General features: G+C 47.8%; 85 protein-coding genes and 2 pseudogenes (1 of these 87 running past the window's edge). 51 read left to right on the forward strand and 36 right to left on the reverse strand.

Annotated features, from left to right (window positions below):
* Positions 1-128: 128 nt before the first annotated feature.
* Both ACN4EK_RS13055 and ACN4EK_RS13060 read right to left on the reverse strand, forming a co-directional pair.
* Positions 129-1,544, reverse strand: coding sequence for a zinc metalloprotease (locus ACN4EK_RS13055; RefSeq protein WP_431658337.1), 1,416 nt, complete (start codon positions 1,542-1,544; stop codon positions 129-131).
* A 270-nt stretch (positions 1,545-1,814) separates the two neighbouring features.
* Positions 1,815-4,655, reverse strand: coding sequence for a S8 family serine peptidase (locus ACN4EK_RS13060; protein ID WP_431658338.1), 2,841 nt, complete (start codon positions 4,653-4,655; stop codon positions 1,815-1,817).
* Positions 4,656-5,120: 465 nt separating this feature from the next.
* Here ACN4EK_RS13060 and ACN4EK_RS13065 point away from each other — a divergent pair, with 465 nt between their 5' ends.
* Positions 5,121-5,390 (forward strand): ISAzo13-like element transposase-related protein, encoded by a 270-nt coding sequence (locus ACN4EK_RS13065; protein WP_431658339.1) that lies wholly within the window; start codon positions 5,121-5,123, stop codon positions 5,388-5,390.
* Between the two features lie 18 nt (positions 5,391-5,408).
* Here the strand turns inward: ACN4EK_RS13065 and ACN4EK_RS13070 are convergent, their stop codons facing one another.
* The 3 genes from ACN4EK_RS13070 to ACN4EK_RS13080 all read right to left on the reverse strand — a co-directional run bounded on the left by ACN4EK_RS13070 (position 5,409) and on the right by ACN4EK_RS13080 (position 13,052).
* Positions 5,409-9,290: an AAA-like domain-containing protein gene (locus ACN4EK_RS13070; RefSeq protein ID WP_431658341.1), complete on the reverse strand. Its 3,882-nt coding sequence runs from the start codon at positions 9,288-9,290 to the stop codon at positions 5,409-5,411.
* Positions 9,291-9,308: 18 nt separating this feature from the next.
* The gene (locus ACN4EK_RS13075) at positions 9,309-11,000 is read right to left on the reverse strand and encodes a filamentous hemagglutinin N-terminal domain-containing protein (protein ID WP_431658342.1); all 1,692 of its coding nucleotides are present in this window, start codon (positions 10,998-11,000) and stop codon (positions 9,309-9,311) included.
* A gap of 105 nt (positions 11,001-11,105) precedes the next feature.
* Positions 11,106-13,052, reverse strand: coding sequence for an AAA-like domain-containing protein (locus ACN4EK_RS13080; protein ID WP_431658343.1), 1,947 nt, complete (start codon positions 13,050-13,052; stop codon positions 11,106-11,108).
* A gap of 318 nt (positions 13,053-13,370) precedes the next feature.
* On the opposite strand from ACN4EK_RS13080, the gene ACN4EK_RS13085 reads away from it, so the two are divergent.
* The 4 genes from ACN4EK_RS13085 to ACN4EK_RS13100 all read left to right on the forward strand — a co-directional run bounded on the left by ACN4EK_RS13085 (position 13,371) and on the right by ACN4EK_RS13100 (position 22,338).
* Positions 13,371-13,619, forward strand: coding sequence for a hypothetical protein (locus tag ACN4EK_RS13085; protein ID WP_431658344.1), 249 nt, complete (start codon positions 13,371-13,373; stop codon positions 13,617-13,619).
* A 427-nt stretch (positions 13,620-14,046) separates the two neighbouring features.
* Positions 14,047-14,859, forward strand: coding sequence for a PEP-CTERM sorting domain-containing protein (locus ACN4EK_RS13090; protein WP_431658345.1), 813 nt, complete (start codon positions 14,047-14,049; stop codon positions 14,857-14,859).
* Between the two features lie 95 nt (positions 14,860-14,954).
* A complete protein-coding gene (locus tag ACN4EK_RS13095) occupies positions 14,955-15,431 on the forward strand; it encodes a hypothetical protein (RefSeq protein ID WP_431658346.1) in 477 nt (158 codons plus the stop codon).
* 526 nt (positions 15,432-15,957) lie between these two features.
* Positions 15,958-22,338, forward strand: coding sequence for a calcium-binding protein (locus ACN4EK_RS13100; RefSeq protein WP_431658347.1), 6,381 nt, complete (start codon positions 15,958-15,960; stop codon positions 22,336-22,338).
* Positions 22,339-22,699: 361 nt separating this feature from the next.
* Here ACN4EK_RS13100 and ACN4EK_RS13105 read toward each other — a convergent pair whose 3' ends face one another.
* Entirely contained in the window at positions 22,700-23,914 is a 1,215-nt protein-coding gene (locus ACN4EK_RS13105; protein WP_431658348.1) for an ISL3 family transposase, read from the reverse strand.
* A gap of 691 nt (positions 23,915-24,605) precedes the next feature.
* Here ACN4EK_RS13105 and ACN4EK_RS13110 point away from each other — a divergent pair.
* Positions 24,606-28,559 carry a dynamin family protein gene (locus tag ACN4EK_RS13110; RefSeq protein WP_431658350.1) on the forward strand — a complete coding sequence of 1,318 codons (3,954 nt, stop codon included), beginning with the start codon at positions 24,606-24,608 and terminating at the stop codon, positions 28,557-28,559.
* 30 nt (positions 28,560-28,589) lie between these two features.
* The gene (locus tag ACN4EK_RS13115; protein WP_431658352.1) at positions 28,590-29,072 is read left to right on the forward strand and encodes a T3SS (YopN, CesT) and YbjN peptide-binding chaperone 1; all 483 of its coding nucleotides are present in this window, start codon (positions 28,590-28,592) and stop codon (positions 29,070-29,072) included.
* Between the two features lie 99 nt (positions 29,073-29,171).
* On the opposite strand, the gene ACN4EK_RS13120 is transcribed toward ACN4EK_RS13115, so the two are convergent.
* Together ACN4EK_RS13120 and ACN4EK_RS13125 are read right to left on the reverse strand one after the other, a co-directional pair.
* Positions 29,172-29,438 carry a hypothetical protein gene (locus ACN4EK_RS13120; RefSeq protein WP_431658353.1) on the reverse strand — a complete coding sequence of 89 codons (267 nt, stop codon included), beginning with the start codon at positions 29,436-29,438 and terminating at the stop codon, positions 29,172-29,174.
* Positions 29,439-29,496: 58 nt separating this feature from the next.
* Positions 29,497-30,704, reverse strand: a pseudogene (locus tag ACN4EK_RS13125) (ISAzo13 family transposase).
* A gap of 291 nt (positions 30,705-30,995) precedes the next feature.
* Here ACN4EK_RS13125 and ACN4EK_RS13130 point away from each other — a divergent pair.
* Complete coding sequence (locus ACN4EK_RS13130; RefSeq protein WP_431658354.1) at positions 30,996-31,202, forward strand: hypothetical protein; 207 nt, start codon at positions 30,996-30,998, stop codon at positions 31,200-31,202.
* 181 nt (positions 31,203-31,383) lie between these two features.
* Here ACN4EK_RS13130 and ACN4EK_RS13135 read toward each other — a convergent pair whose 3' ends face one another.
* Both ACN4EK_RS13135 and ACN4EK_RS13140 read right to left on the reverse strand, forming a co-directional pair.
* Positions 31,384-32,319: an IS5 family transposase gene (locus ACN4EK_RS13135; protein ID WP_431655783.1), complete on the reverse strand. Its 936-nt coding sequence runs from the start codon at positions 32,317-32,319 to the stop codon at positions 31,384-31,386.
* A gap of 21 nt (positions 32,320-32,340) precedes the next feature.
* Positions 32,341-33,276 carry a hypothetical protein gene (locus ACN4EK_RS13140; RefSeq protein ID WP_431658355.1) on the reverse strand — a complete coding sequence of 312 codons (936 nt, stop codon included), beginning with the start codon at positions 33,274-33,276 and terminating at the stop codon, positions 32,341-32,343.
* 443 nt (positions 33,277-33,719) lie between these two features.
* Here ACN4EK_RS13140 and ACN4EK_RS13145 point away from each other — a divergent pair, with 443 nt between their 5' ends.
* The 4 genes from ACN4EK_RS13145 (at position 33,720) to ACN4EK_RS13160 (ending at position 37,654) form a co-directional block, all read left to right on the forward strand.
* Complete coding sequence (locus ACN4EK_RS13145; protein ID WP_431658356.1) at positions 33,720-34,541, forward strand: hypothetical protein; 822 nt, start codon at positions 33,720-33,722, stop codon at positions 34,539-34,541.
* On the forward strand, positions 34,538-35,278 hold the full coding sequence (locus ACN4EK_RS13150) for a hypothetical protein (RefSeq protein WP_431658357.1): 741 nt from the start codon (positions 34,538-34,540) through the stop codon (positions 35,276-35,278). The genes ACN4EK_RS13145 and ACN4EK_RS13150 overlap by 4 nt, the downstream gene beginning before the upstream one ends.
* A gap of 11 nt (positions 35,279-35,289) precedes the next feature.
* Positions 35,290-35,430, forward strand: coding sequence for a hypothetical protein (locus ACN4EK_RS13155; RefSeq protein ID WP_431658358.1), 141 nt, complete (start codon positions 35,290-35,292; stop codon positions 35,428-35,430).
* Positions 35,431-36,592: 1,162 nt separating this feature from the next.
* Positions 36,593-37,654: a recombinase family protein gene (locus ACN4EK_RS13160; protein ID WP_431658359.1), complete on the forward strand. Its 1,062-nt coding sequence runs from the start codon at positions 36,593-36,595 to the stop codon at positions 37,652-37,654.
* Between the two features lie 37 nt (positions 37,655-37,691).
* On the opposite strand, the gene ACN4EK_RS13165 is transcribed toward ACN4EK_RS13160, so the two are convergent.
* The 4 genes from ACN4EK_RS13165 to istA (ACN4EK_RS13180) form a co-directional block, all read right to left on the reverse strand.
* Positions 37,692-37,985: a hypothetical protein gene (locus ACN4EK_RS13165; protein ID WP_431658360.1), complete on the reverse strand. Its 294-nt coding sequence runs from the start codon at positions 37,983-37,985 to the stop codon at positions 37,692-37,694.
* Between the two features lie 28 nt (positions 37,986-38,013).
* Positions 38,014-38,196, reverse strand: coding sequence for a hypothetical protein (locus tag ACN4EK_RS13170; RefSeq protein ID WP_431658361.1), 183 nt, complete (start codon positions 38,194-38,196; stop codon positions 38,014-38,016).
* Positions 38,197-38,312: 116 nt separating this feature from the next.
* Positions 38,313-39,065 (reverse strand): IS21-like element helper ATPase IstB, encoded by a 753-nt coding sequence (gene istB, locus ACN4EK_RS13175; protein ID WP_431658362.1) that lies wholly within the window; start codon positions 39,063-39,065, stop codon positions 38,313-38,315.
* 11 nt (positions 39,066-39,076) lie between these two features.
* On the reverse strand, positions 39,077-40,621 hold the full coding sequence (gene istA, locus ACN4EK_RS13180; RefSeq protein WP_431658363.1) for an IS21 family transposase: 1,545 nt from the start codon (positions 40,619-40,621) through the stop codon (positions 39,077-39,079).
* A 538-nt stretch (positions 40,622-41,159) separates the two neighbouring features.
* Between istA (ACN4EK_RS13180) and ACN4EK_RS13185 the strand changes: the two genes are divergently transcribed.
* The 3 genes from ACN4EK_RS13185 (at position 41,160) to ACN4EK_RS13195 (ending at position 46,101) form a co-directional block, all read left to right on the forward strand.
* Entirely contained in the window at positions 41,160-41,336 is a 177-nt protein-coding gene (locus ACN4EK_RS13185; protein WP_431658364.1) for a ribbon-helix-helix domain-containing protein, read from the forward strand.
* A gap of 721 nt (positions 41,337-42,057) precedes the next feature.
* Positions 42,058-44,316 carry a hypothetical protein gene (locus tag ACN4EK_RS13190; RefSeq protein WP_431658365.1) on the forward strand — a complete coding sequence of 753 codons (2,259 nt, stop codon included), beginning with the start codon at positions 42,058-42,060 and terminating at the stop codon, positions 44,314-44,316.
* 273 nt (positions 44,317-44,589) lie between these two features.
* Entirely contained in the window at positions 44,590-46,101 is a 1,512-nt protein-coding gene (locus tag ACN4EK_RS13195) for a thioredoxin-like domain-containing protein (RefSeq protein ID WP_431658366.1), read from the forward strand.
* Between the two features lie 91 nt (positions 46,102-46,192).
* On the opposite strand, the gene ACN4EK_RS13200 is transcribed toward ACN4EK_RS13195, so the two are convergent.
* Positions 46,193-46,633, reverse strand: a complete 441-nt coding sequence (locus ACN4EK_RS13200) for a spore photoproduct lyase family protein (RefSeq protein WP_431658367.1) — start codon at positions 46,631-46,633, stop codon at positions 46,193-46,195.
* Positions 46,634-46,674: 41 nt separating this feature from the next.
* Positions 46,675-47,550: a helix-turn-helix transcriptional regulator gene (locus ACN4EK_RS13205; RefSeq protein WP_431658368.1), complete on the reverse strand. Its 876-nt coding sequence runs from the start codon at positions 47,548-47,550 to the stop codon at positions 46,675-46,677.
* A gap of 207 nt (positions 47,551-47,757) precedes the next feature.
* Here ACN4EK_RS13205 and drmD point away from each other — a divergent pair, with 207 nt between their 5' ends.
* From drmD to drmC, 15 genes are all read left to right on the forward strand, one after another.
* Complete coding sequence (gene drmD, locus ACN4EK_RS13210) at positions 47,758-50,982, forward strand: DISARM system SNF2-like helicase DrmD (protein WP_431658369.1); 3,225 nt, start codon at positions 47,758-47,760, stop codon at positions 50,980-50,982.
* An 11-nt stretch (positions 50,983-50,993) separates the two neighbouring features.
* A complete protein-coding gene (locus ACN4EK_RS13215; RefSeq protein ID WP_431658370.1) occupies positions 50,994-53,822 on the forward strand; it encodes an Eco57I restriction-modification methylase domain-containing protein in 2,829 nt (942 codons plus the stop codon).
* The gene (locus ACN4EK_RS13220) at positions 53,822-54,187 is read left to right on the forward strand and encodes a hypothetical protein (protein ID WP_431658371.1); all 366 of its coding nucleotides are present in this window, start codon (positions 53,822-53,824) and stop codon (positions 54,185-54,187) included. Before ACN4EK_RS13215 ends, ACN4EK_RS13220 begins: the two co-directional genes overlap by 1 nt.
* Positions 54,174-54,542, forward strand: a complete 369-nt coding sequence (locus tag ACN4EK_RS13225; protein ID WP_431658372.1) for a type II toxin-antitoxin system PemK/MazF family toxin — start codon at positions 54,174-54,176, stop codon at positions 54,540-54,542. The genes ACN4EK_RS13220 and ACN4EK_RS13225 overlap by 14 nt, the downstream gene beginning before the upstream one ends.
* A complete protein-coding gene (locus ACN4EK_RS13230; RefSeq protein ID WP_431658373.1) occupies positions 54,532-55,779 on the forward strand; it encodes a type IIL restriction-modification enzyme MmeI in 1,248 nt (415 codons plus the stop codon). Before ACN4EK_RS13225 ends, ACN4EK_RS13230 begins: the two co-directional genes overlap by 11 nt.
* Positions 55,780-55,808: 29 nt before the next feature.
* Entirely contained in the window at positions 55,809-56,147 is a 339-nt protein-coding gene (locus tag ACN4EK_RS13235) for a hypothetical protein (protein WP_431658374.1), read from the forward strand.
* Entirely contained in the window at positions 56,134-57,330 is a 1,197-nt protein-coding gene (locus ACN4EK_RS13240; protein WP_431658375.1) for a DUF6745 domain-containing protein, read from the forward strand. Before ACN4EK_RS13235 ends, ACN4EK_RS13240 begins: the two co-directional genes overlap by 14 nt.
* A gap of 325 nt (positions 57,331-57,655) precedes the next feature.
* On the forward strand, positions 57,656-59,161 hold the full coding sequence (locus ACN4EK_RS13245; protein ID WP_431658376.1) for a hypothetical protein: 1,506 nt from the start codon (positions 57,656-57,658) through the stop codon (positions 59,159-59,161).
* Between the two features lie 200 nt (positions 59,162-59,361).
* Entirely contained in the window at positions 59,362-60,216 is an 855-nt protein-coding gene (locus ACN4EK_RS13250) for a hypothetical protein (RefSeq protein ID WP_431658377.1), read from the forward strand.
* A 131-nt stretch (positions 60,217-60,347) separates the two neighbouring features.
* Positions 60,348-62,069 carry a DUF262 domain-containing protein gene (locus ACN4EK_RS13255; protein ID WP_431658378.1) on the forward strand — a complete coding sequence of 574 codons (1,722 nt, stop codon included), beginning with the start codon at positions 60,348-60,350 and terminating at the stop codon, positions 62,067-62,069.
* Positions 62,070-62,123: 54 nt separating this feature from the next.
* Positions 62,124-62,522 (forward strand): hypothetical protein, encoded by a 399-nt coding sequence (locus tag ACN4EK_RS13260; RefSeq protein WP_431658379.1) that lies wholly within the window; start codon positions 62,124-62,126, stop codon positions 62,520-62,522.
* A gap of 60 nt (positions 62,523-62,582) precedes the next feature.
* Positions 62,583-63,170, forward strand: a complete 588-nt coding sequence (locus tag ACN4EK_RS13265; RefSeq protein ID WP_431658380.1) for a Uma2 family endonuclease — start codon at positions 62,583-62,585, stop codon at positions 63,168-63,170.
* Positions 63,171-63,262: 92 nt separating this feature from the next.
* On the forward strand, positions 63,263-66,682 hold the full coding sequence (drmA, locus tag ACN4EK_RS13270; protein WP_431658382.1) for a DISARM system helicase DrmA: 3,420 nt from the start codon (positions 63,263-63,265) through the stop codon (positions 66,680-66,682).
* The gene (gene drmB / locus ACN4EK_RS13275) at positions 66,679-68,574 is read left to right on the forward strand and encodes a DrmB family protein (RefSeq protein WP_431658383.1); all 1,896 of its coding nucleotides are present in this window, start codon (positions 66,679-66,681) and stop codon (positions 68,572-68,574) included. The genes drmA and drmB overlap by 4 nt, the downstream gene beginning before the upstream one ends.
* Positions 68,571-69,374: a DISARM system phospholipase D-like protein DrmC gene (gene drmC / locus ACN4EK_RS13280; RefSeq protein WP_431658384.1), complete on the forward strand. Its 804-nt coding sequence runs from the start codon at positions 68,571-68,573 to the stop codon at positions 69,372-69,374. Before drmB ends, drmC begins: the two co-directional genes overlap by 4 nt.
* 114 nt (positions 69,375-69,488) lie before the next feature.
* Here the strand turns inward: drmC and ACN4EK_RS13285 are convergent, their stop codons facing one another.
* Complete coding sequence (locus ACN4EK_RS13285; protein WP_431658386.1) at positions 69,489-71,468, reverse strand: caspase, EACC1-associated type; 1,980 nt, start codon at positions 71,466-71,468, stop codon at positions 69,489-69,491.
* A gap of 10 nt (positions 71,469-71,478) precedes the next feature.
* Positions 71,479-71,853, reverse strand: coding sequence for a hypothetical protein (locus ACN4EK_RS13290; RefSeq protein WP_431658387.1), 375 nt, complete (start codon positions 71,851-71,853; stop codon positions 71,479-71,481).
* Positions 71,854-72,567: 714 nt separating this feature from the next.
* On the opposite strand from ACN4EK_RS13290, the gene ACN4EK_RS13295 reads away from it, so the two are divergent.
* Positions 72,568-75,186, forward strand: a complete 2,619-nt coding sequence (locus ACN4EK_RS13295) for a dynamin family protein (RefSeq protein WP_431658388.1) — start codon at positions 72,568-72,570, stop codon at positions 75,184-75,186.
* Positions 75,187-75,234: 48 nt separating this feature from the next.
* A complete protein-coding gene (locus ACN4EK_RS13300) occupies positions 75,235-76,551 on the forward strand; it encodes a hypothetical protein (RefSeq protein ID WP_431658389.1) in 1,317 nt (438 codons plus the stop codon).
* Between the two features lie 168 nt (positions 76,552-76,719).
* Here ACN4EK_RS13300 and ACN4EK_RS13305 read toward each other — a convergent pair whose 3' ends face one another.
* Complete coding sequence (locus tag ACN4EK_RS13305) at positions 76,720-77,274, reverse strand: hypothetical protein (RefSeq protein ID WP_431658390.1); 555 nt, start codon at positions 77,272-77,274, stop codon at positions 76,720-76,722.
* A 166-nt stretch (positions 77,275-77,440) separates the two neighbouring features.
* Between ACN4EK_RS13305 and ACN4EK_RS13310 the strand changes: the two genes are divergently transcribed.
* Genes ACN4EK_RS13310 through ACN4EK_RS13320 form a run of 3 tightly spaced genes read left to right on the forward strand, consistent with a single transcriptional unit; the run spans position 77,441 to position 78,588 of the window.
* On the forward strand, positions 77,441-77,548 hold the full coding sequence (locus ACN4EK_RS13310; protein ID WP_431658426.1) for an N-acetyltransferase: 108 nt from the start codon (positions 77,441-77,443) through the stop codon (positions 77,546-77,548).
* A gap of 18 nt (positions 77,549-77,566) precedes the next feature.
* On the forward strand, positions 77,567-77,788 hold the full coding sequence (locus tag ACN4EK_RS13315; RefSeq protein ID WP_431658391.1) for a hypothetical protein: 222 nt from the start codon (positions 77,567-77,569) through the stop codon (positions 77,786-77,788).
* The gene (locus tag ACN4EK_RS13320) at positions 77,785-78,588 is read left to right on the forward strand and encodes a peroxiredoxin-like family protein (RefSeq protein ID WP_431658393.1); all 804 of its coding nucleotides are present in this window, start codon (positions 77,785-77,787) and stop codon (positions 78,586-78,588) included. The genes ACN4EK_RS13315 and ACN4EK_RS13320 overlap by 4 nt, the downstream gene beginning before the upstream one ends.
* 68 nt (positions 78,589-78,656) lie before the next feature.
* Here the strand turns inward: ACN4EK_RS13320 and ACN4EK_RS13325 are convergent, their stop codons facing one another.
* The 3 genes from ACN4EK_RS13325 to ACN4EK_RS13335 form a co-directional block, all read right to left on the reverse strand.
* Positions 78,657-78,989, reverse strand: coding sequence for a hypothetical protein (locus ACN4EK_RS13325; RefSeq protein ID WP_431658394.1), 333 nt, complete (start codon positions 78,987-78,989; stop codon positions 78,657-78,659).
* 91 nt (positions 78,990-79,080) lie between these two features.
* Entirely contained in the window at positions 79,081-79,758 is a 678-nt protein-coding gene (locus tag ACN4EK_RS13330; RefSeq protein ID WP_431658395.1) for a hypothetical protein, read from the reverse strand.
* The gene (locus tag ACN4EK_RS13335) at positions 79,755-80,294 is read right to left on the reverse strand and encodes a hypothetical protein (RefSeq protein ID WP_431658396.1); all 540 of its coding nucleotides are present in this window, start codon (positions 80,292-80,294) and stop codon (positions 79,755-79,757) included. The genes ACN4EK_RS13330 and ACN4EK_RS13335 overlap by 4 nt, the downstream gene beginning before the upstream one ends.
* Before the next feature lie 136 nt (positions 80,295-80,430).
* Between ACN4EK_RS13335 and ACN4EK_RS13340 the strand changes: the two genes are divergently transcribed.
* The 5 genes from ACN4EK_RS13340 (at position 80,431) to ACN4EK_RS13360 (ending at position 86,581) form a co-directional block, all read left to right on the forward strand.
* Positions 80,431-81,420 (forward strand): tyrosine-type recombinase/integrase, encoded by a 990-nt coding sequence (locus tag ACN4EK_RS13340; protein WP_431658397.1) that lies wholly within the window; start codon positions 80,431-80,433, stop codon positions 81,418-81,420.
* A 588-nt stretch (positions 81,421-82,008) separates the two neighbouring features.
* A complete protein-coding gene (locus tag ACN4EK_RS13345) occupies positions 82,009-82,896 on the forward strand; it encodes a hypothetical protein (protein WP_431658398.1) in 888 nt (295 codons plus the stop codon).
* An 81-nt stretch (positions 82,897-82,977) separates the two neighbouring features.
* Positions 82,978-83,607: a ribonuclease H-like domain-containing protein gene (locus tag ACN4EK_RS13350; RefSeq protein ID WP_431658400.1), complete on the forward strand. Its 630-nt coding sequence runs from the start codon at positions 82,978-82,980 to the stop codon at positions 83,605-83,607.
* A 611-nt stretch (positions 83,608-84,218) separates the two neighbouring features.
* Positions 84,219-85,256, forward strand: coding sequence for an IS5 family transposase (locus ACN4EK_RS13355; protein ID WP_431655305.1), 1,038 nt, complete (start codon positions 84,219-84,221; stop codon positions 85,254-85,256).
* Between the two features lie 236 nt (positions 85,257-85,492).
* Positions 85,493-86,581: a hypothetical protein gene (locus ACN4EK_RS13360; RefSeq protein WP_431658401.1), complete on the forward strand. Its 1,089-nt coding sequence runs from the start codon at positions 85,493-85,495 to the stop codon at positions 86,579-86,581.
* 34 nt (positions 86,582-86,615) lie between these two features.
* Here ACN4EK_RS13360 and ACN4EK_RS13365 read toward each other — a convergent pair whose 3' ends face one another.
* From ACN4EK_RS13365 to pnuC, 3 genes are read right to left on the reverse strand one after another with little or no spacing between them, the layout of a single operon-like run.
* Positions 86,616-86,738 carry a hypothetical protein gene (locus ACN4EK_RS13365; protein WP_431658402.1) on the reverse strand — a complete coding sequence of 41 codons (123 nt, stop codon included), beginning with the start codon at positions 86,736-86,738 and terminating at the stop codon, positions 86,616-86,618.
* 29 nt (positions 86,739-86,767) lie between these two features.
* Positions 86,768-87,751: an AAA family ATPase gene (locus tag ACN4EK_RS13370; protein ID WP_431658403.1), complete on the reverse strand. Its 984-nt coding sequence runs from the start codon at positions 87,749-87,751 to the stop codon at positions 86,768-86,770.
* Between the two features lies 1 nt (position 87,752).
* Positions 87,753-88,424 (reverse strand): nicotinamide riboside transporter PnuC, encoded by a 672-nt coding sequence (gene pnuC, locus ACN4EK_RS13375; protein ID WP_431658404.1) that lies wholly within the window; start codon positions 88,422-88,424, stop codon positions 87,753-87,755.
* A gap of 98 nt (positions 88,425-88,522) precedes the next feature.
* On the opposite strand from pnuC, the gene ACN4EK_RS13380 reads away from it, so the two are divergent.
* The 4 genes from ACN4EK_RS13380 to ACN4EK_RS13395 all read left to right on the forward strand — a co-directional run bounded on the left by ACN4EK_RS13380 (position 88,523) and on the right by ACN4EK_RS13395 (position 91,233).
* Positions 88,523-88,888 carry a hypothetical protein gene (locus ACN4EK_RS13380; RefSeq protein WP_431658405.1) on the forward strand — a complete coding sequence of 122 codons (366 nt, stop codon included), beginning with the start codon at positions 88,523-88,525 and terminating at the stop codon, positions 88,886-88,888.
* 164 nt (positions 88,889-89,052) lie between these two features.
* A complete protein-coding gene (locus ACN4EK_RS13385) occupies positions 89,053-89,457 on the forward strand; it encodes a class I SAM-dependent methyltransferase (RefSeq protein WP_431658406.1) in 405 nt (134 codons plus the stop codon).
* A gap of 91 nt (positions 89,458-89,548) precedes the next feature.
* Positions 89,549-90,310, forward strand: coding sequence for a ParA family protein (locus tag ACN4EK_RS13390; protein ID WP_431658407.1), 762 nt, complete (start codon positions 89,549-89,551; stop codon positions 90,308-90,310).
* Positions 90,307-91,233 (forward strand): ParB/RepB/Spo0J family partition protein, encoded by a 927-nt coding sequence (locus ACN4EK_RS13395; protein ID WP_431658408.1) that lies wholly within the window; start codon positions 90,307-90,309, stop codon positions 91,231-91,233. The genes ACN4EK_RS13390 and ACN4EK_RS13395 overlap by 4 nt, the downstream gene beginning before the upstream one ends.
* A 429-nt stretch (positions 91,234-91,662) precedes the next feature.
* On the opposite strand, the gene ACN4EK_RS13400 is transcribed toward ACN4EK_RS13395, so the two are convergent.
* The 8 genes and pseudogenes from ACN4EK_RS13400 to ACN4EK_RS13435 all read right to left on the reverse strand — a co-directional run.
* Entirely contained in the window at positions 91,663-92,478 is an 816-nt protein-coding gene (locus ACN4EK_RS13400) for a formylglycine-generating enzyme family protein (RefSeq protein WP_431658409.1), read from the reverse strand.
* Entirely contained in the window at positions 92,475-93,698 is a 1,224-nt protein-coding gene (locus ACN4EK_RS13405) for a reverse transcriptase domain-containing protein (protein ID WP_431658410.1), read from the reverse strand. The genes ACN4EK_RS13400 and ACN4EK_RS13405 overlap by 4 nt, the downstream gene beginning before the upstream one ends.
* 51 nt (positions 93,699-93,749) lie before the next feature.
* Positions 93,750-94,097 carry a diversity-generating retroelement protein Avd gene (gene avd, locus ACN4EK_RS13410; RefSeq protein WP_431658411.1) on the reverse strand — a complete coding sequence of 116 codons (348 nt, stop codon included), beginning with the start codon at positions 94,095-94,097 and terminating at the stop codon, positions 93,750-93,752.
* Between the two features lie 222 nt (positions 94,098-94,319).
* A complete protein-coding gene (locus ACN4EK_RS13415) occupies positions 94,320-96,047 on the reverse strand; it encodes a formylglycine-generating enzyme family protein (RefSeq protein ID WP_431658412.1) in 1,728 nt (575 codons plus the stop codon).
* Positions 96,044-97,147 (reverse strand): VWA containing CoxE family protein, encoded by a 1,104-nt coding sequence (locus ACN4EK_RS13420; RefSeq protein ID WP_431658413.1) that lies wholly within the window; start codon positions 97,145-97,147, stop codon positions 96,044-96,046. Before ACN4EK_RS13420 ends, ACN4EK_RS13415 begins: the two co-directional genes overlap by 4 nt.
* Positions 97,134-98,084, reverse strand: a complete 951-nt coding sequence (locus ACN4EK_RS13425; RefSeq protein WP_431658414.1) for an AAA family ATPase — start codon at positions 98,082-98,084, stop codon at positions 97,134-97,136. The genes ACN4EK_RS13420 and ACN4EK_RS13425 overlap by 14 nt, the downstream gene beginning before the upstream one ends.
* 11 nt (positions 98,085-98,095) lie before the next feature.
* The gene (locus ACN4EK_RS13430; RefSeq protein WP_431658428.1) at positions 98,096-98,908 is read right to left on the reverse strand and encodes a hypothetical protein; all 813 of its coding nucleotides are present in this window, start codon (positions 98,906-98,908) and stop codon (positions 98,096-98,098) included.
* A gap of 24 nt (positions 98,909-98,932) precedes the next feature.
* Positions 98,933-99,124 (reverse strand): annotated as a pseudogene (locus ACN4EK_RS13435) (hypothetical protein); the annotation flags it as partial.
* 321 nt (positions 99,125-99,445) lie between these two features.
* On the opposite strand from ACN4EK_RS13435, the gene istA (ACN4EK_RS13440) reads away from it, so the two are divergent.
* Positions 99,446-101,059, forward strand: coding sequence for an IS21 family transposase (gene istA / locus ACN4EK_RS13440; RefSeq protein ID WP_431655899.1), 1,614 nt, complete (start codon positions 99,446-99,448; stop codon positions 101,057-101,059).
* Positions 100,977-101,696, forward strand: a complete 720-nt coding sequence (istB, locus tag ACN4EK_RS13445; RefSeq protein ID WP_431655901.1) for an IS21-like element helper ATPase IstB — start codon at positions 100,977-100,979, stop codon at positions 101,694-101,696. The genes istA (ACN4EK_RS13440) and istB (ACN4EK_RS13445) overlap by 83 nt, the downstream gene beginning before the upstream one ends.
* On the opposite strand, the gene ACN4EK_RS13450 is transcribed toward istB (ACN4EK_RS13445), so the two are convergent.
* The 3 genes from ACN4EK_RS13450 to ACN4EK_RS13460 all read right to left on the reverse strand — a co-directional run bounded on the left by ACN4EK_RS13450 (position 101,697) and on the right by ACN4EK_RS13460 (position 105,127).
* Entirely contained in the window at positions 101,697-102,746 is a 1,050-nt protein-coding gene (locus tag ACN4EK_RS13450; RefSeq protein WP_431658416.1) for a caspase family protein, read from the reverse strand.
* A gap of 78 nt (positions 102,747-102,824) precedes the next feature.
* Complete coding sequence (locus ACN4EK_RS13455; protein WP_431658417.1) at positions 102,825-104,324, reverse strand: hypothetical protein; 1,500 nt, start codon at positions 104,322-104,324, stop codon at positions 102,825-102,827.
* Positions 104,325-104,476: 152 nt separating this feature from the next.
* Positions 104,477-105,127 (reverse strand): GIY-YIG nuclease family protein, encoded by a 651-nt coding sequence (locus tag ACN4EK_RS13460; protein WP_431658419.1) that lies wholly within the window; start codon positions 105,125-105,127, stop codon positions 104,477-104,479.
* A 684-nt stretch (positions 105,128-105,811) separates the two neighbouring features.
* Here ACN4EK_RS13460 and ACN4EK_RS13465 point away from each other — a divergent pair.
* The 5 genes from ACN4EK_RS13465 to ACN4EK_RS13485 form a co-directional block, all read left to right on the forward strand.
* Positions 105,812-106,462 (forward strand): sigma-70 RNA polymerase sigma factor region 4 domain-containing protein, encoded by a 651-nt coding sequence (locus ACN4EK_RS13465; protein WP_431658420.1) that lies wholly within the window; start codon positions 105,812-105,814, stop codon positions 106,460-106,462.
* An 82-nt stretch (positions 106,463-106,544) separates the two neighbouring features.
* On the forward strand, positions 106,545-107,654 hold the full coding sequence (locus ACN4EK_RS13470; protein ID WP_431658421.1) for a DUF1822 family protein: 1,110 nt from the start codon (positions 106,545-106,547) through the stop codon (positions 107,652-107,654).
* Positions 107,655-107,706: 52 nt separating this feature from the next.
* Complete coding sequence (locus ACN4EK_RS13475) at positions 107,707-110,133, forward strand: CHASE2 domain-containing protein (RefSeq protein WP_431658422.1); 2,427 nt, start codon at positions 107,707-107,709, stop codon at positions 110,131-110,133.
* 49 nt (positions 110,134-110,182) lie between these two features.
* Positions 110,183-110,932, forward strand: a complete 750-nt coding sequence (locus tag ACN4EK_RS13480) for a DUF928 domain-containing protein (protein WP_431658423.1) — start codon at positions 110,183-110,185, stop codon at positions 110,930-110,932.
* Positions 110,933-111,031: 99 nt separating this feature from the next.
* Positions 111,032-115,343: the 5' portion of a CHAT domain-containing protein gene (locus ACN4EK_RS13485; RefSeq protein WP_431658424.1), read on the forward strand. 845 nt of this gene lie beyond the right edge of the window; the window shows 4,312 of its 5,157 coding nt (coding positions 1-4,312); it begins with the start codon at positions 111,032-111,034; its stop codon lies off the right edge, out of view.

The raw sequence follows: 115,343 nt of genomic DNA on the forward strand, positions 1-115,343 counted from the left end.
AGATGTGTATAAGAGACAGGTGGGGGAGTAGGATGGGGAGTGGGATTACTGGGAGACGAAGGGGAGACAACTTTCAGCGTTACGCGGGAGGAGGGGGAAGATAAGGTCATGGAATCTCCTAAGAAGAATTAGCGAGGATTGGTGGTCGGGAAGTAGAAGTAAATTGCCCAAACTCCTAGCAGGACTAGGGCGATTGCCGGAATGTTGGTGAGTGTCCAACCAGTAAGGCGCATCAGCAGAAAGCCAAAGACAGAGAGGCTATACGCAAGGCTAAACGGTGCATAAGTGGCGAGAATCCAACAATGTTGCAGCTTTTCAGATGCAGGTCGTAGACGGAATAACCGGGCATAGAAGCTGAAGGAACGCGATCGCAAATTATTAATGCCTGTCAGAGCCACTGCCAGATAATAGCCATCAAATTTGGCGAGGGGATTCAGATTAATCGCAACGGTAAATAGCGATGCCAGCATCAGTAGAAACGCCCCTGTATTTAACCAGGTGTCCGTTTGGGTGATTTGCCAAGTCCAGAAGCCGATCGCCGCAAGGGTAATTTGACAGATTACGCCAGCCCCAACAACCAGCGATCGTTGCAGTCGAGTCAGCGCATATTGATCGGTTGTGTTCACGTAAGCTGCCGGAAATAGCAACATGAACATGAGTCCGACCTGCGGCACTATGCGGTCATAGTGTTTGAGGGTGAAGGCATGACCGAGTTCGTGCAGTGATACAACCAGTAATGTCAAAAGTCCAAATGCTACCGTGACCGCCAGATCCCGTTGTTGCCACAGCGCCATTGCCATCCGGGAGAATTCTCCTTGCCGTTGTAGTCCATAGATCAACGTCATGCTTAAAAAGATCAGTAAGCACAGACTAAATGCACGAGTCCAGATCCAAGCTAGATATTGCACATTGCGGCTCAACCACCGATCGGGATTACCAAGCGGTACTGAAAAAAACAGAAATTGTAAGGGTGTGAGCTTACGTTTAGGGGGTTGTGGTGGTTCTATGCCAACTAGCATCCCCGCTGTCGCTAGTTGCTGGAGCAAGAACCGTAGTTCTTCGGGTGTAATCGTTCCTTGTTGGACAATTTGGGCAGGTGTGAGGTGGTTGAGTAGGCTGATTGCCTGTTTATGGCGATCGCTCACCTGTAACTGCCGGGTCACATCTTCAGGATTGCGTAAAATCCAAAAGCTATCTGATTGCCGAAACCATTGCACAGCTGGTTTTAACCGTAACTCAGAAGCGGAGCCAGCCTCCTCATCCGATAGCCATAAAATATTCCGCTCAATCAATTTTTCAATCAGGTCAAGCACAAATCTGGGAGAGATATTGTCGAGTTCTTGTTGGCAAGAGTGTTGAACCTGTTCAATCGTAAAGCTACCCGTAAAATAGCGTAGAGCCTGACCTTCAGCCATAGAAAAGCTCCAACGAATCGGTTGTTGCCTTGCTCGCAGCAAATATTGATCCGTATTTTTAACTTTGATCAATTGCCAGTCAGGACGTAGATCAGGACAAATCCAAGTTCGACAATGTTCAGGCAACATGATTATTCACCTTTTAATCCAATGAGTTCCGAGATCGCCTGTTAGCCCACGATAAGAATTTTTCAACTGCGTTATTGATTACTCGGATTGATGTAGTGCAGTTTTACGCACGTTGCGAAAATCGACTGACAAAACAGCGATCGCGCCTTAGTTTGCCAAGACACGATCGCTGTTTAGACAAAAACTACTGGCAATGTAGCTACTATGGATAAATCACCATAACCAATAAAGGCTGACTGCAAGCCTTTTCAAAGCTGCCTGCTCAACTTCCTAGAACCGGATATAGTTTCTAGGATTCCGGGTATCATTTGGCCAACGATAAGGAGAAACACGCATTTCAAAATGCAAATGATGACCTGTTGAATAACCAGTACTACCCACATTACCAATTACAGTGCTGCTCGTAACGGTTTGACCTGTTGCAACGGTAATGCTGGATAGATGAGCATAGTAAGTTCGAACGCCATTTGGATGTTCAATAATCACTAAGTTTCCATATCCACCACTAGGTCCCGAAGCCCCTCGAATTACCCCAGGTGTTGGATCCCATCCTGCATAAATGACTTTCCCTGATGCTGCGGACTTAACAGGTGGTGTCGTCCCTGAAGTTCCAATATCAATTCCATGATGGAAAGTTCCCCATCTAGGACCATATTCACTGGTGACCGGGTAGCCCGGAAGTGGATGTTGCCATGCACTTATTTTTGGCTCTGTATCTATCGGACGAGAAATGATTGGGGTACCTGTTCCTGGCTCCCAGTTGACAGGTAAGTAGACCGTTTGCCCAACTTGCAGGCGACGAGCTTCTTCAGAGGTAAAAAACTGGGTTCCCGCCGCATCTTTACTGATGGTTGTCCATTTCGTGCCATTTCCTAAGCGAGACTGCGCGATCGCCCATAAGGTATCGCCCGGTTTAATAACATAGGGAGTCCGGTTGGTGACTGGAGGAGGTGGGGGAGGTGGGGGAGGTAAGGAAGGACCAGATACTTGTCTAGGAATTAAGATCACCTGATTGACGTAGATCAGGTTAGGATTAGCAATGCCATTCTTGCTAGCAATGAAGTTGTAGTAAGGGGCTGTACCGTTCCCCATTCTTTGCAGAGCGATCGCACTCAGGGTATCCCCCGGACGAACGGTGTACGCATCCCATTCATAGTAACGACCCATAAACTCATCTGCCGCTGCCCGCTCCGTTGGTGTAACACGTCCTGCACCGCTCCACGTCTCCGGGATCGGAATGTCTGGAGTTAAATAGGCTTCTGGTTGGGTAATTTTGGCAAAACTAATCGCGGCGGCAACATTCAGTAACCCTGCCCCTGTTTCTAAATCAAAGCCAGCTGCGCCTAAATCTTGAGCGGTGGATTTGATCAGGTCAATTACCTGGCGGTAGCTCAACCCAGGGTTAGCTGCCCAAACTTGGGAAATGGCTCCAGTCACCTGTGCTGTTGCCACAGACGTGCCTGCCATTGTACCGATGCCATCAGCAACAGTTGAGAAAATTCCCCCTTCAGCACTACCCCCAAACGCCATGATGTCCAAGCCATACCCGTAGCTAGAATACTCGGCTCGGTTATATCCATCGGCTGCACCAACAGTAATGAGGTTGTCAAACATCTGAGAAGCTTGTCCCAAAGCCGACATGACACCGCCATCGTTGCCCGCTGCGACCACAACCAAAACATTGTTTTGTCGAGCATATTCCAGGGCAGCCCATTCTGTAGGAGTGAGTTCATAACGGGTGGTGATACTCCCATCAGGATTGATTTGAGTCAAATCCAAACTCAGGTTTACAACAGCATTGGGTTGTCCTGACTCTCTCGCTGCATCAACAAATTCAGTCAGTGAATTTGCCCATTGTCCAGACCCGATCGCCCGTCCAACCCAAATTGGCGCATCATCATTGATGCCATCAATACCAAAATTGTTGTTTTGAGTCGCTCCGATAATTCCTAAAACATGGGTGCCATGTTCACTACCCTCACCGGGTTGGAGCAGTGGATTATTATCGTTGCCGACCCAGTCATATCCCAAAATTAAGCGGGAGTAATCAATATCAGGATTGTTCGCCGCAAATCCGGTATCAATGACACCAATGAAGGGCTGATGCGACAAAGGGGCATCGACAGTTGGAATGTTACTGAAATTAGGATTAACGTAAGCCTCAGCATAAGCAACCAGCGCCTGTCCTAGATTGGAGGTGCGCCAATCCCGGTAAGGATCAACCACATCATCCAGGTGTGCTGCGTTGGCAGTGGCACCACGCACCTGGAATACCATATCGTTGTAGTCAAGATCGCTATGACCATCTACCCGCAAATCTTCAAAGACGAACGTATTGCCATCACCCGTTACATCCGCAATTTGTCCTGCCTGGAAACCGTCATTAGGGTTGGCTGTAGACATAGAGAACAGGGGGCGCAGCCCATGGCAGGGTTCTTCCAATACAGTCTGTACACTACCATTGGGTACCAGCATGAAGCCTAAGCGATCGCCCGGTCGCATCTGAAAGGTTTGCACCCCTTGATAATCACCAGAGTTAAAGTCCCCTTCCCAGGCAAAGCTGCCGCTGAATCTGGCAGCATCTGTGGTATCTGAAATCACCACATAACCTAAATCAGAACTACTCAACGCCCGTCGAGCCGCCTCTTGAATAAAGGCATCTGATCCTGGCTCGAATTGCTCCATCCCCTCCAGGCTAAAAATTGCCAATTCCCCTTGATAAGCGCCACCATCAAACAGAAAGTCGATGCCAACTTCCCCAGAAGAGCCAACGGTAAAAACACCAGACTCAAACCCAATGGGAGCGATCGGATCTACCGATCCCAATGAGTCAATGAAAGTAACAGGTTCTAGCTCTCCATCACTCAGGTCATACCCCTCATGATCGAGGAATGAGTCGGATACATCGAGTTGGGCATCGATTCCAGGTAAGTCAAAATCAAAATCTGCTAGAGCAGGTGGCGACAATTGAGCGATCGCCATTTCCGGTGTTCCTTCTGTACCGTCAATTCCAGCACTAGGAGTCAGAATCGGTTCTAGCAGAAATGAGGTTTGAGTGTCAGTTGATGCTTTCTGCTGAAAACCTTTAGCAACCGGGCGCTGTTTAGTCATCCTTTGGAATAGTTTCATGTCCTACCTTCAGTTTTAGAGGCATATCGATCAACAACAGGAAGAGCAGAGTGCCTGACTCGCCAGTTCCTATAGAACTCTCGGGTTGCCCAATCTGGAAATTACGCAACTGATCGAAGGAGATATTTACAACAGCTTTTAGATGCATCAAGCACAGTGGGGGGCACAGCCAGAGGCTGAGGAAATTTGGGTCGGATGAGCAAGAGTAGAAGAGGACACAAAAAAGGTGCACCCATTGGGTGCACCTAACCCCGTGAATATGAATTGCTCCGAGGTTGATGTAAAGCGCCACGTTTACGAGAAACTTAGGAGATTTCTGGGAATGAGTTTACCCAGTAGCAGGTTAAATGAGGATGTCCCATTTCGGTAATTCTGGGTTGCGTTTTAGCCTCTTTTCAACATGTAATGCATCCCTAAAACTGGTTGTTTAGATGTCCAGTTTTAGGGATGCATTACAATCATTGGAATGGGAGCATCCTCGATGAGATCGCCACCGTCTTGCAGTTTGCCCAAATGATGACTTGGAAGGGGCAGTATCCCGTCGTTCAACTGGTAACTCAAACGTATCAAACGGGTGTGAAACTGACGCAACACGCGATGGCTCAAGTCGAAAAGCAAATTCAACGCTTTACTGAACTCGATGAGCACGGTAATTTGTTGGATCTGGGTAAATGGTTTGTGGATATTTCCTATGAGCCCAAATCAAATTTGGGATGATTATTTCTTTGGAAGTCCCTAAGACTTCTCTTCTATACAGAGCTGAAAAACTTTGTCATTATCAGAGCTTTGCTTCAGATAATCTTTAAGCCAACTACAACCTTCAATCAAGAGTGAATCTAAATGAGCACTGACTGTGGCTGGGCGAAGTGGCCATAATTGGATCTGCCCATTTGATTTAGCTATCGCAATTTGATGCTTATTTGGGCTAATGCGAGCCATATAAGCAGACGCATCATCTTGAGTAAACTGTTTAATTTCCTGAAGTTGTATTTGTTCTTTTTCATATGACTCGATTGCCCACAAAGTTACAGATCTTAATCCAGCAGTAATGAGTTGCTTACCATCAGAGCTAAATTGAACGCTGTATAGTAGACCTCCGCCTTTGGGTGATTGAACTAGTTCTTTCCCTTGGCGATTCCAAAGTCTTACAGTGCCATCATCACCAGTAGTTGCAAGTATTTGGCTATCAGGACTAAATTGCACATCAACAACCCAACCTTTATGTCCTTCTAATGTACTAAGTTGCTTACCAGACAAGCTCCAAATTCGTGCTTTAGTATCTACTCCTGCAGTTGCTATATATTGTCCATCTGGACTAAAGCTAATCCCCATTGCACCATCCTGGTGAGCTAGAAATTGCCAAATCAACTGACCAGAGTGATCCCATAAACGCACCATTCCATCAATGCCGACGGTCGCAATATATTGGCCGTTTGGGCTAAAGGCACCATCAAACACCCGCCCTCTATGGCCTGTTATAGTTGTCATCTGTTTCCCTAATAATCCCCAAAGTTTGATGGTTCCATCCATCCCTGTCGTTAAAAGTTGAGTTCCGTCTGGACTAAAATCTATTTGTAAAACTCCGCTTTGCTGTGCTGCCCATTTATAAGTTTTGTTGGCTACCAAATTACGAACTTGAACTGTATCATCTTCTAATCCAGTCGTAGCTAGCCATTGACTATCAGGACTGAAACTAAAACTAAAGATTTTGCCTTTATGAGCTTGCCATAGTTGAGGTAACCACTCTAAATCCCATAGGCGAACCGTGCGATCGTCACCTACTGTTACTAACTGTTTACCGTCTGGGCTAAAACTGAGGCCATTGACAGAACCCTCGTGTCCGTTAAACTGCTCCAAGAGATCGCCATTTGCATCCCAAATATAGATTCGACCATCACTTCCACCTGCGGCAATGGTTTTTCCATCTGGAGAAAACGCAATATTAAAGATAGCTCCGTGATAGCCTTTCAAAATTTTAGGTTTCTCATTTATTCCTCCTAACCTTGCGCCATCAAGACTTGCTGTTATTACTTGCTGAGTTTTTACATTGATTTGAGATCGAAAAACTGGACTTTGATGCCAGCCATTGGAACTGTCTAGTTGTTTAAGTGTTTTATCAGAAATATTCCATACTAAGACTTTAGTATCTTGACTGGCTGTAATAATCTGTTTTCCATCTGAACTAAATTTGACACTTGTGATCCTAGACTCATGAACTTTTATTGTGCTAAATCTATTGCCGCTCCGATCCCAAAACTGCAAGAAGCCTCGCTCATCACCAGTCACAATAGTTGTTGCATCAGGCGAGATGTCCAAGCTAAAAACTTTGTCTTGATGTCGTAACACTTGAATCTGCTTACCTGTGTGAACTTCCCAAAGTTTGACTGTTTTATCTTCACTGCTAGTAAGCAAATATTTGTTATCGTGAGAAAAAACTAGACTTGTGATAGGGTTGTGATGCCCTTCATATTTTTGTAGTTCTTCCCCTGTAATAGACCATAACTTAGCAGTACCATCTTTGCTCGCTGTTGCAATCCATTTCCCATTCGGGCTAAATTTCACATCAAAGATCCAGTTGTCGTGAGCTAAAAACTTATTACGCTCATGAATATTGCTTAAAATATTACGTAATATTCTCCTAGATCCTTTGAAGATTTCTTGAGAAGACAACGTTTTCTGCTTCGCAAATTCTTGAATGTCAAGAATATTCTTAATTGCTAATTGAGTTATTTCTAATTCTTCTCCAAATAAATTGAAAAACTCTTTCTCTAATTTTTCTCCCTTCCGGTCTAGTTGCTCTAAGCCTCTAGAAACTTCCATGCTTATCAAACTTTCTGAGATTGACTTTAACCTAATTTGATTCTGATAAGTTTTCGACATTGCCTCGGCTTGTTTTGCTTGCGCAATCGCGATATATTTCTTGATGCTAGAGAGCTTTTTCTCACCTTTCAGGGCAATTTGCTTAAAAATCTCAGTTTGTTCTTGAGCATTTTTTCTTTCTTTTTGAGTATTAGCTACTTCTTGTTGAGACTTAATAATTTGTTGCTGGATCAAGCTAAGTTTTTGGGAGGCATCTGTTACAATATGTTCTAATTTGCGGACTTCAGCTTCTTTCTGTTTAGCTTCAGCTTCTTTCTGCCTAGCAAAGGTTGCTGATCTTTCACCTGAGAACCATCCAATAGCCGCTAAAAGCAAAAATAGACTTGAAATCAAGATACTAGTTCGAATAGTTCTTCTAGCTTTTAGTATCGCTGTTGATAAAATTTGTTCTGCTTTTTGCTCAGCCCTAAATTTGGCATCTCGTTCTACTAAATAGGCATTTTGAATTGTTTGTTTTTCTAGCTCTTGGCTGGCTGCTAAAAACTGATAATCCTGATCACTAAGGCTTTTAGTTTCTGCCCAAGCTATAGCTTCTTGAAGATCTCGCCCTTGTAGCAAATAGGACATATCTTGGCGATCGTTTGCAAGCCAATATTCTATTTTTTCACTATAGGGGCGTAGCATTGCAAGGGTCTGCTCTACCCAAGCCAAGTTGAAAATGGCTGCATAAATCTGATTATGAGGTTTAAGTTGTCCCTGATGTTTAATAATAAGTCCTGATAAGATAAGCTCTGTCTGCTCCAAACTGTCGTTACACGGCACACTGTGATGCATCAGAACATGCCGATAAAGTCCCAAAATTCTACCTGTTCGTTGATCACTGCCTAATACACGATCGCGGATTGTCTTTAAATGGGGTGGATTATCGTTCGCTTCCCAGTTTTCTAATATCTGATTTGAAACTAAATCATTGACAAATTTAATTTCACTGCCTGGCTGAATTGTGCCTGGATATTGGATAATTGCTTGGCAAAGTTTCTGAGTTAGGAAGGGTTGGCCAGATGTCCAATTTAAAATAGAACTCAAAATTAGTTGGGGCTGTATTGTTTTCAATCGCAATCCGGTTGCTAATAGGCTTGCCTCTGCATGAGTGAACCCAGCTAGTTCAATCGCACAACCAATATTAAATGGGGTACGCCGGATATCCTGAATGAGCCCAGAAGGGGTAGCAACGCCGAGGAGAGCGATCGCTAACCGCCGATACTGAGGACGATCTGCACGGCGATTATAGAAAGTTCGTAGCAACGAAAAAAAGTCATCTAAAGAAAAAGCTAGTCCTAAAACACTATCAATTTCATCAATGAACAGGCAAACATTTGTTGAGTAAGTTGTCAGAATAACCTTATCAATAAATTGATCAAGCCGTTGGGTGGGCGGTAAAAACTGATGCTGCTCCCACCAGTCACGAAAATTCAGGCTTTCAGTAAGCTTCAATCCATCTGCAAGGGTATAAGTAAAGGCTGCATACCATTGTTCTAGGGTTAGAGTTCGGCTACCTAAACTAGCAAGATCGACAGTAACGCAGGTAGTGCCCTCCCTTCGTAAACGATGCACTGTCCGCACACATAGACTCGATTTGCCCATTTGCCGAGAGTTAAATATATAACAAAATTCTCCAGCTTGTAACTTTTGGTACAACTCAGTGTCAGCTTTTCGCACGACATAGGTTTGAGCATTGGCTGGTAAACTACCACCTACCCAATACTTAAAATCGTCTGTTTCAGAACTCGTTAGCATTCAATGCCTATGGTCTAGTTAATCAAATCGGGCTGGAGGATTGTCAAGATATACTATGCCCCAAGTAACATCATCTCCAAGGATTTTCAATTCGGCATCAATATTAAAAACTCTAGAGCCGAGGATCGAAGTGTCTTGGTGATTACCAGGAGAGTGAACCAATAAATTGTTATTTACATTGACTAATAGTCGTAAGACACTCGCTCTAGAGAGTTGAATTGCGCCGGGTTCTAGTGAGATGACAATTGACGAAGGGTCTACTTGGCGAATTGAATCTTGATTAAAAGATTTAGATGACAAACCTTGAATTGGTTCACTCACAAGGGGAAAGAGGGGCGATGAAATAGGTAATGACGGTTGCTTTAAAGTAGAAGGCGTACTAGAAGAGTGTAATCGCGTAGTATCGGGAGGAGGGGCAGGAGCCGAATTAGATGGAGGCAAAGGAATTGGATAATTAACGGGCTGAATTATACCGTAAAACCGATCCAGCTCTGAGGCAGAAGACATACTAGAAGAGTGTGATCGCGTAGTATTGGGAGGAGGAGCAGGAGCCAAATTAGATGGAGGCAAAGGAATTGGATAATTAATGGGCCACACTGGACTTTGCTTTAAGGTAAAAGGTGTACTAGTAGATTGCGATTGCGTGGCATTGGAAGGAGGGGCAGGAGCCGAATTAGATGGAGGTGTAGGAATTGGATAATTAACGGGCTGCATTAGACTGTCAAATCCATACAGCTCTAGTTGTGTTGAAGATTCAGGGGAACAAGTGGGAAAGCAATTTATCGGGTTCCACCCGCGAGGATAGTCAACTATTTCCGGTGACACTATATTGATTACTTTAGCGTTTATATGATGAGCCGAAATGCCAGATCCTGATAGCCGAATTGAGCCATCTTGATTAACTTGAATAGATGTGGCATTGGCAATTGAGCTTCCACCAGTTAAGAGCTGTGGCAAAGCCGATGGAGAGAGATAATCATCGTTTAGGTGACTACCTGGAGAACTTAGAAATTCAAAACTCAAAATACTATTGGGTAAGTTAATCCGAACGATCGTATTTCCAGGAACAGCACCCAGGGTAACATTTCCGTTAGGTGCATTAAGTTGCCCAGGGCTTACAATCTCACCACCCACTAGAGTCAAATCTTGTTTAACGGTTAGATTGCCATAGTTCACGATGCTATTTGGCGATGGCATTGTGAATGCTAGCTGATTAGGCACTCCATTTAAGGTCACATAATTGTTGTCGCCGTAAGCGTTGAACCAAGTTGCACCGAACCCAATTCCATTTGCAGTAGTAGCTGTGAATGAAGCAGGCACGTTCAAGCGGGCATTATTGCCAAAGACAATCCCAGATGGATTCATAATATATAGGTTGGCATTACTGCCTGAGACCTGAACGAGACCATCGATAAAGGATGCTTCCCCACCATTAATTCGCACTAAAATATTACGGATATTGGGATCTGATAAAAAGTTAGCTATTTGTTGCTGGGTTAAACCAAACCGAGTCAGACTGTGGAAGAGATTAGTGCGATCGCCCGATAGTTGACCACCATGAATATCAAGACGATCGCCATTGGGCGTTACGATCGTTCCAGTTCCGTTTGGATCTGGAATAATCGATTGTGCTGCAATTGGCGTGGTGCTCAGTGTAATCAGCAGTAACGCACCAAACAACGCAATAACGTGCTTATCGACCTGCTTCATGAGACACACCTGAGAGGTATTGTACGGTTCAGCATATCGTTATTATTACGGAGATAGTTCAACTTAGAAACTAACGTTTTGCCTAACGTTGTAGCTCAGAATTCTTTATGGATCTAACGCTGCCGCAAACCATTCGCCAAAATACTGACGGTATAGGTGACACCGAGGAACAACTTCGTTTCCAACTGGATTGACTAGACCTAAGGCTTGCAGCTTAAACCCAACTGATGGGTCAACTCTGACTGGTCTGTCTGCCTTCACAATTTGCTTAATAGCCTCAATTAGCTCTGGCTGGCTGTTCAATTGCCATAGGTAACGCCGCAGATGATCGCTATAAACACCCGATTCCGTTACTGCTGTCTTGTATAAATACTCTAATGATAGTCCTCGATATGCCAAAGCATAAAAAGCAACTTGCACTAAATAAGGATGCCCACTAATTAAATATCTCAACTGTTGGATATTATCAGTTGTCAGCTGGAGCTGATAGCGACCAGCCAAATCATGCATTTGCTCTAATGTAAATTCTGGTAAGTCAATCGGCAAACCCACATTAAATGGCGATTGGTACACATTCATGGGTACATAGACATCTGTAGCATGAACCATGATCAATTTAAACTTTGCCCATGTCTCATCGCGCCGACCTTGTTCATACCAAGCTCTTAAAAGTGCTAAAAAATCTTCAGCAAGGTGATCATACTCAAACACCCGATCTAACTCATCCAAAGCCAATACTAAAGGTTGATCTAATTGCTGCAACACATATTTTTTAAAGTAATTGCTGCAACTAACACTACTTCCGTACAAATCTGCATTCCAATCTTCGTTTATTCGATTAGGTAGGTTTAGAGATTGACTGACATAAGAACATATCCACTTTAAAAAGCGATCGAAGGTTACAAATAAATTGCGTTCTGCCAGCTGAAAACTTAGCCCAACAGCGTAGTGTGTATGATTAGTTGCATGATGCAAAATTCTTGCCATCAGCGAGGTTTTTCCCATTTGCCTTGGGGCTTTAATCCGAATCAGGGCACCTGGCTGTAACACAGTACTGTAGCAGTTCTCTTCAATAGGTGATCTGTTTACATATAAAGAGGAATGCAAGGCAACCTGACCAGTGGGTAGTTCATTGACTATCACTGGAGATGCTTTAGGTAGTGGGGGAAGGTACTGAACTAAACCTGACTGAGAACCTAACGTTTGCACATTTGGAGATTCAGGTGTGTCTGGTAATGATTTACTTTCAATCCAAGTTAGGATGCCTTGGCAGAAAGCCTTATCAAACTTTCCATCCTGCCAATCTAACTGAGGCACTTCATTCAAAAATTGCTGTAGCTCATAAGTAATTGGGGTGTCATTAGTCCAGTTGATACGAACCGATAGAATCGCTGGAACTTTTTCTCCTCGTTCATCCCATAGCTCCCGAACATACCGAATCAGTTCTAGTGCTTGCTCGCTAATCGCCATACTAGATGACAGCAAAAAAATTAGGTAATTGCTCTGCTTTAAATCTTCAGCAATCACTTGTACATATAAAGGATCAAGCTGAGTTGGGTAAACATCAGCCAAAACTGGATATCCGTTCGTGTCTAAAAACTCTATAACTCCTTCAGCTAAAGCTGTAGTGCCATCAGCCTCGCAATAACTCAAAAAAACTGGCTCATGGTCTTTTACTTTTGTTAGCCTTTCAGGTGTTTCTAAGTTAGCTTGTAGGGCATACCCAGCTGCCTTAAACAGTTCAGCAAAGTTACTACAAGTGACTTTTTCCTGCTGCAAACCAATTCTAGCGAGCTGATACAACTTACTAAGTTCAACACGCGCCCCTCTCACCTCAACCCCTCGATCCTTGGCGATTTCCTGGGGGCGTTTGTAAGACAGCAACCCTTGAACATACTCCTTCTCGGCTGTTGTCAAAGGTTTCTTCTTCGCCTCGGCAAGCGTGAGATATATCCGGTTTAAATCCCATAGTAGGCTCAAATTCCGCAACGAAGCAGCCGTATACATGATTTTCCCCTTGAGCCCTTCAGTGGTAGATGATGGATCACGCATGTAATATTCCTTACTTAGTATCTAACAAAACTCCTAAGAATTACTAGGGCTCGTTAGTTTCAAAAATTGCTCAATTTACATAAGCTTCATACTATCCAAGATATTTACACCATTTCTTTACTTCTTGGATATTTGCTATAGAGTGATCGCCTATTACACGTCTGCTTAAGGGAGATACAGGAGGACTGATTACGTAGCTCCTAGATGTAAACCATTTGTACTAACCCTGAACAATTTTTGTATTAAATATGACAAGTCTTGCTCATAAGGTTTAGTGCCTGATATCTGTTTACTTTTGGATTAATCAGGAGAAAAAGCATGTCTGCCGAGTTTCGTTCTTCCAAGCCAGAAGATTACAGCCCTTTGCTCAAGCTGGGTTTTCAAGCAATCAAATGGTTTTTTCTGTTCATGTCTGGTTTTTCGATCGCGTGCGTTATTTCAGCCTGTCTCAATGCCACAGAAGTAATAAGCATATTACAGGTGCTGGCATCTAAGGCTTTTGGACCTCTTGCAGCCCTAACGTTTTGCATTGTCGCTATCGTGGCAGTGTTGGAATCATTTCGGTAACAATTGGTTTCCACACATGTCTCAAAGATTTTCTACCGATTAGCAATAGCAAGACCTTAGGCACAACAGAAGAACGGGTTTGTGTTAATTCAATAAGAAGATGTAGCCGTTTGCGTAAAACCACGAGGTTTCTTACCGAGAAGTCAATGTATTCCTCAGAAAGTTTCTACGGCCACTTCCGTGAAAACCTAGACCACAGCGCGATCTTCTGAGCATCCCAACCTTGGTCGCTCTAGACATTGCAGCCACTGTTCCATGTTGCACTTCACTTTTCCCGTTAAAGGACTCATAAACATGCGTAAACCGATTCGGTTTCCCATAGTTTTGCATTACTTGCGATCGCTCAAAAAAGGTTTCATAAATTCTGGGTAAATTTCCTTAGTGAAATCTTGAGAACCAATACAGAATGTTCACCAAGGAGTTTCGAATGACCATTGCCATAAGTAGAGAGTTAACAAGGCTCTCTTTGATTGTTAGTGTTTTGACCCACGCCACGATCGCGATCGCAGGTCAATCTCCCGCCCAAGCCTTCAATTTCACCACGGGCGATGTCGGCGGCAATTGTGAAAACCTGATTACGGCTTTTGCGCCCTACTCTCAGTTAGGACAACAACCGTTATCCACCTGCGAGACGGCTGATGGGTTGCGGCTCATAGCAGAAGGCGGCGATTTACAAGCAAGACGAGATGGTTCCATCATGAGTGTGGGCGTAACTGACATGGACTGGAGCAACATGGGGGGAGTTTGTATAACCGGGGTTATTTCACCCTGTAATGGCAATACCGGTGAAGGGGAAATTGGTCACTGGGAAGCCCTCTATGTCCTGTTACCAGATGGTTCAGCCACGCTAGAATCGCTCGATCTGGCCTTCCGCTTTGGTTGGGATACCCCCGTATCGGTTGCGTTTGAAATTGCGGCACTGTTGACTGATCACTCCCAAACGACTGGCACCTTGACGTTTACCGACAAGGGCGCAATTTGGAACTGGGCAGGCACGACCCAAACGACGACCTTCAGTAACACTGGATATAGGTTGATCCAACCCTTTGGAAATCACGAGATAGCGGCTTTAAAGCTGACAGCTCCCAATTTATCAAACGAATATGGCTATGTTGATACCAAGTATGGACTGGTTGGGGCAGAGGCAAAACAGACAGCAGCAGTGCCGGAACCCAGCACGATCGCTGGTGTGACTCTAGCCAGTGGATTGGCAGTTCTGAAACGCAAAATCAAGCGATAGACATCAGCAATCTGCATTTGCAATTTGTGGTTCTTGCAAAATTTGCTCCATGCTAATCCCTTGATTTGAGTCCACCTTGCCCGTTGAGGTTTTTCATGTCGGATGTTCCTGTTGCAGCAATAATTTCTATAGCAACTCAGTCCCTCGCTCGAAAAGTTCTACTTCGCTTACAGACGCTCTGTTTGCATCTCCGGTATCTTCGCCTCACCTTGCGCGATCGTCCGGTTCTGATTCAAGAACAAAAGGTATCCCTAACCCAGACTAAACACAAACTCCTGTTAATTAGCCAGCATTTAGAAGCGATCGCCGAGATGGTTATGGTTCGATTTGGGCAACGGCGCGATCGCATCAGTCACTACCACTACCAGGTTTTGATTGAACTGATCCAGTCAATGCAACATCTGGTCACTTCACTCATCCACTTAACCGATGAGTATTTCATTGACCCGATCGGGGTGCAGTCTTGTCTCGAAACAGAAATTGATGCGGATGTGTTGAGGATGCAGCAACGACTCAATCAGTTCCTCCCATTCGACTTCCAGCTTTCCTCACACCAAGATTCTGCCGCTTAACGCAAATACCGTAACAGAAAGCCTTTCGCCTGTTTTCAACCCGTTCGATCCAGCGCCCGCAAGCCAGCAGTGTTGACTGTTCCGTTTGTCTTTTGACTTGCCAACCAATTCACAAATAGTCCCAGGAGAACTCATTATGGCTACCAACAATCAAGCTCAAGCAACCGCTACTGCTACCGATGTTTTGACTGACGATCGTTTGAATACAGGATTAGATGCGATGACGACTGATAGTGTTACCTCCGTTTTTAACTGGTCTGATTTAGTGACTGATTCGGCAAACTATTCACTGATTGGCAATCAGATAGCTCAAGTGATTCAACAAACGGTGCAACAGTTTGCTAGCACTGACTCAGAATTTGACTCCAAGATGGGGTTAGCGTTTGGCGAAACCAATGACTACAGCAGCTTGCAAACCGCATGGCAAGCAGGCGAATTTAATGCGTTTCCCACCATCGAAATTCGCACAGGGGCAGAACTACAAGGAGCCAATGCCGCCTACGCCGGAACCACCAATACTATCTATGTGTCTGAAGACTTTTTGCGCCAAAACGCCAGCAATCCCCAAACCATTACCAGTGTTTTAGTTGAAGAATTTGGTCATTCGGTGGATTGGCAAGTCAATGCTGCGATCGACTCTCCTGGGGATGAGGGTGAGTTGTTTTCGGCGATCGTTCGTGGCATTAGTCTGACTTCCTCTCAACTTCAGCAAATGAAACAAGAGAATGATACTGTCATTCTAAGCATATCTGGAAGTGACTTATTGGGGACTTCAAACAATTCTCAAGTAGGAGAGACAAACAGTAGCTCTAATGGTTATAGCTGGGCTAGCTTTAACTCTCTATACGGAAATATTTTAGACATATCTCCCAAGACAGCAGTACTTTTTATTAATGGAATTTTCACTGATAATGAAGGGTTCAATGGGCAGACCTCCAAACTTAAATCTTGGTGGAATTTAGATACAACTTTAAACTCTATTGAATTCAAAGCTTACCACAATAATACAACAGGAAAATTTGCCCCGAGTACTTTAGATGAGAATTTAGATGCAGCCTTTGGAGATTTAGAAACTGGAATTTTTGATCCGGCTATTAACGCTTATAAAGAATACTGGAAAACATTACAAAAGAACCCCGAAACAAAGGAGAAATATGATCCTGATCCTGGCTCAAATCAGGCAAAAAAATGGATTGAAACCCAAGATACTCAAGAAAAATATTGGCATGATGCATTTATGCTAACTCAACAGTTGTTCAAAGCCGGAACAGGTTTTGATGAATTACTAGACATTACAGAGCAAGAAAAGGAACTTCTTACAGAATTTGCAGGTCGGTTTGCTGAGAACAATCTCAAAGAATTTGCTACATATATTTCTAAAAGAGTCAATACGGATTTGCAAGAAGCACTTGCGCAGTATTTCTCAAACAAATCTATTTCAAAAACCTTAGAAGGAGCTGTAAATTCTAAATGGCCAAATGAATTAGAGAAACATTTGGAAAAAAACAACAATTCTGCAATTCTTATGCCCCATTCGCAAGGTAATTTCTTTGTGGAAGATGGATTATTAGATAATGAAAATCTGTTGAATAATTATGGAGATAAAATAAGGCTTTTGGGATTAGGTTCTCCAACCAATTACTCTAGTTTGAATGGAGCTATAAAGCAATCTTTATTTATCAATACCAATCCTGTTCTAGGAGAAGATACTGTTACAAAGCTCCAAATACCTAATGATATAAATGATGACTCAATTCCAGCGTTGAAAAATAGACTAAAGCATTTGCTGAATATTCCTAAAGATGTAAAAAACTGGGTGAGCTGGGTATTACAAGTAACGCAATTAGGTACTGGTGTTACACCGCTACATAACTTTGATAGGTATCTTCGAGATGATCTTTTGATGATCGGCACTACTCCAAAAGAACAATTTTCTAGCTTTTTTCAGGAGGTCAATCCTACTGGATATTACTTCCCTGATGGGAAAGAAAATGTTCTTCTCTCTAATCTAACTACGGATGAGTTTGGTGATTGGATTGATGGCTCTTGGGATTCCGATATCATTTGGGGGAAAGAAGGAAATGATGTTCTGCGAGGTTATGGAGATATATTTGGTGATCGATTAATTGGAGGTAGTGGCTGGGACATTTTAGATGGTGGAGATGGCAATAATGATGAGGCTGATTATGGAGATAGTCCTAATGGGATTACCGTGTATCAAACATCATATGCAGGAGGTGCTGTTTACAAGGTTGATGATGGCTATGGTCAGTTTGACTACTTGATACAAATTGAGAAGGTCTCAGGTTCAAACCATAACGACCAGTTTTTTGGCGGTCATGGTAAAGATCAGTTTTATGGACGTAATGGCTCAGATGATTTTATTGGGCAAGGAGGAGATGATTATGCCGAAGGCGGCTTAGGAGATGACAATTTCTGGGGTGGTTCTGGCAACGACGTTTACGACGATGATGGCTGGAATGGCATTTTATGGTCTGGAAATGATTACTTTGATGGCGATGTAGGAAATGACACTTTTTACGGTGCAGATGGGGATGATACAGCTTTTGGTGGAGCAGACGACGATCGCCTTTACGGGGAAAGTGGTGATGATTGGTTAATTGGTGAAGGCGGTAATGATTACGCTGAAGGTGGGCTAGGTAATGATCACTTCTTCGGTGGTGAAGGTGATGATACCTATGATGATGATGGCTGGAATGGGATTGCTTGGTCAGGCAACGATTATTTTGAGGGGGGAGCAGGCAACGACAAATTCTATGGAGGTGATGGGGATGATACTGCCTATGGAGGTGCTGATAATGACACTCTATATGGCGAGAATGGTAAAGACTATATCTATGGTGGAACAGGTAGTGATTTTATTGCTGGAGGATTTACTAGAGATAGCGAAGGTTGGGGTTGGTGGAGAGATGGAGAAGTAGAACAAGAGGGCATTGATGATGATGGTCCACAATCAGAACCTAACAAAAAAAATCAACCCTCAAACGGTGAAGCCAGTTTTTCTGTTACCAGCAATTTAGAGACTACAAAAAGTATTGCTGCTTCTCCAATCGTTAATATTGCCGGCGAAGCAAGTTTCACTCTCATAGCAGAAGCGAATTTCTCAGATCACGACGAAGGGGATGTCATTTATGCCGGATCTGGCAATGACATTGTTTTTGGAGATGGTGGTGATGATCTGATCTTCGGTGAGAATGATCGCGATTTGATTTTTGGTGGCAAAGGAAACGATGTTATTTCTGGTGGCAATCAAAGTGATGAACTTCATGGAAATGAAAATGATGACATCATTACTGGTGATGCGGGCAACGATACCCTCTACGGTGGCACAGAAAATGACACCTTGAGTGGTGGGGACGATCGCGATGAACTGTGGGGCGAGGATGGAAACGATGAACTGTGGGGCGATGCGGGGAACGATACTCTGTATGGCGGTGCGAATAGCGATACCCTCAACGGTGGTACAGAAGATGACTGGCTCTATGGCGAAGGCGGCGATGATGAACTGGCTGGGGATGCCGGGAATGACACCCTATTGGGGGGCAATGGCAACGACCTACTGAATGGCAACGAGCATGATGATGTCCTGGAAGCAGGGGCAGGCAACGATACTCTCAACGGCGGTACGGGGGCTGATATCCTCAAAGGGGAGGGCGATCAAGACATCCTGCATGGCAATGAGGGCAATGACACTCTGGATGGTGGCGCAGGTAACGACACCCTCTATGGCGGTATAGACGATGATACTCTCGCCGGACAGTTAGGCAACGACTTGCTGTATGGGGAAGACGGGCACGACCAACTGGATGGGGGCGATGGTAATGATTACCTGGAAGGCAACGACGGCAACGACACGCTTTCTGGCGGGCGCGATATGGATACCCTCTATGGCAACGATGGCTATGACCGCCTCAATGGGGACGATGGCAATGATGTGCTGATTGGGGGAGACGGAGACGATGATATTCGTGGTGGCAATGGGATGGATTTGGTGAACTATCTCACCTCGCCCAAAGGGGTTGTTGTCAATATTGATGAAAACCATCGCTACAGCAACGATCGCCAAGCCAACGCCAATGCCGCCATCAGTCCTCAAAATCCCATCAATTACTACACCGATCTGGAAGCTGACTTTGCTATCAATGCAGGCACCGCCTACGATGGCTTCGACAATACCGATACCCTGCGCGAACTCGAAAACATTGCAGGCTCTCAATTTGATGACATCCTGATTGGCAACGATCGCAACAACACTCTCTGGGGCTTTGGCGGCAACGACCTGCTGATCAGCAACGGCGGCAACAATACCATGTATGGCGGTGATGGCATTGATACCATCAGTTATCGCCGCGATCCCCGTGGAGTATATGTCAACCTGGCAAAAAATGAAGCAGCAAACGGCTTTGGTGGCAGTGAACGGTTACTAGATATCGAAAATGTCGTCGGGTCAGCACACAACGATGCCATCACTGGGGATGCCAAAGATAACATTCTCACCGCTGATGCAGGCAATGACTATGTTGCAGGTGGCGGCGGCAACGATCAGATCTATGGCGAAATTGGTGACGATGACCTGTTTGGTGGTGATGGCAATGACACACTGTTTGGCAATCATGGTCAAGATGATCTTTACGGTGAAGTTGGGAATGATGTCATTTATGGTGGTGAAGGGAATGACTTTGCCAGTGGTGGCAGTGGCAACGATACACTCTATGGCGATAGCGACGGCGGTTTTGGCAATGACACCCTATTTGGCGATGGTGATGATGATGTCATTTATGGGGGGCGCGGCAACGATTCACTCTTCGGTGGCACAGGCAGCGATTCACTCTTCGGCGGGGATGATAACGATACCCTTTACGGCGATGGTGGCGATGACACCCTCGATGGCGGCACTGGCGACGACAAACTCTGGGGCGGCGATCAAAATGACAAACTCTGGGGCGGCGATCAAAACGATACGCTCTACGGGGATGGCGGGGATGATACCCTCGATGGCGGCACTGGCAATGATCAACTCTGGGGTGGCGATGATCACGATGTCCTGTTAGGACAGGCAGGCAACGATACCCTCGACGGGGGCGCTGGTAATGACTCCTTGGAGGGTGGTAGCGGCAATGATCAATTGTTTGGACATACTGGCAATGATACGCTCGATGGCGGAACTGGAGATGATTCTCTCCTCGGTGGCGAGGGGGACGATCGCCTCTGGGGACAAGCCGGACAAGATACCCTCGAAGGGGGTCTGGGCGATGATCAACTGCATGGGGGTGTCGGCAATGACATCCTCAAAGGTGAACAGGGCAATGACACGATGACCGGCGGCGGCGATCGCGATCTGTTCTACGTCAACCGGGGTGAAGGTATCGACACCATTCTCGACTTTGGCGGAGTTGGACAAGGGACAAACCCATCACCCTCTGTGATTCGCGAAGTTGATACAATCAAATTTACTGGAGCAGATCTGACTGCTAAAAACATGATTCTGCATCAAACTGGAACTACTCTCAGCATTACTTTTGAAGATGTGGCTGAGACTCAGGTACTACTTGGGAACTTCCGTCTGGAGAATCTAGATAATCACTCGATTAGTACCGGAGCTAATGCCACTGTCGGCAACATTCTATTTAACGGTCAAAACTCCATTCAAGACTCCTTTGATGTGATTGATGTGGATGAGAATCCAACTCAAGTTGCCCGTCCTCATTTTGTCACCTTCCTGAATGATTGGAATAACCGCACAATAGGCTGGAATGACTCGGACGATGTAATCAATGGCTTGGGTGGCAATGACACCTTATCGGGTCTAGGTGCAAATGATACTCTGCGAGGTGGTGAGGGCAATGATGTCTTATTCGGTGGGTTTGGAAATGACTTTCTCAATGGTCAATGGGGTGATGATTACCTGGACGGCGGTGAGGGGAACGATCGCCTCCGAGGTGGGGATGGCAATGACTACCTGGTTGGTAGCTTTGGCAATGACACCTTAGAAGGTCAGGCCGGGAACGACAAACTCGTCGGTGGCGGTGGTCAAGACCTGTTCATCATGCAGCGAGGCGATGGACATGACACCATTGTTGATTTTGATGGTGTTGGTCCTGGATCAGATCCATCCCAACAAATCATTCGTGAGTTCGATATTTTGAAATTTGAAGGAAGCGGGTTGATTGCTAAAAATATGCTCCTGACCCAAACTGACTTCAATTTCGAGACAGGTGTTAGCTTAGTCATTACCTTTGAAGGCATCACAGATACCTCTGTCACTCTTAATCATTTCTCCTTGGAAAATCTGGATAACTTACCCAACCAGAGTCCTGATGGTCGTCCAATTGGTAATGTCTTGTTCCAGTTCGATGGGGATGACCTGATTAAAGACAGTTTCGATGTGTTTGATGCCGACTGGACATTTAACCAGGTCTTGAAAGCTAACACAGTTACTTTTTTGAATGACCTGGATAACGAGGTTAGTGGCTTTGACTGGTCAGACGATGTGATAAACGGTCAGGGCGGCAATGATATCCTGCAAGGGTTTGGTGGCAATGACATTTTACGAGGTGGACTAGGTAATGATGTGCTGATTGGCGGATTTGGCAATGATATCCTGACTGGCAATGCGGGGATGGATACCTTTGTGTTGGAGTTGGGCGGCTTTAATCTGGTCAATGACTTCACCCTGGGTGAAGATTTTATTGGTCTCGGTGATGGACTGAGCTTCGAGCAGATCCAGATTGAACAAGGCACTGGCATCAATGCAGGTAGCACTTCAATTCGGGTGCTGGGAGACGATTCACTCTTGATGTCTCTACAAGGTGTGCAAGCGAGCGCCTTAACGACAGAGATGTTCCGGCCGGCCTCCGCGCTCTACCAACCCTTCACCCTGGCGTAAATCAACAGCGATCGCCCCTGTAGCAATCTTGTTAACGGGGGCAATCTTTGTTAAGGGATGTATTGCATGGCACGATGAACCACTCATCGTTTCTCAGTTCTCTATCAGGTCAAGTGCCTTTTAGCTTGAAAAGCTAATATTAGGTCTAGTAACGATCCCTGTCTAGGTGTTATTTAGTTGGGAGATAAAAGCCTTCAGTTGAAATATGGGATGTTTCGGGTCTTTTACAGATGATCAACCGACGTATTTGTACAGGCTGCATATTCTCATCACTTCGGCAGGGTCAACTCAGTGACTTCGGGCTCTTGGCAGGTTTTGGTGATCAAGGTTTAGAGCGCAACCGTGATCAATAAAACCTGATTCAACTGGCTAATAAAACTCTCCGTTGTAAGAGGTCAAAACCCGCACGACCATACATCTGGCGCTTGAGCATTTTCAACCGATTGATTTGGCCTTCGACCTGTCCATTACTGATGGCTAATGTGACTCCGGCTTTGACAGCTGCATAGTCTTCTCGCAAGCTCTTCGCAAAGTTTTGAAATTGTTTGATAGAACTTCTGCTGGCTTGTTCCAACCAACGGTCAAGCGACTGCGGTTGTCGCTGTCGCACTAAATCAGCAAATTGTTGAGCCAACTGGATCGCGCCTGCGAGATCACGGTGCTGCTGTAATTCGGCTGACAAAGGTTCTTCCTCAACCGAGCGCTGCTGCGATGGTTTCAATACCAGCCAGGCCGCACGACGAGCACTCAAGGGAGGTTGCCCAAACTCCATATTCCTAGGAGCAGGGCCTCGTCCCTCCTGGGGGCTTAACTGTTGCCGCTGAGTCTGGCGCAGTTGATGGGTGTACTTCGCAACCGTTTTGTAGCTGCCTCGATACCCTTGCCGTTGAATTTGGCCAAACAATTCCTTGGCTTGGCGCTGTCCCGCATGCCATTGCTCGAGCAGATATGGCATGTAAGGGGTAAGGATACTTTCGCTTGAACGACGAGGTGGATAGGGTTGCCATTCAGGAAACTCAGGGCTCGCCAAATAAGTAAACACCGTTCGCTCCCCCATCCCCAGATGATGGGCAATATCAACGACCTTGACGCCTTGTTGTCGCAATTGGTGGACCTGCTCATAATTGGCTAGCCGTCTCTCCCGTCGTTGCTGAGCCCGTTGTTGTTGCGCGGTCGGTGGTTGCGGTGGCACAACTTGGGGTTGGGCTAGACCTTGATGATGCGCCAGATCCACAGCTTTGAGCGTATGACTCTGAGTGGCGAAGAAACGCTCCAAGACTCCTACCAGGTTTTGCAGCAGATGGAAGCGGTCGGCTACTTGAATCGCCTCCGGTGCGCCTTGCGTCATCCCTTGCTTGTACGATTTGGAACGATCCCGGGAGAGCACTTGAACTTCAGGATGCTGCTGCAGCCATTCGGCTAGGGTGTTCGCCTCCCGGTCTTTGAGCAATGCAATCGGTCGATGCCGATCCAGGTCTACTAGAATCGTGCCATACCGTTGGCCCTTGCGGAAGGCAAAATCATCTACCCCAAGGGTTTTAACGGGCTCTTGTCCGGTTTTGCACAGGCAAGCCATTGGTCTGGCAGGGACTTGTAGTGTGAGGGATAGATGTTAGGAGACTATAGGACAATCACAACTTGACCAATGATGTTAATGGATTGTTAACTTATGAATTATTTGGAGCATAGTGAAACGAGTTATCGAATTAAAAATCACTGTTGCATCCGCACTACGAGCAAAAATTCGGGAGTGTTCAGAAAATCAGGAGCGGGTAGGCTGAAACCCTTGATTTTCCGTTCAGAAATCGAAATTTACACAAAAGTCTGATCACTCCCAAAAATTCTGTAACCTGCTTGTACTTTGTTGTCCTCGTGTTTATCTTGGACAATCTTTGGGTGTACTTTGCTCTGGTTCTTTGCTAGTCAGACTCAGCGAAGAGAACAAGTGGTTTACCGAGAGTTGTTTGATCTTAAACTCATGTTGGAGTTTCTCTCGCAAGCGCTCGAGCAAAATCTTCTAGTGTTTACTGCTATATATCCTCTCTAGAGAAAAAATTTGCTCTAGAGATTTCACTGATTATTGTGGAACTGATCGTAAAGTTTTTGCTTTTTCCTACTGTTGATCCTCCCAAGCTCTAGGGGAATCCTAGAGAAAAATAAGCATCTGTAGGAATATACCTATGGCAACAACGCTGCTCAACCCAGATCTGAAAGCATTACTGTCCCAAATTGCCGAACGAGAAGTTGATTCGTCTGGAATTAGCCCAATGGCTCTGTTCATGGCAAATCTGACAAATTTACTGCTGGGAGTGGCGTCTGTTGATGGAAAAGTGACCACCGAAGAGAAACAGCATCTCAAAGAAACCTTGAATCGCTTAAATTTGCTGCAAGGCGAAGTTGGCAAATTGACCCAACTGATGGTGAGTGGTATCAGCAAGCAAAAGAGTTTTGGTAGTCTGAAAAACTTCCTGACCCTGGCAGAACCACTAACAAAATCGCAACGGCTGTTATTGATGGGATTGGGTTATGAAATGTCAGCAGCAGACGGCAGTATCGACCCGAAAGAACTTACCTATCTGCAACGCATTGCTACTGGTTTAAACCTGGAACCGCAGCATCTAGCTGTATTCGCTGCTAGTTTTGCCCATCAGGGAACCCTTGATCCAAAGGCACTGGAAGAGGTTCGCTATCTACTTGATCCTGCCCGTTTCCATGAGCTTGACATTATTTTTACAGAAGCGGCAAGTACTCTCGTGGAATGTCTGCCAGCATTGCCAGAATCCCGACCAGCGTCAGCACATCACACCGTTAGCCACTACGCTGACCTTGAACGCTTCCAGCAAGCCCGCAACCAACTGGATCAACTCTATGCTTCTGTGAACCAGGTAATTCAGGACTGCCTCACCGAAAACTATGTAACTGAGACACTGGTGCAGGATTTTGGGCAGGTATGGGAACGCCTGAGATCGCAACGATTTCGCATCGCTGTTGTGGGTGAATTCAGTCAGGGTAAGTCAACTTTTCTGAATGCCTTACTGGGTGAGAAAATCCAACCCAGCAGAGCCACACCCTGTAGCGGTACGTTGACGGTGTTGCGTTATGGTGAGCGTAAGCGTGTCATCTGTCATTACCGCGATGGGCGGGAGGCGGAAATTCCGATCGAGCAATATCAGGAAAAAGCTGCCATTCCCAGAGAAGCCGCGCATGGCAAGGAAAGTGCCAGCCAGTCGTTGCTGGAAAATCCGATTGAAGAAATCATCTTTGAACACCCTGATCTAGAACTCTGTAAGAGCGGTGTGGAAATTGTTGATTCTCCGGGCTTGAATGAACATGACGATCGCACCCGCGTCACCCAGCAGTTACTCAAAGGCACAGACGCGGTCATTTTCCTGGCAAATGCCTCTCGCCCGTTGACCAAGTGGGAACAGGATTTCCTCACTTATGATTTGCGCCAGCAGATGCGGGCAATCCATGCGGAAGAAGGTACTCTTACTGCAACGGAATTACAAGAAGACGCTCCAGCAGAAAACCTATTTGTCCTGGTCAACTTTATGGATTTGCTGGATGAAGAGAGCGATCGAGAAGATGTGCGCGAACGCTTCCACAACTTCCTGATTGGAGCAAAATCAATTCTCACAGGTGAAAACCGCATCCATTACACTTCCGCTAAAGCTGTTTTGAAAGCCGTTGATAAGAGTGAGAAGAATGAATATACAAGATCGTTCCAAAATTTTGTACAGGCTTTAGAAAAGTTTCTCAGTACCGAAAGTGGAAATAGCAAATTACAAAGTGCAGCAATTAGCTTGTCAAACATTATTCAAGGACGCCTACTTCCTGAGCTGCAAGAATTGAGGGCTATTCAGACCAATGAAATTCAAATTTCTGCACAGGATACACAGGAGATATTGAAAAAGATTGGCTGGGCACAAAATCAAGTAAGCCAGATTCAATCTACAACTAAACATTTAGAGCAAAAAACTCAGGATGAAGCTCATCAGTCTCTTCAGCGTTGGTTTCGACAAACTTGTGGAAAGGTGAGCAGTAAAAGTATGAACTGGCATTGTGGTAATTCTAGAGATAGAGAAGCAATTACTCGTCAGTTTTCAAATCTTTACCAAACTACTGTTTCTGAAGAATTAGAGTTATGGTCGAGACAAGAGTTATTGCCCTTGCTGGAGCGTCACTTAAGTAACCTGGACGAGGACATTACGGAAGCATTTCAATCTCTGCAACGCTGGTTTCAGGATCTAGATCAGCAGATTGGCTCAAATTTTGGTAAACGGTTGAGATACTCCAATACTTCGGTAGGAGTTGATTTGGAAGGGTACTCCAATTCCAGTGCCTCTGAAGGTGGGTGGCAGGAAATGGTTTTCGGTTTTGCCACTATGGGAGCTATAGGAGCCACTATTGTAGGCTTATTTACGGGTGGAATGGCACCAATTCTCGCTTTCGGCAGTGGTTTGATCGGACAGATGTTTTGGAGAGACCCAGAGGCAATTCAGAATGAAATTCGTGATCAAGTTGTGAAGCAAGGTTTGAACCAGCTTGAGCAAGAGATGGTATCAATTCAAGCACGGATTGATCAACGAATTGAAAATATATTTCAGGAAAGAAATACGGTTGTGCAGAAGCGAATTGGTGACGCGATCGCTGCTACTCAAAATGTTCTCGAACAAAATAACAAAGCTAAGTCCGCCTCTCAAGCTCATAAGCAACAAGTAATTGATTGGATTGATCAGCAGACTAAATTTCTAAGGCAACACAGTCACGTAATCCGTCATTTCATAGGGAAACATGCTGATTCCCAAATTTCAATTGATGCGGTTGAAGCTGTTTTAATCTCGCCTCGTTCAGTTGAAATAAAATCACAGTCAGATAGACTGACGGATGCGGAAATTGAGACAATGGTTGAACAACGACAGATAGCCCGTCAGATAAAGAACTGGGCAGAGGCCGATCGTATCCGCGATGAGCTTCAAGCCCTGGGTATCGCCTTGATAGACCACGCAGGTGGTATCACCCATTGGCACTGGAATGAGGGAAAGACAGTCACTCCACAAAACCTAGTTAACTCAATTAACCAAATAGCCTCTAATACTACACAAAGCTTGGTAAATGCAGTTAGTCAGATACCCTATGATTTACTCGCTTCAGATGTAAGGGCGATTATGGCACAAAACCTAGGGCTTGATCCCTCAACAATTAGTCTCTCTGCAAGAATGAATGATTTAGGAGATGATTTTTCTCTTATGGCAATCTCGATGGAACTTGAAAAAAAGTTCAACATTGAGATTCCAACAAGCATGACATATGACGAGTTTCTTACAGTAGGAGACTACACAGCCTACATTTCCAATCATGTTACTTCTAGCAATTCTCAATTCTGTGATTCTTCTAACTTGTTAGAGAAAACAGTCAGTGAGCCCCAAGCACAACAACTGGCTCAATCTCCTTCGGACAATCAAGTCAAACCAGTTGCCACAGTTACTCCAGCTGAAATGATTCAAATTCGGGGAGTACCTGTCCTGGAAGACGATGATCCAATTGGGCGGGGAGTTGCTGCTACCGTAGAGGTTTATACTCCTGCTGGTAGCGGCTCTGGCTTTATCATTCACTCAGACGGGTTGATTGTGACTGCCCAACACGTTATTGAAGGAGCACAGGGGCTCTCATACCGGAATGTGAAAGTGCGGCTATTCCCAGAGCAATCCTGTGAACAAATTGTGGATGGTATTGTGTTTCGATCTCACCGGGCACTGGATATTGCTTTAGTCTGGCTATTGATAGAGGGTAGCCTTCCCACTATTCCAATCGGCAATCCACAAAAACTGCGCCATGCCCAAACCGTATATGCGATCGGTGCCCCTGCTGGAATGTCCAGTACTGTTTCTAAAGGCATTGTCAGTAACCCCAATAGCCGATACAAAAAGATTCAGTGTATTCAAACTGATGCAGCGATCGATTATGGTAATTCTGGTGGTCCACTTATCACTAAAACCGGAGAGGCGGTTGGAATTACAGTGTGGGGATTTGGCAATTACGATGCCGCGAAATTTGCCATCCCGATTGATTACTTAACACAAGACATTGAATTAGCACTTCAGCATGGGCGTGAAGCTTGCCTCAATTCGTTCTATTGCCCTGCTTGTGGCAATATCGATTACACAACGCCAACCTGGTATTGCCGGAACTGCGGTGCACAGTTTGAAGCCGATGCTTAGGATTCACAACCTCTATCAGGAGAAATTTCTATGACAACCACTGTACAACAAGCTGAACCCTTATCTCCAGAATTACAACAGGCAAAGCAAATGGCTGAGGCTCAGATTGATGCCTATCTGAAAAATGTTGGAATTGCCGATCCTAGCCAATTGATTGACGAAGATGGATGGCGACACTTTCAGATGGGTTCCGCCCCTGGATTTGCCTATATTGATGAATCAGATGGTGAACTCTACCTCAATACAGCAGCAGTCGTAATGCATTTGCCATCGGACAAGGACTTAATTTTACCGTTAATGAGGGATGTATTGGAACTAAACATGCTCATTTGGGGATCAGCGAAATTAAGCATCAGCCAGGAAACAATTCTTGTCGCCGCGATCGAGCGCGTGGACGATTTACAACAGGATGGTGTAGCAAGGTGCATTCATAGGGTAATGTCTCTAGCCGATGATTTAGATGACGATTTAATAGAGAAATACGGTGGCACTTCAATCCAACGCGGCTCTTGAGGGATGTTTTGCGCCGCTGTATGACAGAAAATGACGTTAGCTGACCGCTATATGTTTGGCTGCTGTGTGAGACAAGTCCAGCACGGATGAAGCAAAAGGCTACATCAAGCACCTACTGTAGGGCCTAGCGGCAATGGGCGATCGTGATCGGTTGCGTTGAGCGAGATCGTGCCGCTGACCATTCGCGGCACTAGCGGCAGGGGTGGGAACACTGGTTGTGATGTTCCGAGATAGAGGTTGCTGTTGTCGTGCAGCCCGACATTCCGCTTTGAGTTGAGCTAAGAATCGTTGATGGCGTTCGTGTTGCAATTGCCGCCAAGTTTGCTCCGCGTAGAACCCGTCTGTAATATTTTCTAGGAGTGACATGGCTGTGCCTCCAACTGTGGCTATCAAGTTAGGATTGTGAATTAAATAAGATCCGGAATTACATCTTTTGTGGCTTGGCAGTATAATTCCACTGTGGCAAACAATCATCAAATACGATTTCCATCGTTTGCTTAAACTCCTCAGTTGCTTTACGGCCTGTCTGATATACCTGGTCGAGAATCGATACAAACACTTTTAAACCTGTTTGTGTCTTCGCCTTTGCCATCAAATCCTTGACCATTTCAACCCTTTCAAAAATCACTCCTTGGCATACGCGAGTAAGATGGGGAAACAAACGATGTTCAATAGGGTTGTATTTCGAGGTGTAAGGCGGATAGTGGGCAATCCGAATCTCAATTCCCAGTTCGTTGACCAATGCCTGTAAATCTTGTTTGAACAAATACTGACGGGAACTATTGCTGCCACCACCGTCACAGAGCAGGAGAATCGACCCTGCCGTCTGATACTGATGGGAGCCATGTCGGCTCCACCACTGGCGAATCGCTTCACAGGCAAACTCTGAGGTGTCATGCGAGGTGCCAATGTGGACATAGCCGATATTGAGTGCCAGGTCATACAACCCATGCGGAATGACCACCCCGGTTGCCAGTGACTTCCAGTCATGGTCAAACACTTCGACTCCATTCTCCTGCGTATACAGTTGTCCTTCTCGATACAGTTGACCAATCAATTCTCTTTTTTTGTGTCCATGCTCAATACCGGATTGCCAGAGGCTTGGTAAACCTCTTTCCAGCGTTCGATGTTTTCAAACTGTTCATTGCGCTGAGGGTGCGTTCCGGTTGCCAGTCGCTTTTGAGCTTTCCGTTTGCGGTAGTGATGCTTTTCGAGCAACTGGTCTACCACCGTAACACTGACCGCAATCCCTTCGCTTTTCAGTAACTCGGCAATCTCTTGGCGGGTTAGATTTGTCCACTTCACCGTTTCATCGGTCGGCGAACCTGCTGTATGTTGGGCAATCACCCTTAAAAACGCGGCATCAAGTCCCTCAATCGTCTCGAATGCCGATTTTCGTCCACCTCCCGCTTGCCTAATTTCGCTCTGGTTTAACACCCCCTCTTGCTCTAACTCCTTCATGCCGTTGCGAATCGGTTTGTCATCACACGCGAAGAGTTGGCTAATGTAGGTAATGCCACCCCATCCCAGCTTAAACGCTTCTACTGCCGCATACCGCCGCCGATCCTTCTCGGATAAGGACCGATAGAACCGTCGCATTTGTTGTTCAACTTCCAGGGAATAAGGTTGCATCGATTTTGTGAGAATTTCACGTTACTGTCAGCCTATCACCCTTACCTGATTGCCGGATCTTATTTAATCCGTGTTCCTTAGGCTTTAGGATATTAAAGTGAGCCAGAATGGAACACGTCAATGGCGGTACTTCTAGCTGTGCCAACGTCTGGTGGCTGCCGCGATCGCGCGGAACCGCTCGTCTAGAACAGACTCACCTGAGCATAACCTGATCGCGGCTCAGGTCAGTCGTGGTGACCCGTAATCGCCCGACTTTTGGCTCCGTCTAACGCCACCCAATTGATCTGTGTGATGACAGCATTACCGTGCTCGGATTGTTCCGTGAGCAGCGATCGCGTTGTCACATTGATTGCCCACAGCCGATCGCAGCGTTACCTCATTGCCAAAGATCGTCATCCGCTTCCTTGTCTCTACGGTTGGCAGCACGGGGCTACGATCGACTGGCCCAGGGAACGGGCGGTTGAGTGGCCCGCGATACAACGGCTGGACCCCCTCTAAATCCCCAGCAGTGGGAGTGAGAGCTGCCGCGACGGCATCAGTAGGTCATCCACCCGTGGTAACTGAAGATCGTCACCAGGTTCACTCGGAATCAGCTGGTGTTGATAGTGCAGGACAATGGTGCACGGCTTTGTTGCATGATTAGAAAAACGACCAGACCTGCCTTAAGGTCGTCCTGGTATTAAGCTGCAACTTTGTAGCTATCAGGTTTAGCGATCTGGATCATCCGGTTGAGCGCAGCACATTTGATGAACAGTTCCACCGCTTGATTGTCAAATTGACGCGCGCTGAGATTGCCACCAAAAATTGTCTTAAAGCGAAACATGGTGGTTTCGGCAATGGAGCGGCGATGATAGCCAGAATCCTGCTTCCAGCGTTTGCGTCCATGTTTGCGGATGTGACGCAGATTTTCATCTCTCGCATGGGGCTTGCCTTTGCGATTACCATGCTGCCAGATTTTGGCATCTTTGCGCGGTGGAATCACGGCTTTGGCTCCTTTGGCATCAATTTCGTCATAGCAATGGCGATGGTCATAAGCACCATCGGTTGAAACCTGTTCAATTTCCCCTTCAATCTGTTCCAGGAGGTCTTCTAGCACTTCTCCATCCGCCACATTATTGGTTGTCACGACCATTGCCACAATCTCGCCCGTAGCTTCATCAACCCCTAGATGCAGTTTGCGCCAAGTCCGACGCTTGCTCACCCCATGCTGACGGGTTTTCCATTCCCCTTCACCATAGACTTTTACCCCAGTCGAATCGACCACCACATGACGAGCACCCGGTTTCGGCACAATCGGTAAGTCAATGCTCAGGTTCCCAATTCGCCGTGATAGTGTACTGTGGTCAGGCACAGGCAAGTCAATTTCCATCAACTCAAAAATTGATTCGAGAAATCCTTGACACTGTCGTCCAGCCAGGCGATAGACCGCTTTGACAGTCGCCATCGTTTGAATCGCAAGGTCACTATAGAGGACAGACGCACCTGGTTTGCCGCTCAAATCTTCGACCACCCACTGCTCCAGAACCGATTCCTCAATCCAGAAGGTGAGGCTTCCCCGTTGCTTCAGTCCAGCGTTATACTCAGACCAGTTGCGGATGCGGTATTGAGGTTTCATGGCTTGTTTTGGTTGTGGTGATTAAAACTTACCATGCCTCGCCCTCCGCAACTCCTCTTCATGCAACAACGCCATGGTGCACTGAAGATCGTCACCGGGTTCACTCGGAATCAGCTGGTGTTGATAGTGCAGGACAACGGTGCGCAGTTGTCTCAAAAAGCAGCATAGGGCTTGCTCACAGGGCGTGTCCGCATATAGGGTCACGAGCGGTGCACACACTTGATACAGCGAGGTATAGATCTGGTGCAGCTCCGTCACAATCATGTCTTCAGGCCAGCATAGTGGACCCATGATCAGTGTGACTAACTCTCCGGGGTCGCGTTGGCCGCCGTCGTCGGCAGATCCATACAACTCCCGCTCGATGCAGGCGATCGCGAACTGGGTGCCGAGGGCATAGGCGGGGTCTGGCGGCAGAGGTGTAGAGGTAGCGCTGTGGGGACAAGATGGCGTGGGCGTCAGGTGGTTGACCAGCTCAGCCAGGAAGCGGGTGGGGGCAAGACAGGCGAAGGTTTTGGCAGCGGCTTGGCGCACATAGAAGTCGTCATGGTCGAGCAGGGAGGCCAGGAGCTGCGTCAGGCGAGAGGGGACCTCCCTGGGGGACGGGATCTCCAAAAAATGGATGGCGGCGGCGATATTCAGCACCATATGGTCTTCTCGGGGCTGCTGAATGGGGAGGTCCGCCTCTAGGGTGAGTAAGGCCGTCATGAGCGTGGGAGTGCGCAGCATAGCGAACGCGAATTCCGGGCGACCATAGACGAGGAGAAACAGGAGTTTGGCGGCCTGGTATTTGACGCGGGGATAGGCACTATGCAGACCGCGCTGGACGACTCGGACGACCCAATAGTGATGCATATCGGTGAAGTGATGCTGGCAAAGATAGCCAGGTCGCACCCGAGATAATGAAGCGAGTGAGAAGACCGTCATGTTGAGACTAGTATCGGTGAAAAACGCGGGCATAGGGACGCGTAGAGCGCGCCGCCAACGAAACCGAATTAAGATATAGCGTTGAGTCCGCATAGGTTATTGGGTAAGAGGTGAAGGATGGGTTGAAGGTTGAATATATCAGCCTCCAGGATTGTGAATATTTTATAGGATAGCAAAGATCTTCTGAATGAGAAAAATTATTTACTTAAATATGTCAAAAGTGAATTGCTAATTGGTTTTTAACTACTTTTTCTGTGTTAAGCACTAAGTGATGTTTTGTTAGTTTTTAGAGCTCTTTTATCGGGTGTTTCTCCGGTTGCAGCTATGCGGTTGTTTAGGATGCGGGATTGCGCTGTTGGTTGAGCCAGTGTGTAGCAGAGATGTGGTCTGGTTCATGGCCCCACGGGTGGGGAATGACTCAGCGATGCGCTAAGCCAAGGCAGCTGTTGGTACCCTCGATCGCTGACACCAAATCAATGATGTATGAGGCTGGAGGGTCACGATCGTTCTGGTGTCATCCCTCGGTTGTCACGGTGACAGGGATTGCTTGCCGGATCGAGCGCCTCGCCCGTAGGGTGAGAACAGTCCTGTTTCGCAGTCTGATCATGTCGATCGAGATCACCCTGGAGCGTCAATCCATTCCGTTGTCACCGCAGGAAGCTGCCCTAGCGAAGGCAGCAACCAGTCGTCAGGCATTACGGCACCAATTTGAGCGGACCGTGGCGCTGAAACCCGCTTTGTTTCAACCGGCGGGTTCCCTGACCGTGGATGAGGCGACCCTGCGCTGGTGTATTCATCGCTATTCCGAGCAACTGGTGCATGATGCGGTTGAACAAGTGAACTTCTTCCTGTCCCTCAATCGTCCGATCTATCCCGAACCCGGATTTGCACCCCTGTACTATTTCGCCCATCCATCGGGTGGGCAAGGGTTATCAGTGAATAAGAGTGCAGTTGCCGCGATCGGGGAAGGAGTCGGTGCCCTGCTTTTGCAGCGGTTGATGCAAGCGCGGATTATCAGCCGCCCCTATCATGATTTTCCTGACTTGATTGGCACCGATGCGGTATCTGGGAGCCAGATCGTCAGCAGCAAGATTTATCTGCTGGAGGTAAAGTCCGCCTGTATGAGATCGGTGTCAGAGATGCGGCAGACCTTGCGCTCTGAGGTGTTTCGCTTAGCGGCGTATACAGCGGCGGCGCAAGATCTCGATCCCGCAAGAGCGATGGTGGGCCTGCTGGTGGGTGTCGTCATTCACAACATGCATCATTTCCATGTACTGCTGACGGAGGTGACCTTATGAACCAACGACTCCCGATCTATTCGCAACGTACTTTTCTGCGCGAGGCGATGGTTGCGTTAGCCCGAGCCGACACAGAAACCGCAGGCAGCTGTCAATTGCTGGAAGATTGCCTGCTGGCATTGGCAGTGGAAGAGATGTGTGCGATTGTGCAGGTGCAGGGCAGCGTCGGGTATCGTCTTCAGAGTAGCGTCTTGGATCAAGCCTTGGCGGCGATCGAGCGTAGTGTGGTTCAAGCAAGTTCTGAGTCTTGGTGCCCCGATTGGTGGCAAGTGCGCGAACTGTTGAAACAACCGGCGAGTCAATTGGAAGAATTGCAGGCTCGGCTGATCCACCCGATCGAGCGGCAGGCGCGACCAGAACGGGAGCGGGTGGAGGGGGAGCAGGCTGTACCGTTTGATCTGCTGCACTTGCCCAAACTGGGGTTGCTGGTTGCTGTACCAGCCCAGGAGCGGTATTACCTGGATTTAGCGCGAGTGCAGGCTCAGGAGAATTGGGTGGTTTCCGGAGAGTATTACCCGTTTGAAATCCAGGCGGCAGGGTGGACGTTTGTGGTTTCGGCGGCGGGGGAAGCGATCGTGTGGGTGCAAAACTTTCCCGACTCGTTGATCCAGCAAGCGCGGGAGATGTTGAAAGAGGTAGCTCAAACGCTGTATAGCCAAGGGCGACCTCACTTCAGAGCCCGAGGCGAGGCACCAGATGACCCGGAGCGATCCGAACGATCTGGGGAAGAGGAGTAAGCCATCGCGGTATGGAGAGAGCTGAACGAGGTGCCCTGTTGCAGTTTGCCAAACGGCTGCACGTGTACGGAGCGATTGAGCAGTTAGCAAAACGGCTGTACACCACGGGGGAATCGAAGCGGGCGGTGTGGATAGCCGAGGTAGAAGGTTGAGCGGGTTTGAGGTGATATGCCTTAAAAGCTCTTCCAGTGAAGTGGAGCAGAAGTTTATATAAGACTCATAATTCTATAGTTGTAGAGAGAGACGTTAAGTTTTGTGAAAACTGTTTTTCTAGAAAAACTGAGCTGAATTAACGATTTGCTACTACAAATCAGTATTCGATTTCAGTTAATTCCTATATGATAACATTGTTTTTATAAACGAATGATGATATTTTCAAAAGAGTTTGTTCAACATTTGTTTTAATTTCAAAAAATAAAAATCTTGAAACTGGCTTTAGGAAGCATTTTCAGAAAGTGTTGCAGAAAAATATAACGACTCAATAGGTGTTAGGAATAAAATTTCTATAATGGGATAAAACACTCAGTAGCTACTGAGATTCTAAAATAAAAATTTTGGAAAAGCTTCTTATATTACTGGAGTTTCTATTATTTTATCTGTTATTTGCTTTCCGATTAGGGTTGTCTAATCTAATGGGTTGGAGTAACTTGTGTTTTAAGGTGATTGTGAACTTCAGTTGCCTTAATCAACAACTAATATATCGATTGAAGAGTGAGACGCAGAATCATGGCTCAATAAGTTTATCTTCCCATTGAATAAATCGTTGAATCTAATTGATTTGCAAACGACAACGGTATTTTCCGAAATTTTCGCTGGCAATGTGTTGATAAACTAGTTTGTCGCAGCGTTGATTTTGAGTTTTACTACTGTAAAAACTATCTACCGCTTGTTAAGGAAGCTATGGCTCCCTCAAGATGAGCTTCTCTAATTGCTCAATTAAATATGGGTCAGATTCCCTGCCGCAGAGCGGCGAAATATCTAAACTGCAACCCAAATTTAGACTTGGAACCAAATCTACTGCCATAAAGTTGATTGGCCGTATTTACGAAATCTAAGTCAGCTTTCATAACTTTCCATAGTAAAGAAACTCGCAATCTGCTTAGCAGATTGCGGACTCTTTAAGCTGTGGTTTAGTTCGGGAAATTCTATTACTTACCCAAAATGCTTACAACGTTAACGTATTATGGACATTCGTTCTGAAATCGCTACATTAGATACGATTGCGATGAATACTATCGCAATCATGGTGCTGAGCGGTGCTGGACGACATCTGGAAATGTCATTGACGAAGCTGTTGGAAAGTATGTTCTTCAAATGCTGAATGTAGAGCAGCTAGATCTGTCTCTGGCTGTCCTCGATGAAATTAAACAAGGGAGACAGAAACAGGAGGAGCAGTGGAAGCTTAGTTTGAAGCAAGCTGAGGATGCTGTTAAAAAAGCCCAGCGTCGGTATGAATTGGTTGACCCTGAAAATCGAAAAGTAGCTGCTCACTTGGAACGAGAACTGAATGATAAATTGATGGCATTGGATAAATTACACCAAGAGTTTGAGCGAAACCGAAAGGACTCTAACTTAGAACTGTCAGATGCGCAACAGCAGCAAATCCTGGATTTAGCACAGGACTATCCTACTGTTTGGAATGCTCCAACAACAACTCCACAACAGCGCAAGGGAATCTTGAGATTACTCGTTCAGCAAGTTTCTCTATCACCTGTCTCTGATGATAAGTATGGCAGGCAAGTCAAAATTCTCTGGCATACTGGTGCTGTTAGTGAGCTGTATATTAACATCAGAATTGGTCGCCTTCCTGAAACGGCTCTCCAGTTAATTGAAGAGCTGGTAGCCAGTGGTAAAAGCCATTCTGAAATCGCTCAGGAGCTAAACGAGCGAGGACTTAGAGGTGGTAAAGAGCAGGAATTTACACGAAATTCAGTGGGGCAAATTTGCTCCAAGCATAAAATTACGAGACGAGAGAGTTCTTATTCGGGTAGCCTTCCGGAGGCTACTCTTCAGTTGATTAAGGAGTTAGTGACTGGTGGTATGACTCATTGTGAAGTTGCCCAGGAGTTAAACAGGAGGGAATTTAGAGGCGTTAACGAGCAAGAGTTTACACAAGAATCAGTAGATTCAATTTGCTATATAAAGAAAATCTCCAAGCGAAAAAAATCTAGTTTAAAAGGTCTCCCTGAAACTACTCTTCGTTTAATTGAAGAGTTGGTAGCTGATGGTCTGAGCAATGCTGAAATTGCCCAAGAACTGAACGATCGAGGATTTAGAACTGTTAAGGGGCACAAGTTTACAAGAAATTCCGTGTGGATAATTACACACGAAATGAAGAAGAGGCTACAAGAGCCTGAGGTGGACAGTAACCATTAACGAGGCAAATTGTTTTATCACAGTGCACATGCGAGTTCTACTTACAGGAGTTGCACCAAAGTTGAATGAGTTCGGGAGTGATGCGATCTGCATTGCTCCAAAGAAAGTGGATTTCACCCAGACGGCGGCAGTAGATTGCACCTGGTTCGCGATATGAACTGCCTTGAATGAACCAATGTTCGATCGTGCTTCTAGAGATTTTCAGGAGGCGGCTTAATGAAGGATAATCAACTTCCCAATGCTGTAAAAACTGTGCTGGATGCATTGGAGGAGGACAGTTTTGATACAGTTCGACCAAGTGCCAATGTTTTTCTGAAACCTGATTCGCCATAAATTCAACCCCAAAAATCGATTTGAAATCAGTTATCAGGAGGAATAAATTCCAAATCCTGCTCAAAAGCCCAATCTATAAAGACAGAGGACTGAGAATCATGGCTGTAATCGAGCATCACGGCGTAATGAAAACCAGTAGCTACAACAGAGCTTTCTGATGCCCAGAAAATTCCAATAACTTTTCCGGAGTCTTGATGCTGTATTTCCACGAGTTCGGCACTGGATTCACGGCCAACTTCGGCAGGTCTAAACCTATTAATTCAGATCGGCAATGAGATCGCATCAGCAATGCGTCTAAAAACACAAAATGAAATAAATTGACTGATTAAGTGGACTGGGAGTGGGCGTGCATTTTGCTCGTGAGCTTTCGCATGGATTCGCCTTTGAGCATTAACCGCAACGAGTCGTGGACAATCCGGTCGAGAATGGCATCGGCCAAGGTTGGGTCAGCAATTTGACCATGCCAGTCTTCCACCGGGAGTTGCGTGGCAAATAAGCAGGAAGCTTTGCGGTAGCGTAAATCGAGCAAGTCCAACAGGTCGCGAGCCTCTGGCGCGGGCAGTGGATCTCGCAGCCAGTCATCAAGCACCAGCAGATTGAACGTCGCGAATTGACGCTGCAACTTGGGCAAAGACCCATCGGCTCGAGCGAGTTTGAGTTCCATGGTCAAATCGGCGCTGCGGATGTAGCGCACCGTCTGTCCGAGGGTGCAACAATGATTGGCCAATACCGAAGAGAGAAAGGTTTTGCCCACGCCAGTGGGTCCGACCAGCATCAAGTTGAGATGCTCTTGCACCCATTGCCCGCCGGCAAGTTCCAGGAACTTGGATTTAACCAGTCCCCGAGAGACCGAAAAATCAATATCAGCCACCGAAGCGGTCGTCGAGAGTTGGGCTTGCTTGAGCCGACGTTGGAGACGCTGTTGGCCCCGCCGGTGATGTTCGCGCTCAACTAGTAACGAGAAGCGTTCGTCAAATCCCAGATCGTGGTAGGTCGAGCTGGTGTGTTGTTCACTCCAGGCGTCGAGCATCCCACCCAGACGCAAGGCTTTGAGTTGTTCAACCGTTGATGGATTCATAGGTAATCGCCTTATTGATAGTACTGGGCACCCCGGAGGTTGGCATGTTCGACTGGGGCCGCCGATGGAGTTTGAACACAGACAGGCGCTTGCTCTAAGCGATTCTCTAGGAGCGAGCGGAGTCGTTTCAAGCCGACCATGCCCAAGACATTGGCCGTATGACAGGCGGCTTCCAAGCGGTCTTGACCATACTGTCCGGCTAAGCGCTGCACTCCTTTGAGGGTACGAAAGGCTTGCTCTTCATGCTCCTTGCTCTCAAAAATGGCTTGCACCTGGGCTCTGGTTTGTGTCCCGATGCGTTCTGCCCAGGCCAGAAAGCCTTCTTTCGATTGGGCTTTATAGGCCCAGTGCGCTGGTGGCATGTGAGCCGGCAAGGTAGTATGGCGGTAGCGGACGCGTGAGCGTTGATGGCAAGCAATGCGTTGATGGTCGTGAAAAATCTCCACCAAGTGCTCGCTCACTTTCACTTCGACTGAACCATGGACGAAGCGGTAAGGCACCGAGTAGTAGTGCCCTTCGACTTCGATGTGATAGTCCAGATTCACTTTGGCTCGTTTCCATTGCCCGAGGACAAACGCTTGCATGGGCAGCGGCTGTAAGACCGGTTGGTCCACCTGCTCAAACAAGGCGTGACGCGATAGGCCATAGCCGTGCATCATCCGCCCGTTGAGGGCACTCAGCCGCGTCGCAATCGCCTGGTTCAACTGGACAAAACTGGTAAAGCGTTCGTTCCGTAAGGGCGCCAGGATTTGCCGCTCCACTTCTTGCACCGCCTTTTCCACCTTTGCTTTGTCCTTCGGCTTTTTGGGGCGCGCGGGAATGACCGCTACCCCATAATGTTCAGCCAGTTCTTGATAGGTGCGGTTGATGCCAGGTTCATACCGACACGGATGAGTCACCCCAGACTTGAGATTATCCGGCACCACAATCTGAGGGACGCCTCCGAAGAACGCAAAAGCCCGCTCATGGGACCCAATCCAATGGGGCAACTCCTGGGTCGGCGTAGCTTCGGCATAAGTGTAGTTACTCGCACCCAGACACGCCACAAAGATTTGCGCCGGCACGACTTCACCCGTGTCCGGATCACTCACTGCTACCGTCAACCCGCAGTAGTCCACAAATAGCTTTTCCCCCCCTTTGTAGACCTGCCGCATCGACAACTTCTGCTGGGCTCGCCAACGGTTGTAGCGCCGACAGAAGCCACCGTAGCTCAGCTGCCACTCCCCCTTGTCCAATCCTTCCTGCCATAACAGTGCCAGAGTGACACCCTTGCGTTGCAACTCCACCGCAACTTGACCGAAGTCAATCGTTTCAGTTTGGTGGGACACCGGTCGTTTGCCTTTGCCCAACACCTCTAACGCTTGCCGGTCGCTCATTTGGCTTAATTGCTCATAGCTTAACCCCTTCGCCACAGCTCGCCGAATGTAATCCTGTACCGTGGAACGGGCAACTCCACAACTCTGAGCGATGGCGCTTTGGTTGTGTCCTAGCTCGTGCAAACGCACCATTTCTCGAAATTTGGCCATCGGCAGTAATCCTCCTTGTTGTCGTTTCATCGGTGCTCCTACTTCTGCTCATTAATGTGTGTGCAGTGTAGGCGCAGGTGCCGAAGTTGGATGTGAATGACCTGCCGAGGTCTCCGGAGAATTAAGTGCCGAAGCATCCGGAGAATCCGGTGCCGAAGTAGTTGTCACTTCAGTGCCGAAGTCTCCGGAGAATTAGGTGCCGAAGTTCATGCAATTTTGCAGTCTTGAGAAGGAACATTAGCCCAGAACACATCCTGCCCGATTTGAAATTTTGGAATTGGTAGGGGAGATGGCAGGGGCACAGAATTCGATAGAGCGATCGGTGGGATAAAAATGTGGTTTGACATGAGACTTCTAAGCAGAACTAAGGAGAATCAACGTATGACGGAGCTAATAGATCGGTGGGATCGTCGATACAGCTCATCAACGCTTACCCTTTGTAGAGAAATCTAACATATTTGTAGCTCTTTGTAGCTGATCTGAATCTATATAGTGCCTAAAAAGCTAGAATTGAGGCTTTATGGAGACTGAGATGTATCATCTAAGCAACATTGACACACAAGAATCCGTGAGTAAGCGCATTCATGTCACCCTACCGGATGGGATCTATCTAAAACTGGAAACTTGGGCAGAGTCAGAGGCTAGACCCGTGGCAAATCTAGCGGCATATCTGCTGCAAAAAGTCATAGAGGGGGCTGAAGACCAAGGAAAAATTCCACTGCCCAAAAATGACAAATCAAAATGAGGGCAGTCGCTATGACAGTACCGCTTGTACAACCGTCCAAATCTAGACTGGGTAAGGGTATTTATAGCCTTACCCGGAAACAACTAGAGAGAATTGGCTATTCTCGGAAAGCCTTGCTAAATATAAGTTTTGTCTACCTATATGAAGCGCTCAAAGCCGTGTCGATTTATCCGAAGCATCAAGCCTCTGAAGTTAAGCTCTCCTATTTACTGAAGGCTTACTTGGGTGGCTCCACTATGCTGCCTGGTCACTACAACAGTTGGTCGATACTACGCCCGAGCTTTGTTGAAGGGGAGACCGATAATCCCGTAGCGGTTCGAAGATTTTTGCAAAAATTGCTGCATTTTTGGGGATCTGCGCTTAGATCTAGACACACTGATCCGAATTTTGATCAGCCAACAAGTTTGCCCCTTTGTAAGGTACAGGAGGTGACTAAATAACTTAAATACCCTTTAAAAGTCAGAACCCCGTCTGCTGGAACAGAGGGGGCGGAAGACTTAATTCACAATTTGGATAGGATGCGGGGACGCTAACCAGCAACGAGAAAAGCAGTGTTAGGTCGCCCGGCGTTGCTATGACAATTTTAGTGGGAATTTGTCAAATGATGCAATATCTTTGACCAATTGCCCTAAATTTTGCATGGCTTCCTATTCGTCATCGCTACTGACATAGGGAGTTTTATTGTGCATGTGAGCAGTTATATCGGGTGGGAGGACAAGGCATGAAGTCCGCTCCCGCCCCGCAGTTTCAATCAATCCAAGAATGGGGTGACGCCTTTCTCGCCCTCTGGCCACATCGCTATGACTACTTATGGGCCGAGCATCCGAATCCTGATGAGCGCCCAGAGTGGAAGACCGAAAGCCGCTATCCGCTCAGCGATCGCCTGATTCAACAAGGCAGTTACTTGTATGGAGTGCGGTTTGGTGCAACCACCCGTTACCTGCTGCTGGACATCGATAAGGGTAGCGTGTACCATCCGAGTCATGATCGCTGGGCATGGCGACGAATGGTTGCGACCTTGGAGGTGTTGGGCTTAGTGCAATCTGTGCTGTGTACCTCCAGCTATAGCGGTGGGATGCACCTATATCTGCCCTTTGACACCGAGCAGAAGACCTGGAAGATCGCCTTGGCGGTCACGACGCTGCTGGAAAATGCCGGGTTCAAATTAGTGCCGGGGCAGTTGGAAGTGTTTCCCCACGGCAAGCCGTATTCCCCGAGTGGTGAACCCAGCCTGTATCACGGGCATCGCCTGCCGATGCAAGCCGGGTCGTACCTGATCAACAGTGACCTGCAACTGATTTGGGGCGATCAGCAGACCTTTGTACAGCAGTGGCAGTTGGCGCAGCGGCGGAACGCGGTGGATGAAGCCGCCCTGGATCACATACTCTGCACCGCCCGCCGCCGTCAGTTTCGCTTAACCGGCAAAGCGAATAAATTCTTGAATGACCTGAATGCCGAGATTGAGCCGGGGTGGACGGGCTATGGGCAAACGAATCGCTTGTTAGGTCGAATCGCCATGCGCTCATATATTTTTGGGCATGTCCTGTATGCGGAAGCGCCGTTAACGGGCACTGCCTTGGTGGAAGATATTGCGCGGATTGCCCGATCGCTGCCTGGGTATGCGGACTGGTCACGACACCAACATGAAATCGACCAACGTGCCCAAGAGTGGGGAGCCGCCGTCGAAGCCAGTCACTACTATGCCTTTGGTAGTAAACAGAGTGCCAAGCCAACCACTCAGCTCGCCCCGAATACTCCTGCTATGCCAACTTGGAATCAACAGCAAGCGCAGAGTGCGCGTGATCGGATCAGCCAAGCGGTGGCTGACCTGCTGTCCCAAAACGCATTACCCAGCCAAGTGACCGCCCGTAAAGCAGCGATTAAAGCCTATGGCATAGGTAGCCAAACGCTAGATAAGTACCAGGAGTTATGGCATCCCCAACATCTCCAACCCAGTCTGGGAGCGGAAGACCACCCTGTGGAAATCGAACCAGCGGATATTGCCTGCCTTAAACCCAGTCTGGAAGGGCAAAGCCAGCCGATTGACCCTAATAAGTTTGTGCTCCCTGCCGCTGCCCTTGAAGGGCAAGCGGTTGGGCAATTAGATGCTGGGGGGTCTGGGGGGTTTTCCACAGGGGTTCCAGTTAGGTTCAACGACCCGCGTTCGCTCAGAGCGGCGCAGCACCTTGCTAAGATGCAGTCATGGCTAGACAGTGGCGATCCGATTTTGGTGGGGGAAGCTCAGCAATATTTTCAGGAAGTTGCCCAGCCGGAACCCATCAGTGCCGGGGCAGTGGGTGATGTTGATCAGAACTTGTCGTTAGATGAGTTAGAGGATAGAGCAGCTATGCCAGGTGGGTTTGGAGCACCAAGAGTAACGAAGCGGCAGAAGATCAACACTGGGTGGCAGGAGATCCAGCAGTTAACGGCTCGGTTGCCACAGCCGGTTGAGAAACCCGATCAAAATGCAGCGAGGCAGGCAGAGATCGAAGCACTGTTAGCTCAGGAGCACCAAGACCACCCCGAGGAAGCGGCGTTAGCCTGGTCGATCGGGGTGTACAATCCGCTCAACCAGGTAGACTTGTTGGCTGTGGAAGCTCGCTCCCTGGAGCCAGACGAAGAAGATTGGTTGGCGATCGCCCGGATGGTGGGTTGGTTGTGGGTGGACGATGAACTGGATGCGATTTACTTCACAGCGCCCCCGCCAGCGTTTGCCTTGGAGCAAGCCGATTGGTATGTGCGGCCTGACTTAACAGATTTCCTGGAGTCGCCGATGTTGTTGCGGGAGGTGGTGCAACACTATCCCATCCCTGTGGAAGTGCTGCAAGAGGTGAGTGAGGAGTGCATGCAGCAGCTTGGCTGGACAGGGTTACAGCGGGAGCAGTTTATCCAGCAAGTGTTTGGCACACCGGAAGCGGAGTTGACCAAAAGTGATTGGGAGGTGCTGTTATTTGAACTTCAGATGCAGATGGAACGGTAGACTGAGCGGGGTAAGTGTTCCGCGATCGATCGAGGTTAAGCGAAGGACACCGTACACGCATTTCGTCGTGTTCGACCGCGCCCCATCTGCCAGATGGCGGATGGCTACTAACTGCTTCAGGGGTGACCTGACCAGCAGTCCCTGATCGACCCCAGGAGATTTGAAAGGATATTGATGGCAGCAAGTTTGAGATAGGGGTAGAGAACGCTGGGGTGTTGCTCAGAACTGACAGGATAATGGGTTTAAGCTTCGTTGTGTGGAATGCTTAACCTCATGGTTCGCCTGCGCTCACCCCAATTCCCTCCCACCTTGCCCTGGCTGAATTGCGAGCATCCCCTGTCCCTGCAAGCTCTACGTGGGCAGATTGTGCTGCTTGACTTCTGGACTTACGGGTGTATCAATTGCCTGCATGTCATCCCTGACTTGCATTACCTGGAGCAGAAATATTCGCGTCAGCTCACTATTATCGGGGTGCATACGGCCAAGTTTGACCAGGAACAGCATCTAGATAGCATCCACCAGGCAATTTTGCGCTACGGCATCACCCATCCTGTTGTGGTTGATCGCGATCACACCCTCTGGGATCAGTACTCGATCCGTGCCTATCCCACCTTTGTGCTGATTGATCCGCAGGGGTATATCGTGACAACTCTGGCAGGCGAAGGTAGACGGCAAATCCTGGATGACTTGATTGCGCGATTGATTGAGGAACACACCGGCAAAGCCACCCTGAGTGAGAAACGCTTACAGGATATGATTCCTGTCGATCCCCTGGCAGTAACGCCTTTAGCCTTTCCAGGGAAGGTGCTTGCCCATGAACGGAGTGCTGCCTTATTTATTGCAGATACGGGACACCACCGGATTGTCATCACTCAGTTAGATGGCACCTTCCAAGCGACGATCGGGACGGGGGTGGCAGGCTGGCAGGATGGAGACTGGGAAATTGCTCAGTTTTCGGCTCCCCAAGGCATGGCATTGGATGCGTCCAATTCAGTCCTTTACGTTGCGGATGCTGGCAATCATCGACTGCGCGCCATTGATTTACGGCAAAAAACCGTCTGCACGATCGCCGGGACCGGACGGCAAAACCCGGTGCTGTTCCCCCAGGGTGGCAACGCCCTGACGCTGGAATTAAACTCTCCCTGGGATTTAGTATGCCTTGATCATGCCCTCTACATCGCCATGGCAGGCTCCCATCAAATTTGGGTGATGGATCTGGTGCATCACACTATCCAGACTTACCTCGGCACAGGCGCAGAATATTGTGTGGATGGTTCGCTTGAAGTCGCAGCCTTTGCCCAGCCGCATGGCATCACAACGGATGGCACTCGACTCTTTGTTGCCGATAGTGAAACCAGTTCAATTCGGGCCATCACTCTTGGTTCCCTGTCCGTCGTGCAGACTCTCTGTGGGCTTGGTGAATTATTCCATTTTGGTGATCGTGATGGGATGGGTTCGCAGGCTCAATTCCAGCATTGTTCTGGGTTAGTCCACGCCAGAGGGTTTCTGTGGGTGGCTGACACATACAATCACACCATCAAGCGAGTGCATCCTGTAACGGGAGACTGCCGCCGGGTCGCGGGTCGGGGCACCCCTGGATTGGCGGATGGTATTGGAGTCGATGCCTGGCTCTCAGAACCCTCGGGAGTGGCTTACGCGGGCGATCACCTGTACATTGCTGATACCAACAATCATGTGATTCGCAGCTTGAACGTGGAGTCCCTCGCCGTCACAACCTTGTCGCTTCTAAGCCTCTGTGCGCCGAATGTTTGTATTCCCACCTAAACCGCATGGCTCAAGGTTAAATGGGCGATCGACCTCTGCGATGTCCCCAAACCTGAGAACCTTATGGGACTACTACACGGGACGATGGGAACTAAAAGGCGTAGCGAATGGTGCAGTACGGCAACTGCTGTTCCAATGCCCCACAGAGCCCATCGACCAGTGTTCCTTTCAAACCCCGCTTGTAGCGCACATTCTTGCCCCCCGTTTGAGACAACTTGGTTTCCTGTAAGTTGGGCTGCCACAGCAAGCCTTTGGCCTGAGGATGCCAGCCTAAATTAACCTCGTGCAGGCGATCGTTGTGGGTCAGGAGAATCACTTCTGCTTGCAACTGCTCCTTGGCGGGAGGCAAAAGGGTATCATCAATTTCTTCAAACAACTGCTGATAGTCTGCGAGCCAGTCCTGGTAGTAAATCACAGGCGCAAAGTTGACATGCACTTCGTACCCAGCTTCGACGAAGTCATTGATGGCAGCAATGCGATCGCGGATCGGTGAAGTCCAAATATCGACTACCGATGCCTCAGTCGAAGGCATCAGGCTAAAGCGGCTGCATCAATATCCCCAAAATTAGGCTTTTACATGTTATTGACTCCACTCAAACTATATTGCTCGCACATAGCTTGCAGCTTTTGCTTGAATTTTGCCTGCACCGGTTCTGGCGAGACAATGATGCAGTCTTCTCCGTAGCGCATGATCTCACGAAAGAACCAAAAGGTATTCGAGATCCGGCGCACGATTTGACGAACGGGTGGATGACGATCGCTCAACCATTCATTCCTCACATCAGCCGGTTTGGATTCGTAGGCAAAGGCTAATCCTCTAGATAGGTGCATCTCGACCTCAAGGACATCAAGATGGGGTCGCCATCGTTTGCGAACCGAACTGAGAGCAGCATCAGGAATCCGGTCTAAACGTAATGTCCAGTTATGCTGTAACTCAGGTAGGTCTCGGTTCCCTTCGGTTTCTTCACACCAGCATTCCAAATACTGCCGCTGCTCATAGGGTGTAATCTTAGCGTGACAGATCGTGAAACTCCAGGGACGATCAACGGCATCTCGATACGTCAGTTGAAACGGAATTTGGCGGCGAATATATTGGTCAATTTCCAATCGCCAGGGAGCTAACGGTATTTCAAGATAGCGCTCAATCTCGCTTCTTAAAGGAATGGATAGTTCACTTCGCTCTAGTAGAAGTTGGGCAACTACTTGAGCCGATTCGGGGTGGCCTGCATCTGTCAGTAATTGGATAGATTGATACAGTGCTCGAATGCGAGTATCTGACCAATTATTGTTGCGATTAATCAGCAGTTCTTGGCGGGCGATCGCTTCCATCAAGCGGGAAATATTGGGGCGAGTGCCCCATCGCATTCCCTGCTCATCGGCGATCGCTTCTAATCGGGCTTTGTCCTGCTCTGATAGAGAAAGCGTAATGGATTGCCCCTTTCGTCCCATAAGTTCCTAATTTGTACGTACACTTTGTACTTGCCACTCTTCTATTGTGAATGCCATCATGGGCATATTGCAATTTTTTAGATGCTTGTGAATAAAAGTGGGCAACCTAGTTGGGGAGCGATCGCTCTCTAGCGGGTAATAATGCCTTGTTTTCGGCTGAGATCTGGACTGAGCACTGTCTGATTACTGTTTATTTAAGGGGTAAGGATGACATCTACGATTCTCGAACCTGGGCAAATTATTCGAGTTCGTTCACGCCAATACCTGGTTGAAGATGTGATTCCTGCCGATTCTCCTGTCGGTGATACCAGAGTGCGTTTAGCCTGCTTGGAGGATGATGCTCAAGGCGATGCCCTGGAGGTTTTCTGGGAGCGGGAAATTGATGCTCAAATCCTTGAGGCAAGTTCCTGGGAGGCAGTTGCAAACCGAGGGTTTGATAATCCCCGCTATTTCTCGGCGTACCTCCATGCGCTGCGCTGGAACTGTGTTACCTCCACTGACCCAAAACTGTTCCAGGCTCCCTATCGAGCCGGAATTGAAGTGAAGGCGTACCAGCTAGAGCCGTTACGGAAAGCGCTACGAATGCCGCGAGTCAATCTGTTTATTGCCGACGATGTAGGTTTGGGCAAGACGATCGAGGCAGGCCTGATCTTACGCGAGATGCTGATGCGGCAGAAGATTAAGCGAGTGGTCATTTCCTGCCCTCCCTCAGTGGTGCGCCAGTGGAAAGATGAGATGGAAAGCCGCTTTGGTTTGACCTTCATCATCTACGATCGCGACTTTGTTGCCTCCAAACGACGGGAACGGGGTTATGGCATTAATCCCTGGAAAACTCACACCCGATTTATCATTTCCCATTCACTGCTGCGAGATGAAACATACGCGGCTCCTTTGAGGGATTGGCTTCAAGATTTTTCGGCTGGGTCGATGCTAATTCTGGATGAGGCCCACAATGCGGCTCCCGCCAGTGCGTCTCGTTATGCGATCGATTCCCAGTTAACTCGAACGGTGCGTGACTTAGCACCCCGGTTTGAGCACAAACTATTTCTCTCCGCCACGCCCCACAATGGGCACTCTAATAGTTTTGCGGCACTGCTCGAAATCCTCGATCCACAGCGTTTTTGTCGGGGTGTACCTGTACGAAGCAAGAAGCTATTGGATGCCGTAATGGTGCGGCGACTCAAGCAGGACTTGCGGGAAATTAACAATGCGGATTTCCCAAAACGCGAGATTATCCCGGTCATCGTTAACAACTTACCCGAAGATGCTCCTGAACTGAAGCTCTCCCAACTGCTTCAGGAGTACCGGCAATGTCGGGAGGAGCGGTTGAAGGATGCGCCGAAATTCACACAAACAGCCGCCCTGCTAGTTCTGACTTCCCTTCAGAAACGGTTACTGTCATCCATTGAGGCGTTTGCTCGCACATTGAAAGTACATCGTCGAGCGATCGAGCGGCAGGCGGAACAACAATCCACTGCCCAGCAGAACTACTCTCTGCTGCAAGAATCGCTAGGTAATGATGACGATCGAGCGGATTTGGATGAGGATGAGGTGCTGAAGGAAGAAGCCGCTCAGATGGAAAAGGCAACTCAAGTAGCAAGTGCCGCTATCTCACAGCGCGAGCTTGACCTGCTGGAGGAAATGACCCAACTTGCAGAGCAGGCAAGACATGAACGCGATAGCAAGGTGAAAAAGCTGGAGGACTGGATACGGCAGCATCTCTGTCCCGATCTAGGTAAACCAGGAGCAACCTGGCTCAATCGACGGGTTTTAATCTTCACTGAGTATACCGACACCAAACGCTATCTAGAACAGCAGCTCGGAGCCATTATTGCTAACTCCGATCGCGATCGCATTGATACCTTTCACGGCGGGATGGGCGACGAACAGCGGGAGTATATCAAACAAGCCTTTAACACTGACCCGGCTCGCCATCCCCTCAGGATTCTGATTGCGACGGATGCGGCCCGAGAGGGGGTGAACCTCCAAAACCACTGTGCCGACCTGTTCCATTTTGATGTGCCCTGGAATCCCAGCCGAATGGAGCAGCGCAATGGGCGCATTGACCGCAAGCTTCAACGAGAGGAGGAGGTTCGTTGCCACTATTTTGTGCTGGCGCAGCGGGTGGAAGACAGGGTGTTGGATATTTTGGTGAAAAAGACCAGGCAAATCCAAGAGGAACTGGGAAGTTTGTCTCCTGTAGTGGAGAAGAACGTCTCGAAGCTATTGGATAACGGAATTCGTAAGGCGGAGATCCAGAAGCTGACAGAGGCGATCGCCACCTCAGATCAATCGAATTCAGACTCCACTGATCGCACCAGCACCATTACTGAGGAGTTGGAGGCGATTAGATTACGGCAGGACAAACTGCGCCAGCAGCAAGTAGAACTGGAATCCATGCTCAGGGACTCCAAACTGTGGCTAGGACTGGACGATCGCCATTTTCGAGATACACTATCGGTCTCTTTAGAGCTGATGGGGGCAGAACCACTTAAGCCATTGGATGCAGCGGCAGCCGTTGGGGATGAGGAACGGAGTCAGTGGATCGTGCCAACCCTCGACCAACAAGCAGGGGCTGATCCAACCTGGGCGACGACGTTGGACACCCTTCGAGCACCCCGGCAGAAAACCCAAAAGCTATGGGATTGGCGGAAAGAAGCACCGATTCGTCCCGTGGTCTTTCGAGATCCGGGTTCGCTGGATGGGCAGGTCGTGCATCTGCATTTGGAACATCGGATTGTACAACGGCTTTTGGGTCGATTTCTTTCCCAGGGATTTTTGCATGATGAGTTGACCCGTGCCTGTGTTTGCCGCACGGATGACCCAATTCCACGGGTGCTGATTCTCGGAAGGTTGTCGCTGTATGGCGATCGCGCCGCTCGCTTGCATGATGAAATCGTTGTGGTTGCCGCCGAGTGGATTGACCCAGATGCCAGAGGTAGAGGCAAGCTGCGCCCCTTAAGTGAAGGGGAGAAGAAGGATGTGTTACAGATTCTTGAAGATTCTTTAGCGCATCCCCGATTAAGAGAAGTGCCCAATGCCTTAATCGATAAGCTGAAAGTTCACACGGCAAGAGACGTTGAGGATTTATTGCCTCACTTGGAGCGTCGAGCTACAGAGCTAACCGATCGTGCGAAACGCAAGTTGGAACAACGGGGGGAGAAGGAATCCGCAGAAATGAAGACGTTGCTGGAGGAACAGCGCGATCGCATTCTCAAGCAGTTCAACCAGTATGAAACCCAGCAGTTGTCTCTCTTCAACCCAGACGAACGACGACAGATTGACAGCGATCGACGGCATTGGGAGAAGCGAGTCGCTGAACTGGAGCAGGAAATCCTGAGTGAGCCGGAGCGCATTCGGCAGACCTACCAGATCAAGGCTGAGCGCATTGAGCCAGTTGGTGTTGTTTATCTCTGGCCCGTTTCAAGTTGAGGAGGGGAATTATGGCAACCGATCTCGATATCCTCAGACACAAAGAATGGCTTGGGTTGCTTCAACCCGTTGGACTGGTCGTTTCACCGCCAGCCCTGGTGAAAGCCCAGGCGGTAATCGATCGCGGCAAACTGGTTGATTTACAGGATCGGTTGCAAGCGGTCATTTCGACGGAACCCATTCCGCGCCACAAGGATGACAAGATCGCCTGGATTGAGAACTTCCCAGCGTTTACGCAGAAGGTTTTAGGGTGGCGCGATCGCGACCTCATCGGCACATCCAATCCAAATGACTTGCCAGAAGAGTTATCGGTGTCGTTGCCCAGTTATGGGGAAGTATTGAAGCCGACCTATGCGGTTCGTGATCCTGACAGCGATCAGTGGGTGCTGTTGATTCAGGAGGTTGCACCGGGGTTGCCGTTTGATGAGGATGATCCGGCATCGGTGGCTGGGCATGGTTGGCAAGCTAGCATTCAGGCAAAGTTTGAGCGGTTGCTGCGGGAGACAGGGGTTAATGCTGGGCTACTCGTGAATGGAACAGAACTTCGGTTGGTCTACGCGCCCAAGGGTGAGTCTTCTGGACATCTGACCTTTCCCATCCAGGCAATGACGGAGGTTCCGGGTCGGTTGATTTTGGGTGCGCTCGATCTGCTGCTGGGGGAAGATCGGCTGTTTAATGTGCCGGAGAATCAACGGTTGAATCGGTTGCTGGAGGATAGCCGGAATTATCAAGCAGAGGTTTCAACGAAGCTGTCGGGTCAGGTTTTAGACGCACTGTGGGAACTGTTGCGGGGATTTCAGGCGGCGGATGCGGCAGTGAATGGAAAGATCCTCAGAGAGTTAGCTGAAACTGACCCACAGCATATCTATGGGGGACTGATCGCTACTTTGATGCGGCTGGTGTTCCTGCTATATGCCGAAGATGAAGGGCTGATGCCGGATGATGAGGTGTATCAGCGCAACTACGCGGTGTCGGGGCTGTATGAGAAGCTGCGGGAGGATGCAGGCAACTACCCAGACACGATGGATCAGCGGTATGGAGCGTGGGCAACGCTGTTAAGTCTGTTTCGGCTGGTGTATGACGGAGGTGGACCCACTGAAGAGTATCTTCCGGCGCGACATGGGCAGTTATTTGACCCCGATGAGTATCCGTTTTTGGAAGGTCGCCCGATCGCTTCTCACTTTGCCACATTCGGCAGAATTGCAGCCCCTCGCATCTCAGATGGGGTGATTTACCGGATGCTGGATAAGCTGCTGGTGCTAGATGGAGAGCGGTTGTCTTATCGTGCCCTCGACGTTGAGCAGATTGGCTCAGTCTATGAGGCAATCATGGGCTATGAGGTGGAGATTGCCCACGGACGATCGATCGCCGTTCGTCCAAAAGATGTGGTGGTGGATGTAGACAAGCTTTTGGCGGCAAAGCCAGCAGACCGCGTCAATTTTCTCAAAGCGGCAGAGTGTGAACTGAAAGGGGCAGCCCTGAAGGAACTGAAAGAGGCAAAAACCGCTGAGGACATTGCCGCTGCCATTGGTCGGCGGGTTTCACCGCGAACCCCAAACTTGTTAGCGGCAGGAAGTCTGTTTTTGCAACCGGGAGAGGAACGGCGGCGATCGGGGTCGCACTACACGCCTCGGAAGTTGACGCAGCCGATCGTGGAGAAGACGCTGGAGCCTGTGCTGAAGAATTTAGGGGAGCATCCCACACCAGAGCAGTTGTTAGATCTGAAGGTGTGCGATCTGGCGATGGGTTCGGCGGCGTTTTTGGTGGAAGCCTGTCGGCAGTTGGCAGACAAGCTGGTGGAAGCCTGGAATTATCACGGGAAGCCTGCGGATCTGCCGGAGATGGTGGAGGATGTGGTGGTGGCGCGGCGATTGGTGGCGCAGCGGTGCTTGTATGGGGTGGATAAGAACCCGTTTGCGGTGAACCTGGCGCGGTTGTCGCTGTGGTTGGTGACGCTGGCAAAAGATTTACCGTTTACGTTTTTGGATCATGCGCTCAAGTGTGGTGACTCGTTGGTGGGGCTGACTAGAGCGGAGATTGGTAGCTTTGGGGCGAGTGCCGCCTATGAGCCCACGTTTTTTGAAGACCACAAGCGGTTGATGAAGCAGTCGGCAACCAAGGCACTGGCGTTTCGGCAGCAGATTCAAACGTCGGATACGCGATCGGATGGGGATGCAGAAACCAAACAGGCGTTATTGCAAGATGTGGAACGCACCTTAGAACCTGCTCGCTTAACGGCAAAAGTCGCAATCGCCTCTTTCTTTGCGGGTGACAATGCCAAACAACGGCAGAAATATCGTGAGGAATTTGGCGGTAAGTTGATTGGTTATGAAAAGGGATTGGTCAATGAGTCAGAGATTCAATCGGTCGTTGCCAAGCTAACAACGGGAGCGAAGGCAATACAGCCGTTTAACTGGGAATTAGAGTTTCCTGAAGTGTTTGAGCGAGAGAATCCGGGGTTTGATGCAATTATTGGAAATCCACCTTTTGCGGGAAAAAATACAACGATTAACGCCCACCCTGAAGGATATCTGGATTGGTTGAAAATCGTGCATCCCGAATCTCATGGCAATGCGGATCTGGTGGCGCACTTCTTTAGGCGATCGCACACTTTGCTCCGGTTTGGCGGCACCATGGGACTCATTGCGACTAACACCATTGCCCAGGGAGACACCCGCAGTACGGGACTCCGGTTTATTTGCAACAATGGCGGCATGATTTACAACGCCACTCGCCGTTATAAGTGGCCCGGATTAGCGGCGGTGGTTGTCAGTTTAGTGCATATCATGAAGATCGGGACAGTTACCCGCGAGAAAGCGATCGCTGGAGGTGATTCATAATGTCTAGCCTGGAACAGATGCAACAAGATATTCAAGCTTTGCCAGAAGAGGCTCAACTATTGCTGATGGATTTTATTGAAATCCTGAAAAAGCGATATCCGCAGGTCGATCAATCAAAGGCAAACGCTGAGGGCAATCCCTATGAGAAATTTAAAGAGAGCGGATTCATTGGGTGTGTATCGGTTGGAGAAAACCTATCCGCAACTGAGGGGCTTGATCGCCGTGCTTTTATGAAATTGCCAATGGCAGAACGTCAGCGCATTCTGGCGACACAAGCCGCAGCCATGTCAGAGCATTATGAGCAAGATACAGCATGGCAAGAGTGGGTAAATTTGGACGTTGAGGCAACCTATGACGAGTCCTAAGCGTGGAGAAGTTTGGTTAGTCAATCTTGATCCAACGATCGGAGCAGAAATTCAAAAGACTCGCCCTGCTGTTGTGGTCAGTTCTGATGTGGTTGGCAAGCTGCCGCTCAAGCTGGTTGTTCCCGTTACAGATTGGAAACCTTATTTTGCTTCTAACCTCTGGCACGTTTGCATTGAACCGACCCAAACAAATGGATTAACAAAAACATCAGCGGCAGATGTGTTGCAGTTGCGAAGTGTAGATACCAAACGTTTCGTTCGCAAAGTAGGAACTTTATCGACCGCTGACTTACAAGAAATTGTGTTTGCCATTGCCGCGATCGTGGAATATGAGGAGCCAAATGATGAGTTATAAACCTCCCATTATTCTAGATGGCAAACCTGTTGAAAAAATTACGGCATTTTTGTTTGCTAAAGGCGGAAATGATGACCCTGCCGTGTTGCTAGCAAATGCTAACAAGAGTTTTGTGGGCAGCTATGTATTAGGCATGGGGTTTACGTTTGATGACTCTAACCCGGATGCAACACCCATTGCCGAAATGCACCGCTTAATCGAAAAACATCCCCGCAATACAGAACGAATTTTTCCCTACATCGGCGGTGAGGAAGTGAACAGCAGCCCAACTCATTCGCATCATCGCTATGTAATCAATTTTGGCGATATGAAAGAAGATGAAGCACGCCAATATCCTGACTTGATGGCGATCGTTGAAGAAAAGGTTAAGCCATCCCGTCAAGAACTAGGTAATAACGGTGATGCCCTGCGACGTAAAACAAGATGGTGGTTATGGGGAAGGTATACACCTGCTTTATTTAAAGCGATCGCTCAGTGCGATCGGGTGTTAGTTATTTCCCGTGTTACCCAACATTTTGCTTTCGCCATTCTTCCTTCTGGAGCAGTTTATTCAGAGAGATTAGTTATCTTTCCAAATGCGAGTTTTGAATTTTTTTGTGTCATGCAGTCTCAAGTGCATGAAATTTGGACTCGATTTTTTACAACAACACATGAAGAACGCTTAACTTACTTTCCCTCTGATTGTTTTGAAACTTTTCCCTTTCCCCCTGACTGGGAAACCAACCCCACCCTCGAAGCCGCAGGCAAAACCTACTACGAGTTCCGCGCCGATCTTATGATCCGCTACAACGAAGGACTCACCACCGCCTACAACCGCTTTCACGATCCTGATGAAACCAACCCCGACATCCTCAAACTGCGCGAGCTCCATGCCCAAATGGATCGCGCCGTCCTTGATGCCTACGGTTGGACAGACATCCCCACCGACTGCGAATTCCTGCTCGACTACGAAGACGAAGACGATTCTCCCCTCGCCCCTAGTGGGAGAGGGGCAGGGGGTGAGGGGCGCAAACGCAAGAAACCCTGGCGCTACCGCTGGCCCGAAGAAGTCCACGATGAAGTTCTCGCTCGTTTGCTAAAACTCAACCAAGAGCGGGCAGAAGCAGAAAAATTAGGCGGCAAATCCAAACGCCGCAAAGAACCCGCCAAACCCATTACCCCTGATGCCACCTTTCCCTCTACCCAAAAACAACTCGACCTGATTCCTCCTGACCAAGAACAACTCGATCTGTTTTAACTCTATCCTTTGATCACAGGAGAAACCCCATGTACAAACCAATCCGCCAGGGAGATGTGATTCTTACTCCCCTGCCTGACCGACTCCAAGCGCAGCAAACAAACCGGAAACTCCCCCACCTCACCCTCGCCGAAGGAGAAGCCACTGGGCACCGCCATCGGATCAGTGAAGGTAACGCTGAGCTATATGAAGAAAATGGTATCCTCTATCTCCGAGTTCTCTCAGAGACTGCTCTCCTCAGCCATGAAGAACATCAAGCGATTCCAATTCCCCAGGGCGACTGGATGATCCGAATTCAACGGGAATACGATCCCGACCTGCAACGGAACCTCAGCTTAGAGGAGGTCTGGCGCGATGTCATCGACTAAAACAATGACGGCTGACCAAGAAGCGCTGCTGCCGATTTATCAAGAAAAATGGCGAGCTATTGCCCACTCAACAACGGCGATCGACCCCCAAAAAGTGACTGACGCTGTACATGCTCTTTATCAACTCAAGAATTTAGACAGCCCAACGGTACTGTTCTATCAAAGCCCTCAAGACACCAGCACTTGTCTGCGCCGCTATTCAGAGGCAAAAATTGCCCATGAACTAGGGTTAGCGCGTTGGTTCGATCTCAAAGGAGAGCTAGAAGAATCACTCAAAAACGGGCTATTTGATGCTGGTTGGACAGATCTAGCGCAAACCTATGACTTTAGAACGGACAGATTTGGGTCAACCCTGGTTCCACACTTGACCATTGCCGTCTGGAGTGGATGGTTGAGAGAACTGGAAACCCCATTAGGTAATTTACGCCGAGGTCAGGTGATTAAACCAGAGGCGTGGGCAAGTTTCGCCGCCTTCACCGACTTTTGTATTTCAGTCCTGGGTGTCTCCTGCAATATGCAACTGTGGGCAACCTTTCAAAACATTGTCTGTGAATGCGGTTGGTTGTACCCATTTGAAAAAGCTGTACTTGTTTGTAATCGCCCTACAGAACTGTTGTTTGATCCTCAGTATCGACCTCACGCTGAAGCCAAGCCTGCCATCTCGTTCGCTGATGGGTTAAGCGTTTATGCTTACCACGGAGTCCATCTCCCCGAACACTATGGGCAACTCCCGCCATCGGAGTGGAAGTCCGAATGGATCCTGGATCAACGCAATGCGGAACTACGACGTGTCCTGATTCAAGTGATCGGCTTCACTCGCATTTGTGATGAACTCAATGCCATTGCCTTAGATTCCTGGCGTGAGTACACCCTGGTGCAAATCCCCACCGATACCGGCTTTGTTGAACGGCGACGGCTATCATTGCCAGCGATGATGACACGCGATGCTCGACCAGACCTCAGCCCCGAAGAGTGGCTTGCTCTACGACGATGGTATTGGCACCGCGATCGTAAACCTATGCCCCTTGAAGAACAAGTACCCATTCATTTTCTGCAAATGACCTGCCCTTCAACCGGGCATATTCACACCATCCGAGTACCACCCGAAATGCAATCTGCACGGGAAGCCGCCCGCTGGATCAACCACGACATCGACCCCGAAGAATTTGCAACAGAAACTTAATTGTTCAGCGATTATCCGTTACCACAGTTGTGGAAATAGCCGCGATCGTGCCAAATCCATATTCATGTTGTTTCTATCGTTAACAACTGGGGCACTTTAAATAGGGATAACTTCTTCACTCTATGTGTTCAATCTGTTAGCTATCCATTTGCCTAAGTCTATCTGTCTCTAATCTATGCAGGCTAACTAATCTTGCTAGCTCACTTGACTCAACTTTGCTTCGGATGATTCTTGATTACTTGATTGAGAATTTTCTCTGAATATAAATATCTGCTCATGTTCAATGCAGGTATGCATTTACCATGCCAACTAAAGAGAATTACAGATGATTGCCTCTATTACCATTCAACCAACATCAGAAAATCTTGAGCGTTACCAACATCAGCAACGTGGTGTGACCTACTGGAAGACAATCGATTTCTTTCCATATGATGAGCAGTATACAGCTCAGTTCACAAATCTCCTGGCAAGTGATGAGGGGACGATCGAACGCCAAATTCTAGATGTTGCAACGGAAATGAGCATCTCAATCGAAGCTCTCAGACAACAGCTCAGTAATTATTCCAAAGTTGCTCAAACTCCATTCTGCCTCTGGCATACTGATCGGTTTTCGGATGAGCCGAAGCCAACCTTTTTTACGTCACTCAATGAGCTGCTGGAACAGTCTTCAGTTCATAAGGATAAAGAGAATAGTTCGGAGCCGAAAACAGCAGGCGCTTTAGGCAAGCTTTTAAGGATTTCTAAGCGCATTGCTCCATTGATTTGGGCTACCGTTTTGGTCGTTGTGATCATTCCCATGATTGGTCAGTGGTTTATGGTGCGATCACTTTCTGATGATATAGATCCACCAGCGATCGTTCAGACTGCTGCTACCCCTACCTCCACTATCCAAACTCCTACGGTTCCATCTTCACTGCCTGTACAAGATTGGAGCCGGTTCGAGCAATTGGCTAAAGATAAGATGCGAATCGCCCATGCTAAAACAGAAGCGTTTGCCCGCAAAGAGCTAGAGCAATGGTCTGACGGGTTGACTCAACGTTTAGACGAGAGCTTTCTCGACTGGTATTTTGGCTACTTCCATCAGAAGCAACTTCAGTACGACAGTTTCTTCACAGGCATTACTGGAAAATTTCAGCAATGGTTAGACCCCAGTAAGCTTTCTCCCCAAGAAAAGATCGCTGAAGAAATCACAAGAGAGTTTCAGGAAGAATTTGCCAAACGGGTTCTTGTGCCTCAGATCTCCGAATTTCAACTGCAAAACATTACCCTAAAAACGGCTAAAACGTATATTCGCGAACTGGGGCAGGAATTCAATCAAATCCCAGTTGAAAGTGGTATTTCTGCTGCTGAGTGGAACCGTTACCTACAGGATATTTCAATTGCCATACCTGGTGTGGAAGGTAAGCTAATTACGTTACCGCTCAAGCAAATCACCGCAGTTGGTGCTTATGCCGCTCTTAAGCCGCTCATCGTGCCTCTTCTGCCCAAAGTTGGGACTGCCGTGGCTGGCAAAATGGCAACTAAAGTTGGTGCCAAACTTGCTGCTAAAACAGGGGGAACACTAGCTGCAAAACTGGGAGGAACGTTTCTAGATGCCACCGTCGGTGTTGGCATTATCCTGTGGGATGTCTGGGATACCAACCACACTGCCAATATTGAGAAGCCAATTCTCCGCAAAAACTTGATTGACTACATCGCTGAAATTAAAGGATCTGTTCTAGAAAACCCAACAAATGGAATCATGACTATCACCGACAGAATTGACGCAGAGATCCTGCGGTCAATCCAAATCGTGAAAGATACCCAAGCATCTTTGGATGGAGTTAGCTAGAGCGAAATAGTATGAGATTCATTGATATTTCAAAACGAGTTGTGGGAGTTCTGCTATTAGCCACCTGGCTCTGGCTAACCCTGCTACCATCCTTAGGTGCATTTGCTGATGACATTTCTCCATCGACCTCTGCACAAGCTGCCGAAACTACCAACATAGACTATGACTGGTCAGAGATTGACCGACAGCTTGTTAATGCCTTGAATGAAGTTAGCCAAAACACTGAAGAATTTGTCACTGGGGAGTTAGATCGCTGGGAACAGAAACTAATTACCCAAGTTGATCATCCCTTTTTGGATTGGTACTTCAACTTTTTGCACCAGAAAGCTACTGAATTTGGTGTGCCCTTTGCGTGGATGGCATTCAAGTTAGATTCTCAACTTAAAATTCTTCAAACCGAGGAAGAGAGGGTAGAGAATCTGAATGCTGATCAGATTATCAAAAGGCGTATGGAGGCAGACATCAATCGCAAATTTGCTGAAGCCGTATTGAATCAAGACGCAATGTCTGACCTAAAAGACGTTGTTGAACGCACTGCCAAAAATTATGCTTCAGCGGTTGGTATGAAATTTGCTAGCGTCAAAAGTCGTTATCACGTTGCTGATCAGGAGTGGGAACGTCATTTAGATAACCTCTCCCAAATTGTTGCAAACACTGGAACGAATAGCCTAGGTCTATCAGGCAGTGCTCTAGCTGGCAATCTCACTACTAAAGTACTTGCTGTAACTGCTGCCAGTGCAGGTACCAAAGTTGTTACCTCTTTAGTTGCGAAATCAAGCTCTAAGCTTTTAGTCAAAGGAGGAGCTGCAATCGTAGCCAAGTGGGGGTCAACTCTTGTCGATCCAGCGTTAGGCATTGGGTTGATTGCCTGGGATGTTTGGAGCTATCGCCAAAACGTTGAGCACGATCGTCCTCTGCTCAGACAAGACTTAATCCGCTACATCACTGCCCTTAGAGATTCCATCCAAGAAAATCAAGAAGGGAATGGAATTATGGATGCGATTGCGTCCCTTCAGATGGACTTGATCAAGGGTTTACATCCTCGGTATGGATAAACGAAGCAGAGAACTGAGCTGCGGGTAGAGAAAATAAATTTCTACGGTACAGCTCTAGTTGCGACTGAAAGATAGATTCAAATTCAAGCCATTTCATGCTTCCTTACCTCCCTACGTGTAGAAACTAACCTATGCCAACTAAAATCCACGGTGCTGAGTATCCGATCGAGAAAATCTTCTGCGATGACTTTGTTTTCTCAATTCCCTTATATCAGCGCCCCTACGCCTGGGAAATTGAACAGGCAGAAGCTCTACTTGATGACTTGCTGGATTTTCTGGGAGACAACAACACTTCTGTCGGAGAACTCAGCCCTTACTTCTTGGGCAGTATTGTCCTTATCAAGTCAGATGATTCTACGAAAGCCGAAGTCGTCGATGGACAGCAGCGCCTGACAACTCTCACCATTCTCCTGTCCGTTTTGCGAGAAACTGTTCCAGAAGAAGTGGCCAAGGCATTGACTGCTTATCTGTATGAGAAAGGCAATGTTATTAGAGCAACCCCAAACCGCTATCGGCTGACTCTGCGAGATCGAGATGCCCAATTTTTTCGTGAGCACATCCAGGATGAGGGGGGGCTTAGCAAATTAGCCAACCTGAAGGATGCCATTCTCCCCGATAGTCAGGCTCGCATCCGCGATAATGCCCTGCATTTACTCAAGCGCTTAAAGCAACTGCCAGAGCATCAGTGCATCCGGTTAACCCAATTCGTGATTACAGGCTGCCTGCTAGTTGTTGTTTCCACCCCTGATATGGACTCAGCCTACCGGATCTTCTCAGTCCTCAACGATCGCGGCTTAGACCTGTCTCATACTGACATTCTTAAATCCGAAATTATTGGCAAAATTCCCCTAGATCAGCAAGAGCAGTACAATCGGCGGTGGGAAGACATCGAAGTCAAGTTGGGACGCAATACCTTTCAAACCTTGTTCTCCCATATTCGGATGATCTACCGCAAAGCCAAGCAAAAGGATTCAGTCCTCAAAGAAGTACGGGAACATATTAAGCCCAGCGAAAACCCCACCCACTTCATTGATGAGGTGCTATGCCCAGCCGCGCAAGCCTATGCTGATATTCAAGATTGCTGCTACGAAAGCCATCAGTACGCCGAAGCCATTAACACTTACTTCAAATACTTGAATCGCATCGATAATGCTGACTGGTTACCGCCTGCGATCGCCTACTTGTCTAAATACCGCCACCAGCCAGAACAACTGCTGACGTTTTTCAAAGATCTCGATCGCCTAGCCGCCGGTCTCATGATTCAACGGGCTGACATCAACGAGCGCATGAAGCGCTACAGTGATCTCCTCACCTGGATTGAGACAGATTTGGACATCACCCAGCCAGACTCACCCTTAAATCTTACGGCTGAGGAATGCGCAGCCATTGTGCAACGGCTGAATGGCCCACTCTACCTGGAAACTAAAATTCGTCTCTATGTATTGCTGCGCCTCGACACCCATCTCTCAGGTGGTGAAGCCGTGTACACCTTGCCCCGTATCACTGTCGAGCATATTCTTCCCCAAAATCCACCCTCTGGCAGCCAGTGGCTAGAGTGGTTCCCCGACACCGATACCCGTCAACATTACGTCCATCGCTTGGGAAACCTGGCGCTGCTGTCAGGCTACAAAAATAGTAGTGCCCAAAACTTTGACTTTGATACTAAAAAGCGTAAGTACTTCACGGGCAACCATGGCGTGTCTCCCTTCGCCATCACTACCCAGGTGTTAAACACAACAGAGTGGACTCCTGCTGTGATTGAACAGCGACAGACTGAACTCGTAGGTCGATTAAAACAACTCTGGCGATTGGATGAACCCACCTTCGTGCCTCCGCCCGCGATCGTCGATTAGCAACTGTTAAATGTCTAGTCAATAAGGCTCCTTTTACCCCCAATAAGCCTGGTCATGCAACCTCAATATCTAGTCGAACCTACTGATCAAAACCTTCAACGTTATCAGCGTGAAGCCAATAGCATAAGCTACTGGCACACTGCTGATTTTTTCCGGTATGACAAAACCCTGGAAGATTCTCTCTCAAATCTCTTTGATACCTACACAGATCTGCTGTTTGAATCAGATGAGGACGATGAGGATACGGCGATTCGTAGAGTCAATTTGAAAATGGGTCGGCTGCTCATCCAAACTGCCAGAGAAAGAGGCATTGCCCCCAAAGAGTTGCGTGACCAGTTAAACAATTTTGCGACTGTCATCTGGACACCCATTTGCATCTGGCGCAAACGCCCGTCTGGTGAAATGAGCTATACCCTGATGAGTAATCTACCAACCGCTCAAGCCCCACCCTGACGTTACTTGCTATGCCCCTGGAATACACTAGACGCAGGTGAATCCTAGCAGGAACCAGTTATGACAACCACCACCCAAAAGCTTAGCTTCGAGGCATACCTTGCCTACAGTGACGGCACCGACACCCGCTATGAACTCGTTGATGGAGAACTCGTTCCCATGAGCTTAGGCACTGGCAAGCATGGAGCCATCATTCGCTTCTTGACGCGGCAGTTTGAAGACAGCATTACCCAAACAGAGCAACCCTGGGTGGCATTACCTGCTTTGGTAGGCGTTCGCTCCCCACGGGGTAGACGCTGGGATACCTCCCGGATTCCCGACGTGACCGTTCTGCCCTTGGTGCAGTGGGAAGCAATGGAAAACCGAGAAGCCGTGATTGACTTCAATGAGCCGCCACCCCTACTGGTGGTTGAAGTCGTTAGCCCTTCGACCCAACCCGATGACTATCGCTCCAAACGATCGGAATATGGACTCCTAGAAATCCCCGAATACTGGATCGTCGATCCGCTGGAATCGAAAGTCACTATTTGCCTTCTCGATCACGAGTTCTACGATTTAACCGAATTTCAGGGCGAAGACGTGATACAGTCGCCCCTTTTCCCAGATCTGAAGCTAACTGCCGCTCAAATGTTGGCAGGCAAACGATGAGCGACACTCCCGCGCATCTTCTCTTACCTCACCTTCAGCTTTGTTGAGACGACATCTACCGCATTAGCCTGCCCCATAATAAGGTTGCTCCTGTGCCCACAACTGCCGCCGACATTCGCTCCACTCTAGTTAATGCCCTACAAATCGACCTGGTTGGTCCGAAACCTGATGATACAGAACATGCAGAGGAAGTGCTAACCCAAGCACCCTCTAAGTGGTATCTCACGGGTTTCCTAGCTCCCTTTGGCGCAAAACCCGACGATCGCTCCGACGATGAAGGGAATGTTGAGCCGCAAGAGCTAGGGGATGGCGCAACGAGCGAAGATAGCCAGTCTCCTGAAGTAACGCCCGCCCGAAAAGCACTATTTCCCTCCTCAATGGGAATGAGTTTCCTCATCTCCCAACAGACAAAAGAACTGCCAACGACAGTTCACTGGGCAGATTACAAACCCATTGAGCTGGAAAGACAGAATCTTGAAGCTGAGGAACCGGTTGACAAAAAGAAGCGCAAACCAGGTGGATGGCAACGCATTCCCCAATCTGCTTCACTCATCGTTCCAATTCAATCTGCCAAAGATTCGTTTGAAATTGAAATTCCCGGCGGTAGTGGTCTCACCTTAGTCGTCAACTGTCGCCCAGTGATTGACCATCGCTTTGAGGCAGGAACGCTTTCCGTCTCTATCTTTCTCGTGAACTATCGGCAGATGCACTTCAGCGAGAAGGATGCGTCCTTTGCCTTTCAAACCTGCCTGATTGTGCAGTGCCTGGAGGGATTTGTGCCCCGCTCAGACCTGCGCGGTCTAGACAGCAAAGACCCAGATGAGGCGATCGCTAGTCTCCAATATCGTCATGAGTATGAATTTGCCGTTGGGCATAACGTCTCCGTCATCGCCCACTCCTCCGAACCGCATCACTGCACCGAAGTCTGTACCACCTGGATTCCGATCGCAGAAGTCCCCAAGGTCGAAGCGGCCCCGCTGCCGATGGTTCAACTTGGGATGGAGGAGTTAGCTGCTGCCGAAAACGTAGACGTAATCCGCCAAATGCTCAGCCCAATGGTGGCAGAATACCGCACCTGGATTACCGCTCAATACAACACCCCGATTGATCCACCCCAGGCAAACAATGTTGCTCAAGCCCTGTTAAACGATGCCCGTCGTGCCTGCGATCGCATTGAATCGGGTATCGACTCACTGGCAGACCCACAGGTGTTAGAAGCATTTCGGATGGCCAATCGAGCCGTGGCGATCGCTCGTCGTCGTCAACTCAGCCAGGAGTTGAACCAATCCCCAGAGAGCTTCAAACCTCCCGCATGGCGACCGTTCCAGCTAGCCTTTATTCTGCTAAACCTGGTCAGTATTGCTCAGCCCGACTGTTTTGACCGAGGCATTGTTGACCTGCTCTTTTTCCCAACGGGTGGTGGTAAAACGGAAGCCTATTTGGGGCTTGCTGCCTTTACGCTGGTGCTGCGCCGTCTCAAGCATCCGGGTATCCATTCAGCCGGAATGAGCGTTCTTATGCGCTATACCCTGCGATTGCTCACCCTTGACCAGCTAGAGCGGGCTGCTCGTCTGATTTGTGCGCTAGAACTAGAGCGGCAAAAAGACCCCACGAAGTTAGGTCAGTGGCCCTTCGAGATTGGTCTTTGGGTCGGACAGGGCGCAACCCCCAATAAACTTGGTAAACGAGGCGACAAGGACGAATACTCTGCCCGTGAGCGCACCCTTGCCTTCAAGCGAGATAGTAAAGGCAAACCGTCTCCCATTCCCCTAGAGAAGTGTCCCTGGTGTGGCGAGAAGTTCAAGCCCGAATCGTTTCAACTGCAGCCATCAGAAGATGCCCCGAAAAACCTCAAGGTCATCTGTACCAATCGGGACTACTTTGGTCGAGACTGTGACTTCCGCAGCCGTAACCCCCTACCAATCCTGGCAGTTGATGAACCGATCTACCGTCGCTTACCCTGCTTCATGATCGCCACAGTTGATAAGTTCGCCGCCCTTCCCTGGGTTGGGCAAACAGGTGCGTTGTTTGGGCGTGTCACCCACTATCAGGATAGTGAAGGTTTCTACAGCGCCGCTGATCCAACGATCGCCGGTACACCACTCGGAACCTATCTGCCGCCACCCGATTTAGTCATCCAGGACGAGTTACACCTCATCTCTGGTCCCCTGGGTACGATGGTCGGACTATACGAAACAGCGATCGACACGCTCTGCTCCCATACCAGCACTGATTCGGGTAAACCAATTCGCCCTAAAATCATAGCCTCAACTGCAACAGTACGGCGAGCGAAGCATCAAATTCAAGCCCTGTTCGGTCGGGGTCATGTCGATATCTTTCCACCACCCAGCCCCAATCGGCACGATTCCTTCTTTGCCAAAACAGACTTCACCGTTCCCGGACGGCTTTACCTGGGCGTTGCCGCTCAAGGACGCAGCCTGAAAGTGGTTCTGCTGAGAACCTACCTGGCACTCATGGCAGCAGCATACAAGCAATATGAGGAACAGGGAGGCAAACGGAACAAGGAGAATCCCGCTGACCCCTATATGACCTTGATGGGGTACTTCAACTCCTTACGTGAACTGGGAGGAAGCCGCCGAATTGTTGAAGATGAGGTCGTTGCCCAACTTGCGAACTATGGCGATCGCCTACGGCACGGTGAACTCATGGGACCATTTCTTAATCGGAAAATTGACGACGAGCCTGAAGAACTCACCTCCCGGGTAAGCACCAACAAGGTTGCCAATACCAAGCGTCGATTAGCCCTGCCATTTCACGAAAAAGAGCGGGTAGATGTGGCACTTGCCACCAATATGATTTCCGTTGGTCTAGATATTGTGCGGTTAGGTTTGATGGTTGTTCTAGGGCAACCCAAAACAGCCGCAGAATATATCCAGGCAACCAGCCGAGTGGGGCGAGATTCCAATCGTCCTGGTTTAGTTGTGACGCTGCTCAATGTTCATCGACCCCGCGATCGCTCCCATTACGAGCGGTTCCAAAGCTGGCACAACAGCTTCTACCGAGCAGTCGAGGCAACCAGTGTCACTCCCTTCTCTCCGCGCGCCTTGGATCGAGGGTTAGCAGGGGTTGTTGTCGCCCTGACTCGCTTAGGTATTCCAGAAATGACTCCAGCACTGGGAGCCTCGAATATCAATAACAAACCGGATGCGATCGATGCCGTGATTGAGGCGATTGCCTGTCGGGCTGAGAGTTACAGCCCAGATTTAGATGCGGCTGCGACCAGCAAACTACGGCAACAGGTTAGAGCACAGGTGCTTGATCTCATTGACACCTGGAAACAAATTGCGAATCGAGATAAGCGGCTGCAATACCAGAAGGAAGCAGATCTGGCTCCTCCGCTACTGCTAGATGCACTCAGCCCCGATGCTGACAAAGAGCCTCGTGAACGCCAAAAGTTCAAGGCTTACCGTAGCTTGCGTGATGTCGAAGCAACCGTCAATCTTTGGGTACGCGACCCCTATGGACTGGATATGGAGGATGAAGGCAAATGAGCGATAAGAAAAGCAAGTCTAAACCTAGTGGTGAATTGCGGCAAAGCCAAGTGCTAAGCACCTTTGGTCCTGGCTCAATGGTTGATTTACCAACCCGCTCTGTCGTCATTTCTGGATTGACATACTGGAAGGGCGATCGCCAAGCAATTCGGGAGGATCGGCTCCGCTACAAGGTTGCAAAAAGCCTGGACATCGACCCTCAAGAAATCCAACTCTATACGCCACCCCAACAATCTAGCGATCCCAAGGCGGCAATCAGCGGCGTTGATGCCTTTGTCTTCCCTACTTGGTTTCTAGGACAGGTGGACGAAACCTATGAAAAGAATGGCAAAGTCTACCGAACTCGACCGCTTGTGACCTGGAGTGCGGTCAAAAGTGGGTTTAAGCATGAAGGCAAAACAACTCAAGCAGTCCCTGTCCGCTTCGTCCAGGCTTGTACCAATGGTCATCTCAGCGATATTGACTGGTACGCCTTTGCCCATAATGATTTTGATACCACCTGCCGCAAACCACTTTGGTTAGATGAGGGTGGATCTGGAAATGATTTTGAAGAGATTTTTGTGCGTTGTGAATGTGGCAAGCAGCGTCCTCTTTCTGAAGCCAAACTCAAAGATTCCAAAGTACTAGGTAAGTGCCAGGGGCATCGCCCTTGGTTAGGTCCCCGTGGTCAAGAGCCTTGCGTTGGACACAAAATTAATAGCAATGGTGACATTATTGAAACAGGGCAACCTGAATACAATCGCTTGCTCGTGCGCTCTGCTAGCAATGCCTACTTCACCCAAATCCTTAGTGTCATCTCCATGCCTGATCAGGCGGCTGAGCTGAAGAAGGCAGTCGATCGCTTTTATGAAGATGATTTGCAGTTTGCCGAAGATCTGGCAGATATTCAAAAAGAACTCAAGAAACCGAAGTTTGCTGAACTGGCAAATTTGGGGGCAGATGTCGTTTGGACAGAGGTGAAGCGGCGTAAAAGTGGGGTAGCCATTCCAGACAAGAGTATTAAGCAGGTAGAACTGGAGGCACTACTCTCCTGCCCTGAAGAAATGGGCAAAGAAGTTCCAACGGCAGACAAGGATTTTCAGGGGTACGCTCGTCGTTTAGATACGCTAGATGCGAAATGGCGATCGTCCATTGATCGGGTTGTGCTTGTGCATCGCTTACGGGAGGTCGTAGCACTGATTGGCTTTACCCGCTTTGAGGCTGCCATGCCGAATATTGAGGGTGAGATTGATGATTTGGCAATCAATATTCGTAGGGCAAATCTAGACTTCGAACCCAAGTGGGTGCCTGCGATCGAGAATTTGGGCGAAGGGGTTTTCATTAGTATTCAGAAGGAAGCAATCCATCAGTGGTTAAACCGCCCAGAAGTCAAAGCGAGGGAACAGCACCTTGAGCAGGGATTTTACAAATGGCTAGACACGAGGGGCATCCCTCGCGATAAGGCAAAATTTCCCGGTGCGGCTTACATCATGCTGCATTCCCTTTCCCACCTGCTCATCACCGCTGTGTCCCTCGATTGCGGCTATGCCTCTAGCGCCATCCGTGAGCGGATTTATGCCTTTGATGAGATCGGCTATGGCATTCTTCTCCATACAGGCACTTCAGGATCAGAGGGAACACTAGGTGGATTGGTCGAGGTCGGCAGGCGAATCGAAGAACACCTTGGCAGAGCCTTAGAGTACGGACGGCTCTGCTCAAATGATCCAGTATGCGCCCAGCATCAACCAGATGACGAACAGGAGGATCGTTTCCAGCACGGAGCAGCCTGTCACGGTTGCTTACTCATTGCTGAAACCTCCTGCGAACGCCGTAATGAAATGCTGGATCGGGCACTGGTTGTGAACACCGTAGCAGGACTGGGAGCAGAATTCTTCCCAGATACCGTCCAATGATGTCTCCGTTAATGAGTTTGAGCCGTCCTGCCCTGACTGCCCTGGCTACCGCTCTGGAGACCGAGAGGTTCAGCTTCCCGATTTACCCGTTTGCTTTGGCAAGCTATGTGCCAGAGCAATTGACAGTGGTAATCGCCGCTGAACTAAATCAGCTACGGCAACAGGGAATGAGTTCCGCTCACATGGCGTACATGCTGAAGTTACTGGCACAGGAGCGGGCGATCGCCCACCAGAAGCAGGAACAAGTCGATTTAGTCTGGACAGGACCAGAAGTTCCTGGAACCGAGAGTCGAGATACTGCTGTGGTTGTGCGAGAACTGTTTAGTAGTGCCCGCCATAGCGTGTTAATTTCTAGTTTCGCTATCGATCAGGGCACTAAAGGGCATCAGCTCTTTCAACCTCTTGCCAATCGCATGGATGCAAACCCAAAGTTAAGCGTCCGCATGTTCCTCAACATTAAGCGTCCTTACAACAGTCAGACACCAACCCAAAACTTACTACGAGAATTTTCAGAAAACTTTCGTAAAAATGTTTGGGCAGGGCAACGATTGCCAGAGGTATTTCATGATCCGCGATCTCTGGAGCTATCTAGTAATTCCAATGCCTGTTTACACGCTAAATGTGTTGTAGTGGATGAAGAGCGAGTGCTAATTACGTCAGCTAATTTTACAGAAGCTGCTCATCAACGCAATATTGAAGCCGGTGTGTTGATTGCTAACCAAGTTGCGGCAAGGGCTATCCGTTCTCAATTCGAGATGCTGGTAACTCGAAAAATTCTCCAAAGAGTACCTGGGCTCTAAACCTCAGTTACTTTTAGATGGTGAGTTCCATCTGAGAAGCCATTGGATAGGAAAATGGCTAGCGCTACCAATGTGAATTTATAAGACATTGTGGTGACAAACATAGTTTTAACTTTATTGACAAGGTTCTCTACTAAGATGTTTCCTGTCATGAATGAGCCATTTGTTATGAGTACCACTCCAAACTAAAGATAAACCTACATGGTAAGGACAAACTCGTCCATCTGCCATAAAATATTGAAATCTGACTTCTGCTGTTGCAGTTTCTTGAGTTTGTTTGGTTAATATGGGTTCCTGGGCTATAACTCGATCAGCATCTGCCCAAAAACGATAGTATTCTGCGCGACTGCCTACAACGCTGGATTGTTGAAAACTCTCTGATAGCTGATTCCATGCGCTATCTATATCATGTGCATTCAGCCATTCAAAGTATTGCTTTATATCCTCTAGAGGTGATGCTTTGGAAAGTGTAGGTGATGCTGTAGGTTGAGGTGCTGGAGATTGAACTATAGGTGACTGCGATGGTTCAGGTTTTGGTGTAGGAATGCTACCATCTACTGGACATAGCTGAGTATAGCCTTTGTATATCCATCCTGAGACTGGGGATGCAATCTGGATATATCCACTTTGTTCTTCGCCGGTTATTGTTACCTTGTCGCCCAGATACACTTCACCAACGGGTTGGCCATCGGGAGGAGATGCTCGTACTCTTAAAGTTTTTCCTTCAGGAGGAACAACTATAATACAAATTTTGGCTGTACGCGGTATCGGAGTTGAGGGAGTTGCACTGGGAGAAGCTACGGGAGGTTGTAGGAATATCGGAAGTTTAAAAGCTCCTCGCATCACCTCCCATACGCTAAACCCAGCAATCAGCAGAACCAACATAATTAGAACGGGGCGGAGGCGATGATGAGTGGGTGTTTCAGTAGATTTAATTGGAGCAGATGGAATAACGGTAACTGGAGCAAAAGGGTCTGTACTGTCTTGGAGATTCCCGGTTGAATTAGCAAGTGCTACCTCCTGCTGTAACTGTTGAATAGCCTGGGTTTCTATCCAGTCCACGTCCTCTGGTTTTAATGCCCACCTTTCCTGACATAGTCTAAGTTTGCGTTGTGTCGCTTGTCCTAACGGATTTTCTTGGCTTAACGCTTCTTCAAATGATTGTTTGTAGTGTTCCAGATTTTCCTGGTAGTTCCAATAGGATTGCAGCACTTCCACTTCGATCGCGGAAGCTTCGGCAGCAGAGATTTCTAGTTCTCTCTGCAAATGTTCGAGTAAGCGACGATCAATCGAGAGGATTCTACCATCGCTAATTACCTGCTCAACCTGCCTACGGTATCTTAGTTTGGGATCTCGGATAGGAGCCTTGGCGAGGCGAATGCGGAACCCTTCTCGAACCGCATAGATCTCGGGTTTCATTGCAGGAGCTATGTTTTGGACTCGAGACTTAGCATAATCATGTAGTTCATCTACTGCGATCGCTCCATCATTGTCTATATCTGCTGCGCCTGTTTCAATCCCTTCTACAAGATATTGTGTGTAAACCGAGAGATCGCAGCCTTTTTGCTCAAATGAATATTGTGTTGACGTTGATGAAGTGAGAACAGCTCGTCCTTCCCCGCCTAGCTGAGCTTGAACGCTGACAGAGCCATCATCTTTTGCTGTCATATCTTCAGCAAATGCCCCGCTGAAGCAGCAGTCTAAGATCACAATTTGACGCTTAGAGCGACTGTTGCCCATAATCTCATGGACGAAGCTGGCAGGGACTGCTGTGGAACGAATCAGCTCTCCCTTAGGCGTTTTTCGTGTAATGCGAGTGGCGAAATAAAGCCGACCTGTATCATCCTTAATCCCATGCCCGGAGAAAAATAGTAGTACTAAATCATCTTTTGAACGGTCTGAAAATAGATGCTCAATTTCTTGTTGCATGAGGAGAGGATCAGGATCGGCAAGAGTTTTCACTCGATCAAACCCTCCCATTTCTGGTTGCCGTAGGACATTTTGCATCGCTTCAATATCTTTGACAGCATTGGGTAGAGGATTAAATCCATCCTCATATTCACTGACTCCAACTAGCAAAGCAATCTTAGCCATAGATGCCTCCCTAGACAGCAATAAAGCTTTGGGCTGCCTGTATTGCTGCTGTCAACTCTTCTCGACTATTCGCCTTAACTTTTAGCTTTTTCCCATTGGCCTCTACCTCAAGCTCAATACTTTTGCCGGAGAGACGATCCCCCAAAAAGCCCATTAGTCGCTTAAAGTTGTCTACAGTTACATCTAAGGTAAGCAAATTTGCTAGAAATCCACCTAATGCTTTGTTCCCCTCGGGTGGGTTAGGATCGAGTACACGGGTAACTGCTGCCACCTCATCTAGATCTTTTAACTGAGAATGTAGTTTTCGGACTTCTTCATCCTGCTGCTCTGAATCGAGATCTGGATCGTTAAAGCTCAGAGTGAGTTTAATTATTGAGTCGTCCATGATGCAGACCCTATGAGGCTATGACTGGCGAATTGAAGGGGCAAAGTTCACAGATTTGCCCCCAAAAACTGGATGAAATCTAACAGTCTCTAGTCGCTATGTTTTATAAAAGTCAAAAGGCACAACAAACAGGACTTGACAAGAAGCATTTAAGTAGCTTGAGTTGTCGAAGTATGTTGTGATGATATATGGAACTATGAGACTGCTTGGGCAATGTGACTCACTCCTCAATTTTAATTTTGCGGCAGTTTTTCCAGTACCTCAGTAGCCAGTAAGAATACTTAATATTAAAGAGAGCATTACTGTGGATATATTTCCCAAGAGAGTCACGATGATCTAACAATGGAGTCTGATGCAGTAGTGATTTGAGTGACGTGTTAGTATCAATATTTACTAAGGTTGCCAGGCAGTGAGTGCATTTGTGTTCTCTTGACAATTTTGTGATAACTGAATAGTCATTGTGGAGCTTAAGCTATTAAGTACCACGTAAGTCTTAAAAGGCTTTAGTTACAGTCAAATTATGGTATCAATCTATCACCTAAAAGTGATAGATGTCTGATCAAATTATCGTAGAACACTGGTATCAATTTACATAAGCTTGAATGATGCTAGATCTGATGTATTTTCTAATCTCCTTTAGAAAGCAAGATTAGGTTGTTTAATCTGCTTGCTCTATGGGAATACTGAGGCAGATGAGTCAACTAGGGACCCCTTATGGTTGCGATCGCTTCTTCTTCTGCTTCCCAGTCTGCGATAGCTGATATTTTGGCGAGGCTGCTGAATCAGCCCAATCACGAACAGCAATTCAACCCGCTAGCTGCGTACTTAGGAGCATTATCCGCTGTGTTGGTCGGTGTTGTCCATGCGGATAGCCAGGTGACAGAAGAGGAGAAGCAACGACTAGGCAAGATTTTGGCTCAGTTTATTCCATCAGGCAGCGCTATGCAAAGCGTTGTGCAATTGTTAATTCAGGGTGTACGCAATAGCAAAATCTATGCGAAGCCAACAGAGCTAGCAACGTTGATGAGCCTATTTGGTGAGTCAGAGAAGTTGTTGCTAATGATGTTAGGGTATGAGATGGCAACTGCTGATGGTGAGTTTAATCCGAGAGAACAGAAGTATCTCCGCATTATTGCCCAAAATCTACACCTAAAAGAGGAATGGATGTTGGCAGTAGAAGCAGGTTTAGTTCATCAGCAGATGAGCGATGCATTGAATGAAGTACGCTATCTGCTTGACCCAGCTAGATTCCAAGCTCTCGATCCTGTATTCTCCCAAGCAGCGAGTCAAATGCTACTCCGGCTTCCTGAAACCACTAAGCATCATGGTACAGGTGTCAAGGTTGGCTATGAGACCTTAGCCGTTTTTCAAGCTCAGCGCCAACAGTTAGATCGGTTATGTGGTGAACTTTGGCGACTCCTTGCCGACTGCAACGATCGTGCATCGCTGCCTCAGCATCTAGGATACGAGCTGCAAACAATCTCTAAACGGTTGCAATCTCAGAAATTCCGAGTTGCGGTAGTGGGTGAGTTCAGTCAAGGAAAATCAACCCTGCTAAACGCATTATTAGGAGAAGAAATTCAGCCAACACGCGTGATTCCATGTAGCGGCAGCATTACAGTATTGCGTTACGGTGAACAAAAGCGGGTGATTTGTCGCTATCGTAACAGGCCAGAAGAAACCATTCCCTTAGAGGAGTATCAGATTCGAGCCTCGATTCCTGACGATTTGGCGTTGAGTAATCGTGCAGATGCACTGGCTTCCGATGTCTTAGAAATTGTGTATGAACATCCTGGGCTAGTGCTGTGTCGGCATGGTGTAGAGTTAATCGACTCACCTGGACTAAACGAACATCCTGAGCGAACTCGGATTACAAACCAGCTGTTGGAAAATGTAGATGCGGTTATCTTCTTAGCCAATGGTTCACGGCCAATGACCCAAGGCGAACGGGAATTGCTGCACAGCCTAAAGTTGAGGCTCAATGGTGGGCAAGACGATCGTCCAGCCAATAACTTGTTTGTTTTGGTCAACTTTATGGATTTGGTACGGCGTGAGCACGATCGCCAACAAGTCAGGCAACTAGTAGAAAACTTCGTTTTCGGCAACGCCCACATCCTTGAAACGCCAAAGCAGCTTCATTTCATTTCCGCTCAGGCCGCTTTAGAGGCAATTTGCGATGGTGATTACCAAAGTGTGTATTTGCAAGCCTTTCAAGGATTTACACAAGTTCTAGAAACATTTCTGACCCAGGAGCGAGGTGCGCTCATTAACCAACGTAGTCAAACGGAATTGCATAGTGTCATACAGGCACTCACGTTGCAACTTACTCAAGCAGAAGAAACCCTGGTAGGAAAAGTTGCCATCTCTAATGCGGCTAAGCAGGACATTCTCAGCAAAATTGGGGAAGCGAGTGGATACTTGGCGAATTTGCATACCCTGATTCAATCGACTAGTGAGCAGAAGCGAGATACCGTGAGAAGCCTTGAGATTAAGCCGTACCTAGAGAAGTGTATTGAGCAAAAATCTAGCTCTTGGTCTTCCAAGCAGAGTGACAAAAGCAAGGTTTCTAAGGAATTTTTTGAGAAATTCCAATCGGATTTATCAGATGCCATTAGTGAGTGGACACAAACTACGGTCATTCAAGATACACTCGCCTCTAGCCTGCAAGCGATTGACTCCAACATTCAAAGCAAGATTTATCAGTTCCAGAAGAGTGCAGAGTCGATCGATAAGGGAGTTGGTTCTCAGCTAGCCAGTCAATTAGTATTAACCATCAATCAAGTTGCTCCCCAATTCAATTTCAAAGCTGATGGTAACTCAGACGACTGGAGTACTGCCTGGAATATTGGCATCGGCGGTATTAGTGGATTGGGTGGAGGTGGATTATTGGCTGGAGGGGTAGCCCTGGCTGTGAGCAGTATTGCCTTTTTCCCAGTTGTACTTACTGGAGGAGCCATTGTTGGTTTAGCGGCAGCGGGTGCCGCTCTAGGCTCAGCAATTGGAGGCACGATCGGCTTCTTCACGCCAGCTGACCAAGAAGCAATCAGAAAAGAGATCGTTGAAGAAGGGTTTAAACAGTTTCAAGCCCAGGATGGGATGGCTCAACTAACCAATGCTCTCGATGAGCTAGTCAATAACTTGTTCAATCAAAGACTAACGACAATTCAAGCCGTTACCCGCCAATATATTGGGTTACTCAATTCTTTGCTAACTGATTCAGAAGCCGCCCACACCCTTGTCTTGAACGAAGCCGCCGCAGCCAGCCAATGGCATCAAGAGCAACGCTCCCAGGTACTCGCTTTACAATCTCGGCTCGACACGTTATTGGCTTAAGCCCCTCAGAATCCAGTTTTTGCATAACGCTTACCCTCCCAAACCAATATGATTTTTCAATTTTCGGCAGAGATTCAACGCAGGCTGGCTACAGGTGAGCTAGCTCAAGTGTTTACCAAAAGTGGTGAGCCGATTGGTCTTGTACGAGATGCGCTAACAGGTCGCTTTGTCAAACATGCAAGAGGGATTACAGAACTAAATCCCTTAATAACAGGCTCTAGATTTGTCCTGGACGGCAACCCGCTGACCACGTTTCCTAACACCCTTATCAATGGATGGAATGCTTATCAAAGCGGCAAAATCCTTGAGCAGGGTCGTCAAACCCTTCAAGCTGTGAATGCTCTTGCACAGTCCGTTAGCATTTTGCAAGCGACTACGGCAATCATTGGTGTTGGTGTGGCCGCGACAGCAGCTCTCGCTGCCGTAAATCTCTATCAGACGCTAAAACTTCGTCGTGACGTAGCTACCCTGAGATTAGAGGTCAAAGACGGCTTTATCGAACTCAAGCAAGCCTTACAAGACCAAGGACTAGAAATTATTCAGCATATCGATCGCGTGGCGGAAGATGTTGAATTCCGTCATCATCGCACGATTCTTGCACGAGCCTATGGGCTATTTAACCAGGCGATCGTTCGGCTACAATCAGCTCTCACAGTTCAAGATTTAGCCTGCCGCAATGCCGACATTAACTCGGCTCGTGACATGATGTTTCAGGCATTGGCAGACTACGATAATCCGCAATTACTTCATGATGTCAATGCAGCCGCCTATATTCGCCGTCGCGAATGTGTTTGGGCGATTCATCAAGCGATCGCTTTGACCTATCAACTACAAGGTGAACAGGGCAGTGCTAGCCAGCGATTAGAGACACTCTGTACAACCATTCGTCGTGATTCCTTAACGGCTATCAACCAGATAAACTCTCAAGCTGAACTGGATTTCCTCTTTCCTGAACTTGTTCGTATCCACAATCATGACTTACAAGCTCTCAACCTTTGGCAAGCCCAAACTGACTGGGTACAAACGTTATCTGCTGAAGAAATTGGAGTTTTATGTAGTTCTGAACTGGAACCCATTAATCTTGAACTTCCTGATAGTGACCAGTTAATCGAAGTACCTCCAGAACAGGCACTGTATGAGGAACTTCAGCCGAAATCAAATGATGTCACCTTGTGTAATCAACTTCGGCTCATGATGGCTCCAGAGATGCGACTAGAATATGCAGCCATGATTGGTCAAAAAGCACAGAGTAGGGGGCTAAAAGCTTTAACAGCAGATGGATTGCAGGCTGCATCTGACTATACGATCGCTAACCTGCATTACTATTTCCAGATTGAGCAAGGTGTATTAGCTGGAGTAAGTTAAGCTACCCGCTGATTAGCCGCCTCGGCAGACTAATATTGTGAGGCAGTGCCAAACTCTGCCTCTACTGTTTGATCAAACAATTGCACGATCGTCACAATTTGATCGGCATCATTACCCAAGATGCCATCTATATCATCAGGGTCACCTTATGAAATAGAGGTATTCAGGCTATCTCTTCTTGCCGCCAAACAATTTATAAATTCCGTACCCAACGGCTCCTGTTACAGCAATAGGGGCTAGAGCGACAATAGCTGTTCCTGCGATCGCGCCACCACCGACTACGCCGCCAATGCCTGCAAGGGTACTCATAATGGCCGCACCTGATGCGCCTCCCGCTACAGTGACAGCACCAGCACCAGCTACACCCGCTGCTGCACCAATCCCGGTTGCTTTTCTAGCCACTGCACGAGCATTACGCTCTTCGTCAGATAATCCTGGGTCATCCTTGAACAGAGTACTATTAATGATTTTTGCACTGGCATAGGCTGGACCTGCTGCCAGTACAGCTGGAGCTGCGGCCATCCCTCCACCAACTACACCACCAGCGGCAGCAAGGCCAGAAGTAATTCCTGCGCCTGATGTTGCTGCTACAGATAATCCGGTAGCCGCGCTAACAGCCGCACCGGCAGCTGCACCAGACTCAACCACTTTTCTTGCCACCTTCAAATCTTTACGGACTTCTTGTACCTTTTGAGCGGTCTTAACAACATCATTCGGGTTCATTGTTTGAGAGTCCTTACCAATCAAGCTAAAAGCTACTGAATACTTTATTCACTAAAATTTAAATAAAATCTTAAATAAAAAGTGAACTTCACGAACTCTTAAAAGTCTCGTCGCATCAGTCGCATTGCCATTAATGGCAGGAACGGTGTTGGTTTAGATCGGTGGAATTCCGCACTATAACGAACATGTTTGGGAACTGTATCCCTTAGTGGTGAGAGCGGATTCGAGGGGGCAGGGTGTGGGGCGCTTGTTGGTTGTCAATTTGGCCGTGTAGGCAAGGCAATGAGGTTGTGTGACACTTTGGCTGGGCACAGACGATGAGGAGTCAAAAACAACGTTATCAGGCATCAACCTGTACCCGAATGTGTGGGAGCATATTGCAACGATCAAGAACCGGCGGCAGCATCCCTATGAGTTCTACCAGAACTGTGGATTCGTCATTGTGGGAGTAATGCCAGATGCCAATGGCTTGGGCAAACCGGATACGGCTATCTATATGGCAAAACGACTATGACATCAGATGCTTCCCTCTACACTCTAATCAGCCAAACGCAACGTCAACGCGTGAGCGATGGCGCGATCGTGCCAATTCTCGCAGGTTGCGAATCGGCTCCGCGACAACTGGTGCTGCTCTGGTCGCAATTGGGAGATTTTGATAATTTGGAATATGCCTGGTGGTTGCAGCGTGAGGCTGAAAAGCTGCAAGCCGCAGGAGTCGCGGTTCGGGCTGTGGGGATTGGTGATCGTGCCTCCGGTCAGCAGTTTTGCGCCTACACTGGATTTCCAGCGAATTGTTTGTTGATTGACCCTACGGCTGAGTTGCACCAAACGCTCCATCTCTACCGAGGGCTATCCCTGAAGCTTCCTGGCTTATCCCCGGCTCAGAATGCCGTGTTTAATCTGTTACTGATGTGTGCTGGCATTGGCAGTCCTGGCACATTGGCGGAAGTGCTACGCGGATATCGCGGCGATCGCCAAGCACCGCAACTCATCGCGGATGAGGAGATCATTAAAGCTTGGCCACTCCCACCGATCAAAGGCTCAGTCTTTCAATGGGCTGGTGGTAAGGGGTTTCAGCGCCCATTTGAGTTAGCAACGCTGCGACTGCGAAATATGGCAGAAGTGCTGGGTCACTGGAAAACCTATGTGCCTGATTCTGCCTACCTGACGCAACGGGGAGCTACCTTTCTGTTTGATTCGCAAGGGGAGCTATTGTATGAACACCGCGATCGCGCCATTCTGGGGTTTGCGGCTGATATGGGCAATCCCCTGTCGTTCTTATCTATGTCGGCGCTCAACCATTCGATGATTTGATGCGTGTCAATTTTGAGTATGTTGATGAGAATTTGACACGCATCAAACTGAAGCAGGTGTGCTCGCCCTTATTCCGGCAAATCCAGTCCCAGTTCAGCCGCCTTCGCCGCCAATCGCTCCAGTTGTGCTTGCACTCGCTGCCGCTCCCGCTCTAGCTGCTTCAGTCGTTTTCCTCGTGCGATCGCAGCTCTCGTTTTTGCTACTTCAGATGCCTTGAGGTAGCGAGCTTTCTGCCCCTTAACGCGCAACCGGAATTGGGTTGAGGGCTGTCCTCTCGCGGTTGTCCCTCCGGGTTTGGAGGAATCGATCCTGGCATCCGTCAGAATCTCGTCCTCCGCTCGGACAACTATGATTTCTGCCTCTAGCTCTGCCAGTTTTGCTTTGAGTTCACGGTAGTTCAAGAATGATGCGTGTCAGAATAGTTGCCTTTGATCAAATTTTGACACGCATCATGTTGAACGTTGTTGGTGACAGTGGTGGTGTCACGCTTCATTATGCTGCTTTGACCCAAAGTGCCTGACTGTAAAACTCCTTACTAGGTTCTAATTCAAACTCCCCTAACAGCACCCCCAGCCACACCTCAACCCACGGCATTGCCAAACCTTGGCACAGATTTTGGAAGGAGGTTTGCTGATTCGGCACGGCCCTGAGCCATTGGGCGATCGCCTCAATCCACCGGGACACATCTTCATCATGGGCAATCTGCAATACCTGCTGTTTTCGTTGCTCCTCCAGGGCTGCCTCCGACTCCAATTGGTCTACCATTGCCAGTAATGCCGCTTTGTCAACTGTCGCGACAACTGACCCCTCTTCTGTTTCGGTTGACTTGACTCGTTTGGTTCGGGACTTGCGCGGGGGAGTTGACTCCATCAAGTCACTCAGATCTACCGCCATCGTCTGCCGCACGAGATCCGTAAAAAAGCCCTGCTGCACGATTGGATCGCGGTAGGCTTCTTCCCACTCCGTCATCAATACAGTTGCCCGTGCTGCACACAGCTCGGCAATCTGAAGTAGAGCTTCCCCAGCAAACTGAAGCCGCGCAGCCTCCGGGAGTTGAGCCGCTGTGACCTCCATCGTATTCAGGATTTGCACCACCTCAACCGTTTCCGGCATCTGCTGTGCCCGTCGCAATTCCTCCCACAGATTCAGTTCCAGTTGTTCTCCCTTCATGAACGCCCTCCTCCCTGCACATAGTGGAGATGCTCAGCATGGTAAGAGCAGGGACGGATCGGGCACTGAGAAACGGAGTGCTGTTCTTCGCGGGCAAACCGTTCAAACCCACTCCGCCGCCCATTTCCATAGTGCTGGTAGAGGGCATCCAATAATTGCCGGGCGTACTCCTTTACCAGACGGGGCGGTAGCCCGAAAGTATGTTGGGGTTGCGTCATTGCTACTGGTTTTTCTCCCAACCATAGCTCGGCACACATGGCATGAATGACGACCTCATCATTCAGGTGACGGGGTTGATCGACATAGGTGTGCAGCACCACACAAGGGATTTTGGGAATGGGTACGGTAATTGACTCGATCGCGGTTTTTCGTTGAGCCAAACGATTGCGCCCTTTCCGGTAATAGGAGCGGCGGCTCCGGCAAGTCTCTTCCTTCCAACAGCCATCTCCATCCATCTCAGAATCATGCAGTTTCCGTGCCTCAGCGGCTGTAAGGAGAGAACACGCCCAGCATTTCTCGTTGGTTCGTCGTCCCATAGATCGTGGTGTGAACTGCCTCAATTATCAACTAGACGGCAGAAACTTCAGAAGTGGAGATAATAATCTTACAATAACTAGATAGAGATAAGTGCCGTTATCTCTATCTGAAATCCACCCAACTTTTTCCTTAACGATGAATCCTTCACCTTCTGATCCCGTTTTGCCGATCGTGATTGTCCCTATCGAGGGCGGCAAGCAGGAGGAACCTCGACAGCCAGAACCACCGGATCTCCGTCACTGGCAGATTGAGGAGTTCCTCAGGCAGACGGGAAAATCGGACAATACTCAGCGGGTTTACCGGGGACAGTTGGTAAGGTTTGCCGCTTGGTGCGATAAATCCTGGCTAGATGTAACCCCCAGTGATATTGGTAAGTACCGACGAGAGTTGAAGTCCAAAGGGCTGAAGGCGACCTCTGTCAATCATGCGCTCAATACGCTGAAGGCGTTTTATGGGTGGTTGCGGCGGAGCAATGGCTATCCCATGAATAAGCCGTTGCCAACGGATGCGATCGACTTGGAACGCCAGCCAGAGTCGGAAGCCGACCACATAGACGGAGACGAACTGGCACAGATCTGGCAGGTACTGGAGTTTGAGGAGAAGACTGCCGTTCGAGATCGCGCCATTGTTGCAGTTCTCAGTCATGGGTTACGTGCGTCAGAGGCATCCAACCTGAATGTGGAACACTGGAACGGCAAAATTTTGAAGGTGCATCGTTCCAAAGGGCAGAACGTGAGTGAGGTTCCGTTGAATCGGGAAGCGAGACAATACCTGGAAGCCTATCTGGAGTGGCGACGGCAGCAGGGTGGAATGTTTGAGCCACTATCGGAAAGTCCGATGTTTCTGGCGCAGGACCCGAAGAGTGCCGGGAAACGGTTGGGCTACAAGGGCTTACATCGGATGGTCAAGAAACTAGGGAAGATTGCTGGAGTAGAGGACATTAACCCACATCGGTTCCGGCATACGTTTGGAACCGAGGTAACTCGACGAGGGGTTGATCCACTGTTTGGCAAAGAATTGATGGGGATTAAGAGCGATCGCGTTTTCCAACGTTATACCAAGGGCGTGTTCAAGCAGGCGGCGGCTGAAGCGTATTTGAAGGCGATCGGCGAGGATGAGGATTAACCCTGTCCGAATACTCCTGATCGCCTTTGTATAGCATTGGAGAAATTTTGGTCGCTAAGGCTAGAAGCCTTACGGAATAAGACTTTCAGCAATCAGTTTGGTTTTATGCCCAATGAGTCGAACTGTCCCGTTTTTAACTGTTTCTGGGACAGTTGATGCTGTAAAAGCTTGATTTTGCGTTGTTTCTGCTTGCTTACTGCAGCCAGCCCAGTCATCGTAAGTGGGACAGTTTGTCCTTAACGACCATTTTTTCTCGGCTACTATACAAAGGCGCTGATGGAAAACTAAAGTGGGGTAAAGCTTGCAGTGCAAGAATTTATGCAGTTACGTGGCATCCGCTAAAGCTGCTTGCTCAGGGGATAAAAACTTAAGAATTAGCAATGAAAGTTTGGCTAAGACTAAATGCTAGAAGAAGTTATTCCTTTTTGTTTGTTTTTCTAAAACAACAGTACTTTTGCTGAATTAGAGACAGACATTTTTTGTTCTCCTATAAATATAAGTAATCATACATAGACGTATTGTGATTTTAGTCACATCCTCTTCTTTATTTGGAAATTATCATATTGCCAAAGCTATATTGACAAAATCATGAATGCTCAAAGGGAAGGCTCAGGAGATACTGTTTTTAGATTGAAATTTTTCTTGGCTTTTGCAATTCTTACAATAGTCGGGCTTTTACTATTAATTGTTGGAATAACGATAGAGTCTAAAAATTCTTTTTGGTCTCTTGCACTCAATCAAGTGTCTACGGCTCTTATAGTAAGTGGTCTTTTTAGTGGAATATATGAGTTCCTTCTTCGGTTAGATTTTTTATCTACTAATAGAAAAAATACGCAGAGATTATTAAGAGAAGTAGATCAAACAAAACTATGTCTTATAGAAGTTCAGAATAGGATCATCAAAGAAATCGTTCTTTCACGCGATTCTTCTCTTCTTGGACTTTGTGAAGTTCATGTTAACTCTAATCAATATGATTATTCAAACTTAATAGAAAGTGCTCAAACTTTAAGTATTGTTTTGAATGATGGAAAAGGATGGGTTTCAAGACATAGCCTTGCACTAAAAACAAGATTTCGAGACCCTGGGAAAAAGACTACTTTTTTCTTTTTACATCCAGAGTCTGAAATGCTCAGAGTTCTTGCACGTAAAGTTGGAGTTAGAGAAAAAACGCTTGATGAGAACCATAAAGCACTTAAAGATAAAATTGGTGATACGATAAGCGAGCTAAGGCAAATCAAGAATTCTAATACTCAATTGGAGATTTTTGGGCATCATCTTTATAATCCTTACTCTCTCTATTTAACTGAAAAACAAGCTATCATCACTCCTTATTTCTTTTCTAGGGAGAGGAGACCGATACCAATGCTATTGTTTGATGCGCGCACTGACGGTGGAGAATGCTATTACAATGAACTTAAAGGAGATGTCGAAGACTTAAAGCAGGATTCTGAGGATATTTCTAAATTTAGAGCATAAATTACCGCAGAAAATTAGGAATATCACATAATAAATGGTTCCTAGGTAATAAGGTTGAAATATTTTGGGAGATAAATAAGCATGCCCTTGCAGGACTTTCAAGTTTTTAAGTCTGATCTTTCTGAGGTAGCTCTATCTGAATACTTAGCTGTAGAAGAGATCGGAATTGATACTGAAGCAATGGGTTTGATTCCTCATCGGGATCGTCTTTGCCTTGTTCAGCTATGTGACTCTCGAGGAAGAGTTAGTGTTGTACAAATAGTCAAAGGGCAAGGAGAAGCTAAAAATCTTAAGTTGTTATTAGAAAATAACGATGTTTTAAAGGTATTTCACTATGCTCGGTTTGATATGGCTACTTTACAATACCATCTCAATATCCGAGTTAATCCATTCTTTTGTACAAAGATTAGTAGCAAACTTGCACGTACTTATACGTCAAAGCATGGTTTGAAGGATTTGGTAGAAAGCCTAGAGATGGTTCAACTAGACAAAAGTGCTCAAAGTTCAGATTGGGGAAATGTTGAGAACCTTTCGGAGGAACAACTTCGCTATGCAGCTAATGATGTACGTTATCTACTAAGTTTGAGAGCAAAGTTAACAGAAGTTTTGAAACGGGAAGAACGTTGGGAATTAGCTCAGAAGTGCTTTCAATGTCTCCCAACTATTATTGAGTTGGATCTTCTTTCGTATAAGGATATTTTTGAACACTAAAGGCAATAAAGTCTTCTCTAAGAGGGCGTTTGAAAAGGTATCGGTCTGTTCGATTGAACACTCAGAGATCCCCCCTAGCCCCCCTTAAAAAAGGGGGAAATCGGTTTGAAGTCCCCCTTTCTAAGGGGGATTTAGGGGGATCGGTTCGGTTTGATACTAGGCAAGTAGCTTTTAAAACATCCTCTAAGAAAACCTTTCAGAGACTTAAACAGTGTTTTTAGTATCTGTCTAAAAACTTATTCTGCTTCTAAATTAATACTTTGAAGGGAACCTAAAATACTAACGATATAAATCTTAAATGGAGTTTGCCTTTATTTCTTTGTCAAAAAGTTTTAAGGAAAACGAAATAGGATAAAGCATTATAGTGTAAGCGTTTGAGCGCTTACATAATATTTTCAAAAGCTTCTTGCCCAACCATAAAGACCAGTCATGGTTCATCTCAAAGCCCCAACCTACCGTTGAGCTAAACTCAAAAATATTAGAGGATGGAGTGGAAACCTCTATTTTACACTGCTTTTAGCTTACGGGCACCTCGAAAAATCGAAAAAAGGATGTCTCATTCTGAGATCAGAGAGATAAGATAGCAGCAGTCAGGCCATCCAAGGACAGCAATGGGACAACAAGGGTTCTGGGATTTAGAACAGCGCCAGCAAGAATTAGCCGCCAAGAAAAGCACTTTAGAAGATTTAGACCGGTTAATTCCGTGGGAATCGTTTCGGGCACAACTTGCCGTGATCCATGACAAACCGCGCAAAAGCAACGCTGGACGCAAGCCTATGGATGTGATTTTGATGTTTAAGCTGTTAGTGTTACAGCAGTTGTACAACATCAGTGACGAAGCGTTGGAATATCAAGTCAAAGACCGACTCTCGTTCATGCGATTTTTGGGGTTAGGAATTGAAGATTCGGTGCCGGATGCGACCACAGTGTGGTTATTTCGTCAGCAGTTGCAAGCGCATCAATTAGTAGAGCCGTTGTTTGAGTCCTTTGGAGAATACTTAAGCGCGCAAGGCTATCAAGCCCAAGGGGGGCAAATTATTGATGCGACCTTGATCCCGGTGCCAAAACAGCACTTTGACCAGGATGAAAAAGCCCATCTGGAGGCTGGAAAAAGGCCACCCCAATGGCAAGAGAATCCGCATCAGGGGGCACAAAAAGATGGCGATGCGACCTGGACGAAGAAAAACGGCAAGAGTTACTTCGGCTATAAGGATCACCTGAGTATTGATGCCAACCATGGCTTTATTCGTCGCTATGCCGTGACCGATGCCGCCGTGCACGATAGTCAAGCCTTCACGGCAGTGCTCGATGCTGACAATGAAGGCGATGAGGTGTGGGCGGACAGTGCCTATCGTTCCGTCGCCCTCGAAGGGTTGCTCGTGGTCTTAACCTTCATCAGTCACATCCATGAACGCGCCTATCGCAATCGCCCCTTAAGCGAGGAACAAAAAGCCGCCAACCGAGAGCGCTCTCAAACCCGGGCCAAGGTCGAGCATGTCTTTGGGGCTTGGGTGATGCAAATGGGTGGCAAACTGGTACGCTCGATTGGACTGGAGCGGGCTAAGGTGCAGTTAGGGTTGAAGAATTTGACTTACAACTTCCTGCGTTTGGTCTTCTGGCAAACACGCCCGGTTGAAGCTGACGGATAGATCTATCCAACATCCGGCATGGCAGCAAGTGGAGCGGAGAATCCACAGCAGATTTGACGGCATAGAGGACTGATAATCGACTTTGAGACTGGAATGAGACTTGAAATTTGTAAAACCTCAATTAATCGAGGTTCCCTTACGTTAGCACCATTTGACATAAAGTCTATTTATAAAGTTGGGCGAAGAAACACTCATTTTACTCAGTATAATAGGACTTTACAGTCAAGTAATCTATCATGTGGAAGTCAGTACAGTACCTAGCTACTACTAAGATAGAAGTTGTTCCTGAAAATACGCAAATTTTCATGGTTGATGGTAGAGTTCCAGGTTGGCAGCCTAAACCATATGATTACTGCTGGAACCATCATCGACCAAAAGGGGCAATGACCCAGGTTGATGAAATGCCTTTTCCTTCGGATGATACGCCCCTCCTAGATACATACGCAATTGAAAGTCTGTATTTAGCAGGAACTCAAGGAATATCAGGGCGAGAAAGAGTTCCTCAAACTATTGTCACTACACAAGTTGACGCAGATGCCTGTTGCTCCGCAGCATGGCTCCAACTGTCAGGCAGCGTTCTTAACTCAGTTAAGAACGCTGTATCTAATTCAGATCGTTTGAGAGCAATTGCATACGACTGTGACCATTTATATGTACCAGATGAGCTATCCCACTTATCCAGCTTTGCTGCACAAGCTGTTGCAACTCTTAAGCAGAGCAGCAATTCTCTTGCAAAGAGTATGGGCTTACCAGACGACCAGAAAATATGGTCTGATGAGCAACGAATACAATACGGTTCGGCAGTCTTTAAATATGGAACAGAGTGGTTCATAAATGCTTCTTTAGACAAGCAATTGTGGCCTGGAGAGTCAGGTGAAGCTACTGAGTATTGGCAGCAAGTTGAAATGGATAAACAAATGCTGTATGAGTCTGGACGAATTAGTGTTTTAAATAAAGTAGCTATTTGTGATATGAGAGGTCTAAACTACCGTCCCGATGTACGTTCTTTTGTTAAAGCTATTCGCGAATTTATACTACCTAAGAACGATTTAAGACCAGAAACTCTGCTTATTCGTGATCATGGTATTAATGGGCATCGATACACTCTTAGTAGCCTCCCAAATCATCCTAAATATTTGGAACTCGATTACACGCACAAGGTGATAAAAAAGCTTAGTGAAGCTGAAAGAAAAAAGACAACTAAGGATAATTACGACTGTGAATGGGGGGGGAGACAGCAGGTTGCAGGTTCTGCATGGAACTCTCCTAGTCTCCTCAAACCCGAAGAGGTAGTTGACATTGTTATAGCTAATAGCAATATATAGAGACTCTAGTGCATTAGACGTGCTGCCCTGGAGATTAGGTTTGAGCCGGGAAGGTCACCACATCCTGGATCTCACCTTCGGGTCTGTCACTATTCTTGCCAAAAATAACGGAGCCATCTATGGTCGCATCTGGCAAGGCAACGAAGGTATCGCACATAGGATTCGCTCTACTGGGATACCACTATTTTATGGGGCATCCAGGATGGGGAATACCAAGAGCGGATCGATGGCGGCGATCGCATCACTCATCCGCTGCTCATGGGAACCTTTCACCGTAATGTACCGTTTGCCCTTCTGCTTGAGTACCTCAACAAACCACTGGTGCATCTCTAACCGAATATGCTCACCTTCGCGGGTGCCATCCTGCACAAAAGCAAAATCAGGAGCGGTCAGAATATACAGGTCGTAGTGACGAGAGTCGGCAACTTGTTCCACCACCTTGGAATAAGTGCCGGTGTATCGTCTGTGCCAAACATGAGTTGCGAGTGGATCGGTATCACAAATGAGCAAGCGATTTGCCCGCATCGCCAGGTCATCTTCCCAGTTCGCTTGCCCTTTGGCAATCTGAACAAACTCGTAGGTATCCCACTGCTCTGCCCCAGGAGTGTAGCGTCTACCTTCCCAATACCATCGCCCATATTCTGGCACCCACACCGTTTTATAATGCTGTGCCAGAGACTGAGCTAGGGTCGTTGTACCACTAGATTCTACGCCGACAACACAAATTCGTTTGGCAAAGTACGCTTTGGCAGGGGGAGTTAACATCTGCCAATGAGCCGAGAGATCCTGCCGCAATTGAGTTCCAGAAATTGGGAAGTGTTTACGTTCGAGATCAACCGCTCGATGCTCTGCGCTCATCAATGCTGCCCAGGGTTCGCCATACGCTTCAGAGGTAAAGACGAAATTGGGGTGTCGTCCTTGCAGAACGGTTAATGCTCGCTCTGCCCAGGGTTCTGGTGCATCTGGAATATCTTCCAGCACTTCGATCACTTCGACATCGGGGTGCAGAAGACGAATCCAGCTGGCACGAACCGTACCAGGGATCGCTTGGGTCGGTTTGTATCCAACCAGCACCACAAGATGATCGACCTGTGCTTTTGCCTGTTGGATCAGGTAGTGATGCCCCAAGTGGAATGGGTAAAACTTACCAATCGTAATGCCCAACGTCATCCTACTGCTCAATTGCCTTCAACTGTTGTTCGCGATCGATGCGTTGGAAGTTCTTCAACCCACCCAATGCCATCAAACCGAAAATGCCATAGAGAATGCTGGTTAAATACAGGTGTCGGGAAGCGTAGAGCGGCACATAAATCACGTCCACCGTAATCCACAAATACCAGCTTTCCACCAGACGACCCATGAGATAGAGGTGAGCAACCAGACTCATGACTGTCGTAAGGGCATCCCAGAAAGGAGCCGCTCCTCGGATGGCAATCAGGAGCGATCGCAAGGCAAATACACTGGCGATCGCCAAAATGATGGTCAGCATCAACCCTTTCCTGGAAATATGACCCACAGGTTTCTCAGTCTGGCTCTGCCCGCCCCGTAACCAGATGTAGATGGCTTGCAAACTGGTAACGAAGTAAAACACTTGCAACCCCACCTCTGCATACAGTTTTGCCTGATAGAAGACAACTCCGTAGAGGGCTGTTCCGATCAACCCAATCCACCATCCGAGGGGATTGTTCTTTGCCAGTAACCAGACACTCCAGGCGTAGGTCACAACCGCAACGGTTTCCAGCACACTCAGTTCGATCGGAATTACCCTTTGAAAGGGCAGGAGCAGGAGTAGGATACTGGCGATGATACCGATAGTGGATTGAAGCCGGGCAGATTGAACCATAGGGGAGGCACAGGAAGCATCAGAACTTCTACCAATGGACAGTAGCCTACCTCAATTTCAAGCAATCCAATAGAAATAGCCCTCATTCTGTTTTGCCTGTGGAAACTTTGATTCAGTTTGCTCCCAACGTAGCGGCAGTGCTTTTGATGCTGCTGGGAGGAGCTGCATTGCTATTTCCAAAAACCATGGCTGCTTTTGTGGGGCTTGGTCCAATCGCCCCGGTCGGTATTTCTGAGATTCGCTCAACACTCGGTAGTTTCTTCCTGGGGCTGGGAGCGACCTGCCTCTGGTTACAGTCTGCGGATGCTTTTACGGTCTTGGGCGTAGCTTCTTTGGGAGCGGCATTAGTGCGTCTGCTATCAAGCATCTTTGACCGCAGCATCACGGTCAAAAATATCGGTGGTGTAGTGGCAGAAGCACTTCTGGGTGCTCTGTTTCTGCTGAGTTGGGTCTGGCAAGGTTAATTTGAGGACAACGTGGAAGGACAATTGTGGTGTGATGAAAGCCGAGGCAGACGGACTGTGGTATCTGGACGCAAGCGATCGCCTCATTAGCTACCTCTAGAAATTGCAATGAAGTATCCATGTGACGCACGATTAGGGGAGACCCCGCAGCCCCGAAGAACGATATGGAACCCGCTCTGCTTCACTCTTCTGATCCAGTTTCGTATACTGCCCGAATTGTTGCGGCTAAGCGGGCGATCAAGCAGTTCCACTCTGCTCCTCTGTTTCAAGATCCCTATGCAGCTGCTCTGGCAGGAGATGAAGTTGATGCCTCGCTATCTCGATGGAAAAAGGTTGTTCAAGCTCAAGCTGTTCCGTTAGAGCAAGTGATTACCAAACGAACTCGCTACATTGCGGTTCGCACAAAATTTATGGATGACCTCCTCAACTCGACGCTGGCTGAGTACAAGCAAGTGGTCATCCTGGGAACGGGACTCGACACAGGAGCCTATCGGCGACTAGCTGAGAATTCAGGAGGTTTGATCCAAGTTATTGAAAAGAGTCTTCGTTTATTGACAGTGCAAAAATAAATGAGAACTAAATCCCAGATTTAGCTGAAAAATTTGTTCTACTAGCCTGCTTAGTGCAGTATGCTTTTGGGACAGTGTCGTTTCACAGGCAATGAGCAAAGTTATTGCACTGTTTAATCAGTCCGGTGGAGTCGGTAAAACGACTCTGACCATGAATTTAGGTTATCAACTGGTTGTTCGGGGACATCGGGTTCTGTTAATCGATATGGATCCGCAGGCTTCCCTAACTACCTTTATGGGGTTTGATGTAACCGAGCAGGAGCGAACAATTTACGATGCCCTGATTTCAGAAGAAGACGAACCGATTCCGGTGCTGAATGCTCATCAATTGGATCTGGCTCCAGCCAATATTATCCTCGCCAATGCTGAACAAGAACTTGTACTGGCAGAGCAACGGGAAACCCGACTTAAGGAACCGATCGATCAAGTCGCTGATCGATATGATTTCATCTTGATCGACTGCCCTCCCAGTTTGGGGATTCTTAGCCAAATTAGCTTGGTAGCGGCTACCCATGTTTTGGTGCCGATTCAAACCCAGTTTAAGGCACTAATGGGAACAGACTCATTGCTGAAGACGGTGAAGAAAGTCCAGCGTAGATTGAATAAGTCTCTGGCGATCGCTGGGTTTTGTCCGACGATGTATTCAGCCAGTAATGCGTTGGATCAGAGAACGCTGGAAGCGATTACCGAGCAGTTATCTCCGATCGGGCCTATCTTTACACCAATTCCCCGGGCTACCGCTCTAGCTGAAGCGTCGGAGTATGGTAAGCCTTTAGCTCTGTCTCCCAAGAAAAATCCGGCTGTGCTGGAAATCTTTGATGAAATTGCTGCTGTATTAGAACAACTGGCATGAGTCCTGCAAAACCACCGACGAATCGTTCTCGTCTGAAAAATGTCACGCTGTTTACTGAGGAAGATGAAGCGCCTTCAAATCCTCAGACGATCGCGATCGCAAAAATCAAACTTCCGAATCAACAACCCCGTCGCTACTTTGACCCCCAAAAACTAGAGGGGTTAGTCGAGTCGATCAAACAGCATGGGGTTCTAGAACCATTGTTAATTCGCCCAACCCATGACTCAGATTATGAACTGGTGGCGGGTGAACGGCGGTATCGGGCGGCAAAAGCGGCTGGACTGGTTGAAGTCCCGGTGGTCATTCGTGAGATGAATGACACAGAAGCGCTGCAAGTAGCATTGATTGAAAACTTGCAGCGTGAGGATCTGAACCCGGTAGAGGAGACGGAGGGCATCCTGCAACTACTAGCTTTGGCATTGGAAAAACCTGAAGGGGAGGTGATTTCACTCCTGCATCGGATGGTTGATGAGGTGAAAGGCAAGGTTCCCCATAACGTTATGGGGAGTTCGGAAACAACGATCGTTCAGCAGGTGTTTCATGGGATTGCCTCAATGGAGTGGCAATCGTTTGTCAGTAATCGTCTCCCCTTGCTGAAGCTGCCAGCAGATGTTTTACTAGCGTTGTGGGAGGGACGGATTGCTTATACCAAAGCTCAGGCGATCGCGCGGATTAAAGATGAGGGACAGCGCCAGAGTTTGTTAGAACAGGCGATTGCTCAAGATCTATCGTTAAGTCAGATTAAGGAAAAGATTGCTGAGGTCAAAATGGCGAAGGCGCAATCAGAAGAGACCGCCCCTAGTTTGAGGCAACGATTTGAGCAAACCTATCGGCAGGTGAAGAAATCGCCGGTCTGGGATGATCCGAAGAAGCAAAAGAAGTTGGAAAAGTTGCTGAGTGAACTGAAATTACTGGTGGAATGAGACAGGCAACCGTTCGACGATGCTACCAGGCTACCTGCCGCAGTTTAATTTTTGGATACTGCTAACAGTATCACTGGAGTAGGTCTGGACTCTTCCACGGTACGCCAGATGCATTCCCATCCATCTGTTCTGACACAGAAGAGTGCTGGAGGCAGAACACACAACCCGAAAACCAGTATTGTTGTTCTGATTGTCGGAATTGTTCCTGTTCCGATTAGCAGAGCGGCAATTTTCAGGATTGTTGATCCAGGAACCGCCGCGCCGTCGCTATGCTGCCTACCCCGCTCGATAGGATACTCTAGATCGGGACAGTTGAATGTAAAAAAATGCTGCCTATAGAATCAAAAAATAAATTTCGAGGCGCTACGCGCCAGAGAGGAGAGTAAAGGAAAGAAGGGTAAAGGGCAAAAGGGCAAAAAGAGTAAAGGGCTACGAAAGAGTCCTGGAGGCAGAACACACAACCCGAAAACCAGTATTGTTGAGCTGAAGGACGGAAGAGTCCCTGTCCCGATGAGCAGAGCGGCAATTCCCAGGAAAGTGGACCCAGGAACCGCCGCGCACCACACGCCAAGCTGAATCACCTCCCTCGATCCAAGCGCTGCCATCGTCTGGGGCATTCTTATAATTGTCATGCCAGTGATCCGCACACCATTCCCAAACATTGCCATGCATGTCATACAGTCCAAAGGCATTCGCAACTTTGAAATTGCCTACGGGAGTGGTTTCTTCACGATAAACGCCTTTCTTCCCATCTCCGTAAGTGTAGTTACCATCGTAATTCGCTAAGTCTGTTGAGATCGTTTGACCAAAATGGAATGGGGTGGTAGTGCCCGCCCGACAGGCATATTCCCATTCTGCTTCGCTGGGTAAGCGGTAGGAACGCTGGGTGAATTGAGAGAACCGATCGCAGAACTCGACTGCCTCATCCCACGATATTTGCTCAACGGGTCGGTTATCTCCTTTGAAGTTTGATGGATCAGGTTCGAGTTTTTGGTTGATCTGCGGTAATGCTGCTACCACTCGCCATTGAGCTTGAGTGACGGGATATTTACCCATAAAAAATAGAGGTACAGTCACAGGATGTGGAGGACGTTCATCATAACTACTTTCTGCTTCCTCTGTTGGCGCACCCATCATAAAATGACCGCCTGGAATCAGTACCATATCCAGACTAATGCCATTGCCCAAATCTTCAGCGAAGGATTGAGCCTGCCGTCGTTGCCGTTGAATGATCAGTTTGGTCATCTCTCCTGTCCTCGATCGTTTGGTCGTGGCTGAACTGTTGCTGACCCCTCGGCTAAATCGGAAAAAATCTGTTGCCGTAATCTCCAGGTATCCCCGTGTTTTAGATGGGCTTCCCAACTTTGGAGCGATTGGGTAACTCGTAGCCCATCAATATTTCCAGCCGCAACCCCTGTTCGCAACTGTCTAATGCGATACCTGGCTCGGCGTAGGTTATCCGATCGCACCCGGATACGATCGGGAAGGACTCGAAAACCGACGAAATTTGCCCCAATCCGGGTTTCAAATAGCTGACTTTTAATCGGATGAATGATGAGACGCAACCCAGTTAGGTAATCTTCAATGGCTGATCGGGCTTCAACCAGAAACGATCGCTCATCTGAAAATAGGGCAAAATCATCGACATATCTGAGATAGCGGTTTACCCGAAGTTGTTCTTTAACGAAATGATCAAAGCCATTCAGGTAGATGTTGGCAAAGAATTGGCTGGTCAAATTACCGATTGGTAGTCCTCGGCGGCGTAAGGCAGGAGTTACAGCAGTTTTTGCCCCCCTAACCCCCCAATTCTGGGAGGAACAGGAGCCAAAGTCCCCTAGAATTGGGGAATTTAGGGGGCTGACCGAATTGACAGGTGTGGTGCATTCATTTGAGAAGGGCTGTGGGAGATCATCACCCGGGAAATAGGCAATCGCTGGTTCCTGTTCATTACTGCGATCGATGATTGTTTCAATAAGCCAGAGAGTATCAGGACATTTAATTTTGCGCCGGATTAGCTGTTTGAGAATTTCATGATCTAGACTAGGAAAATATTTGCGGATGTCGCACTGCAAGACATAGCGTGAGGAACGAGCAAACTGGGTGAAGCGGCGTAAGGCTCGATGGGTACCAAATCCTAAGCGATTGGCGTAGGAATCGGCAATAAAAGTCTGTTCAAAGATAGGCACAATGATATTGCAAAGGGCGTGGTGAACCACACGATCGCGGTAGGGTGCCGCAGAGATCAGGCGAGGCTTGGGTTCAAAGATCTTGAAGGTACGGTAGTCGCCAGGTTGATAGGTTTTGGAGCGCAGTTCCTCCTGAAGCTGATGTAATTCCTGCTCCAGGTTATAGTTAAATTCCAGCACATTCTGCCGAAATCGTTTCCCTTTCTGTGCCAGCCGCGCTGCCGTCAAGATATTTTCAAACCCGGTAATCTGTTCCCAAAGATAACCCTGCCGTTTCATACTTTCTTGGCTAGTCTCATGGATGGAAGATTGAAGCAGCGAGACACAACATTACAACGGGGATGTGCGTTTTTGCTGTTTGATCCAGCTGCCCAAATCTGTCCCGATCGCATTAATCAGTTGCCCAACATAATCGTAGCGTTCTGCTTGCATCAAATTAAAGTCGAGTAGTAAGCGGGTCTGGTGACGCAGAATGTCTAATTTGCTATTGAGTGCTTGCAACCGAGTTAATTTGTCCTGAGCATAACGCGCCTGGATCAATTCTTCTAGCATGTCGTATAGCCCAGTTGTAATGCGATCGCCCAGCAGGAATTTGTGGTCACGGGGCAGACGATTCAGAATGGGGACATACCATCGGATCAGGTCATAGGTTTTCTGGATGATGGGAAGTTCTTGCATGATGGTCGGATGCTTGGGGAGTAAAATAGGTAATGTGCGATTATAAACTTATACCTGATGGTTATGCCTTCTAGCTGCCGAGGTTACAAACAAGAGTTGCGACGAAGTTTCTGAATGGCAAATAGATGGGATTGATGGGCAAAAAAATTTCGAGGCGCTACGCGCCAGAGAGGAGAGTAAAGGAAAGAAGGGTAAAGAGCAAAAGGGCAAGAGAGTAAAGGGCTAGGAAAGAGTCCTGGAGGCAGAACACACAACCCGAAAACCAGTACTGCTGTACTGATCGCCGGAATTGCTCCTGCCCCGAACAGCAGAGCGGCACTTCCCAGGAAAGGCGAGCCAGGAACCGCCGCGCACCACACGTCCGTCTGAATCACCTCCCTCGATCCAAGCGCTGCCATCGTCTGGGGCATTCTTATAATTGTCATGCCAATGATCCGCACACCATTCCCAAACATTGCCATGCATGTCATACAGTCCAAAGGCATTCGCAACTTTGAAATTGCCTACGGGAGTGGTTTCTTCACGATAAACGCCTTTCTTCCCATCTCCGTAAGTGTAGTTACCATCGTAATTCGCTAAGTCTGTTGAGATCGTTTGACCAAAATGGAACGGTGTAGTGGTTCCGGCTCGACAGGCATACTCCCATTCTGCTTCCGATGGTAATCGATAAGCTCGCCCAGTAGAGCGAGAGAGCCGATCGCAGAATTCCACCGCTTCATGCCAAGAGATCCGTTCAACAGGGCGATCATCCCCTTTGAAGTTTGATGGATCAGGTTTGAGGTTTCGGTTAACCTGCGGTAACGCTGCTACCACGCGCCATTGGGCTTGTGTCACCGGATACTTGCCCATAAAAAACGGTTGGACGCTGACGCGATGTTGAGGTTTCTCCCTATCAGAACCATCTCCCTCTGGTGATCCCATAAGAAACTCCCCGCCCGGAATCGCCACCATTTCTAGCGTTACCCCCTGCCCCAAATCTTCAGCAAAGTAAGATGCCTGATATTGCTCCCTACTAGTCTCTTTACCCTGAGCATTTACTGTAACTGTTGTAAATGTGAAAGTTTGTAACTGCTCTGAAATCTGGCTGGATTGCTGCTCTTCCTCTGCCAAAATTTCTGCTATCTCAAACTCAAAAGTTTGCAGCGTAATCCCTAAGGTATCGGCGATATCTTTGTAAGTTTCTAAGTCTCGATCGCCTGCCGAAACTTGGTCATCTGAAGGATGCGATCGCAACAAACCAGACAAATCGGGTAAGGTTCGATCGCCAACCTGATAAGTTTGATAGACGGCGGTAGGATCTGGAAGGCGATCGGGGGCTTTTAACAGTTGTCCAACTAGCTCGGCATAGCGAACTAAATCTGGATAGCTCTGTAACTGGGGAGCAAGCTCTTTTGTGAGTTGGGCTAATCTTGCCATTTCGGCGGCATTGATTAGAGGATTGGCTTGATCTGTCTGCTGAGGTGCGATCGCCCTGTGGAAGGCTTCAGCAATCTGACGGACAGCTTCCTCTCGCTGATCTTCTAAAAATACCATCGCTGCCCATTGCTGTACCTGTAATTCCTGCTCCCGTACATAAGGATTTGCCTGAAACAGGTAGCGCACATAACTAATCAAGAGCCGAGCGACCTTTTGCATACGGGACTTACCCAGACACTCATCCTGCTCCATTTGCTGTAATAGATATGCCCGCACATCTGTATTCATCACATATAGTTCGTAGCCTACAGGACGGCACAGATCAGACAAGAGTAGATCGACTTCTGCTTCCCATGCTACCTGACCATGCAGAAAATAGGTGCGAAGATAATTGATCAATTCTGGTGTTAAGACTAATGGCAATGCCGCATGGTATGCCAACAACCGATGAGGTGACCCAAAGCGATAGGTAAATTGCTCTACCGCCTGTGCCGCCAGCATCTGCCGCTGGTCATTGGGAATTGCTGAAGTCATAAAAATGGAAATTGGTAATGGTGAAGGGACTGCCCTCGAATAATGGCGATCGCCTGACTGAATCCATCCTGATCCATTTGTTGCATGGGCACCAGTTTTTCTAGGATTTCAGCAGAACTACCCACCCAACGGTGTTCTGGCATCGGGTTTAACCAGGCAATTAAACTCGTATGCTGGCGGAACTGAAATAAGAATTCTGTCGTAGCTCGAATGCGCTCTAACTGACGATGCCCTCTCGCAGCCCCCGCATCACTGACGATTAAGACACTCGTATCCTGATCACATCCTCCTAGTACTTCTTTAATAGAGATTGGCAACGTTAAATACGCATCTCGGTACACATACTCACGCGGGACATTTTGAAAATAGAAGACAGCAATATGGTCTTCCTGGAGCGCACTATCCGTTAACACTGTTTCGACCAGATCTCGGGTAAACCGATGGAAAGGCATCATCGAACCATTCTGATCAATCAGTAACAGAAGTCTGGCTTCGTTTTGTTCCCGCCTGCGGTAGGCTGGAGCTAGGAAGTACCCCTGTTGGGTAACCTGGTTCACGGTTTCAGGAATGTCCAACACGTCTCTGGGTCCATTAGGAACTGGACGACGTAAGTATCGCCAGTTATAAACCATCGATCGTCGAGACAGCGGATAGTAGGTTTGGAAGTCGGGTAAATTGCCCGATTCTATCAACGACAATGGTGCCCGCACCGGAAGTGGAGCCATTTGGGGCGGCGCTGTTTGGATAATTTGAGGGCTCTCGATTCTCTGCTGTGCTGGCGCGAACTGAAGCAAGTCCATTTCCTTGGACTCCTGTTCTGTCCCCTCTGCTGCTTGCTGATCTGGCTGATTGACGCTTATGGGTGGGGTTTCAGCTTGGGCTAAAGATTGCCAGATTAGATCAAATTCAGCCTGTTCGGCTCCACTATGACACCACAACAACCGCAAGGTTTGGCGTAGTTGCTCCCGATGCTGACCAAATCCTCCCGCTTCAATGGCTTTCACTGCCGCCAAGTATTCCCCAATACCCAACTTGAACCCACGATCTCGTAATTGGGCAAACAGTTGTGCCGTCAGGGGGTTGGGGTCAAACTGACTCATGGGGTTTCCCAACCTTACGCCAGTCAATCTGAAGCTTCACTAGTAACTCACGAAATGGTAGTCCTGAATCCTCTGCCAATTTTTTCAGATCTTCTGGTTTTGCAGAATTAGCGAGTACCCGCAACCAGTCCAAAAACTCGCTGGTTCCCGGTTTTTTGATTAGACCAGATTCACGAACTTTCAGAAATCGCTTGATCGCAGTCTTGGTTAGATCGTTTGAAGGTGAAGATTCGTTACGAGCTGCATAATGCGCTGCCACAATTTGCTCTAAATCCTCCGATTTAGAGGGAAATTCCAGGAAATAATAAATGCAACGACGCAGAAATGGCATAGGAAGGTTGCCTTTCTCCTTGTTACTAGTAATGAACACGATCGGGTGGTGGGTAGCCTGAATTTTCTTGCCCGTTTCTCGCACGGCGAAGTAAGGTGCTTCACCCTGGCGCGATTCCTCTAAAACCCCAAGCAAATCATTTGGGAAATCTATATCAGCTTTATCGACTTCATCAATCAGCACAACGGCTGGGCATTGCTTGAGCTGAAACGCTTTGCCCAAAGCCCCATAGGTAATATATTTTTCAGCATTGCTAGGATCGCGATCGATCTGGTTGCCCAGTTTAGACATCTCAACATCATGCAGCCGTAGGATGGCATCATACTCGTACAGACCTTCCTGTGCTTTACTGGTCGATCGCACATCCCAACGATAAAGGGGTAGCCCTAGTTCATAGGCAACCGCAGATGCCAAGCGAGTTTTACCGCAACCCGCCTCTCCCTCTAGCAGCAATGGGCGACGTAAATAGATTGCTAAATTAATCGCCTGTTTTAGCTCATCTGAAGCGATATAAGGTTCATACTTATCCGGTGAATCGGGGTGCGGCTTTTTCGGTCGGCGGTTTGGATTGCCCTCGAATGTGTACTTTTGAGTTGTGTTACTCATAGGTTTTGCAGCTAACTTGCAATAGGACAGTAAATTTGTAATTCTTTTTCCAATCGGTCACGGGCAGCGATGGGTAAGCCTTTGGTAATGCGATAGATGCGTTCAGCCATTGCCTTACTATCCTTCTTACTCAACTTTGGACATTTTTTTAACCATTCTTCAATATCTTTTGTTGTCCAATTCTCCAGAGGTAACTCAATGATTTTGATCTCACCTTGCCAATTTTCACTAGTACATTGGAAGTAGGGCAATTGCTGTAAATCTGGTTCTAGTTCTCCAGCCACAACGATCGCAGCAATACACCGAACATTATCGTAGTCCTCTGCTATTCGATCTCGTTCTGCAACCAGGTGCTTCCAGAAGTCTTCTAAAAACCAGTGAAGTAGCCTTTTCTGCTGTTGTTCCGTCAGAATGTCCCAGCCATGTAGCTCAATGAAAAGTGTTGTATACCCTCGTAGTGCGCCAATTAATATCTTGCGGATTTCTTGAGCATATCGATCTATATCTGTCACTTCCTCGAATTTCCCTAGTTGTTTCCCTAATGCCCGCAAAATCTCTTTTTCATCCCAGGTTACTCCAGGAAAGAATTCAAGGCGATAGGGTTTAAGTGTTTCTCCTGGTTTAACTCGAATGGTGTCTTGAATTCCCTGAAGGCAGATCTCTCCTAACATTGCCTGACTTTTTTGAATCAGAAAAACGGCTGAACCCCCCTGCTCATCAACATCAAACTCGCAAATTAATTGCTCAAATTTTTTCTTAGCTGAGTTGAAGTCCAGTAAGGGCAAATTTTGCTTTAAAATTCCGACTCGTTGATTATTATCCATAGACTCCCGCTTTAAGGCTTCTAACTCTGTATCAACTTGCTGTAGCTGCTGAAATAAATCTTGTTCTTGTTGTTGGAGTACAACTTGGTCAGCAGGATTGAGACTGGAACGCCTCTTTTGGCTAACAGCTATATGTTGAGCAGACAGGAGAGCATAATCTTCCGTTAGTTGCTTTTCTCTGAGTTTTTGGGGGGATTGATGGAGGTGAGCAGACATCAAAATTTAACCTGAAAGTGAGGGCTGGCTTTACGCTTCGAGGGCTTTTAACTCAGTTTCGATCGCTACTAACTCCTGATATAACTGGTCTGCCTGTTGTCTTAAGATCACTTGACTGGCTGGTGTTGAGCGACAATTAACCTGGCCGCATCGCGACAATTAACTTGGCCGGTTCCAGACAGCCGTTCAGGTGAGCGAAGTGTGCCTTCTGACACAGTTTTACTGGATCAAAAAAAGACACTAGGCAACGTCAATTAACGCCAATTAAATGACTGCCCAGTGTCTGGAAAACGAATTAATTATCAACAGGTTCAACTATACATGAGCGCCAAAGAGAACGGCTGCACGCAGACAACTGCGGCAGCAAAAGCTGGCGTGTCTGTACGCAGTGGTAGACGGATAGAACAGGGCGAGTTGCAATCGCAACGAGGGCGTCCGCATGACTGGCGCACCCGCCGTGACCCGTTGGCTGAAGTTTGGGAAAGTGAATTGGTACCGATGCTGGAACACCAACCCAAACTGCAAGCGATAACACTATTCGAGTATCTGCAAGACACGTACCCCGGACGTTACAGCAAGTCCGTTATGCGCACCTTACAAAGGCGGGTGCAAAACTGGCGAGTCACGGCAGGTCCACCCAAGGTTGTGATGTTTGCTATCGAACACCCACCCGGAGAGATGGGCTTATCCGACTTCACCCACTTCAAGCAGGAACAAATTACGATTGCGGGTAAGCCGTTTGAGCATTTGCTCTACCACTACCGTCTAGCGTACAGCGGTTGGCAGTATGTCCAGGTGGTGCAGGGCGGGGAGAGTTTTGTAGCGCTCTCGGAGGGTTTGCAAAATGCCTTGAAAGCCTGTGGAGGCTGCCCCAAAGAGCACCGTACCGATAGCCTGAGTGCGGCTTACCGGAATCTAGGTTTGCGTACCGATATAGACATGACGCAGATGTACGACCGCTTATGCCATCATTACAACCTGCGTCCGAGTCGGAACAATCGTGGCATAGCCCATGAGAATGGGTCGATAGAGAGTCCTCACGGGCACTTCAAAAATCGCCTGCATCAAGCCCTACTATTGCGGGAGTCCTTTGACTTTCCATCGGTTGCCGCTTACCAGCAATTCATTGAACAGGTGATTATTCGACTGAACCAGGGATGCCAAACCCGTTTTGAAGAGGAAGTGCCCTATCTTCAGCCCCTACCCACCTATCGTTATCCGGACTACGAAGTGCTGAGCGTGAAGGTGAGTACCTACAGTACCATCCGGGTGCGACGGATGAGTTACTCGGTTCCCTCCCGCTTAGTGGGCTGTACTCTGACGCTGCATCTGCACCATGACCGGATTGTGGGGTTCTTCGGTCGTCAGCAGGTCGTTGAACTGCCTCGGCTTTACGCCCCGGCTGACAATCCTCGACAACGATTGCATTGCGTCAATTACCGCCATGTTATCGACAGCTTGCGCCTCAAACCGGGGGCATTCCTCTATTGGGTCTGGCAACAGGACCTCTTGCCCAACGACCATTACCGCCAATTATGGCGGCAGATTGAGCACCAATTTGACTCCTATACGGCGGCTCGCCTGATGTGCGAGGCCCTCTATATTGCGGCCAAGCAGGACAAGGAACACGCGGTTGCTCAGTATTTGGAGGCTCAACTAAATGCCAACGCCCTCAGTCTAGTGGGGCTACAACAGCAATTTCATTTGGTAGACGTGCCGTCCCCACCCACTCTACAAACCCAACAGCATGACCTCACCCATTACGACCAGTTGCTCTATGCCCATACCACCTACGGCCACGACAGCGATGGAAACCCTCAGCCTGCTGCTCAAATCCCTCAAACTGCCCTACATGAAACAACAGTGGCAGGAACTGGAGCGTCAAGCCCTCCAACAGGGGTGGACCCATGCCCAGTTTCTACTGGCACTGTGTGAGGTCGAAGCGACGCAACGCTACCAAGCTCGAGTCCAACGCGCCCTCAAAGATGCCCACCTGCCGCCTGCCAAAGCCTTTTCCAATTTTGACTTCAGCCGGTGTCCGGGTGTCCATCAGCCCACCGTCACGCAGTTGAGTCAGGACAAAAGCTGGCTCAAACGCGGCGACAACCTCCTGCTGTTTGGTCCTTCTGGCGTCGGCAAAACCCATCTCGCTGCCGCCGTTGGACGCTGCCTAATCGAGTTAGGAGCAACGGTCAAATTCCTCTCTGCCACCACTCTGGTGCAATTGCTGCAAGCAGCTAAGGCCAATCTCCAGCTTCAGTCTGCGCTGCTAAAGCTGGATAAGTTTGACCTACTCATCCTCGATGATCTTAGCTACGTCAAAAAGTCAGAAACCGAGACCTCGGTTCTGTTTGAATTGATTGCCCACCGCTATGAACTCAAAAGCCTCATGATTACAGCCAATCATCCCTTCAGTGCCTGGGACGACATCTTTATGGATCCAACCATGACTGTCGCTGCCGTCGATCGCCTCGTCCACCATGCGCTCATCCTGGAAATCCAAGCCGAAAGTTTTCGTCAGCAGGCCGCCAAAGAGCGATCTGCGACCTCACAGCAAAACCGGCCAAAATAATTAGCGCGGAGCGGCCAAAATAGTTGACGTTTCATAGGCTGGATTAAGGTTATACAACGCTTCATGGGACACAGTCTCATATATCTTGACCTTGAGAGTATAATCTCGTTCTAATTGCTCTCGCTGCAATTCTTTTGGAGATTTAAGTCTGGGTTGGTTTGATGGCATTGGAGTTGGGTCTGGAGATCCTGAACTATCCCTGGTTGTCCTGGAGGAACTCTGGGAGTGTTCCGGTAAAGTCGATCGATCTAGATTAATAGGTGTTTTGCGATAATCCGCCAGGATCATGTCACCGATCCCGTCCAAGCGAACGGTTGGTTCCTGAATCAGCCCACCGGACTGGATCGCCCAGTGCCGCAAACGATCGGTCACATACTCTTGCACATCTCGTACTGTCACAAGAGCTTTATTGGAGCGATCGGCGGCTCCCCGCAATCCTTCCATGAGGTAGTAGGTATAAACACCATGCTGTTTTTCCTGCCATTCCTGGGCTTTTTGCTGGGAGGTGCTAGCCGCAATCAACGCAAACCCTGTAGCCAGGTCATACACGTTGTGCAGAAATTCTGGATCGGTCACATCTCGTCCAACTTCAACACCTGTATGGCAAGCGTCGAGAGACAGGACCAGTTGCTTAGCCTGACTGTTCCGCATGTAGTCTTCAACTTCCGCAACTGACAAGGCTCGTTTAGCAAGGAGGTGATAGCGAGTATCCTGAGTGATAAGGAATGGTGTGCGATCGACCAATTTGCCGTGACAGGCGAAGTGGACAAACAGCAGATCATCCTCTCGAACCGTTTGACAGAGACGGACTAGCGCATCCTCAACATTGTCACGGGTTGGTAGATCAGCCTGATCCGTTTGTTGATCATGCAAACAGACAACGGTATACCCCAGCTGGCTCAGTGTTTGCTCCAGTACCTGAACATCATTGACACAAAATTTAAGCGGAGAAAAATGGGGGTCAATGTAGGTGTTAATGCCAACCAGGAGTGCCCAGCGATCGCGGGAAGATCTAGCAGGCTCCGGGTTATCGATCCCAGTTTCTGTCATACTTGCCCATTAAAGAATAAATTAACTCATCTTAGTCAGTATTCCCGCGCTCCAAACGTTATTCCGCATCTTCCTGGCTTATTGCGTTCCTGGCAAGCGAAAGCGTTGTAGAACTTTAGTCACTGACTCGCGGCTGACCTCAGCTCCAAATCCCCAAGCCAGCAGCATAAAGTAATCTCCAAACCAGTTAGCACCAAAGGTGGAATTGGAGACATAAAGCTGGTTGAACCCAACGCCTGCCAGCGAGGTAATGGCAATCCACTTCAGAGCTTGACGGTTCCAGTTGAGGCGGGTTTCTGCCCGTTCCAGTTTTTCTCCTGGTTTTCGGGAACTAATAAAAGGACTGTCCAAGACACGTTCATATTGATGATTGATGATCCCAACATCTCGCGTTACAATCATCAATCCTCTTTCTGATCCTTCTGTAGTCTCTGCCTGTTCTATAGCTTGATTCATCTCCTTCAGCGTTGCATCAATTTCCTGCATCCAGGCAGCAAATCTCTCATCATCCGTCGGCAGCAAATACCCCAATTGAGTCTGTAATGCCACCAACCCCTCACCCCAGACGGTTTTCTTAACATCTGAAATTCCTGAAAGTTTATCCATCCGATTTCTCAGCAAACTCAATCGATCGATCTGCTGTTGACCCTGGAGGTAGCGATCGATTTGCTGTCCGATGGTCTGTAATTTCTCAGCAAACTGTTTTGGGCTATCGTACTCTGGCATCTGGAGTACCGCATCATCCAAACTGTGCTTGACTGCTTTGCCATAGGGAATCTCAGACGGTAGTCCTTGATCTTGATCGAATCGAGAGTTCAGTTCATCTTGCTTATACTTGAGCAAGCGTAGCCATTCGGCTTCATTTACTTGCCACTTATCCCAGCCAGCACGGGCACTGTTAGCCAGCGATCGCGCCTCCTCCCATTTCTTGCCTTCCAGCGCAGTAGCAACTTTGACCAGTAGACCGTTTACCTGATTTAGGAAAGGATTATTCTCGGGCGAGAATGCTGCGTTGAATTTCTCGTTTGCTTGCATCTGCACCCGTAACCGTTCGATCTGGACAGTGATTTCGTCGCGATCGAGCCCTTCTGCCTGGTAAGTAGAGAGTGCTAACCCGACAACAACGCCTAAAACAATTAATAAAATGGGGATCCAGGGTGGGTCTTTTACAGTCAACGTCACAGGAACTGTCGTGTCTCCACCGTCGTAGCGTACCAGCAATACGCCACTAAATTGTCCGCTAGCTGGTGCATGACTGAGTTGAAAGCGGACAGGGATTGAAACTAAATCGCTGGCTGGAATTTGTGCTCCCTGTGTCGGATCAGGTTGAACCAAGGCTGCCGGGAAAATGGCAACCCCATCCTTACGGGGCAGATCTACTGATGTCAGTTTCCAATTTTGGGTTGTTGCTGAAGGTTTCAGGATTACCGTTCGGACTTCATCGAACCCACGGGTGCCTGAAACTGTTAGCCCATCGGGAACCGTGGTTAGTTTGGGTTCAGCCAGGGCAGAAGCTGCAACTAGAAAAGTCAATGCAGGTAACACGGCTGCAACTAATCCTTGCCGGATTCCCTTCACAACGATATTCTCCGATCGCTACATTTCAGCCGCTATTCTACTCCTAAGCTTGGTAAACCCTTCATTTTCACCCTGATATTTCGTGGTTCTACAAAAAATCAGGCTTTACAAGCCTGCCTTTAAATCAGGTCGTTAAGGTTGAGCGGTTGAGATTAAGCGTCTGCGCTCGGTTCACCCAGTGACTTCAGCTTGGCTTTTAGGATGGCGTTTTCTTCCTTCAAAGCGCCAACCCCCTTAAATTTCTCGATTTCCCCAAAACTCACTGCGTTCAAATCCAAAAATTGCGCGATCGCCAGTTCCAAAACCTGAACATCGGTGAGCCCATAGGCATCTGCATGATCCTCTAATGCCTCAACAACAGCACCAGGTAGGTACTTCAACACTTCTGTCAAGTGTCCACTAGTGGGGGTTTGGAGTTGTTGCATTGCTGCGACCTCACTGACGGGGATATATCTGTTATACCTTGGCTGCAAAGCAAAAATCAGCCCCTTCTCGATCGTTAGCAAATAGTCCACGTACCGAGCCGTTGTTGATACTGTGACGACCCGAATCGATTTGGGGTCAAATCCATCTAAGAACAATTGGTTCAAGGTTTGATGCCCATTCTGAAACCGGGTGCGGAATGCAGATGCCTTGCCGATATATAAAACCTCACCATCAACTGATTTAAGGGCATAGATACCAGCCTGAAACGTTAAATTTTTATACCCTCTTTCTAGGGGTAAACAGTCTTCAAACGAGGTGGACTGGATCACCTTGAGAACAGCATGGATTTCCTTTTTTACCCGATCCGCGCTTGGCATTTAATATCCTTGTTTGACAACCTTCCGATCCCTGCTCAGGAGGTATAAAGCCATCCCTATCCAATGGCATAACGGAGCGATCGTCAAGGTAGAGCCAATGCTGACAACTCTATTCTAGTTACAGCAATTTAGTCACACTTCATCCCCTGATGAGGTGAACCCAATCGGTTGGATAATTCTGAGGGACTACCTCAGTCATCATTGGACTATTGATTAACCGTCATGAATTTAGTTTAGCTGTTTAACCAGATACACGAGCCTAAAATACCACCAACTTCTTGTTTGCAGACTACTCACTCTCTACTCCCCCAACCATTAGGTATACCCTTGCCAATCTCGTGATCTTGATCAGACTTTCCCCAATACCGCATACACCCAATACGAACCAATGCGTAAAATCCTCCTGGTGTTTCCCGAGAAAACAATAGCTGCCACTTCAGGAGCAGCTATTCAAGTTAGCTAAGCAAATAACGAAGTTATGGAAATCGTTTTACTTGTCAGTGCACTCCTTTACATATCAGCTTTCATAAAAACTGCTGATCCTGACCCAACATCTGAATCTCTGATGAGGGAACAAGGGCACAATCATGAATAGTAGCACTGGCTGGAATGCGAAATCATTTCAGGAAAGCCAGGGATGGTAATGATTAGCGTGGGCATCAACCTTTTCCCCCGGAGTTTGGTATGGAGGATTTTGATCAGCGATTGAAACACTTAGCTAAGGAGGCTCAACAGCACTTTGGTACAGCTAGAGGTCAAACTCTGCTGATGCAGTTATGGCATGAAGTGTATGGCTCAGGACGACTATATCGCCCCCCCAAGGACAAGATTCCTGGAACCTATGAAGATATTTATGATGAGGCTATCTTGCAATTACTAGAGTATACACTCCGCAATATTGGTGCTTATGATGCCCAAAAAGCCTCGGTTGTTGGTTGGATGAATATGCTGTTGGAACGGCGCTTTATCCGAGAGGCCATTCAACGCTTTACCAATCGCGAGCAAAACTTTCAACGTCTGTCTTTAGCAGATTTAGATGAGGATACAACTAAAAGTGAGATTGAAGAAATTCCCGTTCCCAGAGAAAAGCCACTGCCATCCGAACTGATTCAACAATGTTTGAGTGAGGATGAGGGCGATCGCTTTAAGCAGGCCTGTATACCCAGCTACCCATCGGTCAATTTTCAACAAATTGCCCTGCTCCACCATGTTGAAGGCTACTCGTTCAAAGAAATCGCTGATCAACTGCAAGTGCCCTACACTTCCCTAGTCAGCTTCTACCAGCGCCGATTGAAGCAATTTACTCCTATCATTCGAGCCTATTGTCTGAATTAATTTCGACCATGCCCCCATAGTTGTTCATTCCCATATCCTAAGGATGATCCTTATGTGTTCCGCACCCTTACTTCCGTTTTCCATGCCTCTGAGCATTGATGCTCATCAGCAGGCCGAGCAGTTGCGGCGTCAACAACTCAGTTCCCGTAAGGGAAAGCAGGTGTATCTTAATACACTTGCCGTCTATGCCGTCCATCAATATCTGGAATGCTTGGGCGTTAACACGGATTTAGCGGCTAGCACCAGCCAGGATACATTGCAAATTGGTCTGAGCGATGCAGCAGATTTGATGATTCAGGGAGTGGGTAGACTGGAATGTCGTCCGATCTTGCCGGGTGCAACAGTAATTTCCCTGGTTATGCCTACGAGGATCGATCGCATCGGATGTGTTGCTGTAGAACTGGATGCTGATCTGCGACAGGCAACCCTCCTAGGCTTTGTGCAACGTTGGCATAGTGAAACAATTTTGTTGCAGGACTTAGAACCTCTTTCGACCTTGCTGGAATATCTAGAAGAGAGCAAGCAACGGGTCAATTTACAACTATGGTTTCAACAGGTAACAACGAATACCTGGAAAACAGTAGAACAGCTAGTGGAGGAGGCCTCAGGACTATTAGGACAGCCAACTCCAGCGTTAGCCTATCGTTCTACGATTACAACGTTACCTAATACCATTCCAGCATTGATTGAGTTGTTTCATACCAACCGAGATCGCTGGACTCGCTTACAAATTCTGGGATTACTCGGTTGCATTGCGGAAGGAGATGCTAACACGATCGCACTGTTGGTTGAAGTGATCAGCACAACTCAGGATGATGAATTACGTCGTCAGGCTGCCGTCACGTTGGGGAAGATCCAGCCCAATCATGGTCAGGCGGGGGTGCAGCGGGCTAGAGTGCTGGAATTGGGGATGCAGTTGGAGCAACAGCGGGTCTTACTGGTCGTAACGCTGACCCCTGATGTAGACGGTGACACCGAAGTCCATCTACGCCTCTATCCCGGTGTTAACCAACCACTGCCAGCCCACTTGCAGTTGAGCGTTTTGGATGAATTTGGGCATCCTTTTTTAGAGGAGCAAACATTGGGTGACGACGATTGGGTGCAACTGGTTTTCCACGGCACTCCAGGTGATCGCTTTAGTATCAGTTTGCAACTCAACGAGGCAACATTCAGAGAAGCATTTGAGATCTGATGTGCAGCATTGGTGATTTAGTTGGGCAGAATCAGGGTGTTATGGTCAACTTATGGGTAAGTTAGCAGTCCTAAAATTCGGGCAGGGCAGTTTTGACAGTGGCTTTCCCGTCACCCTGCGTCTGGGCAATGAGGGAGAAGCTGCCACCCTGGAACTTGATGGTAATTTACCCGCTGCCACGGCACTGCTCGAACTATGGCAAACCTGGCAATTTAGCTACCGCAGTCGTGGGGTACAGGGTGGTTTTCGCCAACTCAAAGCTCCCAAAATCCAAGTAACTCGTCAACGCTTTAGCCTAGTGGCTATTGCAAAAGACTGGGTGCAGGAGATGAATCAATGGCTCAATGGTAGTGGCCCATTTCAACCGATCCGTGACCAACTGTTAAAGGTAATTTCTCAAGGGGAGGAGGTTCGGCTGCTGATCCAGACCGAGCAATTGGAACTATGGCAGTTGCCCTGGCATTTATGGGATTTATTGCACGACCATCCCAATGTTGATGTCACTTTTAGTCTAGCCACATTTGCTAAGCCAGAGATTCAGCCACAGCGTTCTAAGTCGCAAGTCAGAATTTTAGTATTACTGGGTGACAGTACCAATATTGATATTCAAACTGACTTAACGGTACTAACTGAGTTAGTGCCCGATGCTGAAATTTACATGCCCACTCAGGTGCAACGGGAACAGCTATGTCATGATTTATGGCAACAGTCCTGGGATATCCTGTTTTTTGCTGGACATAGTTCCAGCCAATTCAATGAGGGTCGGTTCTATCTAAACCCAGATATTTATCTGACGATCGATGACCTGTGCTATGCTTTGCAACGAGCGATCGCCAATGGTCTGCAACTCGCCATCTTCAACTCCTGCGATGGTCTGGGACTGGCTCATCGTTTGGCGGATTTACAATTACCAGCCGCGCTTGTCATGCGCGAACCAATTCCTGATGAAGCGGCTCAAAAATTCCTCCACTATTTCTTAGAAAGCTTTGCTCACTCCGGGCGATCCCTCCATCTTGCTGTCCGTGATGCCCGCGAAAAACTCCATGCCGCCCTGGATGACAAATATCCCTGTGCCAGTTGGCTACCACTGGTGTATCAAAGCCCAGTTAGTCCCTCCTTAAGCTGGCGATCGCTCATTCCATCACCTCCGGTTGCGACTGACCCACCAACACAGCCGATTCTACTGCAACCCACTCGGTCGCAGCGATCACCTAAGCTCAAAACCGTCTTGATGATTAGCATGACAGTGACCTGTGCCGTTTTGGGAATTCGGTTACAAGGTAGCCTGGAGCCGCTAGAGTTAAAAGCGTTTGATCACTTGATGCAGCAGCGATCGATTGAAGGGGCTGATCCTCGGTTACTGGTGATTGGGGTGACTGCATCTGATGTGAATGAACAACTACGCCATCGTGAAGCCGGGAAAGGTTCATTGTCAGACGACACTCTGCAAAAGCTACTGACTGCCTTAGAGAAATATCACCCTAGAGTCATTGGCTTTGACATTTTGCGGGATCAACCCGTTACTTCCGGCTATCCAGCTTTAAAACAGCGGTTAGCTAGTCATACACAACCCGCGATCGTTGGCATTTGCCAGTTTCAAGGGCGCTATGAAGGAAGCGTGGCAGCACCGCCAGAAATTGCACTCAACCGAATTGGGTTCAATGATGTTCCCCAAGATAAAGACAAAGTGACTCGATTACATCTATTATCAGGACAACTTTCTTCATCTCCTTGTCAAGCATCTAAATCATTTGGACTTCAGCTTGCCCTACATTTTTTAGGAGTACAAGGAATCCATCCCACAAAAACATCTGAAGGATTTTTAAAGCTAAACCAAACTATTTTTAAGCGATTGGGTAAACACACAGGTGGATACCAGAACAATCAATGGGTGGATCAGGAATTTGACCAAGTTTTAATTAACTATCGTCCCTACGAGAAACTAACCGATATTGCTGAAACTGTTAGCCTTAAAGCAATTTTAGAAGAGAAAGTAGATCCTGCAAAAATCAAAGACAAAATCATTCTCGTAGGACGAATTGATACTGATTTTTGGTTAACCCCTTACCGTCCCTGGGAGTCCTCTCAAGACGGCACTCCCGGAGTTTATATTCAGGCTCAAGCAACTAGCCAAATTTTGGCCGCCGCCCTGGATCAACGTCCTTTGATCTGGTGGTTACCAACCTGGCTGGATGGAGTTTGGCTACTATTTTGGGGCATCTTAGGTGGGATGATTGCTCGTTATGGCACGATCGGACAAATCAACCGGACTGCGACGATCGCTAGCTTAACCAGCGTTGCCGCAATTTTGGTGTATCTCTGTTGTTTAATGGCGATTCAATGGGCAGGCTGGATTCCTTTAGTTCCAACGCTTATTTCGTTAGGTGGTTCCAGTTTAGGTGTGGCTATCTATCAATGTCGCCCCAAACTCGGATCTCGATCGCTGCGCCAATCTGATCCTTCGCATAAAATATCATAGGTTCAAATCCATGCAGATTCGTTCAATTTTGATGCTTCTTCCAGCACTAATGACATTCGTTAGCCAGTCTAGTTATGCCACTACTCCAACTTCCGGCAATAGCTTAGTATTCAAACAACTCCCCCAAGCAGATGGCTCCGTACCTGGAAATATACTTGGGCGAGGCACTCGTAACCCTGGAGATAATCTCTGTGGTAAAACTGATACACCACTAATTGCCCTGGCTCCCCATTTATCTAAAACTATTCGTGAATCACAACCGAATTCAGATCAGGTTCTAAGCTTAACTAGCGCCGCGCTACCGACGTTTTGGTTTTACACCCCTTACCAACCCAATGGTAATCTGACCGCTAATTTTGAAATCCGTCAACAAGTCAATGGAAGTTTGAGAAGAGTTAGCCGCCAAAGTGTGCAAATTGCTTCTCAGCCCGGTTTATTATCAGTGCCGCTTCAAGACACGCCTTTAGCATCCAACCAGAGATATCAATGGGTACTTTCCGTTCAATGTGTCCCTAGTGATCCCTCTGCAAATGATAGTGTAAGTGGATGGATAGAGCGAGTTGATTCAGACCAGGCATCTAATCCATTGCAACCAGCAAAAACTGCACAACAAAAGGTTCAAGCCTATGCTCAAGCTGGGCTGTGGCATGAAACGTTAACCACTATAGCTGGAGAACTTTGTCACAGCGATCGCAATCAAGCACAACGTTGGTTTGTCGATTTAATGCAATCTGTCAATTTAGGAATTGTTGCCCAACAACCAAAAACGAGTTTGTTACAAAGCTGTCCTAAACTTTAGGAGTTCCCACAAAAATATAGAAGACTATACAAAAACCTGCTCTCTGCAATGCCTTGAGCTTGCTACAATTTTCCTGGATTTTTCGTTCAGGATCTAATTATGGGTAAGCACCAGAGCAATCTGCTCCCGATCGTGCTTTTTCTGTGGCTTGCAGGAAGTCTGCATCAACTGGCGATCGCTCAATCCATTACGACCGCCCCTGATGGCACAGGCACCATTACAACACCCCTGGGGAATCAAATCAACATTACGGGAGGGCAACTTTCGCGGGATGGGGCAAATCTTTTCCATAGTTTTGAAAGATTTGGATTGAGTGAAAGCCAGGTTGCCAACTTTCTTTCTCATCCCAATCTGCAAAATATTCTGGGTCGAGTCATTGGCGGTGAAGCATCCATCATCAATGGCAGGATTCAGATATCTGGAGGCAATGCCAATTTATTCCTGATGAATCCGGCGGGAATTGTGTTTGGGTCAACAGCTAGCCTCAATGTCCCTGCCTCATTCTACGCTACAACCGCTAATGGAATCGGGTTCGGTAATCAATGGTTTCATGCCGTTGGCTCCAACGACTATGCTAATCTCGTTGGTATTCCGAGTAGCTTTGCTTTTAGTACACCTCAGCCTGGTGCGATTATTAATGCCGGTGATTTAGCCGTTAGTTCCGGTCAAACATTATCTTTATTAGGTGGTACTGTCATTAGTACCGGAACACTGACTGCACCGGACGGGCAAATTGCGATCGTGGCTGTTCCTGGCGAAAATCTTCTCCGTATCCGTCAAACCGGACGTTTGCTCAACCTCGAATTTGCCCCCATTGCCTCAACAACCGCATTTCCCATTGCCCCATCACCCATTGATCTACCCCAACTCCTCACAGGTGGCAACTTAAATAATGCCAGTGGCTTAACAATCAATCATGCTGGACAGATAGAACTGACTAGCTCACACATCCCAATTAATGCGGGTGATGTGATTGCTCAGAATATCCTGGCTAGTACGGCAACGCTATCAGCAGCACACAATTTATCTTTAGTAGAGAGCCGGCTAAATACCACAGGGGATTTGAACCTTTTAGCTAAGGATACTGTTTTAATCCGTGATAGCGTAACAACTCCATTCACTGCACATTCAGGCGGTAATTTATATATTCAAGGCAATCAGGGAATTGATATTCTGGCATTAAACTATCTACAGCAAGAAACTCCTTTTCAAGCTAATGGAAATCTCAGTTTAGTTAGTAATGGCAATATTTCCGGTGATACACATTTTGCTAGTGGCAGACAATTCTCTATTCTAGCCTTATCAGGGAAACCAGGTAATCTTGTTAGTTTATACGATCCTATTATTAGCGCTAATGGAGATGTTCAATTTGGTAACTATATTGGAGCATCACTAAAAGTTGAAGCCACCGGAAGTATTGTTGGGGGCAATATTACAATTACTGCTCCCGACATCACATTAGTTGGGCTTGATCCTGATATAGTGACCCTTTCTAGTGGTCGATCCCTAATTTTAAGAGCAGGGTTAACAACACTATCAAACCCCGTTAATATTCCTCAACTGGCAGTTCCAACAGATGGAACAAATTTTATTCCAATCAATTCAGGATTACCTCCTGGAAGCATTCAGGTTGGGACGATTAATGCAAGACCAACGATACCGGTATTTGGAGGCACAGGAAGTGTTATTTTGTCGGCCACTGGAGATCTAATAGCTGGTTCAATTAATCCTGACCTGATTGGGGCACCGCCTGGTGGTCCGATCGAAATTACGGTTGGTGGGAATCTTCAAGTTGGTGACTTAAACGCAGATCAATTTAATGGACCAGCTAGCCCGATTACACTTCGAGCTGGAGGTCAGATTACAACAGGAGCAATCCGGTCAATTTCTGTTATAGACCCAATCAATCCGGGAAATTCCGGAGGTGGTGCTATTTCTTTATCAGCAGGTGAAGGAATAACCGTAACAGGTAATCTAGCTTCCTGGGGAGGCTTGACAAGTGCGGATATTACTCTTTTAGCTAATAAGGATATCAGCATTAACTGTACAGATTCTAGTTTCTGTATCCAAAGCTTTGCAGGAGGAACACCTGGATTTCTTGCTCCAGGAAATAGTGGGAATGTAACAATCAATAGCAACTCTGGAAAGGTTATATTTAACAGTACGAATCCATCCTTTTTTATTATCAATACTGCACCGGGTGGCACTGGAAATGCAGGAGACATTAGGATTACTGCGAATACAGATATTGAGATTCCTGGAACTATATTAGGTGGTTCAAATGCAACGATAGCTCTTATTAGTAAAACAGGCTCTGTAAATGTTCAAAATCTTGCATCACCTTCAGGTAATCAAAGTGAAGGAGGTGATATATCTGTACAAGCTGCATCTCAAATTAATATTAATCAAATTACTACTGACTCCAACTTTAATGCTGCTGGAGGTGTGACACTAGTTGCACCTAATGTTAGGGTCAATGATTCAATTAGTATGATTTCTTCTGTATCTAGAAAGCCAGGTAAGCCATTAAACATAAATGCGAGTGAATCAGTAGCACTTTCGGGTGCAGTTAATACTAATGGTGCTGATATTACAATTTTTAGTGATAGAAACCTAGAGATTTCTAACATCCTAAACTCTTCATCTGATTTAACAAAGGGGGGGAATGTTACCCTTGCCAGTATTAACGGAAGCATCACTACAGCAGGAATAAACTCATCAGGCGTTACCGGTGGAGGCACTATCACAATTTCAGCCCCAAATCAGATCTCAACTGGGCAATTAAATAGTAGTTCAAGCACGGGTAATGGTGCGGATATTATAATAACGAGCAATAGTTTTATCGCAGCAGATTCAATCTCCTCAGTTTCTACTAGTAGTGCAGGTGGAGCGATCACACTGACTGGGAGTAATATTACGCTTAACGGTCAAGTAACGTTGGGATCCGAAACAGGTAACAGTTCAGGTGCGTTAATCTTAAATACACCTGGTGCAGTTCAGTTACCAAGCAATGTGCTGACAAATGGAGCCAGTATTATTAGTTCACAACCATTGTTGACTTTGGCAGGATTATCATCTGGTTCAACGATCAACACAGGGGGTGGGAATATTACCATTCCTTTGTCTACAAATTTCACCCTACCCTCCACTATGACGCTGAATACTGATGGAGGTGACATCACTATTACCAGCCCCGGAGCATTGACGATCGCAACCCCGTTAGATAGTAGTTCTACCATTCGCAAAGGCGGCAACATTACCTTAGTTGGTAACAGACTCACTGTGGATGCGCCCTTAATCAGCACCTCAACGATCGCTAATGGCGGTGGCATCTACCTCACTAGCACTGAGACGTTGACCGTCAATGCTCCATTAACCACCACCTCAACCGTTGCCACCAGTGGCGAAATTGAACTCAGAAGTAATAATGGTGCCGTTTTTGCTACCGATTTAACTACATCTGGAAGTAGTGGCAATACTGTTTTAGTGCAAGCAGCGACTGAAATTAAAACTGGACAAATTAACACCAGTGCGACCAACGGCAATGGCGGTGACGTTATTCTCGACCCCCCCGGAAATGTCGAAGTCGTTTGGATTAATACTCAAGCTCCGAACGGACGAGGTGGCTCCGTCGATATCACAACTGGACGGTTCTTCGTGGCATCGGGAACCTTTACTGCGCTCAATGGCTCAAACGCTAGCATTTCTACGATTGGCGGCACAGGCAGCGGCAGTGTCACGATTCGTCATGATGGTGGTGCCCGATTCGTCAACTTTAATATTAGCAATCTACTGGATCAACCGTTCACTAACGGGACAGCAGGGGTGATTACTACTGGAGCCTTTACGCTTAATCTGGGTGAATTCTATCCGGGACCGTATACCCGTGGCAATATTCGCCTGATCACCACTCCCCGCTCCACATTTGTTCCTGAAGCAATACCGACAAAAGCGCTGGAACTCAACGATCGCGGTACTCTGTTTCCTTTAGAAGAACTGTATACTCGCGAGTTTGAAGACTTTGATGGTCGGCGAGGTGAAACTCCTGTACTAACGTTAGAGAAGATGCAGGATACCCTCCAGCAGGTTGAGGATGGCACAGGAATTAAACCAGCCTTGATTTATGTTGGGTTCGTATCCGTCCCTTCCAGTACGCCGACAGATTGTGAACCTGGTGAGCAAACTCCCGATCCCGACAATCCGGGCAAAACAAAGCCTTGTGAATGTAGACCGGTTAAACTTCCAGATGATCCAGAGGGATGGAGTAAGAATGTGGTGGAATATGAGCCATCACCCTGCGATCGCTTGGCGCTGACTTTAGTGACCAGTAAAGGTAAACCGGTTTACGTGCCATTAGCTCAAGTGCCTCGACATCAAATTTTAATCGGTGCCGAACAGTTTCGTAAATTTG

It is taken from the genome of Pantanalinema rosaneae CENA516, from assembly GCF_050753385.1.
In the GTDB taxonomy this organism is placed as follows: Bacteria; Cyanobacteriota; Cyanobacteriia; order Leptolyngbyales; family Leptolyngbyaceae; genus Pantanalinema; species Pantanalinema rosaneae.

What these genes read in the sequence shown, in the direction of transcription:
- drmB (WP_431658383.1), top strand. Translation starts at nt 66,679, where the DNA reads ATGAGCGATAAGAAAAGCAAGTCTAAACCTAGTGGTGAATTGCGGCAA.
- ACN4EK_RS13345 (WP_431658398.1), top strand. Translation starts at nt 82,009, where the DNA reads ATGAATGCTCAAAGGGAAGGCTCAGGAGATACTGTTTTTAGATTGAAA.
- ACN4EK_RS13390 (WP_431658407.1), top strand. Translation starts at nt 89,549, where the DNA reads ATGAGCAAAGTTATTGCACTGTTTAATCAGTCCGGTGGAGTCGGTAAA.
- ACN4EK_RS13105 (WP_431658348.1), bottom strand. Translation starts at nt 23,914, where the DNA reads ATGGCTTGCCTGTGCAAAACCGGACAAGAGCCCGTTAAAACCCTTGGG.
- ACN4EK_RS13140 (WP_431658355.1), bottom strand. Translation starts at nt 33,276, where the DNA reads ATGCCCGCGTTTTTCACCGATACTAGTCTCAACATGACGGTCTTCTCA.
- ACN4EK_RS13205 (WP_431658368.1), bottom strand. Translation starts at nt 47,550, where the DNA reads ATGGGACGAAAGGGGCAATCCATTACGCTTTCTCTATCAGAGCAGGAC.
- ACN4EK_RS13400 (WP_431658409.1), bottom strand. Translation starts at nt 92,478, where the DNA reads ATGACCAAACTGATCATTCAACGGCAACGACGGCAGGCTCAATCCTTC.
- ACN4EK_RS13320 (WP_431658393.1), top strand. Translation starts at nt 77,785, where the DNA reads ATGACATCAGATGCTTCCCTCTACACTCTAATCAGCCAAACGCAACGT.
- ACN4EK_RS13430 (WP_431658428.1), bottom strand. Translation starts at nt 98,908, where the DNA reads ATGGATAATAATCAACGAGTCGGAATTTTAAAGCAAAATTTGCCCTTA.
- ACN4EK_RS13405 (WP_431658410.1), bottom strand. Translation starts at nt 93,698, where the DNA reads ATGAAACGGCAGGGTTATCTTTGGGAACAGATTACCGGGTTTGAAAAT.
- ACN4EK_RS13340 (WP_431658397.1), top strand. Translation starts at nt 80,431, where the DNA reads ATGAATCCTTCACCTTCTGATCCCGTTTTGCCGATCGTGATTGTCCCT.
- ACN4EK_RS13255 (WP_431658378.1), top strand. Translation starts at nt 60,348, where the DNA reads ATGCCAACTAAAATCCACGGTGCTGAGTATCCGATCGAGAAAATCTTC.
- pnuC (WP_431658404.1), bottom strand. Translation starts at nt 88,424, where the DNA reads ATGGTTCAATCTGCCCGGCTTCAATCCACTATCGGTATCATCGCCAGT.
- istA (WP_431658363.1), bottom strand. Translation starts at nt 40,621, where the DNA reads ATGAAACGACAACAAGGAGGATTACTGCCGATGGCCAAATTTCGAGAA.
- ACN4EK_RS13155 (WP_431658358.1), top strand. Translation starts at nt 35,290, where the DNA reads ATGGAGAGAGCTGAACGAGGTGCCCTGTTGCAGTTTGCCAAACGGCTG.
- ACN4EK_RS13065 (WP_431658339.1), top strand. Translation starts at nt 5,121, where the DNA reads ATGCATTACAATCATTGGAATGGGAGCATCCTCGATGAGATCGCCACC.
- ACN4EK_RS13245 (WP_431658376.1), top strand. Translation starts at nt 57,656, where the DNA reads ATGATTGCCTCTATTACCATTCAACCAACATCAGAAAATCTTGAGCGT.
- ACN4EK_RS13235 (WP_431658374.1), top strand. Translation starts at nt 55,809, where the DNA reads ATGTACAAACCAATCCGCCAGGGAGATGTGATTCTTACTCCCCTGCCT.
- ACN4EK_RS13200 (WP_431658367.1), bottom strand. Translation starts at nt 46,633, where the DNA reads ATGCCTTCGACTGAGGCATCGGTAGTCGATATTTGGACTTCACCGATC.
- ACN4EK_RS13265 (WP_431658380.1), top strand. Translation starts at nt 62,583, where the DNA reads ATGACAACCACCACCCAAAAGCTTAGCTTCGAGGCATACCTTGCCTAC.
- drmC (WP_431658384.1), top strand. Translation starts at nt 68,571, where the DNA reads ATGATGTCTCCGTTAATGAGTTTGAGCCGTCCTGCCCTGACTGCCCTG.
- ACN4EK_RS13215 (WP_431658370.1), top strand. Translation starts at nt 50,994, where the DNA reads ATGGCAACCGATCTCGATATCCTCAGACACAAAGAATGGCTTGGGTTG.
- ACN4EK_RS13425 (WP_431658414.1), bottom strand. Translation starts at nt 98,084, where the DNA reads ATGAGTAACACAACTCAAAAGTACACATTCGAGGGCAATCCAAACCGC.
- ACN4EK_RS13450 (WP_431658416.1), bottom strand. Translation starts at nt 102,746, where the DNA reads ATGACAGAAACTGGGATCGATAACCCGGAGCCTGCTAGATCTTCCCGC.
- ACN4EK_RS13230 (WP_431658373.1), top strand. Translation starts at nt 54,532, where the DNA reads ATGAGTTATAAACCTCCCATTATTCTAGATGGCAAACCTGTTGAAAAA.
- istA (WP_431655899.1), top strand. Translation starts at nt 99,446, where the DNA reads ATGAGCGCCAAAGAGAACGGCTGCACGCAGACAACTGCGGCAGCAAAA.
- ACN4EK_RS13165 (WP_431658360.1), bottom strand. Translation starts at nt 37,985, where the DNA reads ATGGCGAATCAGGTTTCAGAAAAACATTGGCACTTGGTCGAACTGTAT.
- ACN4EK_RS13295 (WP_431658388.1), top strand. Translation starts at nt 72,568, where the DNA reads ATGGTTGCGATCGCTTCTTCTTCTGCTTCCCAGTCTGCGATAGCTGAT.
- ACN4EK_RS13415 (WP_431658412.1), bottom strand. Translation starts at nt 96,047, where the DNA reads ATGACTTCAGCAATTCCCAATGACCAGCGGCAGATGCTGGCGGCACAG.
- ACN4EK_RS13110 (WP_431658350.1), top strand. Translation starts at nt 24,606, where the DNA reads ATGGCTCTGTTCATGGCAAATCTGACAAATTTACTGCTGGGAGTGGCG.
- ACN4EK_RS13465 (WP_431658420.1), top strand. Translation starts at nt 105,812, where the DNA reads ATGGAGGATTTTGATCAGCGATTGAAACACTTAGCTAAGGAGGCTCAA.
- avd (WP_431658411.1), bottom strand. Translation starts at nt 94,097, where the DNA reads ATGCAAGAACTTCCCATCATCCAGAAAACCTATGACCTGATCCGATGG.
- ACN4EK_RS13285 (WP_431658386.1), bottom strand. Translation starts at nt 71,468, where the DNA reads ATGGCTAAGATTGCTTTGCTAGTTGGAGTCAGTGAATATGAGGATGGA.
- istB (WP_431658362.1), bottom strand. Translation starts at nt 39,065, where the DNA reads ATGAATCCATCAACGGTTGAACAACTCAAAGCCTTGCGTCTGGGTGGG.
- ACN4EK_RS13225 (WP_431658372.1), top strand. Translation starts at nt 54,174, where the DNA reads ATGACGAGTCCTAAGCGTGGAGAAGTTTGGTTAGTCAATCTTGATCCA.
- ACN4EK_RS13420 (WP_431658413.1), bottom strand. Translation starts at nt 97,147, where the DNA reads ATGAGTCAGTTTGACCCCAACCCCCTGACGGCACAACTGTTTGCCCAA.
- ACN4EK_RS13480 (WP_431658423.1), top strand. Translation starts at nt 110,183, where the DNA reads ATGACATTCGTTAGCCAGTCTAGTTATGCCACTACTCCAACTTCCGGC.
- ACN4EK_RS13370 (WP_431658403.1), bottom strand. Translation starts at nt 87,751, where the DNA reads ATGACGTTGGGCATTACGATTGGTAAGTTTTACCCATTCCACTTGGGG.
- ACN4EK_RS13120 (WP_431658353.1), bottom strand. Translation starts at nt 29,438, where the DNA reads ATGTCACTCCTAGAAAATATTACAGACGGGTTCTACGCGGAGCAAACT.
- ACN4EK_RS13355 (WP_431655305.1), top strand. Translation starts at nt 84,219, where the DNA reads ATGGGACAACAAGGGTTCTGGGATTTAGAACAGCGCCAGCAAGAATTA.
- istB (WP_431655901.1), top strand. Translation starts at nt 100,977, where the DNA reads ATGAAACAACAGTGGCAGGAACTGGAGCGTCAAGCCCTCCAACAGGGG.
- ACN4EK_RS13055 (WP_431658337.1), bottom strand. Translation starts at nt 1,544, where the DNA reads ATGTTGCCTGAACATTGTCGAACTTGGATTTGTCCTGATCTACGTCCT.
- ACN4EK_RS13350 (WP_431658400.1), top strand. Translation starts at nt 82,978, where the DNA reads ATGCCCTTGCAGGACTTTCAAGTTTTTAAGTCTGATCTTTCTGAGGTA.
- ACN4EK_RS13145 (WP_431658356.1), top strand. Translation starts at nt 33,720, where the DNA reads ATGATGTATGAGGCTGGAGGGTCACGATCGTTCTGGTGTCATCCCTCG.
- ACN4EK_RS13090 (WP_431658345.1), top strand. Translation starts at nt 14,047, where the DNA reads ATGACCATTGCCATAAGTAGAGAGTTAACAAGGCTCTCTTTGATTGTT.
- ACN4EK_RS13305 (WP_431658390.1), bottom strand. Translation starts at nt 77,274, where the DNA reads ATGAACCCGAATGATGTTGTTAAGACCGCTCAAAAGGTACAAGAAGTC.
- ACN4EK_RS13070 (WP_431658341.1), bottom strand. Translation starts at nt 9,290, where the DNA reads ATGCTAACGAGTTCTGAAACAGACGATTTTAAGTATTGGGTAGGTGGT.
- ACN4EK_RS13330 (WP_431658395.1), bottom strand. Translation starts at nt 79,758, where the DNA reads ATGAAGGGAGAACAACTGGAACTGAATCTGTGGGAGGAATTGCGACGG.
- ACN4EK_RS13365 (WP_431658402.1), bottom strand. Translation starts at nt 86,738, where the DNA reads ATGTGCGATACCTTCGTTGCCTTGCCAGATGCGACCATAGATGGCTCC.
- ACN4EK_RS13395 (WP_431658408.1), top strand. Translation starts at nt 90,307, where the DNA reads ATGAGTCCTGCAAAACCACCGACGAATCGTTCTCGTCTGAAAAATGTC.
- ACN4EK_RS13335 (WP_431658396.1), bottom strand. Translation starts at nt 80,294, where the DNA reads ATGGGACGACGAACCAACGAGAAATGCTGGGCGTGTTCTCTCCTTACA.
- ACN4EK_RS13135 (WP_431655783.1), bottom strand. Translation starts at nt 32,319, where the DNA reads ATGAAACCTCAATACCGCATCCGCAACTGGTCTGAGTATAACGCTGGA.
- ACN4EK_RS13475 (WP_431658422.1), top strand. Translation starts at nt 107,707, where the DNA reads ATGGGTAAGTTAGCAGTCCTAAAATTCGGGCAGGGCAGTTTTGACAGT.
- ACN4EK_RS13075 (WP_431658342.1), bottom strand. Translation starts at nt 11,000, where the DNA reads ATGAAGCAGGTCGATAAGCACGTTATTGCGTTGTTTGGTGCGTTACTG.
- ACN4EK_RS13360 (WP_431658401.1), top strand. Translation starts at nt 85,493, where the DNA reads ATGTGGAAGTCAGTACAGTACCTAGCTACTACTAAGATAGAAGTTGTT.
- ACN4EK_RS13240 (WP_431658375.1), top strand. Translation starts at nt 56,134, where the DNA reads ATGTCATCGACTAAAACAATGACGGCTGACCAAGAAGCGCTGCTGCCG.
- ACN4EK_RS13190 (WP_431658365.1), top strand. Translation starts at nt 42,058, where the DNA reads ATGAAGTCCGCTCCCGCCCCGCAGTTTCAATCAATCCAAGAATGGGGT.
- ACN4EK_RS13160 (WP_431658359.1), top strand. Translation starts at nt 36,593, where the DNA reads ATGCTGAATGTAGAGCAGCTAGATCTGTCTCTGGCTGTCCTCGATGAA.
- ACN4EK_RS13300 (WP_431658389.1), top strand. Translation starts at nt 75,235, where the DNA reads ATGATTTTTCAATTTTCGGCAGAGATTCAACGCAGGCTGGCTACAGGT.
- ACN4EK_RS13080 (WP_431658343.1), bottom strand. Translation starts at nt 13,052, where the DNA reads ATGCGTGATCCATCATCTACCACTGAAGGGCTCAAGGGGAAAATCATG.
- ACN4EK_RS13260 (WP_431658379.1), top strand. Translation starts at nt 62,124, where the DNA reads ATGCAACCTCAATATCTAGTCGAACCTACTGATCAAAACCTTCAACGT.
- ACN4EK_RS13290 (WP_431658387.1), bottom strand. Translation starts at nt 71,853, where the DNA reads ATGGACGACTCAATAATTAAACTCACTCTGAGCTTTAACGATCCAGAT.
- ACN4EK_RS13195 (WP_431658366.1), top strand. Translation starts at nt 44,590, where the DNA reads ATGGTTCGCCTGCGCTCACCCCAATTCCCTCCCACCTTGCCCTGGCTG.
- ACN4EK_RS13060 (WP_431658338.1), bottom strand. Translation starts at nt 4,655, where the DNA reads ATGACTAAACAGCGCCCGGTTGCTAAAGGTTTTCAGCAGAAAGCATCA.
- ACN4EK_RS13220 (WP_431658371.1), top strand. Translation starts at nt 53,822, where the DNA reads ATGTCTAGCCTGGAACAGATGCAACAAGATATTCAAGCTTTGCCAGAA.
- ACN4EK_RS13130 (WP_431658354.1), top strand. Translation starts at nt 30,996, where the DNA reads ATGACAGCATTACCGTGCTCGGATTGTTCCGTGAGCAGCGATCGCGTT.
- ACN4EK_RS13085 (WP_431658344.1), top strand. Translation starts at nt 13,371, where the DNA reads ATGTCTGCCGAGTTTCGTTCTTCCAAGCCAGAAGATTACAGCCCTTTG.
- ACN4EK_RS13095 (WP_431658346.1), top strand. Translation starts at nt 14,955, where the DNA reads ATGTCGGATGTTCCTGTTGCAGCAATAATTTCTATAGCAACTCAGTCC.
- ACN4EK_RS13470 (WP_431658421.1), top strand. Translation starts at nt 106,545, where the DNA reads ATGCCTCTGAGCATTGATGCTCATCAGCAGGCCGAGCAGTTGCGGCGT.
- ACN4EK_RS13385 (WP_431658406.1), top strand. Translation starts at nt 89,053, where the DNA reads ATGGAACCCGCTCTGCTTCACTCTTCTGATCCAGTTTCGTATACTGCC.
- ACN4EK_RS13115 (WP_431658352.1), top strand. Translation starts at nt 28,590, where the DNA reads ATGACAACCACTGTACAACAAGCTGAACCCTTATCTCCAGAATTACAA.
- ACN4EK_RS13460 (WP_431658419.1), bottom strand. Translation starts at nt 105,127, where the DNA reads ATGCCAAGCGCGGATCGGGTAAAAAAGGAAATCCATGCTGTTCTCAAG.
- ACN4EK_RS13150 (WP_431658357.1), top strand. Translation starts at nt 34,538, where the DNA reads ATGAACCAACGACTCCCGATCTATTCGCAACGTACTTTTCTGCGCGAG.
- drmD (WP_431658369.1), top strand. Translation starts at nt 47,758, where the DNA reads ATGACATCTACGATTCTCGAACCTGGGCAAATTATTCGAGTTCGTTCA.